We start from the raw sequence: 111289 nt of genomic DNA, 5'->3' as shown, positions 1-111289 counted from the left end.
AGAGCGTCGTGCAGATGGACAAGGCGGCCCGGCACGCGAACGCCGCGCGGGTCCGCGCCCTGCACGCCGAGCACGGCCCCGACTCCGGAACGGACGAGGTGGTCACGGTCTTCTCCGCCCACGACGCCGTGGAGTTCGACGCTCTGGCCGACGTGACTGACTGATTGGGCTCGCTCCGCTCGCCCGTGCCCGCGGCGCCTCCAGGTCACGTCTTCCCTCCTGACGTGACCGCGCCGCGGGCCTTCCACCACTGCTGGTTGAGGCGCGGTTGCGCAGCAACCGCCTCGAAACCCCCGGCACCGACCACCGCGCCACGAGCCCCTCACCACTGCTGGTTGAGGCGCGGTTGCGCAGCAACCGCCTCGAAACCTCGGCCTCCGCTACATCCCGCCGTCGAACGCGAGCACGGCGCCGGTGATCATCCGCGCCTCCCGCGAGGCCAGGTAGACGATCGCCGAACCGATCTCCGCCGGCGCGATCGCCCGGCCGGGCAGCATCATCATCAGCCGGTCGGCGACGCGAGGGTCCAGGTCGGGCGGGAACATCTCGGCCACCTGCGACACGATCGGGGTGTCCACCGTGCCCGGGCAGATCGCGTTGACCCGGATCCGCTCCGGCGCCAGCTCCAGGGCCAGCGACCGGGTCAGCATGGTGAGCCCGCCCTTGGCGGCGGAGTACGCGGTCGTGTAGCCCTGCGGCTTGTTGCCGGCGACCGACGAGACGTTGACGATGTTGCCGCGACAGGCCCGCAGGTGCGGGAGCGCCGCCTGCATCATCAGGAACGGACCCTTGAGATCGACCGCGTGCACGCGGTCCCAGTCGGCCTCGGTGATCTGGTCGAAGCGGCCGAACTGCACCACGCCCGCCACGTTGGCCAGGACGTCGATCCGGCCGTGCTGCGCGCACACCTCGATCGCGGCGTCGACGGACGCCTTGTCGGCGACGTTGCACTCGACGTACGTGACCCCCTCGGGCACCGTCGCGGCGATGTCCAGCCCGAACACGACGTCTCCGGCGTCACGGAACAGCTCGGCGGTCGCGAAGCCGATGCCCGAGGCGGCACCGGTGATGACGACGACGCGCTGGTCGTCAGAGAGGTCGGCCATGGCCGGACGCTACCAGCGAAACTGGAATTCGTTCTAGGTCGTTCGCGACGTCGCCGGGGACCTCTTCCTCTACCTCGGCCGCTGGTCGCGGCGGAGAGTCGAGGCGAGTCAGGAAGGGGACCGATCATGAAGCGACTCGAAGGACGCGTGGCCCTCGTCACCGGCGCGGCCAGCGGCATCGGCGCCGCGACAGCACACCGGCTCGCGGCGGAGGGCGCCGCGGTCATGCTGACCGACATCCAGGACGAGGCCGGCGAGCTGGTCGCCAAGGACGTTGTCGACCACGGCGGGCGCGCCAGCTACCTGCACCACGACGTGAGCTCCCAGGACGAATGGCAGAGCGCCGTGGACCGCACCCTGGAGACCTACGGACGTCTCGACATCCTCGTCAACAACGCCGGCATGGGCGACCTGGCGACGATCGAGGACACCACGCTGGAGGACTGGCAGCGCACGATCGGGATCGACCAGACCGGGGTCTTCCTCGGGATGAAGACCGCGGCCGAGGCCCTGAAGACGTCCGGTCACGGCTCGGTGGTCAACATCAGCTCGATCTTCGGCACCAGCGGCGGGTTCGGCACGTCGCCGGCGTACCACGCGGCCAAGGGAGCGGTGCGCACGCTGACCAAGAACGTCGCGCTGCACTGGGCGCCCGAGGGCGTGCGCGTGAACTCGATCCACCCGGGCTTCATTGACACCCCGATCCTCGACCAGGCGAAGGGCACCGAGTTCGAGCAGGCCATGATCGCGCTGACCCCGCTCGCGCGCCTCGGGCGTCCCGAGGAGGTCGCCGCCGGTGTGGCCTACCTGGCCAGTGACGACGCGGCCTTCGTGACCGGGCTCGAGCTCTACATCGACGGCGGCTTCATGGCTCGCTGAGTCGGGGCGCGACCAGGACGGGCGGCGACACCCGGTGGTGCCGCCGCCCGTGCGCGTCCGGCGGGGCTGCGAGGATCGGCCCATGCCGAGCTCCGACCTCCCCACCTGGGCAGCCTCACTCGACCTGCGACCCCACCCGGAGGGCGGCTGGTACGCCGAGACCTACCGCAACCCGGCCCCGACAGGGACGACCGCCGGGGTCCGGTCCCTCGCGACCGCGATCCACTTCCTGCTGCTGCCCGGGGAGTCCTCCGCGTGGCACCGGGTCGCCTCGGACGAGCTGTGGTTCCACCACCGCGGTGGAGCTCTCCGGCTCTGGCTCGGCGGCGACGCCGATCGACCCGTCGAGGCGACCGAGCTGCTGCTCGGGCCCGACGTCGAGGCCGGCGAGCGTCCCCAGCTGCTCGTCCCGGCAGGGCACTGGCAGGCGGCCCGCCCGGTCGACGAGGCGGTCCTGGTGAGCTGCGTCGTCGTGCCCGGCTTCGACTTCGAGGACTTCACGCTCGACCGCGACGTGCCCCTGCCGGGCTGAGCACGGGAGCGGTGCGCGTGGAGCCCAGGGGACTCGAACCCCTCACCCCCTGCTTGCAAAGCCCGGACGAGGAGCACTGCCGCCACCAATTGCGCCTGGCGCCCGGCGAGATGGTGGAGCCTAGGGGACTCGAACCCCTAACCCCCTGCTTGCAAAGCAGGTGCGCTACCAATTGCGCCAAGGCCCCGTGCTGGTGGTTTCGAGGCTCGCTGGCGCTCGCTCCTCAACCACCGGAGGAGGGATCGTGCTGGTCAGGCCTTCTCGACCGGGTCGGTGGCCTGCTGCCACAGGTCCTGCTCGTGGCGGCTCGCGTCCATCTTCTTCTTGGCGAGCACGCCGGCGGCGATGCCCGCGGCCAGCAGCAGGAGCTTCTTCATTCCGACCTCCCAGGTGGATCGAGTGGGCCTAAGAGGACTTGAACCTCTGACCTCTTCCTTATCAGGGAAGCGCTCTAACCGTCTGAGCTATAGGCCCGCGTGATCGGCGGGAACCGCACGACCGAGAGGGAAGGCTACCCCATCGCCCGGAGCCGCAACAAAACGGATCCGGCCCGGGTCAGTTGTCCTCGGCGAAGGTCACTTCGATGCCGCCGAGCAGGCCCGCGGCGAGGTTGTAGAGGAACGCGCCGAGCGTGGCGATCGCGGTGATCAGGATGACGTCGGCGACGGCCACGATCATCGTGAAGCCGAGCACCCGGGTCGTGCCGAGGTACTTCTGGATCTCGAACGGCGAGCCGGAGCTGTCACCGATCGAGTCCTGCACGATGGAGTTCACCGAGTCCCACAGGCCCGCGGCGCCGAGCACGCCCCAGACGATGCCGACCGCGACCACCGTGACGATGCCGATCGCGATGGAGAGCATGAACGCGGTCTTCATCACCGACCAGGGCTCGACCTGGACCAGCCGCAGCCGTGCCTTGCGCACGGTGCCGCGGGTGGCGGCGCCGGAGGCCACGGGCCGCACGTGCTCGGGGGGAGCAGCCGGGCGGTCCTTGCGCCCGCGGTCGTCGTCGCGGATCAGGTCCTCGGGCGGCGGCGGGAGGACGACCTCGTCCCTGACCTTGCGATCAGTCATCAGTCCTCCTCGGGTGCAGACGTGGTGCCGTCCTCGATTGTTGCATCCGCGACCTCGTCGACCGAAACCTCGCCGGGCTCCTGCTCGACGACGTCGGCGGTCCCGTCCGCAGGTTCGCCGGCGTCCTCGGTCGCGTCCTCGGCGGCCTCCTCGGCGATCTTCTCCACGCTGCGCGCCACCACGGCGACGCTGTCGCCGTTCTTCGGGGTCACGAACTTCACGCCCATCGTCGAACGCCCGGTGGCCCGGAAGTCCGCGTTGATCGGCGAGCGGACCACCTGGCCGACCGAGGTGATCGAGAGGATCTCGTCACCCTCCTCGACGATGAACGCGCCGACCAGGTTGCCGCGCTCCTCGTTGGCCAGCGACATCGCCTTGATCCCGATGCCACCACGCGACTGCTTGCGGTACTCCGAGATCCGCGTGCGCTTGGCGAACCCGCCGTCGGTGATCGTGAAGACGTACTGGATCTTCGCGTCCGCGCCGTCCTCGTCCGCCTCCTCCTGCGCCACCTGCTCCGCGCGGATCACCGACATCGACAGCAGCGAGTCGCCGTCGCGGAACTTCATGCCCTGCACACCGGAGGTGGCCCGGCCCATCGGCCGCAGCTGGGAGTCGTCGGCGGTGAAGCGGATCGACTGGCCCTTGCGCGACACCAGCAGGATGTCGTCGTCGCTGTTGACCAGCTCGGCGCCGATCAGCTCGTCGTCCTCCTCGCGGAAGTTGATCGCGATCACGCCGGCCTGGCGCGGGCTGTTGTAGTCGGCCAGCCGGGTCTTCTTCACCAGGCCGTTGCGGGTCGCGAGCACCAGGTACGGCGCCTGCTCGTAGTCGCGGATCGCCAGCACCTGCGCGATGTTCTCGTCGGGCTGGAAGGACAGCAGCCCGGCGACGTGCCCACCCTTGGCGTCACGACCCGCCTCGGGCAGGTTGTAGGCCTTGGTGCGGTACACCCGCCCGGCGGTCGTGAAGAACAGCAGCCAGTGGTGGTTGGTCGTCGCGATGAAGTGCTCGACGACGTCGTCACCGCGCAGGGTGGCGCCCCGCACGCCCTTGCCGCCGCGCTTCTGGGTGCGGTACTGGTCGGCGCGCGTGCGCTTCGCGTAGCCGCCGCGCGTGATCGAGACGACCAGCTCCTCGTCGGGGATCAGGTCCTCCATCGAGAGGTCGCCGTCGGCCGCGATGATCTGGGTACGCCGCTCGTTGCCGTACTTGTCGACGATCTCGGCCAGCTCGTCGCCGATGATCTGCCGCTGCCGCTCCGGCCGGGCGAGGATGTCCTCGTAGTCGGCGATCTCGAGCTCGATCTCGGCCAACCGGTCGATGATCTTCTGCCGCTCGAGGGCGGCCAGCCGGCGCAGCTGCATGTCGAGGATCGCGTTCGCCTGGATCTCGTCGATCTCGAGCAGCTCGATCAGGCCCTGACGGGCGTCGTCGACCTCGGGCGAGCGCCGGATCAGCGCGATCACCTCGTCGAGCATGTCGAGCGCCTTGACCAGGCCACGGAAGACGTGGGCCTGGCGCTCGGCCTCGCCCAGGAGGTAGCGGGTGCGCCGCTGGATCACGTCGACCTGATGGGCGACCCAGTTGGTGATGAACTGGTCGATGGTCAGCGTGCGGGGCACGCCGTCGACGAGCGCGAGCATGTTCGCGCTGAAGTTGGTCTGCAGCTCGGTGTGCTTGAGCAGGTTGTTGAGCACGACCCGCGCGACCGCGTCGCGCTTGAGCACGACGACGAGCCGCTGGCCGGTGCGCCCCGAGGAGTCGTCGCGCACGTCGGCGATGCCCTGCACGCGACCGGAGTCGGCGAGCTCGGCGATCTTCAGCGCGAGGTTGTCGGGGTTGACCATGTAGGGCAGCTCGGTGATCGACAGGCAGGTGCGCCCGCGGGCATCCTCGTCGATCTCGATGACGGCCCGCTGGGTGACCGAGCCGCGGCCGGTGCGGTAGGCCTGCTCGATCCCCTGGTGGCCGACGATCAGGGCGCCGTTGGGGAAGTCGGGGCCCTTGATCCGCTCGACGAGCGCGTCCTGGAGCTCCTCGCGCGTGGCGTCCGGGTGCTCCAGCGCCCACTTCGCGCCGTCGGCGACCTCGCGCAGGTTGTGCGGCGGGATGTTGGTGGCCATGCCGACCGCGATGCCGGCCGAGCCGTTGACCAGCAGGTTCGGGTAGCGCGACGGAAGGACCGTCGGCTCCTGGGACCGGCCGTCGTAGTTCGGCTGGAAGTCGACGGTCTCCTTCTCGATGTCGCGGACCATCTCCAGCGCGAGCGGTGCCATCCGGCACTCGGTGTACCGCATCGCCGCGGCCGCGTCGTTGCCCGGCGAGCCGAAGTTGCCCTGTCCCTGGATCAGCGGCGCCCGCATCACCCACGGCTGCGCGAGCCGGACCAGGGTGTCGTAGATCGCGCTGTCGCCGTGCGGGTGGTACTGACCCATCACGTCACCGACGACGCGGGAGCACTTGGAGAACCCGCGGTCGGGACGGTAGCCGCCGTCGTACATCGCGTAGAGCACCCGGCGGTGCACCGGCTTGAGCCCGTCGCGTACGTCGGGCAGCGCCCGGCCGACGATGACCGCCATCGCGTAGTCGATGTAGGCGCGCTGCATCGAGGTCTGCAGCTCGATCGGCTCGATCCGGCCGCCGGGTCCGGGACCCTCGGGTCCGCCGGTCTGGTCGGTGGGAGTCTCAGTCATTCACATTTCCTGTCGGGTTCGACGGGTGGTTTCGAGGCTCGCAAGCTCGCACCTCGACCACCGGGAATCAGATGTCGAGGAAGCGGACGTCTTTGGCGTTGCGCTGGATGAAGGAGCGGCGCTGCTCGACGTCCTCACCCATGAGCGTCGAGAAGATCTCGTCGGCCTGCGCCGCGTCGTCGAGGGTCACCTGGAGCATCAGCCGCTGCTCGGGGTTCATCGTGGTCTCCCACAGCTCCTCGGCGTTCATCTCACCGAGACCCTTGTAGCGCTGGACCGGGTTCTCCTTGGGCAGCTTCTTGCCCGACTCCAGACCGTCGCGCATGAGCAGGTCCCGCTCGGCGTCGGAGTACACGAACTCGTGCTCGTGCGGCTTGTTCCAGCGCAGCCGGTACAGCGGCGGCTGGGCCATGTAGACGAAGCCGTTCTCGATCAACGGCTTCATGAACCGGAACAGCAGCGTCAGCAGCAGCGTGTTGATGTGGTGGCCGTCGACGTCGGCGTCGGCCATCAGCACGATCTTGTGGTAGCGCAGCTTGTCGAGATCGAACTCTTCGTGGATGCCGGTGCCGAGCGCGGAGATGATCGCCTGCACCTCGGCGTTGGCGAGCACCTTGTCGATCCGCGCCTTCTCGACGTTGAGGATCTTGCCGCGGATCGGCAGGATCGCCTGGATCCGCGGATCGCGGCCCTGCCGGGCGGACCCGCCCGCGGAGTCCCCCTCGACGATGAAGACCTCGCACTCCTCGGGGTTCGTCGACTGGCAGTCGCTGAGCTTGCCGGGCAGGCCGCCGCCACCCAGCAACCCCTTGCGGCTGCGGGCCAGGTCGCGGGCCTTGCGCGCGGCCATCCGGGCCGAGGCCGCGGCCTGGGCCTTGCGGATGATGTCCTTGCCCTCGGCGGGGTTCTGCTCCAGCCACGCACCGAGCTGGTCGTTGACGACGCGCTGGACGAAGCCCTTCGCCTCGGTGTTGCCGAGCTTGGTCTTGGTCTGGCCCTCGAACTGCGGCTCGCCCAGCTTGATCGAGATGATCGCGGTGAGGCCCTCGCGGATGTCGTCACCGGAGACCCGGTCCTCACGCTTCTTGATCAGGCCCCACTCCTCGCCCCAGTTGTTGACCAGGGAGGTCAGGGCGGCGCGGAAACCCTCTTCGTGGGTGCCGCCCTCGTGGGTGTTGATCGTGTTGGCGAAGGTGTGCACCGACTCGGTGTAGGAGGTGTTCCACTGCATCGCGAGCTCGAGGCTCATGTGGTTCTCGACGGCGTCGGGAGTCTCGGCCTCGAAGCTGATCACCGTCGGGTTGGCCTTGTCCTTGCGCCGGTTGAGGTACTCCACGTAGTCGACCAGGCCCCGGTCGAACTTGAACCGGCGCTCGAAGACGCCGTCGGCGCCCCGGTTCTCGTCCGGCTTCTCGGCCTCGCCGGCGTCCTCCTGCAGGGCGTCCTGCATCACCTCGGAGATCTCCTCGGCGACCGGTCGCTCGTCACGCACGACGATCTCGAGGCCCTTGTTCAGGAAGGCCATCTCGCGGATCCGCTGCACGATCGTCTCGAGGTTGTACTCGGTGGTCTCGAAGATGTCCTCCGAGGCCCAGTAGGTGATCGTGGTGCCGGTGCGCTCGCCGGGCTCCATCTCGCGGACGTCCTCGAGCTCGCCGTCGGGGACGCCGACGCTGAAGCTCTGCCGCCACAGGTGGCCGCGGTTCTTCACCTCGACGATCACCCGGCTCGACAGCGCGTTGACCACCGAGATGCCCACGCCGTGCAGGCCGCCGGACACCTTGTAGCCACCGCCGCCGAACTTGCCGCCGGCGTGCAGCAGGGTGAGCGCCATCGTCACCGCGGGGATGCCCTCGGTCGGGTGGATGTCGGTCGGGATGCCACGACCGTTGTCCTCGACCTTGATCGAGCCGTCGGCCTGCAGCGTGAGCACGATGCGGTCGCAGTAGCCGGCGAGGGCTTCGTCGACCGAGTTGTCGACGACCTCCCAGATCAGGTGGTGCAGGCCGCGCTCGCCGGTCGAGCCGATGTACATGCCGGGCCGCTTGCGGACCGCCTCGAGGCCCTCGAGGACCTGGATGGCGCTGGCGTCGTACTTGCCTTCTTCGACGGTCGAACCGTTGCTGGTTTCGTCGGCCACGTACGGCTTCCTCTTCACTTGATCAGGACCCGGGAAATGACACAGAAAGAGTCGCCGCTCGCGGTGTCTCCACAGCTCGGACGACCAGTCGTCAGTCTACCCGTCAGAGCCCGCAAATCACGGGTACCACCCGGGAACCGGGGGGATCTCGCCGGAAATTCGGCGTTCAGAGGCTCCAGAACGCCCCGTCAGCCCGGTTTCGGGGGTGCGGATGAGTCCCTGTACGTCGACCGGGCGCTCCGGACCTCACCGTCGCGGCGCGTGCGCCCGGTGGTGCGTGCTCAGCCGTAGGTGTCGCGCGGCCCGCGGCCCTTGACCCGGAACCGCCCGGAGGTCCACCGGGGGGTGTGCGGCCCGACCACGTCGATCACCTCGACCGTGCCGTCCCCGAGGTCCTGGTTGAGCCGGTGGATCAGGTTGCCGGCCAGCAGCTTCATCTGGGTCGCCCAGGCGGTCGAGTCCGTGCGCACGAGCAGGCGCCCGTCGGCGTAGGACTCCGGGGTGACGTGCGCGGCCACCTCGTCGCCGACCACCGAGGCCCACCGGGTGAACACGCCGTGCACCCGCAGCTCGGTCTCCCAGCCCTGGGCGTCGACGAGCCGCCCGAGGGTCGAGCCGAGGGTCTGCGGGTCGCGGTCGTCAGGATGGGCCGAGGACGAGACCGGGTCGGCGCGGCGGGTGTTACGGAGCCGCTTGCGCAGCGGACCGGTGCGACCGGCCAGCCCGCGGGCGATGCTGCGGGCGAGGTCGAGGCCTCGCTCGTCGTGCTCGAGCGCGGGATCGGCAGGCGGCTCGTCCTGACCCGGGTCGCCGGCCTCGTCCCCGGGCCGGTCAGTCATCGGCCACGACCTGGCCGTCGGCGACGGTGAACCGGCGCCCGCGCAGCTGCGGCGGCACGTCCTCGGGGACCGCCGCGGTGATCAGCACCTGCTCGGCGTCCGCGACGAGGTCGGCCAGCTGGGCCCGTCGGCCCGAGTCGAGCTCGGCGAACACGTCGTCGAGGATCAGGACGGGGTCGTCCCCGCCGGCGCGCAGCAGGTCGTAGGACGCGAGCCGCAGCGCGAGCGCGAACGACCAGCACTCGCCGTGGCTGGCGTAGCCCTTCACCGGCAGCTCGCCGAGGGTGAGCACCAGCTCGTCGCGGTGCGGCCCGACCAGGCTCAGCCCGCGATCGAGCTCGTCGCGCCTGCGCTCCTCGATCGCCCGGAGCAGCTGGGCCTCGAGGGTGAGGGGTTCGTCGGCATCGTCGGGGTCGACCTCGAACGACGGCCGGTAGGAGATCACCGCGTCGTCGCGGGACGCGCCCCGGGCCACGGCCTCGTATGCCTTGCCGACCAGGGGAGTGAGGTCCTCGACGAGCTGGCGACGACGGCGCATGATCTCGGCACCGAGCTCGGCGAGCCGCTGGTCCCACACCGCGAGCGTGGAGAGGGCCGACTCGGCGCTCGCTCCTCCGCGCCGGGCGACACCGGCGGTCTTCAGCAGCGAGTTGCGCTGCTTGAGCACCCGTTCGTAGTCGGCCCGCGTGCCGGCGTACCGGGGGGAGACCTGCACGAGCAGGTCGTCGGAGAACTTGCGTCGTTCGGCCGGGTCGCCCTTCACCAGGGCGAGGTCCTCGGGGGAGAACACGACCGTGCGCACCAGGCCGAGCAGCTCGCGGGCCTTCGGCAACGGCGACCGGTTGATCCGGGCGCGGTTCGACCGGCCGGGGTTGATCTCGATCTCGAGCACCGCGCGCCGCTCGTCCCGCACGACCGCCGCCCGGACGACTGCCTGGTCGGCGCCCTTGCGCACCAGCGGCGCGTCGGCGGAGACCCGGTGCGAGCCCAGCCGCGACAGGTAGTCGATCGCCTCGACGAGGTTGGTCTTGCCCTGCCCGTTGCGACCCACGAACGACGTGACGCCCGGCCCGATCTCGACCTCGACGGAGGGGTAGGAGCGGAAGTCGTGCAGCGACAGGTGGGCGACGTACAAGGACCTCGGGCCTAGCTCTCCGCCGGCTTGGGCTTGCCGCTCGCGCCGGACGCCTCGGCCTCGGGCGCCTGCTCGGGCTCCTTGTGCTTGCCTTCGACGTCGCCCCCGGCCGGGGCGGACGTGTGCAGGGCGTGACCGCCGAACTGGTTGCGCATGGCAGCGACCGCCTGCATGGCGGGGCTGTCGTCCTGGCGCGACACGAACCGGGCGTACAACGCCGCGGTGATCGCCGGGGTGGCGACCGCGTGCTCGATGCCGGCCTCGACGGTCCACCGGCCCTCGCCGGAGTCGTCGGCGTAGCCGCGGATGCCTTCGAGGCCCGGCTTGTCGTCGAGCGCGGCGACCAGCAGGTCGAGCAGCCAGGAGCGGATCACGGTGCCCTCGCGCCAGGACCGGAACACCTCGGTGACGTTCTCGACCATGTCGACCTTCTCGAGCAGCTCCCAGCCCTCGGCGTACGCCTGCATCAGTGCGTACTCGATGCCGTTGTGCACCATCTTCGAGAAGTGTCCGGCGCCGACCGACCCGGCGTGCACCCAGCCGAACTCGCCCTCGGGCTTGAGCGCGTCGAAGATCGGCTGGGCGAGCGCAACGTGCTCCTCGGCGCCACCGCTCATCAGGGCGTAGCCGTTCTCCAGGCCCCAGACGCCGCCGGAGACGCCGCAGTCGACGAACCCGATGCCCTTTTTCGAGAGCTGCTCGTGGTGGCGCAGGTCCTCGGTCCAGCGAGAGTTGCCGCCGTCGATGACCAGGTCGCCCTCGCTCAGGAGATCGCCGAGTGCGGTGATCGTCTCGTGCGTCGGGTCGCCGGCCGGAACCATCACCCACACGACCCTCGGACTCGTCAGCTTGGCGACCATGTCCTCCAACGAGGAGACGTCGGCGACGTCGGGGTTGCGGTCGTAGCCGATCACCTCGTGACCCGCGTTGCGGATCCGGGTGCGCATGTTGCCACCCATCTTCCCGAGCCCGACGAGTCCGATCTCCATGCGCAACCTTTCGCCAGTGGTGGTCAGGAAAGCAGGCGGCGCGGCATCAGCAGGTAGCGGAAGTCGGCGTCTGCTTCCCCGTCGAGGGAGTCCACACCCGAGAGTACGACGGGCTTCGAAGCCGTGGTGAAGGCCAGCTCGACGAACGGAGACTCGAGCGCCGTCAGTCCGTCGAGCAGGAACTGCGGGTTGAAACCCGTGGTCAGGTCGTCGCCGGTAACGCTCGCCTCGATCGACTCGCTGGCCATCGCCTCCTCGCCGGACCCGGCGTCGAGGGTGAGCACCGCGTCGGCGAACGACATCTGCACCGCCGTGTTGCGCTCGGCGACCAGGGACACGCGCTTCACCGCGTCGATGAGCACCGCTCGGTCGACGCGCGCCACGGTGAGGTGCTCGTTGGGGAACAGGGAGCGCACCTTCGGGAACTCGCCGTCCAGGAGTCGTGTCGTCGTACGCCGGATGCCGCCGCCGGCGGATCCCTCGAAGCCGATGATGCCCTCACCGGTGCCCGAGGACGACAGCGCGATCGAGATCTCCGAGCCGCCGGTCAGCGACTTGGCGGTGTCGGCGAGGACCTTGGCGGGCACGAGTGCGGCGGCGGACAGGTCGGGGACGGCGGGGTCCCACTCGAGCTCGCGCTGGGCGAGCCGGAACCGGTCCGTCGCGAGCATCGAGATCGTCGAGCCGTCCATCTCGAGGCGCACGCCGGTGAGCACCGGAAGCATGTCGTCGCGACCGGCGGCGGTGACCGCCTGGCCGACCGCATGGGCGAACAGCTCGCTCTTGACCTTGCCCCGCGACTCCGGCATGGACGGCAGGGTCGGATAGTCCTCGACCGGCATGGTCTGGAGGCTGAAGCGTGCCGAACCACACGTCAGCGTGACCTTCGCACCGTCCACCGCCATCTCGACCGGCTTGTTGGGCAGGCTGCGGCAGATGTCGGCGAGCAGCCGGCCCGAGACCAGGGCACGCCCCTCGGCCGAGACGTCGGCGTTGAGGGTCGCGCGCGCCGAGGTCTCGTAGTCGAAGGTGGACAGCTGCAGGCCGTCGGCGCCGTCGATGGACCCGGCCTCGATGAGGAGCCCGGCGAGCACCGGGGCACTGGGGCGCAGGGGAAGGGCGCGGGCCGTCCAGGCGACGGCATCGGCCAGGACGTCACGCTCGACGCGGAACTTCACGGGTGTTGCCTCCTGCTGGTGCGGTCGGATGTCCGGCCTGGTTCGGTGCGGAGTGAGTCGCGGGCCCTCGGAGGTGAGGGAAGAGCATCCTGCCACGCGAACACGGGCGGTGGCACCGAGACGGCGGTTGTCCCCAGCCGGGGGGAGGAGCGGTGGTGATGCGGCGAAGGATCCAATTGAAGATGTCGTCGTAGTAGTAGGGGCGGTGGATGCTGTGGAGAACTCATGAAAGCGCAGGTCACCGACGGTTTCTCCGTCCCCACGCCCTGTGGATCAGTGGTGCGTGAGCAGGTGCCGGGTGTGGTTCGACGCCGGTGATGTGCTTCGTGATGGCAATTCGTCCACAAGTACTCCCCGTGTGATTCCACGACATCGGGGCCGACGAGTCACAGGTTTTCAGGCCTGCTTGGCCTGCTGCTTGATCCTCATCGTGAGCTCGTTGACGGTCTTGTAGACGGTCTGGCGCTCGGCCAGGTCCTTGCGGATCCGCCGCTCGGCGTTCATCACGGTGGTGTGGTCGCGGCCGCCGAACTGCTGACCGATCTTCGGCAGCGAGAGGTCGGTCAGCTCGCGACAGAGGTACATCGCGATCTGTCGGGCGGTCACCAGGGCGCGGGTCCGGCTCGGGCCGCAGAGGTCCTCGATGCTGAAGGAGTGGTACGACGCGGTCTGGGCGATGATCAGGCCGGCGGTCACCTGCGGCTCGCCACCCTCCGGGATCAGGTCCTTGAGCACGATCTCCGCCAGGGTCAGGTCGACCTCCTGGTGGTTGATGCTGGCGAACGCGGTCACCCGGATGAGCGCACCCTCGAGCTCGCGGATGTTGGTCTGGATCCGGCTGGCGATGAACTCGAGCACGTCGGCCGGGGCGTGGAGCCGGTCGGCGGCCGCCTTCTTGCGCAGGATCGCGATCCGGGTCTCGAGGTCGGGCGGCTGCACGTCGGTGAGCAGGCCCCACTCGAACCGGTTGCGCAAGCGGTCCTCGAGCTGGGTCAGGCGCTTGGGCGGACGGTCGGAGCTGATCACGATCTGCTTGTTCGCGTTGTGCAGCGTGTTGAAGGTGTGGAAGAACTCCTCCTGCGTCTGCTGCTTGCCCTCGAGGAACTGGATGTCGTCGATGAGCAGGACGTCGACGTCGCGGTACCGGCGCTGGAGGGCGGCGGTGTTGGCGTCCTTGATCGCGTTGATCACGTCGTTGGTGAACGCCTCGGAGGAGACGTAGCGGATCTTCGCCCCGGTGTACAGGCTGCGCACGTAGTGCCCGATCGCGTGCAGCAGGTGGGTCTTGCCCAGCCCGGAGTCGCCGTAGACGAGGAGCGGGTTGTAGGCCTTGCCCGGTGCCTCGGCCACGGCGACCGCGGCCGCGTGGGCGAACCGGTTGGACGAGCCGATGACGAAGGTCTCGAAGGTGTAGCGGGGGTTCAGCGGGCTGTCCGGGATGCCGGTCGTCAGCGACGCCGCTCCCATCTGGATGTTTGTCGACAAATCGCTTTGTTGACGAGTCTCCATCGGGGCCTGCTGGTGGGGCTGGGTGACGAAGCCCGACATCCCGTGCCCGGCCATGCCCGGCCCTGTGGAGTCCGAGCGCGTCATCGCCTGGTCGGGGGCGGACGGCACGCCGGCCTCCGGTGAGCCCTCGGGCGGGGCCAGGGTCTCGTCGACGCTGACCGCGATCCGGATCGGCCGGTTGAGGCTGTCGCTGAGGGCGTCCTCGAGCCGCGTGCGGAGGCGACCCTCGAGCTGGGTGCGGGTGAACTCGTTGGGAACAGCGATCACCGCGGTCGACTCGGCGAGCATCACCGGCTTGCTCGAGGCCAGCCAGACCCGCTGGTTGGGAGCCAGGCTGTCCAGGATGGCGGGCCACAGGACATCGAGTTCTCGGCCGTTCGCTGCAGGTGGCTCCACGCGCGTCTCGCGCTCCCCTCGTTCGGACGCCGCCGCGGTCTGGCCCGCGTTTCACGTCGGTTGTCGACTTGTGCCGATCCACACCTTTGTCCACAGGGTGTGCAAGGCGCAAATGCTGGGGGAGTGAGCGCTCGTGAGACCCGAGTTCGGGGTGTGTCCGGTGCGGGGACGCTAACAACCGCAGCCCGGTCGAGCAACCGGTTCTCCACAGGTTTGATCGTTCACTCGGCGTGTCGCCGAGAATCGCTCGACGAGGGGTGCGAAGATCGTCGGTTCGATGCCCGCGCGACGTCCGGCGTGCTGTCCGACGCGTCGGCACGAGGTGGAGTCGGAGCAGGCCGGGCGGGTGACGCACGCCCGCCGAATTGACCCTGTGAGCGCCGGCCGCGTACCGTTCGTAGGTCGAAACCGGTTCGACCGGTGCCGCATGTCCACGACCGAGCTGCCTGCCGCCGCCTTGCGGCGGTCGAGGGGGTTCGCCGCGCGGGCAGGCGGTGCCAGTTGTTCTGCTGACTGGCGACGTCCTGCGTCGTGCGAGCCGGTGCGTGGACTGATCCCAACAACTCGTCGGAGATGAGCTCGTGAGCAAGCGTACGTACCAGCCGAACAACCGTCGTCGCCACAAGGTGCACGGTTTCCGCCTGCGGATGCGCACCCGCGCGGGTCGCGCGATCCTGTCCGCCCGTCGCCGCAAGGGCCGCAGCAGCCTCGCAGTCTGAGGCCTGGCCACGGGGTGCTGTCCGCGAGCCATCGCCTGAGCGCCGCCGGCGAGTTCCGGCAGGCGGTGCGGCAGGGCCGGCGTGCGGGAGGGCCCCTCGTGGTCGTGCACCTGGCGACCGGATATGTCGACAAAGCGACAAGTAGACCTGGTGACCCTGAGGCTCCCCGGGTGGGCTTCGTCGTGTCGAAGGCCGTGGGTCCGGCCGTGACCCGCAACCAGGTCAAGCGACGCCTGCGCCACCTCATGCGGGAGCGGGTGGGGCGCCTCGAGGACGGCGCGCTGCTGGTGGTGCGCGCGCAGCCGGCTGCGGCCGGAGCGTCGTACCGGGATCTTGCGGCAGAGCTCGATCGTTGTCTGGACCGAGTGGTCGGGTCATGAAGGCGGGCATCTGGTGAAGTACGTGCTCATCGGCCTGCTGAAGGCGTACCGGTTCGCGATCAGCCCGCTCTACGGGCAGGTCTGCCGCTACCACCCGTCGTGCTCGGCGTACGCCCTGGAGGCGGTCACGGTGCACGGCAGCATCAAGGGCAGCTGGCTGGCCGTCCGCCGACTCGGCCGGTGCCACCCGTGGGCCCGCGGTGGCTACGACCCGGTCCCGCCCAAGCGCGTCCCGATCGACACCTCCCAGCAGCCGCTGGGTCATGTGAACACGACTCAAGGAGTCTGAGTGGGTTTCCTCGGCGATATCGGCAGCTTCATCATGACGCCGCTGTACTACCTGGTGTCCGTCGTCCTGGTGGGGTGGCACAAGGTCTTCGGCGCGGTCTTCGGCGCGGAGTCTGGCATCTCGTGGGTGCTGTCGATCATCGGCCTGACCCTGGTCATCCGCGCGGCCCTGATCCCGCTGTTCGTCAAGCAGATCAAGTCGAGCCGGAACATGCAGCTGCTGCAGCCGAAGGTCAAGGAGCTGCAGAAGAAGTACGGCCACGACCGTGAGCGTCTGACCCAGGAGACGATGGCGCTCTACCGGGAGACCGGCACGAACCCGTTCTCCTCCTGCCTCCCCCTGATCGTGCAGATGCCGATCTTTCTCGCGCTGTTCCGTCTGCTCAGCAAGGCGGCGGGCGGCCACGGCCACGGCGTGCTGACCGACCACGACGCCAACCTCTTCGCGCACGCTCCGATCTTCGGGGGCACGATCTCCTCCAGCTTCACCAAGTCCTCCGGCGAGGTGTCGGTGCAGATCGTCGCGATCTGCCTGGTGATCGCGATGACCGCGACCACCTTCCTCACCCAGCGCCAGCTGATGAGCAAGAACATGCCCGCCGACGCGCTCAGCGGCCCGTACGCCCAGCAGCAGAAGATGCTGCTCTACGTGCTGCCGCTCGTGTTCGCCGTCGGCGGCATCGCCTTCCCGATCGGTGTCCTCCTGTACTGGACCACGTCGAACCTCTGGACCATGGGTCAGCAGTTCTACGTGATCCGCAACAACCCCGCGCCGAACACCGAGGCGTTCCGGGCCAAGGAGCGTCGTGACGCCGAGAAGGCGCGGCGGCACGGACACACCCCCGAGGCCGGCACGCCCGCCACCGAGACCCAGGACCCGTCCTCCGAGACGCCGAAACCGGCGCCCGGCGCAGCCAAGCGCCAGCAGCCGAAGAAGCAGTCGCGGAGCCAGCGCAGGACCGCCAAGCCGAAGCCGAAGCCCACGACCGAGCAGGGAGAGACTCCGTGACCGACAGCCCGGTGACCGAGAACCAGATCGACGACGCAGACCTGAACCAGGACGAGGAGACCCCCGAGGAGACCCCCGAGGCGGCGGACACCGACGTCGACGCCGACGCGGACACCGACACGGACGCCGACTCCGATGTCGACTCCGGGGCGGAGGAGGACGGCGCCGACGGCGGCTCGGCCCGCGGGAGCCGGGCCAAGCGGCTCGAGCAGGAGGGCGAGATCGCGGCGGACTACCTCGAGGAGCTCCTCGAGATCGCCGACCTCGACGGCGACCTGGACATGGACGTCGAGGGGGACCGCGCGACCGTCTCGATCGTGGGTGCCGACCTGCCCCAGCTCGTCGGGGAGAACGGTGAGGTGCTCGAGGCTCTCCAGGAGCTCACCCGGCTCGCGGTGTACCGGGAGACGGGTGAGCGGTCGCGGTTGATGCTCGACGTCTCGGGGCACCGGGCGACGCGCCGGGCGGCCCTGGAGGAGCAGGCCGCGGCGGTCGTGACCCAGGTGAAGGAGTCGGGCCAGCCGGTGTCGATGACGCCGATGTCGCCCTTCGAGCGCAAGGTCGTCCACGACGCCGTGGCCGCAGCCGGCCTGCAGTCGGAGTCCGAGGGCGTCGAGCCCCGCCGGTACGTCGTCGTGCTCCCCGCCTGACGCGGTGTCGACCCTCGGGGCGCCGACCGCCCTCCTGAGCGGGCGATGTTTCACGTGAAACACGACAGTCCGACGCAGACACCCCCCGCGCCCGAGCTGGCCCGGGGGGTGTTTTCCGATGCCCTACCGGTGGCCGAGCGGTTCGCGGCCCTGTTGGCCACGGAGGCCACGCTGCGCGGCCTGATCGGTCCGCGCGAAGTTCCGCGGCTGTGGGAGCGCCACCTGGTGAACTGCGCGCTGGTGACCGATCTCGTCCCGGAGAGCGCGTCGGTGTGCGACATCGGCTCCGGGGCCGGCCTCCCCGGGATCGTGATGGCGATCCGGCGGCCCGACCTGTCGGTCACGCTGGTCGAGCCGTTGCTGCGGCGGACCACCTTCCTGGACGAGGCCGTCGCGCGCCTGGGTCTGGGCAACGTCGAGGTGGTGCGCGCCCGGGCGGAGGCCGTGCACGGGACGAGGACGTTCGACGTCGTCACCTCGCGGGCCGTCGCCCCGATGGTTCGCCTCAGTGAGTGGTCGTTGCCGCTGGTGCGGACTGGCGGGCTGTTCCTGGCCATGAAAGGCTCCTCGGTACAGGCCGAGCTCGACGCGGCGATGTCCGCGATCAGGTCCGGGGGTGCCCGGCTGGACGAGGTCGTCGTTCTCGGGGACGACCTGATCGAGCCCCCCGTGCGGGTTGTCCGCGTCGTGAAGGAGTGAGTGTCGTGGCGGGTCACGAGTCGCTCGGCTGGCCGGACGGCCACCGCCTCCCAGAGTTATCCACCGGCCTGGGATGGCCGCCTGAGCGTGTGTATCCACAGATCACCTCTAGTTATCCACAGACCCATTCCCTGGTTTCACGTGAAACATCGTTCGAGGAGGCCCGCGTGCCCGAGCCCGAGATCGTGTCCCGAGAAGGGGCGGAGACGCCTCCGCCCGTGGTCGGAGCCTTCGGCACCGGCGAGCCGGCGCGGGTGCGGACGGCCGCCGAGCTCGAGGCCGACCTGCGGGACTTCGACGACCAGAGCACGCCCCTCGCTCGGGCGATCGAGGCCGAGCTGCGCGTGCGCCAGCGCCTCAGCTACAACGACCCGCTGCCCCGGCCGGCGCGCACCCGGGTGATGGTGGTGGCGAACCAGAAGGGCGGGGTCGGCAAGACCACGACGACCGTGAACCTGGCCGCCGCACTGGCCATGCACGGCCTGCGCGTCCTGGTCGTCGACCTCGACCCGCAGGGCAACGCCTCGACCGCGCTCGGGGTCGAGCACCACCGCGGCGTCGCCTCCTCCTACGACGTGCTCGTCGACGGGGCCACGATCGAGGAGGTGGTCCAGCAGCACCCGGACATCGAGAGCCTGTACGTCGTGCCGGCCACCATCGACCTGGCCGGCGCCGAGATCGAGCTGGTCAGCGTCGTCGCCCGGGAGAGCCGGCTGCGCAAGGCACTCGCGGCGTACAACCGAATCGGTGACGGTGAGGAGAACCGGCTCGACTACGTCTTCATCGACTGCCCGCCCTCGCTCGGTTTGCTCACCCTGAACGCGCTCGTCGCGGGGGTCGAGATGCTGATCCCGATCCAGGCGGAGTACTACGCCCTCGAGGGTCTCGGCCAGCTGGTGGAGACGATCGAGATGGTCAAGGCCCACCTGAACCACGAGCTGACGATCAGCACGATCCTGGTGACGATGTACGACGCGCGCACGAACCTGGCAGCCGGGGTCGCCGAGGAGGTGCGCTCGCACTTCCGCGACCAGGTCCTGCACACCACGATCCCGCGGTCGGTGCGGGTTTCCGAGGCCCCGAGCTACGGGCAGACCGTGATGACGTACGATCCGGGATCGCCAGGAGCGCTGAGCTACCTGGAGGCGGCACGGGAACTGGCAGTCAGGGGCACATGGGCATGACGGAGCGGCGACCCGAGAAGAGGCGGGGGCTCGGCCGGGGACTCGGCTCGCTGATCCCGACGCACGACGCCGACGCGGAGGACGGAAGCGCCGCACGCGCCGCCGCGGCGGTGGACTCCAACCTCGGCCTGGCCGCGGTCGACGGGGCCTACTTCGCCGAGCTGCCGGTCACGTCGATCGGACCCAACCCTCGCCAGCCGCGCCAGGTGTTCGACGAGGACGCCATGGCCGAGCTCGTGCACTCGGTCAAGGAGATCGGGCTGCTCCAGCCGGTCGTGGTCCGGCGTACCGAGGCGGCCGGTGGTGAGGACCGCTACGAGCTGATCATGGGGGAGCGGCGCTGGCGCGCTGTCACCGAGGCCGGCCTCGACACCATCCCGGCGATCGTGCGGGAGACCGGCGACGACGTCATGCTGCGCGACGCGCTGCTGGAGAACCTGCACCGGTCCCAGCTCAACCCCCTCGAGGAGGCTGCTGCCTACCAGCAGCTGCTCGACGACTTCGGCTGCACCCACGAGGAGCTGTCCACCCGGATCGGCCGCAGCCGCCCGCAGATCAGCAACACGCTCCGCCTGCTCAAGCTGTCCCCCGAGGTGCAGCGCCGGGTCGCGGCCGGGGTGCTCTCCGCCGGGCACGCGCGGGCCCTGCTCGGGGTGGCCGACCCGCAGGCGCAGGACCGGCTCGCCGCGCGGGTGGTGGCCGAGGGGATCTCCGTGCGCGGTCTGGAGGAGATCGTGGCGGTCGGCGTCGACAGCAGTGACGACGGCGAACCGGTGCGGTTCCGTGCCCGCAAGCCGACGGCGCCCGGGCTGGCCGACCTCAACGAGCGGCTCTCCGACCGGCTCGACACCCGCGTGAAGGTCACGCTCGGCAAGGCCAAGGGCAAGATCGCGATCGAGTTCGCCTCGCTCGCCGACCTGGAGCGGATCGTCGGGATCATCGATCCGCGCGACTCGCGTCCCGCACAGTCCTAGCGAGAAAGCACCAAGTCTCTTTGTCGATTTGTCGACAAAATGACAGGACGATAGAGCGCTTCCGGGCGCGCGCCGGGACAGAGGACGGCCGGACCTAGCGGCCGGACTTCTTCTTCCGCTGGGCGGCCTTGCGCTCGGCACGCCGGCGACGCTCCTCGGCGTACATCGCGGCCGCCTCGTCCGGCGTCGGCGCGGACCCGCCGTACCGGGCCGGAAGCCACCAGGATCCGGGCGGCTGCTCGTCGGCGGGGTAGGAGCGGATCAGCCGGTCGAGCATGCCCTCCATGCGGGCCTGGAGGTCCTTGGTGACCAGGTTCGGGTTGTCCTCCGGCGAGGGGTGCAGTGGTTCGCCCACCTCGATCGCCACGGTCTTGTGCCGGCCGAAGTCGCGCGGCTTGCCCTTGGTGAGGAAGCGCTGGGTGCCCCAGACCACGATCGGGATCAGCGGGACGCCGGCGTCGGCGGCGATCCGGGCGGCCCCGGTCTTCAGAGGCTGCAGCTCGAAGCTGCGCGAGATCGTGCCCTCGGGGAAGATCCCGACCAGCTCACCGGCGTCCAGGTAGCGCCGCGCCTCGTCCATGCCGCCCTGACCGTCGGCCCGGTCCAGGGCGATGTGGTGGAACGAGCGCATCACGGGGCCGCCGACCGGGTGGTCGAAGACCTCCTTCTTCGCGATGAAACGGGTCAGCCGGCCGCGCTGCGCCCCGGGATAGCCGGCGAGCACGTAGTCGACGAACGAGAGGTGGTTGACCGCGACCAGCGCGCCACCCTCGCGAGGGATGTGCTCCGTGCCGGTCATCTGGATCCGCACGTCCCCGACCTTGAACCAGGTCTTCGCCGCGGCGATCACGACGGGGTAGACGATGTCACGCATCGGTGTCCTCACGGTCGATCGGGCCCAGGCGGGCGTGTGCCGCGATGATCCCACGGTCGGCACCCCGGGCGGGTTCCCGGGAGGCGAATATCACCCGGGCACGGCGCGAGCCTCTGCGAGACTGGGACCATGCGACCCATCGTGCAGAGCCGAAAGCTGCAGAACGTGCGGTACGACGTGCGGGGACCGATCCTCACCGAGGCCCAGCGGCTCGAGGCCGAGGGCCACAAGATCCTCAAGCTCAACATCGGCAACCCCGCACCGTTCGGCTTCGAGGCACCCGAGGCGATCGTCGCGGACATGATCCACCACCTGCCCGAGGCCGAGGGCTACTCCGATTCCCGGGGCATCTACGAGGCCCGCACCGCGGTCGCGCAGTACTACCAGAGCCACGGACTCACCGACACGGTCGTCGACGACGTCTTCATCGGCAACGGGGTCTCGGAGATGATCAGCCTGGTCCTCCAGGCCTTCCTCGACGACGGCAACGAGGTCCTCGTGCCGGCTCCGGACTACCCGCTGTGGACCGGCGCGGTCACGCTGTCCGGCGGGACGGCCGTGCACTACCGGTGCGACGAGGAGAACGGCTGGAACCCCGACCTCGAGGACATCGAGTCCAAGATCACCCCGAACACCCAGGCGCTGGTGGTGATCAACCCGAACAACCCGACGGGCGCGGTCTACAGCGAGGACGTCGTCAAGGGCCTGGTCGACATCGCCCGGCGCCACGAACTGGTCCTCTTCAGCGACGAGATCTACGAGAAGATCCTGTTCGACGACGCGGTCCACCACCACACCGCGACGTACGCCGGCGACGACGTGCTGTGCCTGACCTTCAGCGGCCTGTCCAAGGCCTACCGGGTGTGTGGCTACCGCGCCGGCTGGGTGATGATCTCCGGGCCCAAGCACATGGCCACCGACTTCCTCGAGGGCCTCACCCTGCTGGCCAACATGCGGATGTGCTCGAACGTCCCCGGCCAGCACGCGATCCAGACCGCGCTCGGCGGCTACCAGTCGATCAACGAGTACATCCACCCGGGCGGGCGGTTCTACGAGCAGTCCAAGACCGCCTGGCGGCTGCTGAACAAGATCGAGGGTGTCTCCTGCGTCGAGCCGATGGGGGCGCTGTACTGCTTCCCCAAGCTGGACACCGAGATGTTCGGGATCGACGACGACCAGGACTTCGTCCTCGACCTGCTCCGGGCCAAGAAGATCCTGGTCACCCACGGCACCGGCTTCAACTGGTTCGAGCCCGACCACTTCCGGCTGGTGACCCTGCCGGACGTCGACACCCTCACCGAGGCGATCGGGCGGATCGCCGACTTCCTGGCCACGCTGCGCCGCTGAGCCCTGACCGCCCGGACCGTCGCGCGCCTACGATGGGTCCATGGGACGCCACGTCGAACGGCTGACGCTCGACAACCTCGCGCTGCTCCCCGGTCCGTGCCGGACCTGCACGTTCTGGGAGTTCGACCCGGTACGCCGCGAGCAGATCCGCGGGCACGAGGCCGAGGAGAAGGCCGCGTGGCTGTCCACGATGCTGCGCGAGTGGGGCTCGGTGGGCCGCGTCGTGCGGGTCGACGACCAGGTCGTCGGGCACATCACCTGGGCGCCCGCGGTGCACCTGCCCGGGAGCGCCGGGTTCGCCACCGCGCCGGTGAGCCCGGACGCCGTGCTGCTCTCCACCGCATACGTCGCCCCCGAGTTCCGCGGGCAGGGGCTCGGGCGGGTGCTGGTGCAGTCGATGGCCAAGGACCTGATCAAGCACGGCGGCATCGGGGCGGTCGAGGCCTTCGGGGCGGTGCGACCCCGCCCGGAGGAGCCGCACGAGGAGTGCGTCCTCCCGGTCGACTTCCTGCTGGCGGTGGGCTTCCGGACCCATCGCGCGCACGCGACGTACCCGCGGATGCGGATGGACCTGGGCACCACCCTCACCTGGCGCGAGGAGTTCGAGACCGCGCTGGAGCGCCTGCTGGGCGTCGTCGGGGCGAAGCGGCGGGTTCCGCGGCCGAGCGCGCCGACGGTGCCGCGCGCGAGTGGCCCGGTGCGCCGGATCAGTCGGCCGCGCGGATGGCGGAACGAAGCTCACTGAGCCGGAGCACGCCGGTGTGGGCGTCGGTCTCCGGCGTCAGGTAGAACCGCTGCACCGCCACGACCACGGCCTCGGCCAGGACGTCGCGGAACCCGGGGTCGGCGAGCCGGCGGGCGTCGCCGGGGTTGGAGAGGTAGCCGGCGTCGAGCTGGACCGCAGGCATGCGGGTGCGCCGCAGCAGCTCCCAGGCCTTCGCGTGGCAGCGCAGGTCGACCAGGTCGGTGCGGGCGACGATCTCGCGCTGCACCAGGCCGGCGAAGCGCTCGCCCGTCGAGGACCAGGTCTCGCCGTCGCCGGTGCCGAAGAAGTACGTCGCCACGCCGCACGCGTCGGGGTTGGCCGAGGCGTCGACCGCCACCGAGATGCACAGATCGGCGTTCGTGCGGTTGGCGAACGTGGCCCGCTCCAGCTCCTCGGCCTGGCCGCCGCCGCTGGGAGGTGTCGAGCGGTGCCGCCCGCTGCGCGAGGCGGTGAGGTAGGCCTGGACACCGGTCGCGACCAGGCGGCCCTCGATCCGCGCGGCGAGGTCGTGGACGACCTCTTCGGCCTGCTCGACGTACTGCGCCGGCAGCTGGTCGGTGCGGGCCGGGTCGATCACGACGATCTTGCCGCCCAGGTGCGGGCCCGCGGCGCGGATCCGCTCGCGGGCGCGCATGGCGTTCGGCGCGCCGCCGCGGACCATCGGCGCCAGCTGGGCCAGCGCCTTGAGGCTCGCCGGACCGCAGGTGCCGTCCGCGGGGATGCCGAAGTTGCGCTGGAAGTCCCTCAGGGCGGCCTCCGTCTGCGGGCCGAAGTAGCCGTCGACCCGGCCCACCTTGAAGCCGAGCTCGAGCAGCCGCCGCTGGAGCGCGAAGACGTCGTCGCCGGCCATCAGGTTGCCCGGCAGGTGGGTGAGGATCCGGTCACCGAGCGACCACCGCGCCTCGTCGAGCCGGCGGAAGGTCGCCGAGCCCACCACGCCGTCCACGTGGAGCCCACGCTGCTGCTGGAACGCGCGGACCGCGAGCTCGACCCGGTCGTCGAAGGACGACGGCGGATCGCCGTCGAGGAGGCCGAGCCGGGAGAGCAGCCCCACGATCTGGGTCACCGCCGGTCCCGCGTCGCCGCGGCGGAAGGTCGTGCTCGCGGTCGTGTTCAACCGGCCTCCCTGGGGCTTCCTGTCCTCGACGGCCTCCCGGGCGGGCCGTCGCTGTGCCTACTAAAACAGCAGGCGCGCCGGGAGCCAAGACGGGGTCCGAATCGGAGCCCGTGGTCCCCGGCGCGCCGGGAGCGTGCGTCGGCGGCGGTCAGCCGCCCGACCGGCTCAGGAGCCGATGATGTCGTCGAGCTCGCGCAGGAGCGCGGCCTTCGGCTTGGCGCCGACGATCTGCTTGACGACCTCGCCGTTGCGGTAGACGTTCAGCGTCGGGATGCCGGTCACGCGGTACGTCGCGGGGGTGACCGGGTTCTCGTCGACGTTCATCTTCACCAGGCGCAGCTTGTCGCCGTGCTCGGCCGCGATCTCGTCGAGGATCGGCGCGACCTGGCGGCACGGACCGCACCACTCGGCCCAGAAGTCGACGAGTACGGGCGTGTCGGACTTCAGGACCTCGGTCTCGAAGTCGGCGTCGGTGACGGCCTGAAGGTCGGCCATGGGTGCTCCTCGTGGTCACAGTGAGTGGTCGGTGTTACGGGTCATTGAACACGGTCGCCGGGACATTTCTTCCCTGTGCTGGATTGGCTCGCTGCGCTTCGCCGTGCCCGCGGCGCTCTCAGGTCGCGTCTTCCCTCGCTCGCTCCTCCGTCGCATCACTCGTCAGTCCAGACGCGACCGCGCCGTGGGCTCGCTTGGATTGGCTCGCTTCGCTTCGCAGTGCCCGCGGCGCTCTCAGGTCGCGTCTTCCCTCCTCGCTCGCTCCTCCGTCGCATCGCTCGTCAGTCCAGACGCGACCGCGCCGCCGGCTCGCCAGCGGCCCGGAGTCGGGCGGGTCGTCGTGACGGCCGACAGGATGAGGTACGAACTCCCCGCTCGACCGGGACGAACTCCCCACTCAACGGGGTCGGGCGCGCTTACTGGACGAGGGCGGCGGCGGACTTGGCGGTCGCGGTGGCGTGGTCGAGGGCGGCGAGGTAGCGCTCGGCGTCGAGGGCGGCGGCGCAGCCGGAACCCGCGGCGGTGATCGCCTGGCGGTAGGTGTGGTCGACGAGGTCGCCGCAGGCGAACACCCCGGGCAGGTTGGTGCGGGTGCTGCGGTCCTCGACCAGGACGTAGCCCTCGTCGTCGAGGTCGACCTGGCCGGTGAGCAGCTCCGAGCGCGGGTCGTGGCCGATCGCGATGAACAGGCCCGTCGCGGGCAGCTCACGGGTCTCGCCGGTGACGGTGTCGCGCAGGGTGAGCCCGGTCAGCTTGTCGTCACCGTGGATCGCGGCGACCTCGGAGTTCCAGGCGAACTCGATCTTCGGGTCGGCCAGGGCACGGTCCTGCATGATCTTCGAGGCACGCAGCTCGTCGCGGCGGTGGATGATCGTGACCTTCGAGCCGAAGCGGGACAGGAACGTCGCCTCCTCGAGCGCGGAGTCCCCGCCGCCGACCACGGCGATGTGCTGCTCGCGGAAGAAGAACCCGTCGCAGGTCGCGCACCAGCTGACGCCGTGGCCGGAGAGGCGGTCCTCGTCGGGGATGCCGAGCTTGCGGTAGCCCGAGCCCATCGCCAGGATCACCGCACGCGCGGTGAACGTGCCCTCGGCAGTCTTCACGACCTTCACGTCGCCCGACAGGTCGACCTCGGTGACGTCGTCGGTGACCAGCTCGGCCCCGAACCGCTCGGCCTGGGCGCGCATCTCGTCCATCAGGGCCGGGCCCTGGATGCCTTCACGGAAGCCGGGGAAGTTCTCGACCTCGGTGGTGTTCATCAGGGCGCCACCAGCGGTGACGGCGCCCTCGAAGACCAGCGGCGCCAGGCTCGCGCGGGCGGCGTACACCGCGGCGGTGTAGCCGGCCGGGCCGGAGCCGATGATGATCACGTTGCGGGGTTCGGTGCTGGTCATGCGGTGCCTGCTCTCGATGGACTCGTCTGCAGAACAGATCCTAGGCACCGGCGATTCCCGGAGCCGGGGTGGATCGCTGGGCGGCGATCAGCGGCCGATGACGGCGCTGCGGAGCAGCGTCGAGCCGTCGCACGACCAGGCCTCGACCCGCTGGCCGGTGGCGGTCGGCGACCGGAAGACCAGGGCCACGGGTGTGCCGTCGAGCGTTGCCTGCAGCGTGACTCCGTCCGGGGCCGAGGGTCCCGCGCACCCGGCCGCGCTGCGGACCTCGTCGGCCACCGTCGGCGGCGTCGCGGTGACCGGGGGCGCCTGGAGCGGGACGGAGGGGCCGGGGGCGGTGGTCGACGCCCCGGGCGCGACGTCGCTCGGGGTCTGCGCCGGCACGGGCGCCGACGGAGAGGCCGCAACGTAGCCCTTGGTGCTCCCGGATGCGGTGTCGAGCACCGCGACCTGACGCATCACCTGCGCGGCGTCCGCGGCGAAGGAAGCGCTGGTGAGCCGCGGAAGTGCGGAGCCGGCGAGGTCCTGTGCCGCCGCCCCGCTGCTGGAGCCGGTGGCGTTGGGCCTGGCCGCCGCCGCCCCGCCGCTGTCGGCGGCCGACTTGCTGGAGGCGGAGTCGGACGTGCTCGAGCCGTTGCCGCCGAGCTGGGCGACCGCGACGCCGCCGCCACCCAGCAGGATCACCGCGGCCGCAGCGGCGGAGAGGCGGGGACGCAGCCGGCGGCGCAGCGGCAGGACGGACGGGGAATCGGGGGAAGTCGCGGCCCCTGAGTCGGCCGGGGCGCTCGCGCGCTCGGCCCGCAGCCCGGCGAGGGTCTCCTCGAGGCGGGCAGCGACGTCGTCGGGGACCGGCGAGGTCGACCGGGCCTCAGCCAGCAGGTCGCGCACCCAGGTGTGACCGGGGTCGTCGAAGTCCTCGGCGTCCGGGGCTCCGAGGGGACCACCGAGGGCCGGCTCGACGCGGTCGGGCTCGTGCTGGTCAGTCACGCGAGGGCACCTCCTTGCTGGTCGTGGGGCCGGGCGTGGGGCCGGGCGTGGGGCCGGGCGTGGGGTCGGCCGTGGTGGGGGCCTGTCGATCGGACGCGGGTGGGGCCTGCGGGGTTCCGGTGATCCCGCTCTCACCGAGCATCGCGGCCAGCCGGGCACGCCCTCGGGAGCATCGGCTCTTCACGGTCCCGGTGGGGCAGTCGAGCATCCGGGCGACCTCCTCGACGGGATACCCCTCGACGTCCACGAGCACCACCGCTGCCTTCTGGTCCGGCGGGAGCCGGTCGAGCGCGGCCAGCACGGCGGTACGCCGGTCGCGCACCAGCGCCTGGCCCTCCGGGTCGCCGGCGGCGTCCGCGCCGGCGAGGACCGCGCCGCGGGCGGCGTACTCGTCGAGGTCGTCGGGGAGCGGCTGCGCGGCCCGCACCTTGTTGCGCCGCAGTCGGTCCAGCGAGGCGTTGACCACGATCCGGTGCAGCCAGGTGGTCACGAGTGCGTCGCCGCGGAAGTCGGCGGCTCGGCGGAACGCGGAGATCATCGCGTCCTGCAGGGCGTCCGCGGCGTCCTCGCGGTTGCCCGTGGTGCGCAGCGCGACCGCCCAGAGCCGGTCGCGGTGACGGGTGAACAGCACGCCGAAGGCGTCCGGGTCGCCCTCGCGGTGCGCCTCGAGCAGCTCGGGGTCGCTGAGCTCGTGGTGCGCGGCGGTCACGCGGGGCCCCGGCCTCTCGGCGTGCTCACGAGCGCACCGTGACCTCGGCGATCTCCCCGCGGAAGCCTCCGCCGGTCACCTGGGGCACCTTGGTCAGCCAGACGACCAGGAAGCGGGTGCGCTGCGCCGGGTCGACGCGCATGAGGGCGGTGGTGCCGTCCGCCGTGACCCCGGTGACCCGGCGGGTGTCGGAGAGCTCGGCAGGCGGGTCGTTGACGCCCGGCGCCGTGGCGTACAGCTCCAGGTCGGTCGGCGAGCCGACGAGCCGGACCTCGACCGACCCCACCTCCTGGTCCGACCCGAGGTCGAGCAGCAGGCCCACGCCGCTCTTCAGGCCGCCGAGGTGCGGGTCGTCCTTATAGGTCATCGTGCGCCAGCCGGTGTCGGGCTTGCCGTCGATCGCGAGCCGCACCTCGCCCGGATTCTCCGAGGGCGGGTCGCCCTCGGGGTCGAAGTCGTGGGCCGCGACGATGCGCACCGGGCTGCCGGTGGCGGTGGGGGTCGGCGGCGCGGAGGTGCTGGTCGACGACGGGGTGTCCTTGCCCCTGCCGAGGTGGAAGGCCACGAACATCGCGGCGAGCACGGCGATGCACACACCGACGATCGCGGCCAGCTGGAGCCAGGAGCGGCCCTCCTTGCCGGTGAAGGAACCGGTGTCGTCGGGGTCGTCGAAGGGCCAGTAGCGCGAGCCGGTGCCGGTCCCGGTGCCGCTGGTGTCGGTCAGGGCGGCCGGACTCGCCGAGCCGGGCGTGCTCGCGGCGGGGGGAGGCGGCGGCGGTGCGCCCGGGGGGATCCGGCGCTCGTGGTCGGCGAAGAGGGGGCGGGCGGGCAGGTCCGCGAGCGGCGGCGCCGGCGGGGCCGGCTCCCAGGCCTCCGGCTCGGCGTGCTCCACCCAGGTGGGCGGCGGGGCGGCCATGGTCGCCTCGGGGTCGGGGTCGGGGTCGGCGTCCTGCGCTGCCGTGTCGGCGGCGGAGTCCGGCTCGACCCGTGGTTGGTCCTCGGTGTCGGTCCCGATGCCCGGGTCGGTCCTGGCCTCGGTCCGGGTCGCGGTGTCGGTCGCGGGTGCGGGGTCAGCCGCGGGCGCGGCCGGGAGCCCGCCGGCGAGCCCCGCAGCGGGCCCTGCAGCCGGCCCGCCGGCGCGGAGCGACGCGGAGGCGCGCAGGTCGTGGGCGGTCGCGAGGTCGTCGGCAGGATCGACCGCGGGTTGCTCGGGGACCTCGGGGTCGGCGTACATGCTCGGCACGTCGACCGGTGCCGCGACCGCGGGGTCACCCACGTAGTCGCTCAGCGCGGCGGCGATCTCGTGAGCGGTCTCGATCGGCAGCGCGTGCTGCGCGGCCTCCTTGTGCAGCACGCGGTCGCAGATCGCGTCCAGGGTGCGCGGCACCCCGGCCCGCACCTGCCGGGGCCGCAGCGGCCGGCGACCGTCCCGCGGCGCGCGCGGGACGCGGGAGGGAGCCACGCCCGGCCACCGGCCGGTGAGCGCGGCGTACAGGATGCCGGCGAGGTCGATCACGTCGGCCTCGCGCGGGCCGAGGGTCCCGTACGCCGGGTGCGGTGGCGCGGCGCCCTCGAAGGCGGCGTTGACGACGAAGCCGATCACCTTGACCGAGCCGGACTCGGTGATCAGCACCGCCTCGGGGTTCAGCCGGCCGTGGTGGAGGCCCTGGGCGTGGGCGGTGGCGATCGCCTCGGCGACCTCGCGGGTCAGCCAGGCCGCGCGGGTGGGCGGCAGCGTGCTGCGCTCCAGCATCACGTCGAGGGAGACCCCCTCGCCCCACTCGTTGATCACCCACGTGAGCCCGTCGGCGTCGTCGCAGTCCAGGACGCGCAGGAAGTGCGGGTCGGTCACCCGTGCCGAGCGCCGCGCGGCCTCGAGCACCGCCGGGGCGCGGGTGTCCGTGCTCGCGAGGGCGTGCACGGCGACGCTGCGCGCGAGCACCGTGTCGGTCGCACGCCAGAAGCGTGCACCCTGGTGGTCGGAGAGCAGGTCCTCGAGCCGGTAGCGCCCGCCGAGGACGGTTCCGGGGCTGATCGAGCTGGGGGGCACGTTCCTCCTCGTCCGGTTCCACGGGTCCGGAATCATCGTAGGGCGGAGGGTCAGCCCCGTGCCGACGAACTCCCGCGGACCCGGCCGGTGAACGCCCGGGTCACCTCGCCGACCTCCTCGAGCCGCAGGACCCGGGCCAGGACGAGGTAGCTGACCAGGCCGACCAGGCCGATCACGCCCAGGTGGACCAGCACGGTGAGCTTGTCGGTCCCGCCGAGCAGGCGGTGGATCCCCTCGCGGGCGAGCCAGGCCAGCACCGCGGACAGGCCGGCCGCGACAACGATCCGGACACCGAACCGCACCAGGCGCGACCCGCCGAGCCCGCCGACCTGGGCCGAGAGCTGGCGGTAGGACAGCACCGAACCGACGGCGTAGGAGACCGCGTAGGCGATCACCAGGCGGGGAGCGGTCTGGATCGGGTCGATGTCGCGGGTGAGCAGCACGGCGGCCACGATGTTGGCCGCGGCGACCGCGCACTGGATGAAGAACACCCGCCGGGTCTGCTCGAGGGCGTAGAACCCGCGCAGCATCAGGTAGTGGGTGGTGAAGAAGAACAGCCCGATCGCGAAGAGCGAGAGCGAGGTCACGAACCGGCTGTAGGTCTCGGCGGAGGCCCCGTAGCCCCAGACCAGGCTGGACAGGTCGGCCGCGACGATCGGCAGCAGCGCCACCACCGGCAGCACCAGCGCGTACGTCGAGCGCACCGTGCCCGAGACGGCCTCCCCCAGCGCGCGCAGGTCGCCCTCCGCGGCGTACGCGGAGAGGCGGGGCAGCACCGCCGTGGCGAGCGAGACCGTGATGACCGCGTGCGGGACCATCGCCAGCAGGAAGGCGTTGGAGTAGACCGTGTAGCCGGTGCCGCGGCCGGCGTCGTGGCAGGCCACCGCGCCGTGGATCGTGCCGCTCGAGGCGATCCGGACCACGACCGTGTAGGCGATCTGGTTGACCACCACGAACAGCACCGTCCACAGGCCGAGGCGGAACGTGTGGCCCAGCCCGCTGCCGCGGAAGTCGAACCGGGGCCGGAAGGTGAAGCCGGCCCGGCGCAGGTAGGGCACGAGGATCGCGAACTGCGCGGCGATGCCCAGCGTGGAGCCGATCCCGAGCAGCGCCTCGGCGCCCGAGGAGTAGCCGCCGCAGAGCTGGCTCTCCTTGGCCGCACCGACGGTGAGCAGGTAGGTGACCAGCACCAGCACGGAGATCACGTTGTTCGCGATCGGCGCCCACATCATCGGTCCGAAGCGGCCGCGGGCGTTCAGCACCTGCCCGACCAGCACGAACATCCCGTAGAAGAAGACCTGGGGCAGGCAGTACCGCGCGAGGTCGATGATCGACTCCCGCTGGACCGCGAAGTCGGCGGTGAAGTACGCCCGGTCGAGCAGCACCCGCATCACGAGGGGTGCCGCCACGACCAGCAGCACGGTCACGGTGAGCAGGAACACCGCGGCCAGCGTGATCACGCGGTTCGTGTACGCCGCTCCGCCGTCGGGGTCCTTCCTCATCGCCCGGACCAGCTGCGGCACCAGCACCGCGTTGAACACGCCGCCCGCGAGCAGGATGTAGAGCATGTTCGGGATCGTGTTCGCGATCGTGAACACGTCGGCGTGGAGCCCGACCCCGAGGGCGGCGGCGAGCAGCGTCGAGCGCACGAACCCGCTCAGCCGGGAGACCACCGTGCCGGCGGCCATCACCGCGCTGGAGCCCATCACCGAGGGCTGGGCGGCGTGCCGGCCGCTCATCGCACGACCGTCCGGCCGGTTCGGGCGCTCACTGGCCGCGCCAACGGTGCTCGCGGAGGCCACGGCGGATCCGGCGCAGGATCATCACGACGAGCAGCCCGCCGCCGCCGACCAGCAGGCCCCAGATCAGCTTCCCGACCTGGCTGGTGCGCAGGCTGAACGTCAGCGGGGTGCCCAGCTCGGCTCCGTCGACGGTGACCGGGGTCAGGGTGACGTCGTGGACGCCGATCGTCGACGCGCGGGCGTGCAGCCGCAGCACGGTGCGCTGCCCGGGCGCGAGCTCGAGCGGCTTCGGCACCTCGATCTTCACGTCCGGGCTGCTCGCCCGCGGCTTGATCCCCACGGTGATCGGCTGGGCGAGCTGGTTGACCAGGGTGACCGTCAGCGTGCCCGCGCCGCCGGAGAGCGTGACGAAGTCGGTGCCGATCACGGACACCTTGTCGAGCTGGGCCCGCATGGCGGCGTTGGTGGCGAGCACCTCCGAGCGGGCGCGCAGCTGGTCGCGGCGGGCGTTGAGGCTCACCGCTTCGAGGCCGATCCCGGTGAGCCCGTGCTTCACGTCGTTGGTGCTGCGGAGCAGCTGGCCCAGCACCGACGCGGTCGACACCACGGTGCGGGCCGCCGCGACGTTCGCCATGCCGACCTCGGCGCGGCGCTCGGAGGCCGGGTAGCCCAGGACCGCGTCGAACATCGGCGTGTTCTCCGGCGCCCGGTCGAGCGGCACCAGGTTGAGCCAGGAGAGGTTCATGCCGGCGAAGAAGTCGGACTCCTGCCAGGCCGGACCGGGGTCCCAGGTGGCCGGCAGCTCGACGACCATCGGGCCGGAGGTCCCCTCCCCGGCGCGCAGGGCGGCGTCGGACACGATCCGCTGGCGCTCGGCGAGCGCGTCCAGCGGCGCGGTGGGACCGGGGCCGCCGCTCCCGGCCTGCTCGTCGGCGAAGACGAGGTCCTGGTGCTCCGGGGTCCGCCAGTGGGTCCGGGTGCGGGGCGCCGCGTGGTCGGAGACGAGCACCATGGTGTCGGTCGGGATCGAGCCGAGCGCCGCGTCGTCCAGCCAGCCGCTCGGGGGAGCGACGGCCGGGACCGTGTCGATCCCGAGGCGCTTGAACGCGGCCGAGGACTCCTTGGCGGCGAGGCTGACCAGCTGAGGCCGGCGGCGGGCGAGCGCCGCGGTGTCCGGGTCGGCGTACCCGAGCCCGAGGACGCGCTGCCACTTGGCCGCGGTGTTCACCTGGGCGAGCCAGCGGGTGGCGTGCTGCCGGTCCAACGGGTCGAGCCGGTCGTCGGACCGGGACGGGCTGACCAGCCCGCTGGGGGTGTTCGCGGGTGACGGGGTCGGGGTCGCGGTGGAGCCCTCGGGCTCCTCACCGAGCGACAGGGCCGGGTTGTCCGAGGCGATCGAGCCGACGGCGTCGATCACCGCAGGGTCGACGAGCATCGTGGCGGGAAGCCCACCGGCCGTGTCGAGCAGGGCGGCGATCCGTTCGAGCCGGCCGTCGTCGCCCAGCAGCGTCGACCAGTCGGAGGTGTCCATCAGCTTGCCGACCCGGTCGCGGCGAACCCGCTCGCGCAGCGGTACGACGAGCGCGATCGAGGTCTGCACGCCGTCGGGCACGAGCGGGATGAACGTCCGGGCACGGCCGCCGACCTCCCGGCCCGCGGTGTGGTCGCCGAGGGCGTGGACGCCGATCCAGTACACGCCGGGGCGGTGACCGGCCAGCGGCAGGTCCTTGACCTTGAGGGAGATCCGGAACGACGCGGTCTGCCCGGGGACGAGGTCCCCGATCGTCGCGAACTGGCCGACCTCGGTCAGCCGCGTGCCGACCTCGATCGCTGGGTCGGAGGCGGCGGCGGCGGCGAGCTGGTCGCGGTCGGTCATCGGCGTACCGCTGAGGAACGGGTGCACGTTGATCGCCGACCAGATCTCCGTGGAGTCGTTGCGCACCGTGCCGGCGAGCACGATCCGGCCCTTGGTCGGGATCGTCGAGGGCGTGAGCCGGGTCAGGGTCACCGTGAGCGGCGAGGGCGCGGCGGCCTCCGCGGCTCCCGCGGGTCCGGACGTCAGCGGCAGCACCGTCGCTGCCACGAGGGCAGCGAGTACCGCTGCCACGGCCCGGGGGAGTGTCACACCCGCGATGCTAACGGCGCAGACCGGGCGCCGGTCCGCCGGCCGAGCCGCCCCGCGCCGCCGATAGAGTTACCTCTCGTGCCCGAACAGCCGGCGGTCGAGCCCGTGAACATGTCGCAGGCGCAGGCCCGCGCAGTCCAGGAGCTGACGCGGATCGCGCCGGTGATCGACGACCTCGGCGACCGCTTCGCCGCGGCCGGCGAGGAGATCGCGCTCGTCGGCGGACCGGTGCGCGACGCGATGCTCGGGCGGCTGCACAACGACCTGGACTTCACGACGTCGGCGCGGCCCGAGGTCACCGAGCGGCTGGTCAAGGGCTGGGCCGACGCGGTCTGGGACATCGGCCGGGACTACGGCACGATCGGCTGCCGTCGCGGCGAGTACCAGATCGAGATCACCACCTACCGCTCGGAGAAGTACGACCCCGCGAGCCGCAAGCCGTCGGTGGACTACGGCGACACCCTCGCCGGCGACCTCGGACGCCGCGACTTCACGGTGAACGCGATGGCCGTCGGCCTGCCCGGCAAGGTCTTCGAGGACCCGTACGGCGGGATCGTCGACCTCGCCCACCGGGTGCTCCGCACGCCCGGGCGGCCGGAGGACTCCTTCGGCGACGACCCGCTGCGGATGATGCGGGCCGCCCGCTTCGCCGCCCAGCTCGGCTTCACCGTCGCACCCGAGGTGCGCGAGGCGATGACCGAGATGGCCGAGCGGATCACGATCGTCTCGGCCGAGCGCGTCCGCGACGAGCTGGTCAAGCTGGTGTGCGCGCCCCTCCCGCGGGCCGGGCTCACGCTCCTGGTGGAGACCGGCCTGGCGGAGCACGTGCTCCCCGAGCTGCCCGCGCTGGCTCTCGAGCGCGACGAGCACCACCGGCACAAGGACGTCTACCAGCACACCTTGACGGTGCTCGAGCAGACCGTCGACCTGGAGGACCGGCTGCCGGAGGGCGGCCCGGACTTCACCGCACGTTTCGCGGCGCTGATGCACGACGTCGGCAAGCCGCGGACGCGGAAGTTCCAGCCGGACGGCACCGTCACGTTCCACCACCACGACGTCGTCGGCGCCAAGCTGACCCGCCGGCGGATGCAGGCGCTGCGCTTCTCCGGCGACGAGACCGCCGCGGTCACCAAGCTGGTCGAGCTGCACCTGCGGTTCCACGGCTACGGCGACGGCCAGTGGACCGACTCGGCGGTGCGTCGCTACGTGCGCGACGCCGGCGAGCTGCTCCCGTGGCTGCACGTGCTCACGCGTGCCGACTGCACGACCCGCAACCAGCGCAAGGCCGAGCGGCTCCGGCGCAGCTACGACGAGCTCGAGGAGCGGATCGCGCGGCTCTCGGAGCAGGAGGAGCTCGCGTCGATCCGGCCGGACCTCGACGGCAACCAGATCATGGAGATCCTCGGGATCCCGGCGGGGCCGCAGGTCGGCGCGGCGTACCGGTTCCTGCTGGAGCTGCGCCTGGACCGCGGACCGCTGTCCTACGACGCGGCACGCGAGGCGTTGCTGGCGTGGGCGGCCGAGCAGGCCTGACCCGGACGCTCAAGCCAGGGAGAGGAAGAGCTTCTCCATCTTGGCGACGTCGACGCCGTCGACCCCGTCGCCTGCCGCCAGGCACCGCTGCAGACCGGTGGCCACGATCGAGAACCCGGCCCGGTCGAGCGCCTTGGACACCGCGGCCAGCTGGGTGACGACGTCCTCGCACTCGCGGCCCTCCTCGAGCATCCGGAGCACGCCGGCCAGCTGGCCCTGGGCGCGCTTGATCCGGTTGATCGCCGAGGTCATCTCCTTGGGATCGAGCTCCATCACGGCCTCCTGGGGGTGACGTCGGCGGGCCGGGCGGCCCGGTCCGGGGTGGGGAGAGCCTCGCAGACCCGGCCGACCGTGTCGGCGTACGGGCGACCGGCCGGGACCGCGAGGGTGAAGGCAGTCATCAGGCGCCGCGCTCCTCGGCGAGGGCGGCCTCGACGTCGAGCTCGACGATCTGGCCGATGAGCTCCTCGAGCACCGGGCCCGGCAGCGCGCCGGGCTGGGAGAACACGAGGTGCCCCTTCTTGAAGGCCATCAGGGTCGGGATCGAGGTGATCTGGGCGGCGGCGGCGAGCGCCTGCTCCGCCTCGGTGTCGACCTTGCCGAACACGATGTCGGGGTGCTGCTCCGACGCGCGCTCGAAGACGGGGGCGAACTGGCGGCAGGGGCCGCACCACGCGGCCCAGAAGTCGACCAGCACGATGTCGTTGCCGGTCACGGTCTGCTCGAAGTTGTCGGCGCCCAGGTACGTGGTGGCCATGCAGAGGTCCTTTCCTCGTGACTGAAGATACCCCTAGGGGTGTCGTGGTCTCAACCGAGACGGCCCCTCGGTGTATTCCGGCTCCTCCTGACGGCGGAGCCACCAGGGGCCCCGGCCCCGTGACGACGGTCACAGCCACCGGTCGCATACCGCCGGTATGCTCCGCCGACTGCACCCACCCTCCCAGGGAGTCCCCCATGCCGCTCACCGACGTCGCACCCATCGAGGCCACGATCGAGATCGCCGCCCCGCCCGCCACCGTCTGGGCGCTGGTCTCCGACCTGCGCAACATGGCGCGCTGGAGCCCGCAGACCGCCAAGTCGTTCCCGCGCGGTGGCGCGGACGGCCTCGGCGCGCGGTTCCTCAACGTCAACCGCAAGGGCCTCCTGGTCTGGCCGACCCAGAGCAAGGTGGTGCGCTTCGAGGAGGGCACGGAGATCGCCTGGCGGGTGAAGGAGAACTTCACGATCTGGAGCCTCCGGCTCGAGCCGACCGCGGACGGCGGCACCCGGGTCGTGCAGACCCGTGAGGCGCCCGACGGCATCTCCGACGTGTCCGTCGGGCTCACCAAGGTGGCCTTCGGTGGGGTCCCGAAGTTCACCGAGACGCTGCAGGCCGACATGGTCCGCACGCTCACCCGGATCAAGGCCGACGCGGAGGCCCTGGCCCGGAACTGACCCGCGCCTGACCCGCCGCGGGGGCCGCACTAGCCTGCCGGAGTGAGCCACCTGCAGGCACGGTTCCCCGATCTGGACCTGGAGCAGGTCCGCCTGGGCACCGGCCCGACCCCCGTCACGCGGCTGCCACGGCTCGGCGTCCCGGGGATCGACGACGCCGAGGTGTGGGTCAAGGATGAGAGCCGGTACGGCGACGGGGCCTGGGGCGGCAACAAGGTCCGCAAGCTCGAGTGGATCATCCCCGAGGCACGTCGACGCCACGTCCGGACGCTCTTCACCGTCGGCGGCATCGGCACCCACTGGGGCCTGGCCTGCGCGCGCTACGGCGCCGACCACGGGCTGCGGACGGTGCTCGGCCTGGTCGACCAGCCGGTCGACGACCACGTCCGCGAGCAGCTCGCCCGCCTCGAGGCGTCCGGCGCCGACCTGCACCGGTTCGCGACCGCGCGCCGGCTCCGGATCGCCGCGCCCTGGCTGATGGTGCGCCACGCACGCGGTGGGCGGCTGCCGTGGTACCTCCCGGCCGGCGGCTCGAACGCCTTCGGCGCGCTCGGGTACGTCGAGGCGGCGCTCGAGCTCGCCGACCAGGTCCAGCGGGGTGAGCTCCCGGAGCCCGCCACGGTGGTCGTGCCGATCGGCTCGGGCGGGACCGCCGCGGGGCTCGTGCTCGGCCTGCGGCTGGCCGGCCTGCGCTCCCGGGTGCTCGGGGTCGTGGTCAACGATGCCTTCCCGCTCGACGCGCCCGTGATCGCGCGCCTCGCGACCCGCACCGCGGACCTGCTCGCCCGGCGCGGCGCGACCGGCCTCCCGGCGATCTCGGTCGACGACCTCACCACCCGGGCGGACTGGCTGGGCGAGACCTACGGCGACCCGACGCCGGCCTCCCGACGCATGGTCGAGGCGGGCACCCGCGTCGGCCTCCTGGTGGAGCCCGTGTACACCGGCAAGGCCCTCGCCGCGATCGCCGACCTGGCCGACCGGCTGCCGGGTCCGGTGCTCTGGCTGGCGACCCACGGCCCTCGCTGAGCGGATGGTCCGGCACGATCGGACGCCGTTCCACGCATGTGCCCGTCCGAACGTGCCGGACTATCCGTCCGTCAGGTCGCCCCAGCGGGTCAGAACCCAGTCGTCGGCGTCGACCACGAGCTCGGCGCAGTCGCAGTTGCCGAGGCGGTGGCCTTCGGTGAGCGACTCCGTCGCGTTGCGGGCGAGTGTCGGCAGCGAGATCGAGGCGGCGTTCTCGTGGCCGACCACGAGGACGGTCTCACCGCGGTGCAGGTCGGCGATCTCGGCGAGGGCGTCGGCGTACCGGGCGACGACGTCGTGCCCGTTCTCACCGCCGGGAAACGCGGCGGCGAGGTCGCCGCGGAACCAGCGATCCGTCACCGCGCGCACCGCGTCCCCGGAGAACGGCTGGCCGCCCAGCTCGCCGACGTCGACCTCGCGGAGGGACTTCCGGGTGGTCACCGCGACGCCGAGCCGCGACGCGACGATCTCTGCCGTCTGCACTGCCCGGGCGGCATCGGAGCACCAGACGTGGGCGACGCGGCGGTCCTGCAGCTGCGCCGCGAGGTCGGCGGCCTGCTGACGCCCGGTGCCGGTGAGCGTGCCGCCCTCGTCGGAGAACACGGTGTCGACGTACTCCGCGTCGCCGTGGCGAGCGACGACCAGCGTCGCGGGGCACATCAAAGAGCTCACGCCCGGCATCGTAGGCAGACACGACGCCGGGCGTGAGCGTGAACCGGATCAGGCGGCGGACGCCACCGGCTCGTTGTTGAGCACCCGGAAGGTGTACGCCGCGCCGGCGAGCACGACCGGGACGGCCGCGAGCAGGCCGACCAGGCAGAGGATCGCGCCGACGATCAGGCAGACCGCCGCGAGCAGGTAGAACAGGATCGTGTCGCCGATCCGCGAGGTCACCAGCGTGACGCTGGCCTTGATCGCGTCGACCCCGGAGAGCCCCTTGTCCACGACGTAGAACATCGCGAACACGGTCAGGAACGAGATCACGATCGCCGGCAGGTAGCACAGCAGCGTGCCGACGAAGCTGAGCACACCGAGGATGGCCGCGGTGCTGACCACGGCCGGCTTGGTCGCGTAGGCGATCACGTCGCCCGGGTTGACCTCGAGGCCGTCCACGACGTTCAGCGCGCACTTGATCAGCCCCGCGCCGAGGGCCGACGTGACGAACGTCGAGACACCGGAGCTCAGGGCGCCGACCAGCAGCGTCATGAAGAAGCCCGGCCCGCACTGGGTGTCGACCGACGTGCCGAACACCGTGCGCGTGCAGTCGTGCGTGCCGAGCAGGGCGGCGTTGAGCACGAAGTAGATGACGCCGCTGATCACGATGTTGAGGACCAGCACGATCAGCGCCGGCACGAGCAGCGTGCTCGGGCTCTGGGTGAACTTCGCCCACCCGTACTGGATCGCGGCGACCGGGCTGTACCCACCAGGGGCGGACGCGGGTGCGCCGTAAGGGGGCGGGGGCGGCGGGGGCATCGAGCCGGCACCGGGCGGCGGAGGCGGCGGAGGCGGTACGTCCCCGGCGGGCGGCGGAGGCGGCGGTGGCGGCACGTCCCCGCCGGACGGCGGAGGCGGCGGCGGTGTGGAACCCGGGTCGGGGTCCTGCGGCGGGGTGGTGTCATCGCTCATGGCTGACACCGTAGTGATCCGAGGAGGTGCGGCGCATCCAACTCGACGGTGCACGTGCTGGTTGAAATTGACCAGGACGTGACCGGGAACGACCGGACCCCGGGCCGTGAGGCCCGGGGTCCGGCTCCGAAATCAGCTGCTGACAGGCGTCGAACCTGAGCTCAGCGCTCGACCTCGCCCTTGATGAACGCCTCCACCGAGGCGCGGCCCTCGTCGTCGGGGCGCTGCACCGGCGGCGACTTCATCAGGTACGACGACGCGGCGAGCAGCGCGCCGCCGATGCCGCGGTCCTTGGCGATCTTCGCCGCACGGATGGCGTCGATGATGATGCCCGCGGAGTTCGGGGAGTCCCAGACCTCCAGCTTGTACTCGAGGTTCAGCGGGACGTCGCCGAACGCCCGGCCCTCGAGGCGGACGTAGGCCCACTTGCGGTCGTCGAGCCACGCGACGTAGTCGGACGGGCCGATGTGGACGTTGCGGTCGTGCACCTTGCCGGCCAGCGAGCCGGTGAGGTTCGAGGTCACCGACTGGGTCTTGGAGACCTTCTTGGACTCCAGGCGCTCACGCTCGAGCATGTTCTTGAAGTCCATGTTGCCGCCGACGTTGAGCTGGTAGGTGCGGTCCAGCGCCACGCCACGGTCCTCGAAGAGGCGTGCCATCACCCGGTGGGTGATCGTCGCGCCGACCTGGCTCTTGATGTCGTCGCCGATGATCGGCACGCCGGCGTCCTCGAACTTCTTCGCCCAGACCGGGTCGGAGGCGATGAAGACCGGCAGCGCGTTGACGAACGCAACGCCGGCGTCGATCGCGCACTGCGCGTAGAACTTGTCGGCGTCCTCGGAGCCGACCGGCAGGTAGGAGACGAGGACGTCGACCTCGGCGTCCTTGAGCGCCTGCACGACGTCGACGGGCTCCGCGTCGGACTCGTCGATGGTCTCGCGGTAGTACTTGCCGAGGCCGTCGAGGGTGTGACCGCGCTGGACGGTCACGCCGGTCGGCGCGACGTCGCAGATCTTGATCGTGTTGTTCTCCGAGCTGGTGATCGCCTCGGACAGGTCGAACCCGACCTTCTTGGCGTCGACGTCGAACGCGGCCACGAACTCGACGTCCGAGACGTGGTAGTCACCGAAGGTGACGTGCATCAGACCCGGGACGTTGCCCTGCGGGTCGGCGTCCTTGTAGTACTCCACGCCCTGGACGAGGGAGCTGGCGCAGTTGCCGACTCCCACGATCCCTACGCGAACCTTCGCCATCGGTTCTCCTCCTGCGTTGCTTGTTTCAACTGATTTCGGTGGTCTCGGCCGGTGGGGCCGTCGTTGCTGCCGCCGGCGTGGTCGCCGGGGTTGGTGCGGGGGTCGGAGCGGGAGCCGTCGACCCGGTTGCCGCAGGGCTGGTCCCTGTGGGGTCGGTCGCCCCGGCGAGCGGTGCCGTACGGCGCTTCGCCGCCGCACGAGGCTTGACCGGAGTCGTGCGCGAGCCGGTCCGGTCGGAGTTCGACCGCTCGGTCTCGATGAGGTCGGTCAGCCAGCGCACCTCGCGCTCGACCGACTCGATCGAGTGGCGGCGCAGCTCGCTCAGGTAGCGGTCGTCCTCGCCGTGCAGGGCGCGGGCGCGGTCGAGCCGCTCCTGGAGCCGCGAGCGGCGGCCCTCGAGGATCCGCAGCCGCACGGTGGCGTCGGTGCGGGAGAAGAACGCGAACCTCATGTTGAAGGTCTCGTCCTCCCAGGCGGCCGGCCCGGCCTCGGTGATCTCCGAGGTGAAGAACTCGATGCCGGCCGGCGTGATCTGGTAGACGATCCGCTGCCGGCGCGAGACGGCGTTCGAGGTGGTCACCTCGGTGATCCAGCCGGCGCGGAGCATCCGCTTGAGCGCCGGGTAGAGCGAGCCGTAGGACAGCAGGCGGGTCCAGCCGAGGAGCAGGTTGAGACGCTTGCGCAGCTCGTAACCGTGCAGAGGGGTCTCCTGGAGGAGACCGAGCACGGCGAGCTCCAGCGTCGCTCCCTTGCGTGGCACGGTGGTGGCTCCTTCCTGCGCCCGGACGCGTCCCTATCAACTCGTCGTATCACCGCAACATATCGCAGCGATATATCGACGTCGAATCCTTTGGGTCGCGTCCGGTGCCGCGAGCCCGCCACTCGTGCGACGCCGCGGCCGCATTCACCGGGCGGCGCGAGGGCTTCGTCACAGGAGCGGGGAATGGACTTCATGGCGGCACGCCGTACCCTCGTGATGTTCTGACCTCAGGTCGACCCCGACTTCCCCTGGAGCCAACCCACGTGAGTGCCAGCACGCCGAGGTCCGGCGCGAGCCGGTCCGACAACGGTCCCCGCAACGGCAACGGCGGGCGGTCCAGGGGGACGACGAGCCGCAAGGCCGCGAAGCCGAAGCTCACCGGCAAGGAGCGGGCCCGCAGGATCGCGAAGTACGGCCTGATCGCCGGGCTCGTCGGGGCGCTGGTGCTCTCGGCGATGTTCTACATCGCCTACCGCGCGACGGACATCCCGGACCCGAACCAGGCCTTCCAGGCGCAGACCACGAACGTCTACTACGCGGGCGGCAAGACGAAGATCGGCCGGTTCGCCACCCAGAACCGCGAGTCGATCCCGCTGGCCGACGTGCCGAAGGTGATGCAGGACGCCGCGGTCGCGGCCGAGGACCGGACGTTCTGGACCAACAAGGGCATCGATCCCAAGGGGATCATCCGGGCCGCGTTCTCCAACGCCAAGGGCGGAGCCACCCAGGGAGCCTCGACGATCACCCAGCAGTACGTGAAGATCCTGTACCTGAGCCAGGAACGCACGATCAGGCGGAAGATCAAGGAAGCGTTCCTGTCGCTGAAGATCCAGCAGCAGCAGTCGAAGTCGCAGATCCTCGAGGGCTACCTCAACACGATCTACTTCGGCCGCGGCGCCTACGGCATCCAGGCGGCCGCGAACGCCTACTTCGGCATCCCCGCCAAGCAGCTCGACGCCTCGCAGAGCGCGATGCTCGCGGCGATCCTGAACTCCCCGAACTACCTGAGCCCCGATCGCAGCGACGCCTCGCGGCAGGCCCTGCAGCAGCGCTACGACTACGTCGTCTCCGGCATGGAGAAGATGGGCAGCCTCTCGGCCTCCGACGCGGCGAAGATCGAGGGCAAGCTGCCCGACACCAAGAAGCAGGCGAGCAGCAACACCTACGCGGGCCAGAAGGGCTTCATGCTCAGCATGGTCAAGCAGGAGCTGCTCCGCCTCGGGTTCACCGACCAGGACATCGACGGTGGCGGCCTGAAGGTGACCACGACCTTCACGAAGAAGGCGATGGACGCGGCCCAGCAGGCGGTCCAGCAGGTCGCCCCGACCGGCGTGAAGGCCCTGCACGCCGCGGTCGCCTCGGTGGACGTGCAGACCGGCGGTGTCCTCGGCTTCTACTCCGGCCAGGACTACCTGAAGAGCCAGATCGACTGGGCGACCACGGCGCTGCCGCCCGGCTCGGCGTTCAAGCCGTTCGCGGTCGCTGCGGGGATCAAGGACGGCTTCAGCCTCAAGGACACCTTCGACGGCAACTCGCCCTACACCTTCCCCGACGGGTCGACGGTGGTGAACGAGGGCGAGGGCACCGGCACGGACTTCGGCGCGAAGGTCAGCCTGACCACGGCGACGGCCAAGTCGATCAACACCGCATTCGTCGACATGACCCAGTCCATGGACAACGGGCCGCAGAAGATCGCGGACATGGCCCAGAAGCTCGGCGTCCCGCCCTTGAAGCCCGAGGAGATCAACGCGCGCATCTCGCTCGGTGGTGCGCCGGTGAGTCCGCTGAACATGGCGAACGCGTACGCCGCCATCGCCGACGGGGGCCTGCACCACAGCACGTTCGTGGTGTCCAAGGTGGTCAAGGCGTCGACCGGCGAGGTGCTCTACACGGCCCCCCGGAAGACTGACCAGGTCCTGGACTCCGACGTCGCCGCGGACACCAGCTACGCGATGCAGCAGGTGGTCAAGACGGGCACCGGCCGCGCCGCGACGGCGCTCGGCCGGCCGGCGGCGGGCAAGACGGGCACCGCGACGAACGACGACAAGCGGGTCATCACCTCGTGGTTCGTCGGGTTCACACCGCAGGTGGCGACCGCGGTCACCTACTCCCACGGCACCGGCTACAAGCCGATCGACGAGGGCTACCTGCCCCGGGGCTACTTCGGCGCCACCTACCCGGCCGAGACCTGGACCGCGGCGATGAAGCTGCTCATGGACGGCGTGCCGGTCGAGGACTTCCCGCCGCCGGCGAACCTCGACGGCAAGGCGCCCTCGAGCGGCCACGACCCGTACACCCCGCCTCCGCCGAAGCCGAAGCCGACCAAGAAGACCTCGTCGGCGGCCCCGACGACCGCCGCGCCGCAGGAGCCGGTGGCCAACGGCGTGTGCGACCCGGCGTACGGCTATCCGCAGGACCCGGACTGCCCGCCGCCGTCGCCCAGCCCGACGCCCACACCGCCCTCGACGAGCCCGCCTCCGATCCTCGGCGGGGGCAAACCGTCGTCCAGCCCCTAGTCCCGCGGTGAGCGGCCATGGTGGAGCACCCGTGGTGAAGGGCCCGTGGTGAGCAGCCCGACCCGCGAGGACCCGGTCGCCGCCGCCCTGAGCGAGGTCGTCGGCGGGCCGGCGGGCGACCACGCCCGCCCGCACCGGTGGTGGACTCCGGTGCGGGTGCTGCTGGCGGTCTTCACGGTGGTCTTCGCCGTGGGCCTGGTGCAGAAGTACCCGTGCGGGGAGACCGACTGGTCGAGCGAGACCGTGCGCTACGGGAAGATGTGCTACTCCGACGTGCCGTACCTCTACACCGATCGAGGGTTCGCGGAGCGGCGCTGGCCCTACGACGGCTCGTTCGGCCGCTACCCGGTCATGGAGTACCCCGTCCTGATCTCCTACCTGGCGTGGGGTGCGTCGAAGATCACCGGGCTGATGCCCTCCGGGCCCTCGCAGGCGGTGCGCGAGGCGACCCCGGTCGCGAGGCTCTGGGGGTTGCCCGGGATGACCCGTGAGGTGAACACCTACTTCCTGGTCACCGCGGTGCTGCTGTTCGTCTGCGGCATCGGCGCGGTGCTGTTCCTCGCCGGCGCGAGCCCCGGTCGGCCGTGGGACGCCATGGCCTTCGCCCTCTCCCCGGTGCTGCTGCTGTCGAGCCTGGTCAACTGGGACCTGCTGGCGGTGCTGTTCACGGCCGGGGCCCTCTGGGCCTGGGCCCGCGGCCGCCCCGTGCTGGCCGGCGTGATGGTCGGCCTCGGGACCGCCGCGAAGCTCTACCCGATGTTCCTGCTCGGTGCCTTCCTCGTGGACGTGCTCTGGACGGGCCGGGGCGAGCGGTCGCGCCGCACGGACCTGTGGATGCGCGCCGTCGCGGGGGGTGTGGTCGCCTGGGTGGTGGTGAACCTCCCCGCGCTGCTCACCGGGGCGTCGGCGTGGAAGGTCTTCTGGTCGTTCAACTCCTCCCGGGGAGCCGATCTCGGGTCGCTCTGGCTGGTCCTCGACCAGCTCGGCGTGCACAGCAGCGCGCACCGGATCAACCTGGTCTCCGGGCTGCTGTTCGCGGTGGCGTGCGCCGCGATCCTCGTGCTCGGCCTCAGCGCCCCGCGCCGACCCCGCGTCGCGCAGGTGGCCTTCCTGGTCGTGGCGGCGTTCCTCCTCGTGAACAAGGTGTACTCGCCGCAGTACGTGCTCTGGCTGCTGCCGCTGGCCGTGCTGGCCCGGCCCCGCTGGCGGGACCTGCTGATCTGGCAGGCCTGCGAGGTCGCCTACTACGCGGCGGTCTGGCTCTACCTCGGTGGCTGGCTGGCGCCCTCGTCGGGCACCAACCCCACGGCGTACCAGCTCGCGATCGTGGTGCGCGTGCTCGGCGAGCTGTACCTGGTCGCGCTGGTCGTGCGCGACCTCTGGTACGGCGAGGTGCTGGACGTGGAGTCAGCTGATCTCGACGGCGTCGAAGGTGGTGGTCGTGAACCGCACCCGGACGTCGACCTCGTCGCCGACCGCGGGCACCTCGGCGCCTGAGGGCAGGAACAGCATCGAGGCCTGCATGTGCGGCGGCTCGGCGAAGTAGCGCGGCTTGCCGGCCACGGTGAACGGCGACCGCGCCAGGCCGAGGGCGTCCAGGCCGCCACGCGCCAGGGTGACCGCGCGCGCCCGGACGCTGCCCTCCCCGGTGGGCGCCTCGAGCCCGATGCCGTGCGCGGTGCCTCCCGAGACGACCAGCAGCGTGCCCGTGCGCGGGAGGACGCGCCCGCGGTAGCCGAACTGCTCGCCGCGCTCGACGGGGTGGGCGTCGAGGACCCGGGCCGTGACGCGCAGGGCGCCGCGGTCGCCGAGCCAGAGCTCGGTGCCGATCCGCGGGCGGAAGGTGAAGTCGGGGTACTGCGCGGCGAGAGCGGCGAGGTCGTCGGCGCGGAGGTGGGACACCCAGACGGTGGCGGCGCGCTCGTCCCGCTCGCCGAGCCCGGCCGCGACGACGTCGGTCATCAGCTCCTCGGCCTCCGCGAGATTGTCCCCGCGGTCGAGCGGCAGGTGGATCGAGACGCCTTCGAGCCGTACGCCGTGCGCCTCAGCGACGGCCTCTCGCAGCCCCCGGGCGGTGAGCCCGTGCCGCTTCATGGAGGTCAGCCGCTCGAGGACGACGCGCGGACGGCCGGGGGCGTCTGACAGCGCGGCGAGGTCGCCGAGCCGCCCGACGGTGTGGATCACCCGCGGGTCAGCGCTGTGCTCCGAGCCGCCGCCCGCCCACGGTCGCCAGGGGGCGAGCACGACGATGTCGCCGTCGAACCGGGTGGCCACGTCGTCGATCTCGGCGTACGTGCCGACCGCGAGGGTGTCGCCGCCGGGGCCGAGCCCGGCCAGCCACGCCGTACGGCGGGCCAAGCGTCCGTTGCCGAAGCCGTAACCGTTGCCCTTCACGACCGGCACCAGGCCCGGCCGCTCCTCGGCCACGTGCCGGAGGTGGGCGCGCCACCGGTCACCGTCGACGTGCAGCACCAGGCTCATCGGCTCACCCTCGCCTCGTGAGGTAGAGCTCGAAGGCCTTGTAGATCGCGCGGTTCAGCGGGAGGTCCCACTCGCCGGCGTACTCGACCGCCTCGCCGCCGGTGCCGACCTTGAACTGGATCAGGCCGACGTGGGAGTCGTCGGTGGTGAGCGTGTCGGTGATGCCGCGCAGGTCGTAGATCGCCGCGCCCGCGGCGATCGCGTCGCGGATCATCTGCCACTGCACCGCGTTGGAGCCGCGGACCTCGCGCTTCTCCGTGGACGAGGCGCCGTAGGAGTACCACGCGTGGGTGCCGACCCGGATCCAGATGGTCGAGGCGACCAGGTCGCCGTCGTGGTGGCCCAGGTAGAGCCGGATCTCGAGCGGCCCGTCCGGGCCTGTGGCGGAGAGCGCGTCGAACATGGTCCGGAAGTAGGCGAGCGGGCGCGGGGTGAAGTGGTCGCGCTCGGCGGTGTGCGCGTAGAGATCGTGGAACGCCGCGAGGTCGTCGGCGAAGCCGCTCGTGGCCGTCGTCGAGACGCTGACGGTCACCCCGGCCTTGGCCGCCTTCTTGATGTTGCGCCGCCAGAGCTGGTTCATCCCCGCGAGCACCTCGTCCTCGGTGCGGGGGCTGCCGTCGGCGTGGGTGAGCGGGATCCAGAAGTTGTACTGGGGCTGCCCGGCGGCGAACCCGCCGACGGCGTGCTGGGCACGCCAGCCGAGCTCGCGCAGCTGCGAGACCACCTTCGCGCCGGCCGGGCTGCGCTCGGTGGGCGGGAGCTCGGTGAGGCTGGTGACGGCGTCGTCGGCGATGCCGTCCTTGACCTGGGCCGCGCTCCAGCGCCGGGTGATCACCGGGGGACCGATCCGGATCCCGAAGGCGCCCTTGGCCTTGAGGTGGACGGCCATCGGCTCGAGCCAGGCGGCGAGGTCGTCGGTGTCCCAGTCGATCACCGGGCCCTCGGGCAGGTAGGCGAGGTAGCGGCGCACCTTGGGCAGCTGGCGGTAGAGGACCAGCGCGACCCCGACCAGCTCGCCGTCGGGCGAGCCGGGCAGCGACCAGCCGAGCGACTCCGCCTTCCACTCCTGCTTGACCTGCGCCCAGGGCGGCGTCTGCAGGAACGAGGCGGAGTCCTGCGCCCTCAGGAACGCCAGGTGCTCCTCGGAGGAGATCGTGCGTACGGCGAGGGGGGTCGTCACGTCGGCGAGCCTAACGGGGCCGGGTGCGCGGCCACCTGCCGGTGGTTGAGGTGCGGTTGCGCGGCAACCGCGTCGAAACCCGGTGAGGCGGCAGGGCCGGCCGGAGGTTTCGAGGTGGTTCCTGAGCCTGCCCGAAGGGCTCGCTGGCGCTCGCACCTCCACCACCGCCCTGCGCGGGTGCTCGCACCTCGACCAGCTGGTGGTTGAGTTGCGGTTGCGCAGCAACCGCCTCGAAACCCGGTGAGGCGGCAGGTCAGAGCCGCTCGCGCAGCCAGTCGAAGTCGGCCCGGTGCTCGTCGGGCCCGCCGGGGGTCTCGCAGATCACCGGGGCGCCGGCCGCGCGGACCACCCCGGCGAGCTGGTCGGGGTCGATCTCGCCGTTGCCGAAGCTGGTGTGCCGGTCGGCACCCGACCCGAACGCGTCGCGGCTGTCGTTGGCGTGCACCAGGTCGATCCGACCGGTGAGCGCACGGATCTGGTCGACCGCGTCGGTCAGGTCGATGCCGCTGGCCCAGGCGTGGCAGGTGTCCAGGCAGAACCCGACCGACTCGTGCCCCTCGGCCTGCGAGATCGCCTCCCAGACCCGGGCGATGCGGTCGAGGTGGCGGGTCATCGCGTTGTCGCCGCCGGCGGTGTTCTCGATCAGCACCGGGACCTTGAGGTCGGTCGCCTCGACCGCCTTGCGCCAGTTGTCGAAGCCCTTGTCCGGGTCGTCGTCCTTGTTCACGTGGCCGCCGTGGACGATCAGGCCCTTCGCGCCGATCTCGGCCGCGGCGTCGACGTGCTGCTGGAGCAGCTTGCGGCTGGGGATCCGGATCCGGTTGTTCGTGGTGGCGACGTTGACGATGTACGGCGCGTGCACGTAGAGGTCGACGCCCGCGGCCTCGGCATCGGCCTTGAGCCCGGCGGCGCCGCCGGCGTACCGGACCTCGGGGCCCTTGTAGCCCTGCGGGTCGCCGAGGAAGAACTGCACGAGCGTGGTGTCGCGCGCCTTCGCCTCGGCGATCGGGTCGTCCTGGGCGACGTGGGCTCCGATGCGGATCGTCGTGCTGCCTGGCGTCATGCGGCCAGCCTAGGAGCGGCGTACGACAACGAGCACCCGGGCCGGACGCCCGGCGACCCTGTGGAGGACGATTTCCCTGCGGGCCGGTGGCGTTGTTACCCTTGCCCGTCGCTCCCCGCTCGGGGAGCTCCTCCTGTCACGGAACGTCCGTGGCCGCTGAGTCCGAAGGAGGTAGGCAGTTTGCGTGCCTACGAACTGATGGTCATCCTCGACCCCGATCTCGAGGAGCGCACCGTCGCCCCGTCCCTCGACACGTACCTCAACGTCGTGCGCACCGATGGTGGCACCGTGGAGAACGTCGACATCTGGGGCCGTCGTCGCCTGGCCTACGAGATCAACAAGAACGCCGAGGGCATCTACGCCGTCGTGACGCTGCAGGCCGAGCCGGCCACCGTCAAGGAGCTCGACCGCCAGCTCACGCTGAACGAGTCGGTGCTTCGCACTAAGGTCATTCGTCCCGACGCTCGCTGACCCGGCGACGCGGCGTACGAGCAGGAGATCCAGGAGGATCAGCATGGCTGGCGAGACCGTCATCACCGTCATCGGCAACCTGACCGGCGACCCGGAGCTCCGGTTCACCCCGTCGGGTGCGGCCGTCGCGAACTTCACGATCGCGTCGACCCCGCGCAACTTCGACCGGCAGACCAACGAGTGGAAGGACGGCGACACGCTGTTCCTCAACTGCTCGATCTGGCGCCAGGCCGCGGAGAACGTCGCCGAGTCCCTGCAGAAGGGGATGCGCGTGGTCGCGCAGGGCCGCCTGAAGGCGCGCTCCTACGAGACCCGTGAGGGCGAGAAGCGCACGGTCATGGAGCTCGACGTCGAAGAGGTCGGACCGAGCCTGAAGTACGCCACGGCCAAGGTCACCCGCGTCACGCGCGGCAGTGGCGGCGGCGGTGGCTTCGGCGGCGGCGACGACCCGTGGGCCAGCCAGCCAGCCGCTCCCCAGGGTGGCGGCCAGGGCGGCGGTGCCCCGCAGGGCGGCGGCCAGGGCGCCTGGGGCGGCCAGCAAGGCGGCGGTGCCCCTCAGGGGGGCGGCGCTCCCCAGGGCGGCCAGGACCCGTGGGCGGTGCCCGGCGGCACCGAAGAGCCTCCGTTCTGACCACCTGATCCACCTGATCCACCAGCACACCAACCAAGCCACCATTCCGGCGTGAGCCGGGCTCACTGAAAGGGAGCACCACAATGGCCAAGGCAGTGATGCGCAAGCCCAAGAAGAAGGTTTGCCAGTTCTGCAAGGACAAGACGTCCTATGTCGACTACAAGGACACGAACCTGCTGCGCAAGTTCATCTCCGACCGCGGCAAGATCCGCGCGCGTCGGGTGACCGGCAACTGCGTGCAGCACCAGCGTGACGTCGCCACGGCGGTCAAGAACGCTCGTGAGGTCGCGCTCCTTCCGTACACGTCCACGGCTCGCTGAGAGAGGAGCAGGAGATGAAGCTGATCCTCACCCAGGAGGTCACCGGTCTCGGTGCGCCCGGCGACGTCGTCGAGGTCAAGGACGGGTACGGCCGCAACTACCTGGTCCCCCGCGGCCTGGCGATCGTCTGGACCCGCGGCGGCGAGAAGACCATCGAGTCGATCAAGAAGGCCCGTGACGCCCGCGCTGTGCGCGACGCCGACCACGCCGCCGAGATCAAGTCCAAGCTCGAGGGCTCGACGTTCCAGGTCAAGGTCCGCGCCGGCGAGGGCGGCCGCCTCTTCGGCGCCGTCACCACCGCCGACATCGCCTCGGCGATCGTCGACGGCGGCGCGGAGGTCGACAAGCGCACGATCGTGGTGGCCAACCCGATCAAGTCGCTCGGCGCCCACACCGTCAAGGTCAAGCTGCACGACGACGTCGAGGCGCAGGTCAGCCTCAACGTGGTGCCCGGCTGACGAATTCGCAACCCAGGTTGTGAAACCGCCGCTTCCCCCACGGAATCCTGTGCGGGAAGCGGCGGTTTCGTGCGTTCACCGGTCCTCGCGCGCCCGCGGGTGGATCTCCAAGGGTCCCGGGCCGCCGAGCCACTCCCGCCGGTGCACCCGGAACAGGTAGTAGATGAAGGCGACGTTGACCAGGCCGATGCCGAGCAGGGTCGGGTCGACCAGGGCGTCCACCCCGCCGCCGTACGCGATCGCGGGCAGCACGACCAGCGCCGCGAACCCCCAGGTGAGCACGCCGAACCGGCCGGCGACGAAGGTGTCCCGCGGCTCCTGCAGCTCCGCGGTGCGGCCGATCGTGCGGGCCAGGGCCAGGCTGAACACCGTCTGCGGGAGCGACAGGAACCACTGCAGCGACACGTCGATGCTGTCGTTGTACTCCGGGACCAGCAGGTGGTTCAGCTGCGGGAACCACAGCGGCACGCTGATCGCGAACGAGACCCAGGCGAGCCAGGTGAGCACGTCGACGTCGAGGTGGGGCCGCAGGCGACGTACGCCGGTGACCACCAGCAGCCACCCGACCGGGTCGGGCAGCGCGTCGTAGAAGGCCCACGCCGGGTGCGGGTGGTGGGGGAAGTTCGCCGGGAGGAACACGATCACCAGCCCCATCGCGATCCTCTGCAGCGGCGACATGGCGACAGCCTAGGGTCGGTCCGGAACGGTCCTTCGGGCCGTGCGCGAAAAAGATCATCGATCCACCGATGAGTCCGCGGTGCCTGTGACGTTCCACCTGTCGAACGGCCGCACCGAGCGGTCGTCGAGCAGAGGAGAGAACGAGATGGACTGGAAGCTCGAAGTGGTCATCGCGCCGGTCTCGGACGTCGAGCGGGCGCGGGAGTTCTACGTGGACAAGCTCGGGTTCCGGCTGGACACCGACTTCGCCCCCAACAAGAGCTTCCGGGTGATCCAGGTGACCCCGCCGGGTTCCGGGTGCTCGATCGTGTTCGGCACCGGCCTCGGGGGTGGCGTCGCGCCGGGTTCGCTCAAGGGTGCGCACCTCGTGGTCGAGGACATCGAGGAGGCGCTCGCGCTGCTGGAGGAGAAGGGCGTCCAGAACAGCGGCCCGGTGCACTTCCTGAACGGCGTGCAGACACCCGGACTCGAGCCGGACCGCGCGGACTACGGCACCTTCGTGTACTTCGACGACCCCGACGGCAACTCCTGGGCGATCCAGGAGATCAAGCAGCACCTGCGGTGACACCGTGACCTCGCTGGTGGAGGAGGACTTCGCGGCCGAGGCCGAGCGCTACCGCCGCGAGCTGCACGTGCACTGCTACCGCATGCTCGCGTCGTACGACGAGGCCGAGGACGCCGTGGGCGACACCTACCTGCGGGCCTGGCGCAGCCGGGAGGGCTTCGAGCCGCCGCACCTGCGCGCCTGGCTCTACCGGATCGCCACGAACGTGTGCATCGACCGGCAGCGCGCCCAGGCGCGCCGGCTCTCCGCGATGCGCTCGTACGCCGAGGTCAGCTGGCTGACGCCGTACCCCGACACCGTGCTCGACGAGCTGCCCGCCACCGAGGAGGGCCCGGACTCGGTGGCGGTGTCGCGGGAGACGATCGAGCTGGCGTTCCTGGCGGCGCTGCAGGTGCTGCCGCCGCGGCAGCGGGCCGCCCTGCTGGCCCGCGAGGTGCTCGGCATGACCGCGGCCGAGACCGCCGCGCTGATCGGGACGACCGTCCCCGCGGCGAACAGCGCGCTGCAGCGGGCGCGGGAGACGATGCGCCGACACCTGCCCTCGCACCGCACCGACTGGCAGGCCCGTCCGGCCAGCGCGGAGGAGAGCGAGCTGCTCGCGGCGTTCATCGACGCCCACGAGCGGTGCGACGCGGCGGCAGCGCTGGCGGTCGCGGCGACCGACCTGCGGGTGACCATGCCGCCGCTGCCGGTGTGCTTCGACGGCCGCGACGCGGTGGCGCCGCTCCTGGAGCGAGCGTTCGGCGAGGAGCGCGAGGGCGACTGGCGGCTGCTCCCGACCGCGCTGAACCGGATGCCGGCAGCGGCCAGCTACCTGCGCCGGCCCGGTGACTCGGCGTTCCGCGCCTTCAAGGTCGACGTGCTGCGGGTGGAGGACGGCGTGATCGCGGAGATCACGACGTTCGGGCCGCAGCCGTTCGGGCTGCTGGGGCTGCCGACGCTGCTGCCGGCGTGAGGATCACGCGCCGAGGCGCATCCAGCGGTCCGTCGCGGCGCGACCGAGCAGCACGGCTCCCCGGCCGCCCATGAACGCCAGCGCGAACGCCACCCAGAGCCAGGTGAGCGTGCCTCCGGCGGAGACCGCGAGCCAGGCCGCCGGGGCGAACACGACGAGCACGAGGAGACCGGCCCAGGCCAGGTAGCGGCCGTCCCCGGCCCCGATGAGGACGCCGTCGAGCACGAAGACGATCCCGGCCAGGGGCTGCGTGATCGCGGCGACGAGGAGCACCGGCACGAGCAGATCGCGCACCCCGGCGTCGTCGGTGAACAGGCCACCGAGCCAGGGAGCGGCTGCGGCCAGCGCAAGTCCCGTCACCACGCCGCTCAGGACGCCCCAGCGCAGCATCCGGGTGGTGATCGCGCGGGTGCGCTCCCGGTCGCCGGCGCCGAGGTGGCGGCCGGTGATCGCCTGCGCGGCGATCGCGATCGCGTCGAGCGCGAAGGCCAGGAAGGTCCACACGGTCATCGCGACCTGCATCGCGGCGAGGTCGGTCGGCCCGAGTGCCGTCGCGGCGTACGTCATCACCAGCAGGCTGGCCCGGAGCGTCAGCGTGCGCAGCAGGAGCGGGACGCCGGCGGACCCCGCGCCCCGGATGCCGGACAGCGAGGGCCGGAGCGGTGCCTCGTGGCGCCGGGCGGCGCGGACCACGACCACGAGGAGCGCGGCGGCGGAGGCGGACTGGGCGAGCACGGTGCCGAGGGCCGAGCCGGCGATGCCGAGGTCGAGGCCGTAGACCAGCCAGAGGTTGAGGCCGACGTTGGCCAGGTTGCCGGCGACCGCGACCACGAGCGGGGTGCGCGTGTCCTGGAGCCCGCGGAGGATCCCGGTGGTGGCGAGCGCCACGAGCAGCGGGACGGCGCCGACGAGCCCGATCCGCAGGTAGGTCTCGGCCTCGTGCGCGACCCCGCTGCCCGGCTTGAAGAGGCCGACCAGCACCGGGGTGAGCGGAATGCCCAGCGCCGTGGTCGCGACGCCGATCACGATCGCCAGCCAGATCCCGTGCAGGCCCTGGGTCAGCGCGGCCCGGAGGTCGCCCGCGCCGATCCGCCGCGCCACCGAGGCCGTGGTGCCGTAGGCGAGGAAGATGCACACGCTGATCAACGTCGACAGCACGGCGCCGGCGATGCCGAGGCCGGCCAGCTGGCGGGTGCCGAGGTGGCCGACGATCGCGGAGTCGGCGAGCAGGAAGAGCGGCTCGGCGACGAGCGCGAGGAACGCCGGTCCGGCCAGCCGGAGGATCTCGCGGTCCTCCTGGCGGATGCGGGCGGCCACGAGAGGCAGGCTAGGCCACCCGTACGACGGTGCGGCCGGACGTGACCAAATGGGCGTCGGGGTCGTTCCCCAGATGCCAGTATCCGGTCCGATCGGGACCGGATCGCCGAGACAGAGAGCAGAGCTCCGTGGCCTCTTCGACCGCACCCAGGTGGACCGTGCCCGACGGCGACCTCCTCGACCGGCTCGTCGAGCTCGCCGACACCGACCCCGGGCGGCTGCTCTACCTCGAGCTGCTCGACGGCGTGCACGAGTCCGCCCGGCTCACCGCCGGCGAGCTCCGCGACCAGGCCGCGGCCCTGGCCGGCACGCTCACCGCGCGTGGCCTGCGGCCCGGCGACGTGGCCCTGCTGATCGCGACCCCGCCGCTGGAGTTCCTGGTCGGCCTGTTCGGCTGCATGTGGGCGGGCGTCATCGCCGCCCCGGTCTCGTTCCCCCGGCGTCCCGAGCACGTGGAGTCGCGCCTGGAGCCGGTGCGCGCCAACGCCGGGGCGGTCGCCGTGGTGGCCGCGACGCCGCAGGGCCAGGCGGAGATCGACGTGCTCGACCTGCTCACCCAGGGCACGGTGCCGGTGATCGCCACCGGCGACCGCAGCGCCGCCGCGCAGCCCGCCCCGGTCGTGGAGCGTGAGGTCGCCTACCTGCAGTACACCTCGGGGTCCACCAGCGAGCCGCGCGGCGTGATCGTCACCCACGCCAACCTGGTCGCCAACCTCGAGGCGTGCCGCGAGCTGGTCGGCGTGGACGAGACGTCGGTGAACGTCTCCTGGTGCCCGCTGACCCACGACATGGGCCTGGTCATGGGGGCGCTGCCGTCGGCGTGGTTCGGCATGCTGTCGGTGCTGATGCCCCCCGGCGCGTTCATCCGCCGCCCGATGACGTGGATGCGGGCGATGTCGGCGTACGGCGGCACGCACGGGTACTCCCCGAACTTCGGCTACGACCTCCTGGTCGACCGGTCGACCGCCGAGGAGCGCGAGTCGCTCGACCTGTCGGGGGTCAAGGCGCTGATCAACGGCGCCGAGCCGGTCCGGCGGCTCACCCGCGACCGGTTCCTCGACGCGTTCGCGGTGGCCGGCGTCCGGCCGGAGGCGCACACCCCGGGCTACGGTCTCGCCGAGGCGACCGTGCTGGTGTCGGCGGCGGCCACGGACGACCCGGGTCGGGTGCTGTGGGTCGACGGGGAGGCGCTCGAGCAGCACCGGGTGGTCTTCCGCGACAAGGGCGATGCCGGCGCCCGCGAGCTGTGCGTCGACGGCCGGCCGTCCGCGCAGTACGACGTGCGCATCGTCGACCCGGCCACCGGCGTCGAGCTGCCGGCCGACGAGGTCGGCGAGCTCTGGCTGCGGGGTCCCAGCGTCAGTCCGGGCTACTGGCGTCGTGAGGAGGCGACCGGCGAGTACTTCGGCGGCCGCCTGGCCGGTGACGACGGCGGGCCCTTCCTGTGCACCGGCGACCTGGCCTTCCTCGACGGCGGCGAGATCGTGGTCTGCGGCCGCGCGAAGGACCTCATCGTGATCCGTGGGCGCAACCTCTACCCGCAGGACATCGAGGTGACCGCGGAGCTCTCGCACGAGGCGGTCCGGCTCGGCGGCAGCGCGGCGTTCGCGGTGGAGGACGAGTCCGGGGAGACCATGGAGACCCTGGTCCTGGTCGCCGAGGTCGACGGCGAGCCGGTCGAGGCGGAGGTCGTGGAGGCGATCAGCCGGGCGGTGCTGCGCGAGTACGAGCTGCGGGTCAGCGACGTGCTGCTGGTGCCGCCGTACACGGTGCCGAAGACCTCGAGCGGCAAGAAGCAGCGCGCCGCCAGCCGCCGGCTCTGGATGGCCAGCCGCGGCCACGACGTCCACCCGGTCGACTGAGCAGAGCCGCCGTCGGCTGACTGTTCGGAGGAGCGCGGCATAGTCCGTTCGGGCCATCCCGAAACAGCCCCTCCGTGCCTGTTGAAAACCCGCCGCATCTGTGGGTAACCGTCGGCGACGACCGATTTGTCGACATGGCAACAGGCGCGTCCCGAATGACGAAACGGTGAACGAAAACCTGCCCGGAAACTTTCCTCCACACCCGGTGGACCGACGAAACCGCAGGTCAGGGGCGTATTCACCCGAATCGGGCCGCGGCCGTCCACAGTGTCCCCAACAGCCTGTGCACACCTTTTGGCAGGTGTTCCACACGACCCACAGGGTTTTCCACAGGGGGGTGTGGACGGCGCGCTTTGCCGGGCGCCGCGCAGGACATAGCCTCGCGCAGTCCGGCCGGGTCGGGCGGCCGGCGGGGCGGGTCCTGCCGGGGTGATGTCGGGGCCCGCCGCTACGGTCGGAACGGCCGCACCGCACGGGAAGGGGAGTCGCCGCGATGAGCATGACGGAGTCCGCCGGGATCGGTCAGACCGAGGGCTTCGGCGACTACCGCGGCGACCCGGGTTTCGAGCACCACGGCTCCCAGGAGCAGTGGTCGGGCCGGATGCCGCCCCAGGACACCGACGCGGAGCAGAGCGTCCTCGGGTCGATGCTGATCTCGAAGGACGCGATCGCCGACGTGCTCGAGGTGACCCGCGCGCAGGACTTCTACCGTCCGGCGCACGAGACCATCTTCGACGCGATCACCGACCTGTACTCCCGGGGCGAGCCGGCCGACCCGGTGACCGTGTCCGCGGAGCTGCAGCGTCGCGGCGACCTGCAGCGGGTCGGGGGAGCGCCGTACCTCCACACGCTCTCGGCGAGCGTGCCGATCGCCGCGAACGCGGGCTACTACGCCGACATCGTGCGCGAGAAGGCGATCCTGCGCCGGCTGGTCGACGCCGGCACCAAGATCGCGCAGATGGGCTACTCCGGCGAGGGCCAGGTCGACGACACCGTCGACCGGGCGCAGGCGGAGATCTACGCGATCACCGAGAAGCGGGCCTCGGAGGACTACGCGCCGCTCAGCGAGATCATGGAGTCCACGCTCGACGAGATCGAGGCGATCTCCAACCGCGGCGCCGGCCTGGTCGGCGTACCCACCGGGTTCGCCGACCTCGACGAGCTGACCAACGGGCTCCATCCGGGCCAGATGGTGATCGTCGCCGGCCGCCCCGGCATGGGCAAGTCCACGCTCGGCCTGGACTTCTGCCGGGCCGCCTCGATCCACAACAACCTGACCAGCGTGATCTTCAGCCTGGAGATGTCCCGCTCGGAGATCACGATGCGGCTGCTCTCCGCGGAGGCGAAGGTGCCGCTGAACCACATCCGCAACGGGCCGATGAGCGACGACGACTGGTCGAAGCTGGCCCGCAAGATGGGCGAGGTCTCGAGCGCGCCGATGTTCATCGACGACAGCCCGAACATGACGATGATGGAGATCCGCGCGAAGGCCCGCCGGCTCAAGCAGCGCCACGACCTCAAGCTGATCGTGATCGACTACCTGCAGCTGATGACCTCGGGCAAGAAGGTCGAGTCCCGCCAGGTCGAGGTCTCGGAGTTCTCCCGGCAGATCAAGCTGCTCGCCAAGGAGCTCGAGGTGCCGATCGTGGCGCTGGCGCAGCTCAACCGTGGCTCCGAGCAGCGTGCGGACAAGAAGCCGATGGTCTCCGACCTGCGTGAGTCCGGCTCGCTGGAGCAGGACGCCGACATCGTCATGCTGGTGCACCGCGAGGACCAGTACGAGAAGGAGTCCGCCCGCCCGGGCGAGGCCGACATCATCGTCGGCAAGCACCGCAACGGCCCCACCCGCGACGTCACGGTCCTCTTCCAGGGCCACTACTCGCGGTTCGTGGACATGGCGCACTGACCTCTCACGGTGCGCCCCTCGGGTGCGTCGGCGCTCAGGCCGCCGGCGCAGCCTCGGGCTCGCGCGCCAGGTGTCGCTCGGCGGCGCGGGCGGCCGGGTGGATGCCGATCGCGGCCAGCAGCACGATCGCGGCGATGACCAGCCACCCCGGCGTGCCCCACTGCATCGCGAGGAACGTGTACGCCGCGGGCGCCCAGACCGTGCCCAGGGTGTAACCGAGCTGGGAGACGCCCTGGTACTCGCCGCGGCGGGCGGGGTCGGAGAGCTCGGCCTGCAGGCCCCAGTCACCGGCGGAGTTGAACAGCTCGGCCCCGGTCACGGTGACGTGGCCGAGCCAGACGAGCACGATGGTCACCCAGCCGACGGTGTCGTGGGTGACCAGCACGATGCCGCAGGACAGCACGAAGAAGAACGCGCCGCGGCGCTGCGCGCGCAGCGAGTCGGCAACGGTGACGACCCCGCGCGCGGCGACCACCTGCAGCAGCACCGCCATCACGGTGTTGGTGCCGAACAGCCAGGCGAGCAGCACCCGGGGCGCGTCGGTCTCCTCCACGAGCCACAGCGGGATCACCACGTTGAGCAGGACCTGGTGGGTGGCGAGCACGCCGTCGAAGACCGACATCAGCACGTAGCCGCGGTTGCGCAGCGCGCTGCCACGGTCATGCGCGTGAGCCGCGACCTCGAGCGGGGAGTCGTGCTCGACGTGGAGGGCGACGCCCGGCAGGCGGGAGACGAGGGCGGCGTTGAGGAGGAGCAGGGCAGCCGTGGCCAGGGGTACGGCGCGGACGGCGTCGTTGCTGTTGGTGGCCAGTGCGACGCCGGCGAGCAAAGCACCCAGGGTGTAGCCGACGTTGCGGGCGGCCCGGAAGTAGGCGTTGGAGGCGACCCGCTCCTCGCGGGGGAAGATGTCGAAACGGTAGGCGTTGCGCGCCGAGCGGCTGGCCGTCGAGACCAGCTCGAGGACCACCAGCATCGCGACGAACGTCGCCATGCTGCCGACCGTCCACCACACCAGGTAGAGCAGCGCCTCGACCAGGGAGGCGAGCGCCCACACCCGCTTGGCGCCGAACCGGTCGCTGAGCTTGCCCAGCGGTACGGCGAGGCAGAAGGTGACCACGCCGGCGATCGACAGCCCGAGGCCGACCTGGGCGGCGGAGAGGCCGACGATCTGGGTGAAGAACACCGCGCTGCCCGTGAGGAAGACCCCGTCGCCGAACGCCGAGAGCACGGACTGGACCGACAGGCGCCGGATCAGGGGGGTGGGGCCGGCGAGGCGCAGCAGCCGAGGCGGCAGGGACGGCGCCATCAGGTCAGGTCCAGGCCCTGGGTGCTCGACGCGGCCGGCGGCGCGGGCTCGGGCACGGCGTACTGGCCGGTGTCCTCCAGCGTCTCCGGCAGCGCGTCGTCGCCCGCGTCGCGATCGACCTGGTCGGCCGGGAAGTGGCGAACCGCGAAACGTTCGGCCAGGCGCACCGACGGGCCGATCGCGACGGTCGCGACCACGATGATCCCGGCGATCGCCAGCCAGCCCTGGTCGCCCCGGGACATCGCGAGGTAGGTGTAGAGCGCGGGCGCCCACATCGACCCGAGCGTGCGGCTGACGTCCTGGACGCCCTGGTACTCCCCGCGCCGGCGCGGGTCCATCAGCTCGGCCTGGAACGACCAGCTCGCTCCCGAGATGAACAGCTCCGCACCGGTGACCGTCACGTGGCCGAGCCACACCAGCAGCACCGTGACCAGGCCGACGGTCGAGTGGGTCACCATCGTGATCAGGCAGGACGCCACGAAGAACGCGGAGGAGATCCGCACGTAGCGGACGGCGTCGCGCAGGTCGCGGACCCCCTTGGAGGTGTACGCCGGCAGGAAGATGCACAGCACCGTGTTGGTGCCGAACAGCCAGGCGAGCAGCACGTGCGGAGCGTCGGTCGCCTCCACCAGCCAGAGCGGGATGACCACGTTGAGCAGCACCTGGTTGGTCCACAGCGTGCCGTTGAAGAAGGTGACCAGCATCCAGCCGGGGTTGCGCAGCGCACCGGGGCCGGGCGGCCGGACGCGCGCCTCGCCGCTCGCCACGCGCAGGTCGTGGGGTGCCTGCGGCAGCCGGGAGATCCACCAGGCGGTGAACGCCATCAGCACAGCCGCGAACCACGGCGTCCAGCGCACGACCGTGAGGTTGTCGAAGGCCAGCGCCACCCCGCCCAGGATCGCGCCGAAGGTGAAGCCGACGTTGAGCGCGGAGTACATGTAGGCCTGGGTGTCGATCCGCTCCTCGGTCGGCAGCGCGTCGAGCACGTAGGACTGGTAGCTGGAGTGGCCGGAGGAGGCCGCGAGCGCGAACAGCAGCCCGACCACCAGGTACTCACCGAAGCTCCCGACGAACGGCAGCGCCAGGAAGCAGGCCGCCCGCCCCCACGTCGCCAGCGACCAGACCCGCTTCGGCCCGAACCGGTCGACGAACCGGCCCGCCGGGTAGGCCATCAGGAACTCCGCCACCCCGGTGATGGTCAGCGCCAGGCCCACGCGGGCGGCGGACATCCCGACCACCTGGGTCAGGAACACCGCGCTGCCGGTGTTGAACGCACCCTCGCCGGTGGAGAACAGCATCGACTGGGTCGCGAGCCGGCGCGACATCGGCGTGGGTGGGATCAGGCGGCGGAAGAAGCCCCGCCGCGTGCCCGAGAGGGTGGTGGTCATCGCGGCCATTCTCGGCCGTGGCGGTCGTCACTGTCTGCCGGTTTTCCGCCGGTCGGCGCCTCCCGAGAACGGGCTTGACCTTGACGCAGCGTCAACCCTGCACGCTGGCGTCATGAGCAACCACACCACTGCGATCGAGGTCACCGGGTTGACCAAGTCGTACGCCGACCACGCCGTCCTGCGCGGCATCGACCTGACCGTGCCGACCGGGACCGTCTACGCGCTGCTCGGCCCCAACGGCGCCGGGAAGACCACGATGGTGCGCATCCTCTCGACGCTGACCGCCGCCGACGCGGGCGACGCCGCGGTCGCCGGCCACGACGTCCGCCGCGACGCCGACGGGGTCCGGCGCGCCATCGGCGTGACCGGCCAGTTCTCGGCGATCGACGAGCTGCTGACCGGTCGGGAGAACCTGCGCCTGATGGCCGACCTCGCCCACCTCGGCAAGCCGGAGGGGCGGGCGCGGGTCGACGAGCTGCTGGACCGCTTCGACCTGGTCGACGCGGCCGACCGTCGGGCCGCGACGTACTCGGGGGGCATGAAGCGCCGGCTGGACCTCGCGATGACGCTGGTCAGCCGGCCGCGGCTGATCTTCCTCGACGAGCCGACGACCGGGCTCGACCCGCGCAGCCGCCGCAGCGTGTGGGAGATGGTCCGAGAGCTGCTCGCCGACGGCGTGACGATCTTCCTCACCACGCAGTACCTCGAGGAGGCCGACCAGCTGGCCGACCGGGTCGGGCTCCTCGACGAGGGCCGCCTGGTCGCCGAGGGCACGCCCGCGGAGCTCAAGGCGCTCGCCGGTGGCGAGACCCTCGACGACGTGTTCCTCGCCCTCACCGGGCACCCCGCCACCCCCGCGTCCGACGACGCGACCGCCGACGACGAGCTGGAGGAGATCCGATGAGCACGACGACCCCCACGATCACGACCGCCCTGTCCGACGGGGTCCGTGACTCCGCCACGATGCTGGGCCGCAACCTGCGGCACATGGTGCGCTACCCGTCCCTGACCCTGATGCTGATCGGGCAGCCGATCCTGTTCCTGCTGCTGTTCGTGTACGTCTTCGGAGGCACCATGGGCGCCGGCCTGCCCGGCGGGTCGGGCGACGTGGGCGCCGGACAGGGACGGGCCGACTACCTGGCCTACATCGCGCCGGCGATCCTGATCATGACGGTCGCGTCGGTCGCGCTCAGCACGGCGATCTACATCGCCAAGGACGCCACCGAGGGGATCATCGACCGGTTCCGGACGATGCCGATCGCCAAGGCCTCGGTGCTCACCGGGCACGTGCTCGCCGCGCTGCTGCAGACCGCCGCCGCGGTGGTCGCCGTGCTGGCCGTCACCCTGCTGCTCGGCTACCGCCCCGGCGCCGGCGTGACCGGGTGGCTCGGAGCGGTCGGCGTGCTGCTGCTCTTGGCGATCGCGCTGACCTGGCTCTGCCTGGCCCTCGGCCTCGCTGCGGGCAGCGTGGAGACCGCGAGCAACAGCCCGATGTTCCTGATGATCATGCCGTTCATCTCCAGCGGGTTCGTCCCCACCGACTCGATGCCCTCCGGACTGGCCTGGATCGCGGAGAACCAGCCGTTCACGCCGGTCATCGACACGCTGCGCGCCTGCCTGGCGGGCACGTCGCCGGGCTCGGCCGGCTGGTGGGCGGCCGGGTGGTGCCTGCTGATCGCGGGCGCGTCGTACGCGTGGGCACGTCGCCTGTTCGCGGCGACTCGGGCAGGCTGAGGCCGTGCTGACGATCGGCCAGCTGGCGGCGTACGCCGGCGTCACGACCCGTGCCGTGCGGCACTACCACCAGATCGGGTTGCTGCCCGAGCCGGAGCGTGACGCCGCCGGCTACCGCAGCTACACCGGCCCCGACGTCGTCCGGCTGATCCGGATCAGGACCCTCGCCGAGGCGGGGGTGCCGCTCGCGCGGGTGCAGGAGCTCCTCGCGGCGGACGAGGAGGGGTTCACCCGGGCGGTGGCCGACATCGACCAGCGGCTGCGCGCCGAGATCCGCCAGCTCCAGGAGCACCGGCGCCGGATCGCCCGCCTCGCCGCGGGCGACAGCCTCGCCCTGCCTGAGTCGGTGACCGCCTACCTCGACCGGATGCGCGCGATGGGCGTCCACGAGCTGATGGTGCAGATGGAGCGGGACGCCTGGATCCTCATCGCCGCGCAGATGCCCGAGCGCATCGAGGAGTTCATGGTCGACAAGCAGGGCCAGCTCGACGACCCGCTGATGGTGCGGCTGTTCCGGCTGCTCGGCGACCTGATCAGCGGCGAGGACGAGAGCGAGGCCCGGCTCGAGGAGACCGCCGACCTCGTGGTCGAGATGGCCGAGCAGGCGGCCGCCCGGGGCGAGCTCGACCGGCAGGACGACGCCCTGCCGGACGGCTCCTTCGCCGACTTGCTGGACACCCTGGTGCTGACCGCCGGCCCGCGGATGGTGCGGCTGCGTGACCGGCTGCTGGAGCTGATGGTCGAGCGCGGGTGGAGCGGCCTGGTGAAGATGGAGCGGGTCGAGCGGCGCGCCCGAGCGGGCAGCGAGGCAGGCAGCTAGGCCGGTACCCCGACGCGCAGCTCGGCCGCTGCTGCCCGGCCCCGCAGCGGTCGGGTCACCTGCCGCACCACGCACGCCGGTGGCTCCGGCGCGCTCGGCACCACCGATCTCCGGTAGGCGCTGGGGGGCATGCCGACCAGCTCGGTGAAGCGGGTGCTGAACGTGCCGAGCGAGGAGCAGCCGACGGTGAAGCAGACGTCGGTGACCGACAGGTCGCCGCGGCGCAGCAGGGCCATGGCGCGCTCGATCCGGCGGGTCATCAGGTAGGAGTACGGCGACTCGCCGTACGCGAGGCGGAACTGGCGGCTCAGGTGCCCGGCGGAGACGTGGACGCCGCGCGCCAGTGCCTCGACGTCCAGCGGCTGGGCGTACTCGCGGTCGATCCGGTCGCGCACCCGGCGCAGCCGGGCCAGGTCGTCCAGGCGGTGGGCGTCGGCCAGGGCGCGGCCCCACGAGGGACGGCACATCAGGCGGCCCCGTCGGCGACCTCGTGGGCGGCCGGCTCCCAGGTGAACCCGTCCGGGTCGGCGAACGGCGCCGTCGTGCTCTCGGCACGGATCACCAGCCGGTGCGAGCCGGACCCGTCCGGCGCCACGCCGGCGTCCTTGGCGAGGGCGCGACGCCGGTAGAGCGCGAGCGTGGGCGTGCCCGGGGCGGCTTCGAACTCGACGTACCGGCTGCCGAAGCTCTTCCCGACGGCGAAGCCGTGGTCGAGGTGGAACCGCTTGGTCGCAGCCACGTCGGCCACTCCGAGGAGCAGCACCACCGACTCGATTCGGCCGGTGGCCGGACCGGTGTCCTTCCGGGCCGACGTCGCGACCTTCCAGATGGTCCCGTCGGGGGCCTGCACGACGCCGCCGTGCCCCCACAGCGACTTCGTGGCCGGCTTGAGCACGGTGGCACCGGCCGCGGCTGCGGCGTCGACGAGCCGGCGGACGTCGGCGGGCTGGGAGACCAGGAGCGAGAGCGTGAAGCCTCGGAACCCGGACGTGGGTGCCTTCGATGCGCGGAGGTCCAGGGAGCCACCGAGGTCGAAGGCGTCGGCGTAGAAGCGCTCGGCGGCGGCGAGGTCGTCGACCTCGAGGACCAGTGACGTGAGTGAGTTCATGGCAGCGACGCTACGGACGCCGCCGGGGCCGGTGCTTCTCGATTCCTGACCGGCTGTCCCGAAGGTCGCCACCGCGTCCGTCGCCGGTCCTACACTGAGACGTCAGGGCCTCCACCTCGTGGGGAGGCGGCGACCCTGGGCTGTCTCGCGGAGACGGCAAGGGGTGCGCGATGACGACGACCACGAAACCGGTGCGGGCGGGGCGCGGCGTGCTGCCCGCCGAGCTCACGAGCTTCGTCGGCCGCCGCCGCGAGCTGGCCGAGACCCGCCGGCTGCTGGCGCAGGGCCGGATGCTCACGCTCACCGGGTTCGGCGGGGTCGGGAAGACCCGGCTGGCGATGAAGGTCGCCACGGAGCTGCGGCGCACGTTCGCCGACGGCGTGTGGTTCGTCGACCTCACCTCGCTGCACGACCCCCAGCTGCTGCCGCACACGGTCGCGAACACCCTCGAGCTCCGCCAGGTCTCGGCGAACCCGGCGGCCGACCTGGCGACGTACCTGGAGGACCTCGAGCTGCTGCTGGTGCTGGACAACTGCGAGCACCTGAGCGACGCCTGCGCGATCCTCTCGAGCAAGCTGCTCGCGGCCGCTCCGGGGCTGACCATCCTGGCGACGAGCCGGCACGTGCTCGGCGTCGAGGGTGAGCAGATCCTGGCGGTGCCTCCGCTGTCGACACCCGACGAGGAGGTGCGCGCCGGCGACGCCAGCCACTACGAGGCGGTGCAGCTGTTCCTCGACCGCGCGTCGGCGGTGTCGCCCGACTTCGCGATCACCGACGCGAACCGGGCCGCGGTGGTCGAGCTGTGCCGACGGCTCGACGGCATCCCACTGGCGATCGAGCTGTCGGCGGTCTGGCTCCGGACCCTCTCCCCGGCCCAGATCCTCGACCGCCTCGCCGACCGGTTCCGGCTGCTGAGCAGCGGGCGACGGGCCGGCCCCGCACGCCAGCAGGCCCTGGACGCGACCGTCGGCTGGAGCTACGACCTGTGCTCCCCGGCGGAGCAGCTGATGTGGGCCCGCCTGTCGGTGTTCTCCGCCGGCTTCGACCTCGAGGGGGCCGAGCAGGTCTGCGACGGCGACGGGATCGCGCGCGACGAGGTGCTCAACGTGATCGCGAGCCTGGTCAACAAGTCGGTGGTGATCCGGCACCAGGCGACCGAGCACACCACCGCGTGGTACCAGATGCTCGAGACCGTGCGGCAGTACGGCTCCGCGCAGCTCGAAGGCCCCGAGGAGGTGCTGCGGCTGCGCAACCGGCACCGCGACCACTACCGGGCGCTGGCCGCCCGGTACGAGGCGGAGTCGTTCGGCCCGGAGCAGGGGGACTGGTTCATCCGGCTGCGCCGCGAGCACGGCAACCTGCGTGCCTCGCTGGACTTCTGCCTGGAGCACCCGGGCTCCGCGGCGTACGCCTTCGACATCGCCGCGCCGATCTGGAACTTCTGGTTCGCAGGGTTCCTGCGGGAGGGCTACCGGTTCCTGCTCCGTGCCCTCGAGCTGGCTCCGGCGCAGACGCACGCGCGGGCCCGCGCGCTCTGGGCGGCCAGCTACCTGGCCATGTTCGCCACGGAGTTCGACCGGGAGGCCGCCATGATCGCGGAGTGCGAAGAGATCGCCGCCGGCCTCGACGACCCGCTGCTCGACGCCCGGATCAAGGAGTGCCGCGGCCACGCCACCCTGTACCAGGGCGACCTGCCCGGCGCCGTCGCCCTGCTGGAGCAGGCGTGCGCCGAGTTCCGGGCGATCGGGGACGGGCTCGGCGAGTTCGACACACTGATCCTGCTCACCGCGGCGGCACTGTTCACGGAGGACCCGCGGATCGATGACTTCGCCCGGCAGGCCTACGAGCTCGCCGACCGCCACGGCGCGCTGTCCTCCAAGGCCTACGGCCTCTGGAGCCTGGGCGTTGCGCAGTGGCGCGGCGGCGACCTGCGGGCGGCGACCGCGTCGCTGCGCGAGTCGGTCCGGCTCTTCCTGCCGATGCAGGACCTGACCGGGATCAGCTTCGGCATCCAGGCACTGTCGTGGTGCGCGGCGTTCGCCTCACCCGACGTCGGGGCGGCCCGGTTGCTCGGCGCCTCCCAGGCGGCCTGGCGGACCAGCGGCGCGAAGGTGGACGAGACCAACGCCTACGGCATGTTCGACACCAGGGCCGAGGACGCCGTTCGCGAGGCGCTCGGCGAGGCGGCCTTCGACCAGGCCTTCGCGGAGGGGGCGTCGTACTCGTTCGACCAGGCGGTCGCGCTGGCCCTGGGTGAGGGTGGCGCGGCCGAGAAGGCCGAGGCGGCTGCCGCGCCACAGGCGTCCGCGACGGGAGCCGGAAGCCTGACCCGCAGGGAGCGCGAGGTCGCCATGCTGCTCGCCGAGGGGCTCTCGAACCGCGAGATCGCCGACCGTCTGGTGATCTCGCTGCGCACCGCCGAGACCCACGTCGACCACATCCTCGGCAAGCTCGGGCTCACGTCCCGCGCGCTGGTGGCGAGCTGGGTGGCCGAGCACCACGGCAGGTGACCCCGGACGGCTGACCACGGGTTCCTGACTACGGGCGTCCGACGTACGTAGGCCGAAACTACGTACTACCTCCGGTAGCCCTACTGATGCAGCGGGTGCCCACCGCGGGGCACCGTGGAGGCACACGCTGTCTCCCGACCCGAGGTGCTCAATGTCCGTCCAGCCGATCGCCACCCCCCGCTTCACCGCGGTGCCGGGCGGAGCGGGCGGACGCCAGACTCCTCGACGGTCGGCGAGCCGGACCGGGCGCCGCCTGGTCCTCCTTCGAGGAGACTCCATGTCCCACCGCCCGCGCCCGCTTCTCCTCGGGTACATCCGGGCCCACCTGGCCTCGACGCCTGCGGAGATCCGCCGCCTGGAGGTGCAGCTGGAGGACTTCGTGACGCGCGAGGAGTTCAGCCTCGGCACCGTCTTCGTCGACCGCGGCGAGGCCCCGGGCGCGTTCCACGCGCTGATCGAGGAGCTGGAGCGCGACGAGAACGTGCGCGGGCTCCTCATCCCCGACCTCCGCCACCTCACCGCGGACGAGCAGCTGATCCTGAGCAAGCACGAGCAGGGCGCCCGCACACCGGTGCTCGTCGTCAATTTCGCCCCCCTGGCCGGCGGACCCGGCGCAGCTACCCCTGGCTGCAGCGGGTCCGCCATCCTGGCCCGAAGGCTCACGCGCCGGCGGCGCGACGAGCCCTGAGGGACCAGGCCGAGGCGGACGTTCCTGGACCCGCCCCCAGGGACGTCCGCCTCTGGCCGTCGCCACCGGCCCGCTCCATGCTGAAGCCGGAGGTGAGGATGATGACCAGCGTGGTGCTCACGCCCGTCGAGCGGCTCTACCGGGCCCGGACGAGCCCCGAGCTCGTCGTGGTGCCCGCCCTGTCGTTCCTGTGCATCGACGGGCACGGTGACCCGAACACGAACCCCGCGTACGCCGACGCCCTCGGGGCGCTGTACGCGGTGTCCTTCACCGCGAAGTTCGCGATCAAGAAGGCAGGCGGCGAGGACTTCAGGGTCGCGCCGCTCGAGGGGCTGTGGTGGGCGGCTGATCCGGGCGCCTTCCTCGCCGGGCAGAAGTCGGACTGGGACTGGACCATGATGATCCGCCAGCCCGACAGCGTGACGCCCGAGACGGTCGAGCGGTGCGTGGACCAGGTCGCGACGAAGAAGTCGCTCACCGCGGCCCGGCAGCTGCGGCTCGAGGTCTTCGAGGAGGGCCCCGCGGCGCAGGTGCTCCACGTCGGCCCGTACGCCGCCGAGGGCCCCACGATCGCGACGCTGCACGACTTCATCCGCGACCACGGCTTCACGCTGCGGGGGAAGCACCACGAGATCTACCTCGGAGACCCGCGCCGGGCTGCGCCGGAGCGGCTGCGCACGATCATCCGCCAGCCGTACGCCGCCGGAGCAACCCGCTAGCGTCGGTCCCATGGACCGGCCCTCGCCGCGGGACACCTCGACCGGTGCGCTGTCGTTCGTCGACGAGCACCGCGTGCTCGTGCATGCCGACGCGGACGCGGTCTGGCAGGCGCTCGGCCGGTCGCTGCCGCACGGAGCGATCGCCCGCACCGGCGCCCGCCTGCTCGGCGCCGAGCCTGCCCGGGCGCACGGCGACCCGCTGGTCGCGGACTCGGCGGTGCCCGGTTTCGGCGTGCACGCGGCGCTGCCGGGCCGCGAGCTCGTGCTGGCCGGGCGGCACCGGTTCTCCGTCTACCGGCTGACGTTCAGCCTCGAGCCACGCGAGCGCGACGTCGTGCTGGTGGCCCGCACCGAGGCGCGCTTCCCCGGGCTGCGCGGCCGCGGCTACCGGGCGCTCGTGATCGGGTCGGGTGCGCACCGGCGGCTGACCCGCCGCTGGCTCCAGGGCGTCCGCGTCGACGCCCAGCGGGAGGGCCAGCGGGACGGCCGGCGCGAACCGGCGTAGCGGCGGGTCTCACGCGAGGTCGACCCGGTCGAGGCCCAGCCAGGCGGCGAGGTCCTCGATCTCGGCGTGGATCGCCCGCCGCACCGCCGCGCCGACGGGGACGTCCTCGTGCACGGCGTCGACCCGGAGCACCCCGGCCTTCGCGTCGGCGCGCGCGTCGACCTTGCCCACGAGCCGGTCGTGGTGCAGCACGGGCAGCGCGTAGTAGCCCCAGCGCCGCTTCGCCGCGGGCTTGTACATCTCCAGGGTGTAGTCGAAGTCGAAGAGCTCGAGCGCACGGGTGCGGTTGTGCACGAGCCGGTCGAACGGGGAGAGCAGGGCCGTGCGCCCGGCGAGCTCCTCGTCGACGGTCTCGAGGGCACCCGGGTCGACCCGCCATTCGCCCGGGACGCCCTCCACGACGGCGCGCTCGCCGACGTCTCCGACGATCGACGGCTCCACCGGGGTGGCGGTGCCGGTCGCCCGTGCGATGCCGAGGGACCGCAGCCGCCGCTCGTTCTTGACCCGCTCGGCGGCATCCACGGACGGCACCTCGACGCCGGGTGGGTAGACCCGGGCAGCGAGGTCCCAGACCCGCTCGCGACCGACCCTGCCGGAGACCGCGACCTCGCCGCGCATCATCAGGAACTCCAGCATCTGGGTGACGTTGCGCTGGTGGGTCCAGCCCGTGGAGGACCACGGGACCGCCGCGGTGTCGGGGATCTCGCGGGACGTGAGGGGCCCGGCCTCGCCGAGCCGGTCGAGCACGTCGTGCCGGAACCGGTCGTTGTCGGCGAGCCACCGGCGGGCCTTCTCCCACGGCGGCCAGTCGGCCGCCCCCGCGAGGTAGAGGCCGACGTCGGACATCGGCCGCACCAGGGCGTTGTGCTCGAAGAGCGTGCGGTCCACCTCCAGCGCGCCGCGCAGCTGCGCGGGCCGGTACGTCGACCCGAGCCGGCTCCAGGCGACCAGGTCGGCGCTGGGTGCGATCGCCGCGGTCGGGTCGAGCTGGAGCAGGGTGAGGTGCCGGACCGTCGCGACCAGGTCGGTCGGCCGCTCGGCCTCGAGCAGCTGCGCCCGCACCGCGATCCGGCGCGCCTGGGCCCGGGTCAGCCGGAGCACCTTCGATCCCGGTCCCGTCACAGGCCCGGACCCCTCACAGGCACAGGCAGAACGGGTGACCGGACGGGTCGGCGAACACCCGGAATTTCTCGTCGCCGGCCGGCAGCCGGGTCGCGCCGAGCTCGGTCGCCAGGGCCTCGGAGTCGTCGAGGTCGTCGACGAAGATGTCCAGGTGGGCCTGTTGCGGCCGGGCGGGGTCGGGCCAGGCCGGCGGTCGGTGGTCCTCGACCTGCTGGAACATGAGGCTGTGGCCGCCGCCGGCGACGAGCGCGCCCTCGGGTCCGTCGTAGGCCACCTCCATGCCGAGCAGGCCGGCATAGAACCGGGCGAGGCCGGAGGCGTCGGCCGTGTCGAACGTGGTGGCGTAGAGCTGCATGCCGGGGCCGACCCCCTCCTTCTCGCAGACGTCGAACGGGTGGCCGGCCGGGTCGGCCAGGGTGATCCAGCTGGCGCCCTCGGCCAGCCGGGTCGCACCCAGCCCGACGGCACGCTCCGCCGCGGCCTCCCGACCCTCGACGAGCAGGTCGAGGTGGGCCTGCTGCGGGTGGTCGGGGGACGGCCACTGCGGTGGCACGTGGTCGGGCGCGAGCTGGAAGGCCAGCTCCTGGCCGGCGTCGGTGTGGAGCGTGACCCAGTCGGGCTCGCGTCGGTCGACCTCCCAGCCGGTGAGCTCGGCGTAGAAGTCGGCGAGTGCGTCGATGTCGGGAGCGTCGAAGATGACGGCGCCGAGTCGTCCTGTCACAGTCATGGCGACATCCTGCATCCCGACACCGACAGCCCCAAGGACGCACGGAGGAGATCTCGTGAGCACACCTCAGCCGCGGAGTGGTCCTCAGCGCAAGGCCGACAGCCTCGACCTGCTGCGGCGCGACGCCATCGACGTGTGGGTGGCCACAGCGTCGGTCGAGGACGCGACGCCCTGGCCGCACCTCGTCCCGGTCAGCCTCGCCTGGCTGGACGACGACCGGGCAGCGATCGCGATCCAGGCGCGGTCGCGGACGGCCCGCGACCTGCGGGCGCAGCCGGCCGCACGCCTCGCCGTCGGCCCGACCCGCGACGTGGTGATGATCGAGGCGGTCGCCGAGGAGGAGCACGACGTCGCGGAGGCGCCGGACGACCTGGTCCGCCAGTACCTGCGCCAGGCCGACTGGGACCCGCGGGCCGCCTCGGGCTACGTGTTCTTCGTGCTCCGCCCGCGTCGGATCCAGGCGTGGCGCGAGGCCGACGAGATCCCCGGGCGCGCGCTCATGCGCGACGGGCGCTGGCTGGTCGACTGAGCGCCGGCGCCGTCCGGCTCATCCGACGAGCGAGGACCGCAGGATGTCGTCGCGCGCGACGTAGACGGTGAACGACCCGGTGTCGTCGCCGGGCACCGCGTCGGCGTACTGGAGCTGCAGCGGCTGCTTGGTGTCCGGGCGGAGCCAGGTCTCGTAGGCGTGGTCCGCCTGGCAGCCGCCCTCCCAGCGCAGCGCACCGTTGACCAGCACCCCGTGGGTGTCGACCGTCGGAGCGGCGTACGGGCTCGGGGTGTGCCGGCTGCCCTCGCCCCACACGCCCGTGCCGAAGATCGGCAGCGACGGGGTCAGCGGGCCACGGCCGGTCGGTGCCGCCGTGCCGTCGGGGGCCGTGGTGCAGTTCGCGTCGCCCTGGCCGGTGGGGTCGAACTGGGCCGTCCCGGTGACGACCAGCCGGTAGGTCACCCCGGCGCGGAGCTCGAAGGGCGACGTGGTCGTGGTGCCGTTCGCCGGCACGGTCAGCGCCGTCACCGCGGTCTCGTTGGCGTCCAGCTCGTCGGTGCCCGGGTGCAGCACCGGCTCGGAGGCGACGCCGCGCTCGCGGTACCACGAGGTCTGGGCCGCCGCCCCGGCGTACCCGAGCGAGATGTGCACGTGGTCGAGGTGCCGCAGCGTGCGCGAGCACTTCCGGCGCTTCTTGCAGCCGGCGTGGAGGTACGGGCGCGGCTTGAAGTCGTAGTACGACGACCAGATCGTGTCGTTGTAGATGATGTACATGATGCCCATCCGGCGCGCGAGGGCGTGGGCGTTGCCCTGGTCGTCGGTGGCCAGCGCCTTGGTGATGAAGTCGTACGCCGCCCGGCGGGTCCGCTTCTTCGCGACGTCGGCCTTCCAGTCGAAGGCGCGCCCGTCCTTGTGCTCGCTGCGGCCGCCGACGCTGCAGGCGCGCATCATCCCCAGCGACCCGGTCACCGGGTAGGTCTTCATCAGCCAGGCCGCCAGGGCGACGGTGCCCGGGCGGGGCGCCGTGGTGCAGGTGGTCTGGCCCTCGTAGGGCGCCGGCGCGTCGACGGTCGTCGAGATCCCGATCGCGCCCGCCCGCGGGGACAGCTGGACGGTCAGCCCCGCCACGAGCGCGAGCAGCAGCAGGCCGGCGAGCGTGACCGGGGCCCAGGTTGCGGGACGCAGCGCAGCGGCGCGGGCAGAGGCCGACGGGGAGCGGAGCAGGAGCTTCGACACGGGGAGCCGTCCAGACGAGCGGAGTCAGGTCGGCTCCATCATCGAACGAATCCGCCGGAAATAGTAGGAAATGTCCGAATTAACGGGAGGGCCGCACGCGCTCGGCATGCAGGGCCAGGCTCGCCTCGTCGGGCGTGGACAGGGTCAGCACCGCGTCGACCACCGGCTCGTGACGCTCGATGTCGGTCTCGATCCGGCGCAGCCGGACGGCGACCGCGGACTCCTGCTCGTCGCCGACGAGGTCGACGGCGGCCACGACGAAGAACCGCATCGGGCCGACGTACTCGATGTGCAGGTAGGTGACCCGGTCGATCTCGTCGTGCCCCAGCAGGAGGGCGAGGGTCTCGTCCCACAGTCCGGGTGGGACGGTCTGACCCACCAGGAAGTCGTGGTTGCGCACGATCAGCACGATCGCGACCGCCCCGAGCAGCAGCCCGACGGCCACCGAGCCGAGCGCGTCCCAGGCGGGGTCTCCGGTGGCCTGGTGCAGGCCGATGCCGAGCGCGGCCAGGACGAGCCCGGCCAGCGCGGCGAGGTCCTCGAGGAACACCGCGCGCAGCGTGGCGTCCGAGGTGGCCATCACGAACCGCAGCGGGCGCATCCCGAAGTGCCGTCCGCGCCCGCGGGCCTGGCGGGCGGCCTGGGTGAACGAGACGCTCTCGAAGACGAACGCGGCGCCGAGCACCACCCAGCTCACCGCGAAGTGGCCGCTCGCGTGCCCGTCGAGGAGCTCGGTGATGCCGTGCCACACCGACAGCGCGCTTCCCGCCACGAGCAGCCCCACGGCCGCGAACATCGTCCAGACATAGGTCTCCCGGCCGTGGCCGCGCGGGTGGCCGGGGTCGGCCGGGCGGCCGCCTCGGCGCTCGGCGAGCAGCAGGAACACCTCGTTGCCGGTGTCGGCCCACGAGTGGGCCGACTCGGCGACCATCGAGGCCGACCCGGTGAGCACCGCGGCCACCGTCTTGGCGGTCGCGACCAGCGCGTTCGCCGCCAGGGCGACGAGCACGGTGAGCAGGCCGGCCTCGGCGCTCCGCTCCGCGCCGGGAGCGGTGCCCTCGCCCTGCTCGGTCGGTTCGTTCACGGGCTCGCGGGTCGGACCGCGGGCACGGTCGAAGGGGGCCGGCTCACGCGCTGGGACGGAAGTGCGGCGTGTGCCAGGTCCGGCGCTCGTGCTTCTGCCAGCCCAGCGAGCTCGGGGCGTCCAGGTCGGCGCCTGCGTGCACGCCCACGCCGAGCCGGTCGACGAGCTCGCCACCCAGCCACCCGGTGACCCCGGCGATCGCGGCGCCGGCGAAGCCCAGGATCAGCGCGAGTGCGTTCGGATGCCACTGGTCCGCGGCGGCCCGGAGCAGCCAGCTCAGCGCGAAGAGCACCACGACCACGGCGTTGCCGGCTCCGTGCCACAGCCCGACCCGCTTGGCCCGCGTGCCGGTGGGGATCGCGAGCCAGTCGATGAGCCCGAACGTCGCGGCGACCAGGCCGCCGATCACCCCGGCGGCGATGGCGTACGCCGAGGCCACCGAGAAGTCGGCGTTGCCGGTGATCAGCCGGAGGATGTCGAAGACCACCGCCGTGGCCAGCAGCCCGAGCGGGAACACGATCAGCATCTGGTGGACCGGGTGGCCCAGTGCCTTGGCCTTGCTCTCCATGACGCAGTCCTTCCGTGCCTGCGGGCAGCCGGGGCGGCACCCGCTGACTCGCCGTACCCGCTCGGCGACCGCGATAACCGAGCAGCCGGGCGGCGCGCCCGGCTTCAGTGCCGCGCGGGTTCCCGCACCCTGTCTGCTGGTTCGGACGCGTCCCGGCGAAGAGGGGTCTTAGGTCCCTGTGACCCGTGCGTCCGCCGTGCGAACCTACGGAACCGTAGGTAGTGGTGGTGCACAGGAGGGCGGAGATCGTGGCGAATCCGAGGCCGGCAGCGGATCGGCTGCCCGCGGTGATCCAGGGAGGCATGGGCGTCGGAGTGTCCTCGTGGCAGCTGGCACGGTCGGTCTCCCGAGCCGGCGGGCTGGGCGTCGTGTCGGGCACGGCCCTGGACCTCGTCCTCGCCCGGCGTCTCCAGGACGGCGACCCGGACGGCCACGCCCGCCGGGCGCTCGCGGCCTTCCCCGACCGGGCCATGGCGGGCCGGGTGCTGGACCACTACTTCCAGCCGGAGGGGCGACCGCTCACCGCCGAGGGGACCCTGCGCCCGTACCGGCCGGTCCCGAAGCTCACGCTGCGCCAGACCCCCGAGCAGCAGGAGCTCGCCGTGGTGGGGAACTTCGTCGAGGTCTGGCTGGCACGCGAGGGCCACGACGGCAGGGTCGGCGTGAACTTCCTCGAGAAGGTGCAGATGGCCACGCCGGCCGCAGCCTTGGGGGCGATGCTGGCCGGTGTCGACGCGGTCCTCATGGGCGCGGGCGTGCCCCGCGAGATCCCCGGGCTGCTCACCGACCTCGCCGCGGGCCGTCCCGGTGGCGTGGGCGTCGACGTGCACGGCGCCGACCACCCGCACCGGGTCGAGGTGGACCCGCGCGCCCTGCTCGGGGACGCGCTGCCCACGCTGCGGCGCCCGAGCTTCCTGGCCATCGTCTCGGCCACGGTGCTCGCGGCCTACCTGGCCCGTGACGGGGCGACCCGCCCGGACGGCTTCGTCGTCGAGGGACCCCGGGCCGGCGGCCACAACGCCCCGCCCCGTGGGCGGATCGAGGTCGACGAGCACGGCGAGCCCGTCTACGGGCCGCGCGACGAGGTCGACCTGGAGAAGCTCGCCGCCCTGGGCCTGCCGTTCTGGCTGGCCGGCAGCCACGGCAGCCCGGCGCGACTCGCGGAGGCGCTGGCCGCCGGCGCCGCCGGCGTCCAGGTCGGCACCGCGTTCGCGCTGGCCGAGGAGTCCGGACTGACGCCGGCGCTGCGCGACGGCCTCCGCTCCCGCGCGGTCGCCGGGACCATCGAGGTGCACACGGACCTGCTGGCCTCCCCGACCGGCTTCCCGTTCAAGGTCGCCCGGCTGCCCGGCACGCTCGCCGACGCGCAGGTGTACGACGCGCGCCAGCGGCTCTGCGACCTGAGCTACCTGCGCACGCCGTACCGCACCGACGACGGCGGCCTCGGCTACCGCTGTCCCGGGGAACCGGTGCACATGTACGTCCGCAAGGGAGGCGACCCTGCCGACACGACGGGTCGCGCGTGCCTGTGCAACGCGCTCACCGCGGACGTCGGCCTCGCGCAGACCCGGCGCGACGGCTACACCGAGCCGGCCCTCGTGACCCTCGGCTCCGACCTGGCCGGGGTCCGGCAGCTGGCCGAGGCGCACCCGCGGGGCTGGTCGGGCGCCGACGTGGTCGCCTGGCTCACCGCCGGCTGAGACCTGGGGCGGCAGCACCCGACCGCGTCAGGATGGGCACGTGCTCGAGCGAGACCTGCGCCTGGACGACGGCCGGACGCTGCGCGTGCGCGACACGGGTGGGCGCGGTGCCCTGGCCGTGCTCTGGCAGCACGGCACCCCCAACATCGGCACGCCGCCCGCACCCTGGGCGGCCGCCTCGGAGCGCGTGGGCCTGCGCTGGATCGGCCACGACCGCCCCGGCTACGGCGGCTCGACGCCGCGCCCCGGCCGGGACGTCGCCTCGGTGGCCGCCGACGTCGCCGCGGTCGCCGACGCGCTCGGGCTCGACCGGTTCGCCGTCGCCGGCCACTCCGGCGGTGGCCCGCACGCCCTCGCCTGCGCGGCCCTGCTGACCGGCCGGGTGACGGCGACGATCTGCATCTCCGGACTCGCCCCGCGGGACGCCCGCGGCCTCGACTGGTACGCCGGCATGGGCCCCGCCGACGTCGCCTCGCTGCGGGCCGCCGAGGCCGGCCGGGACGCCCGGATCGCCCACGAGCAGGCCGGGTCGGGCCCGCCCGAGCCCGCCCCCGAGACCGAGCCGGTGGCGGCCGACCGCCGAGCCCTGGCCGGGCGGTGGCGCTGGCTGGAGACCGTGACCGGCCCCGAGGCCGGTGCGGGGCTCGAGGGACTGGTCGACGACGAGGTCGCCTTCGTGTCCCCGTGGGGGTTCGACCCCGCCGACATCGCGGCGCCGACCCTGCTGCTCCACGGTGCGGCCGACCCCGTCGTGCCCAGCGGGCACGCCCGGTGGCTGGCGGCGCACATCCCGGGCGCGGACCTGCGGATCCGGGCCGGTGACGGGCACGTCTCGGTCCTCGACGCGGCGGGCGACGCGTTGGGGTGGCTGCGCGAGCGGTGACCCGATCGGGGTCCTTGGCCCCTGCCCGCGCCGAGGGAGAACGTCGAGAATCGGTCAGGTACGGCAGGTCCCTGCCGATGTTGGTGTCACAAGGCACGTCGTCCCGGGAGCGTGGTGGGAGCCCGGCGCCGGAGCCGGTCTCCGCCCCGCTCCCTCAACGCGCCGAGCCGGACGGAGGCGACATGAGCGAGCCGCGCGCCGAGCGCGCTGTGACGCTGACGCGCGCCGTCGCCGACTGCGGTCGCAACAGTCGTCCGAGCGCCGCCCGGGTGCAGTTCCTGGTGCGTGGTGCCGGCGTCGCGGGAGTCCTCGTCTCCGCGACCGGGATCGTCGTGATCGCCGGCTGGGTCCTCGGGCTTCCGGCGCTGACCCGGATCGCGCCCGACCTGGTGACGATGAAGTTCACGACCGCGGTCTGTCTGACCGCCCTCGGCGCGGCGATCACCGCCTCCGCCGCCGCCCAGCTCAGCGGGAACCGCCGAGGCCTGCAGGTCGGCGCCGTGCTCGCCGGGCTGGTGCTCGCCGTGGCGCTGGTCACCGGGATCGAGCAGGTCTTCGGGCTCCAGCTGCCGACGGACAACCCCTTCGGGCTCGACCCCGGCGACCCCCTCTCCCCGGTGCCGGGCCGGATGGCCCAGATGACCGCGGTGAGCCTGATCGCGCTGTCCACCGCGGTGCTGCTCAGCGCCCGTCGGATGGTGCGCAGCGCGCAGAGCCTGGCGGTCCTGGCAGCGACGATCGGCATGACCGCGGTCGTCGGCTACACCTACGGCGTCCGCGGCCTGTACGGCGTCGGGCCGTTCAACACGATGGCCGTGCACACGGCGGTCGCGATGGTCGTGTCCGGTCTGGGCGTGCTCTTCCTGCGCCCCTGCAGCGGCTACGTCGCGGTCGTCGTCGGCAACACCGCGGGCGGCGTGATCATGCGCCAGGTGCTGCCCTGGGCGCTGCTCCTCCCGTACGCCGCGGGCGGCGTGATCGTGGCCGGCCTCCGCCACGGGCTCTACGACGGCCGGGTCGCCCTGGCCATCTTCGTGACCGTGGTGGCCAACGTCGGCGCCGCCCTGGTGTGGTTCCAGGGCGAGCACCTGCGCGACGTCGACCTGCGACGCGGCGGAGCCGAGGACGCGCTCCGGATGGCCCAGGAGGTGCTCGCCGACCGTGCCCGGATCGAGGCCGAGCTGGCGGCCAGCGTGCGGCGTACCCGGCAGATCCTCGCGACCGCTGCCGACGCCTACATCGCGATCGACACCGAGGGGCGGGTCACCGACTGGAACGACGCGGCCGCCGGGGTCTTCGGCTGGTCACGCAACGAGGCCGTCGGGGAGTTCCTGGAGAACCTGATCATCCCGCCGAGCCACGCCGCTGCGCACCAGGCCGGGCTCACCCGCTACCTGCGCACCGGGGAGGCGCCGATCCTGGGCCAGCAGCTCGAGCTCGAGGCCCTGAACCGCTCCGGCGCGCGGATCCCCGTGGAGCTGACCGTGTGGGCCGACCAGGAGGAGGGCGGCACGGGCTTCCACGCCTTCGTGCGCGACATCACCGCGCGCAAGCGCGCCGAGCAGAACCTGCGGCGGCTCAACGCCGACCTGGCGGAGTTCGCCGCGATCGCCGCGCACGACCTGCGCTCGCCGCTGACCACGATCCAGATGCAGTCCGATCTGGTCCTGGCCGAGCTGGAGACCTCCGACTGGGGGCCGGAGGAGACCCGGCACTGGATCCAGCGGATCGGCCAGACTGCCGACCGCGGGGTGCTGCTCATCGACGACCTGCTGTCCTACGTGAGCATCGGCCGGGAGGCGCACCCGCCCCGACCGGTCCACCTGGATGCACTGGCCCGTGACGTGGTGGACGCCCAGCTCGGCTCGGCGGGCCGCCCGGCGGCGTGCAGCGTCGCCCGCCTGCCCGTCGTGGCCGGCGACGAGGCCCAGCTCCGGCAGCTGGTCGCCAACCTGGTCGGCAACGCGATCAAGTACGTGCCCGCGGACCGCACCCCGGAGGTGGTGGTCGACGCGCTCGTCGAGGTGGCGGAGGACCGCTGCATCCTGCGCGTGAGCGACAACGGCGCCGGCTTCGCCGAGGACGAGCGCGAGCGGGTCTTCGAGATGTTCCAGCGCGGCAGCGGGACCGCCGGGGTGCCCGGGACCGGGATCGGGCTGGCGATCTGCCGCCGGGTCGCGGAGCGGCACGGCGGCCGGATCTGGATCGAGCCGTCCCCGTCCGGCGGCAGCCGGGTCTGCGTCGAGCTGCCGCCGTGGTCAGGTGCCCTGCCCGACGACGTGCCCGAGGTCGCCCGGTCGGACGCGCGACAAGACTGAAACGAATTCTGGTCTTCCGGCGTCCGGGCGGGCACACTGGTCCCATGCTGATCGACGTGCCGGACGGCAAGGACCCGATCACCTACGTCTGGGGCGAGCTGGTGCCGCACATCGGCCCGGCCGCCGCGCGGTTCTCCGGCGCGGTCTACGAGCACACGACCCTCGGGCTGCGCGAGTTCGAGGCGGCACGGCTGCGGATCGCGCAGTCCAACGGCTGCGTCTTCTGCCAGGACTGGCGCACCGAGCGCGACGGCGTCCGGGTCGAGGACGGGTTCGAGGACGCCGTGCGCGACTGGCGGACCAGCGACCTCACCGAGCGCGAGCGCCTGGCCGCGGAGTACGCCGAGCGGTACGCCGAGGACCACCACGGTCTCGAGCCCGGCGTCGACCCGGAGTTCTGGGAGCGGTTCTTCGCGGCGTACTCCCAGCGGGAGGTCGTCGAGCTCACCATGTGCCTGGGGTCGTGGCTGGCCTTCGGCCGGCTCAACCGGGTGCTCGGCCTCGACGTGGCGTGCGTGCTGCCCTCGCACCCGCAGAAGGCCGCGACCTGACCGGGTCCGAGCCCGACCTCGGGCCCGGACCTGTCCGGGCCGCACCGATGATTCAGTGGGCGGCCGCCTCGACGACCTCCTCGTGGACCTTCTCCTCCTCGAGGCGGGTCGGGTCGGGCACGACGACCACGGGCACGCGTGCATGCCGCACGCAGTACTCGCTGACCGAGCCCAGCAGGGCCCGCACCAGCACGCTCTTGCGCCCGCTGCCCACCACCAGGAGCGCCGCGTCGTGTGCCGCCTCGACCAGGGCGTGGCCGCCGTAGCTCTGCAGCACCACGCGCGAGATCACGGGCTGGGCGTCCATCGTCGCCAGCACCTCGCTCAGCGCCGCCTCCTGGCACGCCTCGGCCTTCTCGTGCTCCTCCTCGAAGCTGGTCGCCGTGGCGATGTCGCTGATCGCCGGCCCGAGCAGCCAGGTGGTCACCACCTCCACCGTCGAGCCACGGACCAACCCCTCGTTCAGCGCGAAGGCGAGAGCCGCCTTCGAGCCAGGGCTTCCGTCCACACCGACGACGATCGCCCGCTTGTCGACGGCACGCTCGTAGCGCTCGGTCATCTTCGCCCACCTCCTCGGGCTCCTCCGACGGGTGGCCCCCGTCCTGCTTCCAGCCTCTCCTCCCGGGCAGCCCGCAGATCAGGGCCGCAGGGCCGCGAGGTCAGGACCATCGACCCTGCTGAGCAGCAGGGGCGGAACGCATCCTTGAGTGAAACGGGCGGCGGTCCGGACGGAGATCGAGAGAGCGAGTGGGGGGACGAGAGCCATGGCCGAGCTGAGGGAGCTGAGCTACGCGGAGTGCCGCGCCCTCCTGGTGCGTCAGCGTGCCGGCCGGGTGGCCGTCGCGACGGCGGACGGCCCGCACATCATCCCGGTGAACTACTCCGTCGTCGACGAGAGCATCGTCTTCCGGACGACACCGTTCAGCGTGCTCGCGACGTACGGTCGCAACGCCAAGCTGGCCTTCGAGGTCGACCACTTCGAGGACGAGCACCGGCTGGGCTGGAGCGTGGTCGCGCGCGGCCGGGCCGACGTCGTCAGCGACCCCGAGGAGCTGAACCGGATCCGCAGGGTCTGCGCACCGCTGCCCTGGGCGGACGGCGCGCGCAACCTCTACTTCCGGCTCGACTGGAAGGAGCTCAGCGGACGCGCGCTGGGACGGGCACCGATGGGCGACCTGGTCGGCGGCCTGGCCGCCGTGGCGTCCGGCGACCACGTCGGGGCCCACGGCTCCGGCGCTGACGCCCGTGCCGAGCGACGGGGCGGTACCCAGCTGCGGGTCGCCCCCGAGGACCGCCAGGACTGAGACCGGTCCGGGCAGCGCCCGCTTGTTCGCATCGCGAGCCGGGAGCCGTCCGGTGCGGCACACTGGGCCCTGTGAGCGAGACCTTCGTCGACTCGTCCCCCGACGCAGAGGACCTGTCCGGCCCGGCACGAGCCCTCCTCGACGCGGTCGTCGCGATCTCCTCCGACCTCGACCTGCACAGCGTGCTCTCCCGGATCGTGGTCTCCGCCTGCCAGCTGACGGGGGCCCGGTACGGCGCCCTCGGCGTGATCGGTGCCGACGGCAACCTCGACGACTTCGTGACCCACGGGATCGATGCCGAGCTGCACCGCCAGATCGGTGACCTCCCCCGGGGCCGCGGGATCCTGCGGCTGCTCATCGACGAGCCCGAGCCGCTGCGGTTGCCCGACCTGCGCCGGCACCCCAAGTCCTACGGGTTCCCGGAGCACCACCCCCCGATGAGCAGCTTCCTCGGCGTACCGGTGCGGATCCGGGGCACCGTCTTCGGCAACCTCTACCTGACCGAGAAGGAGGGCGGCGGGCAGTTCACCACGCAGGACGAGACCCTGGTGCTCGCGCTGGCCAGTGCCGCCGGCTTCGTCATCGACAACGCGCGTGCGTACCTGCTCAGCGAGCGGCGCCGGCAGTGGCTCGAGGCGTCCGCGGAGCTGAACGAGTCGCTCCAGCCGCCGATCTCGATCGAGAGTGCGCTCGAGAAGTTCACGATCGCGACGCGCTCGCTCTCGGGCGCGGTGGCGGCCGCGGTCGTGCAGTTCCCCGAGTCGGGCGCCGTGATCGCCACCAGCGACGGACCCGCGGTCGGCAGGCTGCCCGCGCTGCTGCCCGAGATCGCCGCGCTGCTCGACCACCCGAACCGCGGTGACCGCAGCGACCGGATCGACTCGTTGCACGTCGGCGACCTGGAGGCCGTGGTCGTCCCGCTGCGTGCGCACTTCTCGCAGGCGAGTGCGCTGGTCGCGCTCTTCGAGGAGGGCCACCGGGTCACCGACGTCGAGGAGCGCGAGCTGCTCGGCTCGTTCGCCGACCAGGCCGCCCTCGCCCTCGACCGCGCGCAGGCGGTCGCCGACCGCGAGGAGCTGGCCGTGGTCTCCGACCGCGACCGGATCGCCCGCGACCTGCACGACCTGGTCATCCAGCGGCTGTTCGCGACGGGCCTCCAGCTGCAGGGCATGCGGGGGATCGTGGTCAACCCCGAAGTCGGCGAGCGCCTGGAGAAGGCGGTCGACGACCTCGACCAGACGATCCGCGACATCCGCACCACGATCTTCGAGCTGCAGCACCGGCAGGGCGGCTCGCCGCGGTCGCTGGTGCGCGCGCTGGTCAAGGAGTACGTCCCGGTGCTCGGGTTCACCCCGACCGTCCGGATCCTCGGACCCGTCGACACCGCGGTGTCCTCCACGCTGTCCGAGCAGCTGCTCGCCGTGCTGCGCGAGGCGCTGTCGAACATCGCCCGGCACGCGATCGCCGACCAGGCCGAGGTCGAGATCGCCGCGACGCCCGAGGAGCTGGTCCTCACCGTCACCGACAACGGCACCGGGCTGCCGACCGAGCGGAGCGAGAGTGGCCTGCGCAACGCGCGCCGCCGCGCCGCCGCGCACGGCGGCATCCTGGAGCTCAAGCCGGGCGTTCCCTCCGGCACGGTGTTCCGCTGGCGCGTGCCGGTCGGGTAGCCCGACGTACGACGAGAGGGCCCGACCACGCTGTCGCGGTCAGGCCCTCCCGGTGTGCGGACGTCGGTCCGGTGCGCTCGCGCGGGCTCAGGAGAGCACGCTCATGACGTCCTCGAAGATCGCGTCGAACACCGGCGTGCCGTAGTCGTCGGAGTGGTCGATCCCCCGCCCGTTCGTCGCGAGGTCCTCGCGCATCTTCGACGCGAGCTCCGCGATGTGCGTGTCGTTGAAGAACACGGTGAAGCCGGCCGGCACGCGTGCGTCGGCCTTGATGACCGGCATGGCGGCGTCGATCTGGGCCTGGGTCAGGCCCACGGCGGCGAGGAACTCCGGCACGGAGTACCAGACCCTCGACGTGGAGGCGCCGGTGTTGCCCTGCGCGGAGCGGCTGGCGTTGTAGCAGTCGTACGCCGACGCGGGGCCGGCCGCGGCGATGCCGAGGGCGAGCGGGACGGTGAGCGTGATCAGCGTGCGGGCGGTGCGGTTCATGACGGGGTTCCTCTCGGGTTTGCGGAGTGGTGGTCGACGACCACCGGTTGTCGTCGCCGACGTTTCCGCGCCCGTGTCCCGGCCGACCAGAGCCGGCTGTCCCGATCGTGTCCCGTTCGATGTCCCGCCCGATGTCCCGTTCGCTGGCCGGGACGCACGCCCGGCCGGTCGAGGGGAGGACCGCTCAGCCGCCCTGGCCCGGCGGGCGGTCGAGCAGCTTCGAGGCCAGCACCGCCGCCTGGGTGCGCCGCTCGAGACCGAGCTTGGCGAGGATGCTGGACACGTAGTTCTTGACCGTCTTCTCGGCGAGGAACATCTGCTCGCCGATCTGCCGGTTGGTGAGGCCCTCGGCGATCAGGCCGAGCAGCTTGCGCTCCTGGTCGGTGAGCTCGGCGAGCTCGGGCGCCACGCTCGGCCCCTTGCGCACCCGCTCGAGCACCTTCGCGGTGAGCGCGGGGTCGATCAGCGACTGGCCCGCGGCCACCCGGCGGATGCCGTCGACGAGGTCGCTGCCCCGGATCTCCTTGAGCACGTAGCCCGCGGCGCCGGCCATGATCGCGGCGAACAGAGCCTCGTCGTCGTCGTACGACGTGAGGATCAGCGCCTGGATCGAGTCGTCGACGCTGCGCACGCTGCGGCAGACCTCGATGCCGGAGCCGTCGGGCAGGCGGGCGTCCAGCACGGCCACGTGGGGCTTGCACGCGGGGATGCGGCTGGTCGCCTCGACCGCGGAGCCGGACTCACCCACGACCTCGATCCCGCCCGCGCTCTCCAGCAGTGCCTTCAGCCCCTGACGGACGACCTCGTGGTCGTCGAGGAGGTACACGCGGATCGGTCCGTCATCGCTCATGGGGGTCAGCCTAACGAGCGCCCCGCCCCGAGCTCCGCGATCAGGGCCGTGACGCGCTCCCTGATCTCGTCGCGCACGCGGCGCACGAGCTCGAGGTCGCCACCGGCCGGGTCGTCGAGCACCCAGTCCTCGTAGCGCTTGCCGGGGAAGATCGGGCACGCGTCACCGCACCCCATCGTGATCACGACGTCGGACTCGGCGACCGACTCGGTGGTGAGGATGCTCGGCACCTCGGCGGTGATGTCGATGCCCTCCTCGGCCATCGCCGCGACGGCCACCGGGTTGATCCGGTCGGCGGGTGCCGAGCCCGCCGACAGCACGCGCACCGCGTCACCGCCGAGCGCGCGCAGGTAGCCGGCGGCCATCTGCGAACGGCCCGCGTTGTGCACGCAGACGAACAGGACGGTGGGGAGGGCAGTCACGCGGTTCTCCTCGTGGGGTCGGGACGGCCGCCGTCATTGGGTGCGTCGGCGGGGTAGAAGTTGCGCCGGGCCCAGAGTGCGACGTACACGAGACCGACGAGCGCGGGCACCTCGATGAGCGGTCCGACGACACCGGCGAGCGCCTGCCCGGAGGTCACACCGAAGACGCCGATCGCCACCGCGATCGCGAGCTCGAAGTTGTTGCCGGCCGCGGTGAAGGCGAGGGTCGTGGCGCGGGGGTAGTCCATCCGCAGCCGGTGGCCGAGCGCGAAGGCGCCGACCCACATCAGCGCGAAGTACGCCAGCAGCGGGAGGGCGATTCGACCGACGTCGAGCGGGCGGCTCGTGATCGTGTCTCCCTGGAGGGCGAACAGCACGACCACGGTGAACAGCAACCCGTACAGCGCCAGCGGCCCCACTTTGGGGAGGAAGGCGGTCTCGTACCACGCGCGTCCCCGGGTGCGCTCGCCGAGGAGCCGGCTGAGGTAGCCGGCGGCGAGCGGGACGCCCAGGAACACGAGCACGCTGCGCGCGATCTCCCACATCGACACGTGCAGCGTCGAGGTGTCCAGGCCCAGCCATCCGGGGAGCACCTGGAGGTAGAACCAGCCGAGCGCCGCGAACGCCACGACCTGGAACACCGCGTTGAGCGCCACCAGGATCGCCGCCGCCTCCCGGTCTCCGCAGGCCAGGTCGTTCCAGATCAGCACCATCGCGATGCAGCGCGCGAGGCCGACGATGATCAGGCCGGTGCGGTACTCGGGCAGGTCCGGCAGCAGCAGCCACGCCAGTGCGAACATCAGCGCCGGCCCGATCACCCAGTTCAGCACGATCGAGGACACCAGCATGGTGCGGTCCGCGGTGACATGGCCCAGCTCGTCGTACCGGACCTTGGCCAGGACCGGGTACATCATCACCAGCAGGCCGAGCGCGATCGGCAGCGAGACCGAGCCGACCTCGACCTTCGAGAGGGCGTCGTCCAGGCCGCCGACGGTGCGCCCGAGGGTCAGCCCGGCGACCATCGCCACCCCGATCCAGACCGGCAGGAACCGGTCGAGCACGGACAGGCGACCGAGCACCTCGGCCTCGTGGTCGGTGGTGGCGGTCACCGGCCGACGCCGCCGAGCAGGCCCGCGACCCCGGCGAGCACGTCGGCCTTGATCCGGTAGTAGACCCAGGTGCCGCGCTTGCTGCGGTCCAGCAGGCCGGCCTCGTGCAGCACCTTGAGGTGGTGGCTGATCGTGGGCTGGGAGAGGTCGAAGGCATCGTTCAGGTCGCAGACACAGGCTTCGCCGTCGGCGTGTGCCGCGACCAGGGAGAGCAGGCGCAGCCGGACGGGATCGGCCAGCGCCTTCATCAGCGGTGCCAGCTGGCCGGCCTGCTCGGAGCTCAGCGGCTCGGCCATGAGCGGGGAGCAGCAGGCGACCGCATCGACGGGGGTGAGGGTCAGCGTTGACTTCGACACCCCTCAATATTGACATACGTCGATGTCCGTGGCAATCTCGACAACGGAAGACATAGACACCCATCGATATCTAGGAGTTCCGATGTCACGCATCCAGCTCGCCCTCAACGTCGACGACCTCGACACCTCCGTCGCCTTCTACCGCTCGCTGTTCGGCACCGAGCCGGCCAAGGTCCGCCCCGGCTACGCCAACTTCGCGATCGCCGAGCCGCCGCTGAAGCTCGTGCTGATCGAGAGCCCGGGCCAGGGCGGCACCCTCAACCACCTGGGCGTCGAGGTGGCCGACGTGGACACCGTCGACGCCGAGCAGACGCGGCTCGCCGCGTCCGGCCTGTCCTCGGTCGACGAGCGCGGCACCACCTGCTGCTACGCCAAGCAGGACAAGTTCTGGGTCGAGGGCGCCCCCAACGGCGAGCGCTGGGAGATCTACACGGTGCTCGCGGACAGCGAGACCTTCGGCCCCGCGGACGAGTCCGGTCCCGCGTGCTGCTCGGACCAGACGACCGAGCCGGCGGCCGAGGCCGCGGCTGAGCCGGCCTGCTGCTGACCAGCCCGTCCTGACCAGCCCGTCCCTGATCAGCCGGGGCGACGTCGTTCTAGGCTCGTGGTGGCGGCCGGACCGGCCGGCCGCCGCCACGGAGGCGACCATGACGACCCGACTGAACCCGTACGTGAGCTTCGGTGACAACGCCCGCGAGGCGATGACCTTCTACCAGCAGGTCCTCGGCGGCACGCTCGACCTGCACACCTTCGGGGAGTACGGCGCCGGCGACGAGCCGTTCGCCGACCTGGTCATGCACGCGGTCCTGGAGACCGAGGACGGCCTCACGCTGATGGGCTCCGACAGCCCTCCGGGGATGTCTCGCACGGTCGGCAACAACATCACGATCAGCCTGAGCGGTGACGACGACGACCTCCTGCGCAGCCGGTTCCACGGGCTCGCCGAGGGAGGCACGGTCGACGTGCCGCTGGACAAGCAGATGTGGGGCGACGTGTTCGGTCAGCTGACCGACCGCTTCGGGATCGGCTGGCTGGTGAACATCTCCGGTGCCTGAGCCGACGGAAGCGGTGCCGGCCGGCCCGCACGTCGACGTCGTGGTGGTGGGCGCGGGCCTGTCCGGCATCGGGGCGGCGTACCGGCTCGAGACCGAGTGCCCCGGCCGCACGTACGCCGTGCTCGAGGCGCGCGACGCGATCGGCGGCACCTGGGACCTCTTCCGCTACCCCGGCATCCGGTCGGACTCCGACTTCTTCACGCTCAGCTACCCCTTCCGCCCGTGGAGCGGGCGGGGGTCGATCGTCGAGGGCGAGCAGATCCGCCGGTACGTCGCGGACACGGCCCGCGAGCACGGCATCGACCGGCACATCCGGTTCCAGACGTCGGTGGTCGGGGCGGCCTGGTCGGGCGAGCGAGCCTGCTGGACGCTGACCCTGCAGAAGACCGCGGCCGACGGCAGCACCCGGGCATCCACGATGACCTGCTCGTTCCTCTACGCGTGCGCCGGCTACTACGACTACGACCGCGCCCACCAGCCCGACTTCCCCGGGCAGTCGGACTTCGCCGGCACCGTGGTGGTCCCGCAGTTCTGGCCCGACGACCTCGACGTCACCGGGCGCCGGGTCGTGATCATCGGCAGCGGTGCGACCGCGGTGACGCTCGCGCCGTCGCTGGCCGGCACCGCCGGTCACGTCACCGTGCTGCAGCGCAGCCCGTCCTGGATCGGCGCGGTCCCGGCCGAGGACGCCCTGGCCGACCGGATCCGCCGCGTCCTCCCCGCCGGTCTCGCGCATCGCGTGATCCGGGGCAAGAACATCGTGCGGCAGCAGGCGGTCTACGCGTTCTGCACCCGCTGGCCCGGCCTGGCCCGTCGGCTCCTGCTCGGCCTCACCGCGAAGGCGGTCGACCCGACCCTGGTGGAGACGCACTTCACCCCGGCGTACGACCCCTGGGAGCAGCGCTTCTGCGTGGCCCCGGACGGCGACTTCTTCCGCGCCATCCGGCGCGGCCGGGTGGAGATGGTCACCGACCACGTCGACCGGTTCGTGCCCGAAGGGATCCGGCTGGCGAGCGGGCGGGTGCTGGAGGCGGACGTGGTCGTGACGGCGACCGGCCTGCGGATGGTCCCCTTCGGCGGCATCCCGCTCACCGTGGACGGCGAGCCCGTGGACCTGCACGAGAGGTTCGTGTGGCAGGGAGCGATGCTCACCGGGGTCCCCAACTTCGCGGTCGCGGTCGGCTACGTCAACGCGTCCTGGACGTTGCGCGCGGACCTGACCTCCCGGCTGGTGTGCAAGGTGCTCGGCGAGATGGACCGTCGCGGCGCCGCGTCGGTGGTCCCGGTGCCGGACGGTCCGCTGCGACCGCAACCGCTGCTGCCGCTCTCGTCGGGCTACATCCGGCGCGCGCAGGAGCAGTTCCCCCAGCAGGGCGACCGCGGGCCGTGGCGCGTGCGGCAGAACTACCTGCTGGACGCCGCGCTGACGCTGCGCCGCGACCTCGGCCGGACGCTGCGCTTCGCGCCGGTACCCGGGAGCGCGTCGCCGGCGCGCGCGGTCAGCCCGGCAGCGCGCGCAACCGCTCGGGGTCGGTGAGGATGTCGATCGAGACGATCCGGCCCTCGACCACCGTGAAGGACGCGACCGAGTAGGTCGCGCCGTCGGCCGTGGCGGTGACCCCGGCGACGCCGTTGACGACGACCGGCCTCGCGGCCAGTGCCATCCGCTGGAACACGACCGCGCCGGAGGCGACCGCTGCCGCGCCGCGAACGACGCGCAGGCCCTCGGCCGACGCGTTGCGCAGCACGACGTCCGGGTCGAGCACGCGCAGCAGGGCCTCGAAGTCGCCCGCGCGCGCCGCCGCCTGGAACGCGTCCACCGCGACCCGCTGCCGCGCGAGGTCGGCGTCCGGTACGACGCGCGCCCCCTGCACCCGCCGCCGGGCCCGGCTCGCCAGCATCTTGGTCGCGTCGACCGAGCGCTCCACGATCGGCGCGATGTCGGCGAACGGCAGCACGAACAGGTCGTGCAGCACGAACGCGAGCCGCTCGGCGGGCGACAGCTCGTCGAGGACGACGAGCATCGCCAGCCCGATCGAGTCCGCGAGGAAGGCCTCGTGCTCCGGGTCACCGCCGTCGACTTCGCGCACGGCCGGGTCGGGGAACCGTGCCTCCAGCGGGTCTTCGCGCCTGGCCTCCCGGCTGCGCAGGTGGTCCAGGCAGATCCGTGAGACCACGGTGGTCAGCCAGGCGGTCAGGTTGTCGATCTCGGCGGCGTCGCTGCGGCTCAGCCGGAGCCAAGCCTCCTGGACGGCGTCGTCGGCCTCGCTGAACGAGCCGAGCATCCGGTAGGCCACCGCGCGGAGCCGTCCCCTGCGCGCCTCGAACTCCTCGGCCAGCGCTTCCTCTCGAAGTTCCCGCACCTGGTTACCTTTCGCCGTCGCGTCCCGTCACCCCTACGACGAACTCAACCTGACCGTCGTAACACGACCGGAGGAGACACCCATGTTGATCGCAGTAGCAGGCGCGACCGGCCGGCTCGGCAGCCACCTCGTCGAGGTGCTGGAGGAGCGGGGGCACGGCGTCGTACCGATCTCGCGGACGCACGGCCTCGACCTCACCACCGGGGTCGGGCTGGAGCGGGCGCTCAAGGGGGTCGACGGGATCATCGACGCGGCCACGTCGCCGACCCCTGACGAGGCCGAGGCCACCGCGTTCTTCACGACCGCGAGCCGCAACCTGCACGAGGCCGGCGAGCTGGCTGGCGTCGAGCGGATGCTCGTGGTGTCGATCGTCGGCATCGACGACTGGTCCGACGGCTACGGCAAGGCGAAGCTCGCGCACGAGCGAGCCGCGCTCGCCGGCCCGGTGCCGACCCGGATCCTGCGCGCCACGCAGTTCCACGAGTTCGTGGGGCAGCTGCTCGACTGGGCCACGGACGGCGAGGTCGGCTACGTGCCGGCGATGCGCACCCAGCTGGTCGCGGCGCGGAGCGTCGCGGAGGCGATGGTCAACCTGATCACGATGCCGGGCTGGTCGGCCCAGGACGGTCCGGCGCTGGAGATCGGCGGGCCGCGACCCGAGGAGTTCATCGACGCGGCGACGCTGCTCGCGGCGAAGCGCGGCCGGCCGACCAAGGTCGAGCTGGCCCCGCCCGAGCACGACCCGTACGCCGCGGCGGACCGCGACGCCCTCCTGCCCGGACCGGCCGCGATCCTGGCCGGCCCCACCTTCGCCAGCTGGCTGGAGACCGCGGAGGTCTGAGCCGCCGGACCGCGAGGAACGAGCGGACCGGCGACGCGAAGAGGTTGAGCAAGCCCGCGGGTGAGCTCGCGAACCCGCGACGGCGGGCCGAAACCTCAGCCTGCGGCGGGCTTCGTGGCACCGGGTCAGGGTGTTCGCCGGGCAGCTGATCGGGGGTGGCCGGTGCCGGGTGCGCCCACGAGCCGACCACCCGTTGCGCCGGTCCTGCCCTCGTCGCACGCTCCTCGGGGAGGACCGGCTGCACGGAGGCCAGGCCCATCCACGGCTCGCGGGCGCCCCCGTCCCCGTCCACCCGAGAGCCGCCCGCCCGGGCCGGGCATGATGCCTTCCATGAGCGACACCGCCGACAGCCCCGTCCTCGTCGTCCGCGACGACCACGTCCTGCTGGTCAGTCTCAACCGTCCCGAGGCACGCAACGCGGTGAACGGGCCGCTCACCCAGGCGCTCGGGACGGCGTTCGAGGAGGCCGAGCAGGACCCCGAGATCCGCGCGGTCGTGCTCACGGGCGCCGGGCAGGTGTCGTTCTGCGCCGGCGCGGACCTCAAGGCGATCGCCCGCGGGGAGAGCCTCAACCCGCCGGGCACGGAGGCCTGGGGGTTCGCCGGGGTGGTGAACCACCCGATCAGCAAGCCGGTGGTCGCCGCGGTCAACGGCACTGCCTTCGGCGGCGGCACCGAGCTGGTGCTCGCGGCGGATCTCGCGATCGCCGCCGAGACCGCCACCTTCGGCCTGCCCGAGGTACGCCGGGGGCTGATCGCCGCGGCCGGCGGGCTCGTCCGGCTGCCCGACCAGCTGCCGCGCAAGGTGGCGATGCGGATGATCCTGACCGGTGCGCCGATCGACGCCGCGACCGCGCTGCGGTGGGGGCTGGTCAACGACGTCGTGCCGGTCGACAGCCTGCTGGAGTCGGCGCTCGGGCTCGCGCACCAGATCGCGGCCAACGCCCCGCTGGCGGTGCAGGCCAGCAAGCGCGTCGCCCAGGGCATCCGCGACGGGTCGGTGCCGCGGGAGGCCGACGCCTGGGCGGCCAGCGACCGCGAGATCGTGGCGCTGATGTCCAGCGAGGACGCCCTCGAGGGGCCGTTGGCGTTCGCCGAGAAGCGCGACCCGGTCTGGAAAGGCCGCTAGGTCCGACCTCCCGAACGGTCAAGCAGGCGCCGGCGATCGGACCAGACCAGCTGGCTCGTCGTGGGGCGGTCCGGCCCGCTCACGCTCGTTCCGGCGCACAATCGACGCGCGGGGACGACGCCCAGGGTGCACGATTTTTCCGAATTGACCGTATCCGGGGCGGTGCTGCCTCGTTGACCTCGGTGTCCGACCCACCCGAAGGAGGCAGCCATGCAGCTCGTCGACGTGACCCTCACGCCGCTGCAGCGTCGTACCGGCGCGGTGTGGCTGCCCTGGCACCAGCTGGCCGCCCAGCAGCGTGGCCGCGGCGACCGGGTGCGGGTGCTCTCGCCCGGCGACGACGTGATGCTGCGGTTCGAGGACGGCTCGGTGCAGCGCGGCTGGGTGATGCGCAACGCCACCGCCGGCGACGAGGGCGCCTACGTGATCCTCTTCGGCCGTGCCGTCGGTCGTCGGGCGCCGGTCTCGCCGCAGCGCCGTCCCGAGCCCCGGGTCGAGGAGGTCGTGGTCGAGGACGTCCGGATCCAGGACGTCCGGGTGCGCGTGGTGCCGCCCCAGCGCGAGCGCCGTCGGGTGAACCTCTACCTCTGAGCCGGACCTGACCTTCGTCCTGCGTCACCGGGTTTCCCGGACGCCGCCGAAGCCGGCGTGATCCCCTTCGGGTGTGCCCGGACACCGCAAGCTCACCGCCGTCATCGGCGCGTTCGTGCTGCTCTGGGTGATCGGCCGGGCCGCCCAGCAGCACCCGACCGCGGGCTCCGCAGCGAACCCGAGCCCGACCGCCGCCGCGGAGTCCCCGGCGAGCCCGTCTGCCACCTCGCCGTCGGCCCACCCGTCACGCGCCGGTACGCCGACCGCGACCACGCGGCCGACCAGGGTGGCTCCCGGGACGGCGCTCGCGGTGCTGGCCACGCTGCCGGTCAAGGGCCGCGCGCCGATGACCGGCTACCGCCGCGAGGAGTTCGGCCAGGCCTGGCTCGACGCCGATCGCAACGGCTGCGACACCCGCAACGACATCCTGCGCCGTGACGTGCGATCCGCCGTGCTCGACCCCCGCACCCACGGCTGCGTGGTGCTCACGGGCGTGCTGCCCGACCCCTACCTCGGCCGGGACGTGCCGTTCCGGCGCGGCGCCGGCGACGAGGTCGACATCGACCACGTGGTCGCGCTCGGCAACGCCTGGGCCACCGGCGCGGCGCGGTTCGACATCCGCACGCGCGCGGCCCTGGCGAACGACCCGCTGGGCCTCCTCGCCGTCGACCTGCACACCAACCGGTCCAAGGGCGACGGCGACGCGGCCACCTGGCTGCCGCCGTACAAGCCGTTCCGGTGCGCGTACGTCGCCCGCCAGATCGCGGTGAAGGCGAAGTACGGCCTCTGGGTCACCCCGGCCGAGCGAGCGGCGATGTCTCGTGTGCTCGCTTCCTGCCCGGGCCGCCAGGTGCCGGCGGACGTCACGCACGCGCCGACCCGGGTCGACCAGAAGGTCGAGGAGCCGGCTCCGGCCGCGGCCGCGAGTCCGCGCGCGCTGGTCGGCGGCTCGACGTACTACGCCAACTGCGACGCCGTCCGCGCCGCCGGTGCCGCGCCGATCCACGTCGGCGATCCCGGCTACAGCCGCCGGCTCGACCGCGACGGCGACGGGGTCGGCTGCGAGTAGCGGCCCAGGACCAGGCCCAGGACCAGGCGCCGGATCAGGCGGCCGGGCGACGTCCCGTGACGAGCTCGACCGACAGCGTGCCGTAGCGGTTGCGCACCCACCGCAGGGCGTCGGTCGTGGTCGGGAAGGTGACCGCCCAGGGCGTCGGCACCGGCGCCATCGTGCCGACGGGGTGCACGGTCGGGGTGTAGCCGCCGGTGGGGTGCCGCTGCAGGGTGCAGACGAGGTGCCTGGTCGGCTGTGCGGCGTACGGCATGGGGTGCTCCGGTGGGTGGCGGGCTGGTCCGTACTGGACCTATCGGCCGGTGGCGCCGTGGTGTGAGCCTTCCGCGTCGATCGTGCGCAATCCGTGAGCGGCCCGGTGCCGAATCCCCTGAGGTGGTGGCCATCCCGGCCGCCCTCACTCAGGAGCCAAGGATGAAACTGTTCCGCAGCACACGAGCCCGGTTCGTCGCGGGAGTCGCCGCCCTCCTGGTCGCCGGCAGCGTCGGCGTCGCCGTCGCGGCGTCCAACCCGTCGAGCAACGCGATGAGCATGGGGCGCGGCGTCCCCGAGTTCGGCCTGACCCACGCCAACTTCAAGGGCGACACCGTCAACTTCCGCTACACCAAGGGCTTCTTCTGCGACACCGCGGTGTCCGCCCAGTCCTCCAGCGGCTGTGAGGTCGGCGCGAAGTTCGTCAACGCCCCCGCGAAGGACTTCGACCCCCTGTACGTCGTGGTGCCGCTCGGCTTCACGGTGAAGCAGATGCGCATGGAGTGCCCCGCGAAGCTGGTCTGCGTCGACCACCCGGGCACCCTGGACATGACCCGGATCGAGCCGGCCCTCAAGCCGCTCTACCCCAGCCTGACCGACGCGCAGCTCACGGACGCGCTGAAGAACTTCCAGACGCCCGGCCACAACCACTTCATCACGACCACCAACCAGGGTCGCGCCGAGTGGTGGGACGTGCGGGTCGTCGGTGTGACCGACAAGGCCGAGTACCACCGGATCCTGAAGAGCCAGTCGACGTCGTACCTGCTCAAGCAGGTCAAGGCCGGCAAGACCACGCCGGTCCTGCGGACCAACCTCTTCCTGTTCTTCTCCGTGCGCTGACCTGACGGAGGCGGGCCGTGCCGGCCCGCCTCCGCCACCCGGCCGAGACCCCCGAGGAGCACCACCATGACCGCCGTCGCCGCCGGCCCGCCCCCACGCACTCGTGCCCCCCACCTGCGGGGCGTCGGCTCGCGACCCCTGCGCACAGGAGACCGCGGGCTCGCGGTCGTCTGCCTCCTGGTCGGTGCCGGCGCACACGTCCCGCTGATCCCCGCGCACTGGCAGGAGGCCCGGTACGCCGGCGTCGCCTTCGTGATCTTCACCGTCGCCAGCCTCGCCCTGGCCGTCGTCGTGGCAGGGCACGACACCGTCGCGGTCTGGGCCGGCGTCGTGGTGCTCGAGGTGCTCGCGATCACCGCCTACGTCGTCACCCGCACCGTCGCCCTGCCACGCCTCGGCGACGACGTCGGCAGCTGGCTCGAGCCGCTGTCCTTCCCCGCGCTCGCCGCCGAGCTGATCGCGGTGGTGGTCGCGGTGTCGGTCCTGGTCCGCGCCCGGGCCATGGGTGAGACGACCGCGGCCTGAGCCGAGCAGGAGATTCCTCCGGCCGCGTTGTCGTGTCCCGCCGGTCGCGTTCGTGGAGAGGTCACAGACCGCACCACGACCCGGAAGGATCTCCACCATGGCCACCATCCGAGCCCACGAGTTCATCTCCCTCGACGGCGTCTTCGAGTCACCGTCCTGGACCGCCGAGTTCGGCTTCGACCCCGCGATGGGCGAGACCCTCGCCGCGGTCACCGGAGACTGCGACACGATCCTGCTCGGCCGCACGACGTACGAGATGTTCGCCCCGGCCTGGCGCGACCGCACCGTGGAGGACGACCCCGGGGCGCCGTTCTTCAACGACACCGAGAAGATCGTGGTGGGCGCCCAGCAGCCGAGCGAGGAGTGGGCCCACACCACCCGCTTCGGCGCGTACGACGCCGACCGGCTCCGTGAGCTCAAGGACTCGCGCGAGGGCTCGATCTACATCTCGGGCAGCGGCCGGCTCGTGCGCGGCCTGATCGCCGACGGCCTGCTCGACGAGCTGCACCTGTTCGTCTACCCCGTCGCGCTCGGTGCCGGCGAGCGCCTGTTCGCCGACCAGCGGACCAGGCTGACGCTGACGGCGACCGACGTCTACGACAACGGCGTCGTCCACCACTGCTTCCGCCCGGCCGACTGAGGGCCGCTACGCCAGGACGGACGCGAGGCCGAACCCGGCGAGCGCGGCGCCTACCCCGGCGACCAGGCTGATCACCACGTTGGCCGCCGCGAAGCCGCGGGCACGCTCCTCGAACAGGCGGAGCGTCTCGTAGCTGAACGTGCTGTAGGTGGTCAGCGCACCGCACAGCCCGGTGCCGACCGCGAGGCTCACCTGCGCCGGCACGTGACCGCCGAGCCCGACCAGGACGCCGAGCACGAGGGAGCCGACCACGTTGACCGTCAGCGTGCCCCAGGGCATCACCGAGTCGTGGCGCGCCTGCACGAACCGGTCAGTGAGGTAGCGGGCCGGCGCGCCGACGGCCGCGCCCAGACACACCCAGGCGAACGCCGCGGGGTCGCTCACGGCTGCTCGGCCGGCCGGAAGCGGTGCGCGACCACCGCGACGTCGTCGACGACGGCGAGTCCGTCGCCGAGCACCTCCTCGATCTCCGGGAGGAAGGCGTCGATCCGCTCGGGGGTGTCGATGATGACCACCACCACGGGCAGGTCCTCCGACAGCGAGAGCAGCCGCGAGGTGTGGACGCGGGGCGATCCTGCGCCGAAGCCCTCGATGCCGCGCACCGCGCTGGCGCCGGCGAGCCCGGCCCGGTGGGCCCGGTGCACGATCTCGGTGTAGAGCGGCTTGTGGTGCCAGGTGTCGTCCTCGCCGAGGAAGACGGTCAGCCGACGGGCGGTTCCGGTCAGTGTCATCGTGCTGCCTTTCGCTGGGCTCAACGGGACGCGGCGCGACGGGAGCGCGCTCGACGGGACAGGGCGGCCCGCGCGCGATGGCCGGCGCGGGCGGTGAACACGCCGAGGGCGACGGCCACCAGGGCCAGGGCCGGCGTGAGCAGGAGGTAGACCAGGGACAGCCCCGGCCGGCCGTGGGCCCAGAGGGTGCGGGTCTGCACGGCGTACGTCGAGAAGGTGGTGTAGCCGCCGAGCACACCGACGCCCAGGAACGGACGCAGCAGCGGGTGCGCCCGGCCGACCTCGACGACCTGCACCATCAGCATGCCGATCAGCAGGCACCCGGAGGCGTTCGTGACCAGCGTCGCCCAGGGCAGCGCCGTCGGGCCGGCGGGCCAGGTGAGCTCGAGGGCGTGGCGGGCGGACGCGCCGAGCATGCCGCCGAGCGCGACCACGGGCAGCACCCACCGGTGGGCGGTCCACTCGCGGCGCTGGCCCCGCACGTGCAGGTCGATGTCGGGGTCGACCGGGTCGGGCACGTGCGCCGGGTGGGAGTCTGCGCGGGAATCTGCGCGGGGATCGGACATGGTGCACCTACCTTCGCAACCGGACCTCACGAGGTAGGGACTGTTGGCAGCTGCGCTGCGGTTGTCGGCGAGCCCCACCGCCATCGCGGCCGAGTGTAGCGACACCGCGGCTCGGATCGGGCGCGGGTGGTTTCGAGGCTCGCAGGCTCGCACCTCAACCGCCGGATCGCTGGTTGAGGTGCGGTTGCGCAGCAACCGCCTCGAAACCCGGTGACCTCGATGCAGACCCGGCTCGGACCGGGCGTGGGTGGTTGCGAGGCTCGCCGGCTCGCACCTCAACCACCGCGGGATGGCTGGTTGAGGTGCGGTTGCGCAGCAACCGCCTCGAAACCCGGTGACCTGGCGCTCTCTGATGACCTAGCGCACCGACGACTCCGACGGCTCCGCCCCGGGAGCCACGCCACGCCGGATCCGCAGCGCGGGCACGAGTGCGGGCACGCGGGCGGCGTACGCGTCGTAGGCGCTGCCGAACGTGCGTCGCAGGTCGCGCTCCTCGAAGGCGATCCCGACGGCGACGTAGCCGGTGGACGCCGCCGCGAACAGCAGGTGTGACGCGCTCATCCGGGGCGTCGCCCAGAACGCCAGCAACAGCCCCGTCATCAGCGGGTGGCGCACCACCGCATGGAGCCCGCCGACCTGAAGGGCATCCTCGCCCGCGTCGCGGGGAGCTGCCCAGCCGGCCTGGCGCAGCCCGACGAGCTCGAGGTGGTCGACGGCGTACGTCGAGACGATCGCGAGCAGCCACCCTGCGGCGTACAGCGCCCAGAGCAGCACCCCGGCCGGGCCGCCGACGTGCCAGACCCGGCCGCCCCACGGCTCCCAGGACGCGAGCAGGAGGACGAGGCAGACGTCGGTGGCGAGCACGTACGTCGTGCGCCCCAGCGCCGCGGGGATGCGGCGGCCCAGCCAGGCCTTCACCGGCCGCCGGGCCATGACGGAGTGCTGCAGCGCGAACAGCAGCAGCAGGGCGAGGTCGACGACCACGGCTCGGGGTGCGGTCGTGCGGACCGGGCCGTCGATCGTCCTCGGGACGAGGACGCCGGCGAGGAACGCGATCGTCCAGGCCGTGATGGCGAGGAACCCGACCCAGGCGACGGCGGAGAGGGCGAGCTGTGTGGGGCGACGGGACATGGCTCCATCGTCGGCGTGCGCGGGCGGACCGCGCAGCCGTGGAACTACCGCACTTCGGGGTGGGTGGCGACGTGCCAGGCGGCGACCTGGGAGCGCGAGCGGAACCCCAGGCGCAGCCGGATCCGTTCGACGTGCGACTCGGCGGACCGCTCGGTGATGCCCAGCCGCTGGGCGATCTCGCGGTTGGTGAGGCCGTCGGCCACGAGCGCGGCGACCTCGGCCTGCCGGGGAGTGAGCCCGGTGGGCACGCCTCTCCTCAGCGTCGGCAGGCCGAGGAAGCCGCGGATCTGGGCCACCACGGACTCGGCGTCGCCGATGGCGGGCAGGTGTGAGCGGCCGTCGAGCTCGACCAGCTCCGCGGAGGGGATCGCGTCGGCGAGCACGCGGCTCTGCGCGAGTGGAGCGGCCCGGTCTCCCCGCCTGGCGAGCACGAGGGTTGGCGTCTGGATGCGCGGCAGCGTGGTTCGGACGTCGAGCGCGTAGGCGAGCCGGAGCAGCGCGACCGCGGTCTCGGCGGACGACGCTGCCCGCTGGTAGCGCGCGATCGCGGCCCGCGTGCCGGCATCGGCGTCGGGTGCGAAGACGTCGGTGAGCAGGTCGGAGCCCAGGCCCCAGTGGGTCGCGAGCAGGCCGAGGATGTGGCGTCGGCTGTCCTCGTCGCCGATCGCGGCGCCCTCGGCCCACCCGCCGTAGAGCACCAACCGGTCGACGGTCTCGGGCCGGTCGGCGGCCCACTGCGCCGCCACGGCCGCGCCCAGCGACCAGCCCAGCAGGTCGAAGCGGGTCATCCCGACCGCCTCGGTCACCGCGCCGATCGTGGCGAGCTCGAGGGCCAGGTCACGCGGTCCGTCGTACGGGTCGGAGAGGCCGCAGCCGGGCCGGTCGTAGCGCACGAGCGTCCGTCCGGACGCCAGCGCCTCGTGGAACCTCCGCTCCACCGGGATCGCCCAGCCGAGCTCGAGGTGGCTGAGCCAGCCGGGCGCCACGAGCAGGAACGGACCGCTGCCCGTCACGGCGTACGCGACGCGACCGCCGCCGGGCAGGTGCGCCGTCCCCAGGCGCTGCTCCGGTGCAGGCACGGCACCAGTCAACCCCACGGGGGCCCCGATCGTCGGTTGCCCGCGTCAGGCCTCGCGCGGCGGGGGCAGCACGCAGAAGTCGTTGCCCGACGGGTCGGTGTAGGACCGCCACGGGAGCTCGCCCCACTCCGGATGGTGCTCCCGTGCACCGCCGTGCTCGGCGATGGCCGCCTCGACCGTGTCGGCGTCCTCCCCTGCCTCGAGGCGCACGTCGAGGTGGATCCGGTTCTTGGCCGCGCTCTTCGGCGCCGACTGACGGCGCAGCTCGAGCACCGGGCCGCGCAGCGAGGGGTGCCGCAGGGTCGCGGTCGCGCCGCGCCCGGTGACGGTCCAGCCGGTCAGCCAGGCCCAGAACTCCGCGTCGCGCTCCGGGTCGGCGGAGTCGAGCGCCAGCGCCACGAGCGGCCCCGTGCCGTCGTACGCCGCGTCGTCTCCCCGGCCGAAGGGGTTCCCCTCGGGGTCGTCGAGCAGCTCCGCAGACTCCGGCTCCGCACCGGCGTCGCGGCGTCGCGCGCCCAGCCCGAGCAGCCGGTCCGCCTCGCCACCGCCGTCACCGAGCTCCAACCGGAGCCGGTGCGCAGCGGTGGCCGGGTCGGGCACCCGCTGGAAGCACAGGTCGAGCACGGGCCCGTCCCCGACGGTCAGCCGCGTCTCGTAGCCCTCCGGTTCGTCGGTGAGCGGCTCGCAGCCGAGCGCCTCCTCCCAGAACCGGCCGAGCCGCTGCGGCTCGCGTGCGTCGAAGACCACGTTCTCCAGGTACATGGCCCCACCGTAGGACCCCGGTGCCAGTCGTTTTCCGTCCCGCCGGGCCGCCCGTGACCTTCGCCCCTGACGCGGGGAGCGGGCGGGTGCTGTGCTGGTGCGGGGCGAGGAGCCGGGGGTGAGGAGCATGGACGGATCACGGCGTACGGCGTGGGTGGACCTCTACTGGCTCCCGGTCGGGGCCGGCGGCTGGTTCGTGCGGCGGAGCAGCCGCCTCTACGAGCTGTGGTCGGCGCGCCGTGAGCATCGCGCACCCGCCGATCTCTACCACTCCGGGCTGATGGTCGGCCTCGACGGCACGACGTACGCCGTCGAGATGGGCCCGGTCTGGAACGTGCCCGACACCGACCGCGGCGTGCTGGTCGAGGGGCCGGTCGGGTCGAGCCGGCTCGGCCGTCTGCGCGCGTTCCGCTACGAGCTGCGCTGCTGGCCGGGTGGGCGGATCCCGGACGTCGACGAGGCCGTCGACAGCCCGGTGCACCTGACCGACGACACCGCCACGGTCGCGGCCGTGCTCGACGCGCTGCGCCAGGTGCCGGCGCTGACCTGGGGCCGCGACGAGCTCGGCGCCGGGGACATGTGGAACTCCAACTCGGCCGTCTCCTGGGCCCTCGCCCGCACCGGCCACCGCATGGACGCGATCGCGCCCCCGCGCGGCGGCCGAGCTCCGGGATGGATTGCCGGCCTCGTCCTCGCCGACCGGCAGTCGCGCGCGCACACCCAGGCCCCTCGCGAGCCGGCCTGATCCAACGGTCGCGCTACCCGGCGGCGAGCGCGGCCATCGCGATCTGCATCCCGCGGTCGTCGTACGCCGGTTCGCGCATCTGGTTGGTCGCATAGGCGACGACCAGCCGCTGCGTCGGGTCGATCATCACCAGCGCGCCGCCCCAGCCGCCCCAGCCGTACGCGCCGCCGAGCCGGGCCCAGCCGAGCCCCCAGCTGACCGGCATGCCGAGCACCCGGTCGTCCCCGGAGGACTGCTCGGTCCAGGCGCGGTCACAGGTCTCGGGCGCGAGCAGCCGCACCGACCCGACGGTGCCGCCGCACGCCATCACCGACTGCACCAGTGCCACCGAGCGTGCGTTGCCGACGCCACCGGCGGCCGGGATCTCCGAGCGGCGCCAGGGCACGCTGTTGGCGTCGCGGACCGACATCGCGGTGCCTCTGCTCGGCGGGGCGTCCGGCGCCGACGAGCCGGCCGTGTAGTCCTCGCCCCGACCGGTCGGCGGGATGGTCGGCGCCACCCGGTCGTCGAGCTCGGCCGGGAGGCCGATCCAGAAGTCCGCACCAAGGGGCGCGGCGATCTCGGCCGCGAAGAAGTCGCCGACGGTGTGGCCGGTGATCCGGCGGACGAGCTCGCCGACCAGGAATCCCTGGGTGAGGGAGTGGTAGCCCACCGCCGTGCCGGGCTCCCACTGCGGAGCGGTGGCCGCGAGCCGGTCGGTCGCCGCGGTCCAGTCGTAGAGCTCCTCGACGGTGCCCTCCCAGTCGGGCAGGCCGGCCGTGTGCGCGAGCACGTGCCGGACCAGCACGCCCTGCTTGCCCGCCGCGAACTCCGGCCAGTACTCGGCCACCGGGGCGTCGGGGTCCAGCAGCCCGCGGTCCACCAGGACCAGTGCGCAGAGCGCCGCCATCGTCTTGGTGACCGAGAAGACGTTGACGAGCGTGTCCCGCTCCCACGCACGGGTGCGGCCCGGGTCGGCGAAGCCGCCCCAGACGTCGACCACCGGCTCGCCGCCGACGAACACGGCCGCCGACCCGCCGGCGTCGCCTCCCTCGAGTGACTCGGCCAGTGCCTGCGCCACTCCGGCGAACCGCTCGTCGTACACGCCCTGGAGCTCGGTCACGGCTTCATCCACCCAGAGGCCGGCCGCCGACGCAAGCGACTGCGCCGCTACTCCACCGGCTCGCCCAGCCGGTACCGGACGAACACCGGAACCGCCAGCGCAGCAGCGACGACGAGGACCACGACGAGCACGCCGCCACCGGCCGCGGTGGCCGCCGTGCCCGCGATCGCCGCGACCCCGCCGTGGGCGACGTCGGCGATGCGGGGGCCGCCGGCGACGACGACGATGAAGACGCCCTGGAGCCGGCCCCGCACGGAGTCCGACGCCGCGCTCTGGAGCATGCTCATCCGGAAGGCCGCGGACGCCATGTCGGCGGCACCGCCGATCACCAGCATCAGCACCGCCAGCGCCAGCATCAGGTGCGGGCCGGTGTCCGCGAGCGCGACGGCGAGGCCGAAGCCGACGATGGCCAGGCCCCAGACGACGATCGCGACGACGACCGCGACGCCCTGGCGCTGGACCCGGGAGACCCAGCCGGAGAAGACACCGCCGACGACCGCGCCGATCGGGATCGCCGCGAACAGCAGCGCGAACGCCAGACCGCCGCCGGCCGGCCCGCCGAAGTCGACGTGCGCGACCTCGGGGAAGAGTGCCCGGGGCATGCCGAAGATCATCGCGATCAGGTCGACCAGGAACGACATCAGCAGCACCGGGTGGCCACGCAGGTAGGACAGCCCGTCGACCACCGCGCGCAGGCCGGGCGTGCCGACCGGTCCCTCCATCGGCAGGCGGGGCAGGCGCAGCACCGCCCACAGGGTGGCGAAGAGGCTGAGGGTGTCGGCGAGGTACAGCCAGGAGAAGCCGACCAGCGGGATCAGCGCGCCGCCGACCATCGGCCCGGCGATCGCACCGGCCTGCATCACGGTCATGTTCAGCGAGTTCGCTGCCGGCAGCTGGGTGACCGGCAGCAGCCGGGGAAGCACGGCGCTGCGGGTCGGCTGGTTCACCGCGAAGAACGCCTGCTGCACCGAGAAGAGCCCGAGCAGCAGCCACACGCTGCCCACGTGCAGCGCGGCCTGGAGCCAGAACCCCGCGCTGGTCGCGATCAGCCCGGCGGTCGTGAACTGGAGGATCGTGCGTCGGTCCATCACGTCGGCGAGCGCCCCGCCCCAGAGCCCGAAGACGACCAGCGGCACCAGGCCGAACAGCCCGGTCAGGCCGACGTACGCCGAGGAGCCGGTGAGCGCGTAGATCTGCGCCGGCACCGCGACGACGGTCAGCTGGGCGCCGATGACCGTGACGATGTTCGCCGACCAGAGCCGGCGGAAGTAGGGGTTGCGCAGCGGGGTCGTGTCCGCCAACAGGCCCCGGATCTGCACCGGGGAAGGCTACGCCTCGCCCCCGACGGTGGTCCGGCCGGTGCCGCGACGAGTTGAACGTGGGTGCCCCGTCTGGTCGGATCGGCGCATGACCTCTCGGCCCCTGTCCTCCCGCCACCTCGTGCTGAGCCTGCTGCTGGTCGGCGGGCTGCTGCTCACGGGCTGCGGCTTCTTCGACAAGGGAGCCGATGCCCGCAAGGCCGCCGAGAAGCTCGCGACCGCGCTGCACAAGGGTGACGTGAGCGCGGTGAAGTTCACCTCCGCCGGCGCCGCGAAGAGCTACGCCGCGGTCGCCAAGACGCTCGACCACCCCGCGAAGGTCAGCGTCGACCAGGTCACCCGGTCCGGCGACAAGGCCGACGTCCGGCTGAACTGGAGCGTCGACCTCGGCGGCCAGACCTGGAAGCACCAGACCCACGCCCGCCTGCTCGACCAGGGCGGCGCCTGGCGGGTCGAGTGGAAACCGTCGATCCTCGAGAAGTCGCTCGCCGCTGGGGAGACCTTCCAGGTCGCGCGGGTCAAGGCCGAGCGCGGCAACATCCTCGGCCGCGACGACACCCCGCTGGTGATCCCGCGGGACGTGATCCGGTTCGGCATCGACCGCAGCCAGGTCGACCCCGCCGCCGCCCCCGACTCGGCGCGACGGCTCGCCACCCTCGTCGGGGTCAGCCCGGACCCGTACGTCGCAGCCGTCACCAAGGCCGGCCCGAAGGCCTTCGTGCAGGCGATCGCGATGCGTCGCGACGGCTCGACCAGCGACCTGCTCGGCAAGGTCGGCGCGATCCCCGGAGCGCGCGGCATCGCCGACCAGCTGCCGCTGGCGCCCACCAAGGCGTTCGCCGCCGCGATCCTCGGAACCGTCGGCCCGGCCACCAAGGAGCTGATCGACAAGAGCGACGGGCGGCTGCGCGCCGGCGACGACGCCGGCCTCTCCGGCCTCCAGCTCCGGTACGACGCGCAGCTCGGCGGGACGTCCGGGGTGAAGGTGTCCGCCGTACCTGCCACGGCGAAGGCCGGGGAGCAGGCCGGCGAGCCGCGCACGCTCTACGAGGTCGACCCGGTGCGCGGACAGGACCTGCACACCACCCTCGACCCGAGGCTGCAGCAGAAGGCCGACGACCTCCTCGCCGGCGTCGCCCCGGCCAGCGCCGTGGTGGCGATCCAGCCGTCGACCGGAGCGATCCTCGCCGCCGCCAGCGGCCCCGGCTCGAAGGGCTACAACTCCGCGACCTTCGGCCGCTACGCCCCCGGGTCGACGTTCAAGGTGGTCAGCGCACTCGCCCTGCTCCGGGCGGGGCTCACCCCGGCCTCGCCGGTCTCCTGCACGCCGACGCTCGTCGTCGACGGCAAGAAGTTCAAGAACTACTCCGACTACCCGGCCGACCGACTCGGCCGGATCAGCCTGCGCGACGCGCTCGCCAACTCGTGCAACACCGGCTTCATCTCCCAGCACACCAAGCTGCAGGGCAGCGACCTCGCCGACGCGGCCGCGGCCCTCGGCGTCGGCATCGACCACGACCTCGGCTTCCCGGCGTTCTTCGGCCAGGTGCCGCCGCCGGCCAGTGAGACCGAGGGCGCCGCCGACATGATCGGCCAGGGCAAGGTGCTCGCGTCGCCGATGGCGATGGCCGCCGTGGTGGCCAGCGTCGCCAAGGGCGAGACCGTCACGCCGAAGCTGGTCACCGGCACCGCCGAGCACGGCCTGGCCACGCCGAGCGCGAGCCCGAGCGGCAGCCCCGGCGCGAGCACGGGCTCCAGCCCCTCCGTAGCCCCGGCGCACCCGCTGACCGCTGCCGAGGCCGAGCAGCTTCGGGGCATGATGCGGGCCGTCGTGGCCGTGGGGTCGGGCACGCTGCTGCAACCGCTCCAGCCGCCGGCGGTGATCGCGAAGACCGGCACGGCGGAGTACGGCAGCCCCGGCCCCGGTGGCTCCCTGCCCACCCATGCCTGGATGATCGCCGCCCAGGGCGACCTCGCGGTCGCGGTGTTCGTCGACACCGGTGAGTCGGGCTCGCACACGGCAGGCCCCATCCTCAAGGCGTTCCTGCAGGCCGCGAAGGGCTGACCCCGACCCGGCGTCCGGGTCCGCCCCGGGGCTAGTTCGCCGCGGCCGTCGCCGGGGCGGTGGGGTCGGAGACCGACTTCGGGAAGCTCGCCGCGTCGATGGTGGCGTCGGTGATCACCACGGGGTGGTCGGTCATCCAGGCCACGAGGCCGCTGCGGTCCTCGTGGTAGTTGCTGAACTGCACGCCCTGGGAGCCGGCGATCCAGTCGATCCGGAAGCCGGGGATCGAGCAGCCGGAGCCGCCGAACGCGGTCGCGGCCGCGGCGACGAGGTCACCGGCCGGGGCGACCGAGCAGAACCACGGGCCCCGGTCGTTCATGTCGCCGGTCACGAAGATCGGGTAGCCGTCGTTCTTCAGCTGGCTGAACAGCCCGACCTCGAGGTCGGTCGCGGCTGCCCGCCAGCGGCCCTGCTTGCCGAACTCGGCGGTGTCGGCGGGGTTGTGGAAGTTGGTGAAGTACGCCGTGATCCCGGTCTGCTTGTTGCGCAGCAGCAGGATCGGCATGTTGCGCGGGTTGCCGCCGAAGTAGGGGATCGAGATCGTGTCGGCCTTGACCAGCTCCCAGGTGTCGAGCCGGTAGGCGATGGAGTTCTCGCCGTCGCCGCTGCGCAGCTCGTTGCCGGGGTAGAGCGCGTAGCGGCCGCCGGTCGCGTTCATGAACGCGCCGCGCTGGTCGCCCTGCATCTCCTGGAAGCCGATCAGGTCGATGTTGTTGTCCATGACGTACTGCCCGGCGCGGGCGGTCCGGGCCGACCCCGGGGCCTTCTGCTTGCGGCGCCCGCCCTTGTGGGTGTGCGAGCTGCCGAGTGCGTTGAAGGTCGCCATCCGGAACGTGAGCACCGGGGGCGCGGCGCGGCGAGGGTTCGGCCGGTCGACCAGCACCTGGCCGGCGACCGGGGTGGCCTCGGCGAGCTGCTCGGCGGCCGCAGCGGCCTGGCCGGGACCGTCGGTGGGGCCGGTGGCAGAACTGGGCGACGTACCGGTCGTCGGCGTCGCCGACGGGGACGCCGAGGAGGATCCGGAGGAGAACCGGGCGGCGGGCACCTTCGCGGCCGGGGCGGACGAGCCCGGCTTGCCGGCGGCCTCGGTGTGGTGGCCGGTCAGGGCGGGCACGACGTCGCCTCCCATGAGCACGAACGTCAGCAGCCACGCCGCAGCGACGCCGCCGATCAGTGCCAGCTTCCCAACCACCGCGTTACGATATCTGAACAATTCGCCCACGCAGAATTGAACGAGGAAACTGCCCGGAAGTCACCGCAGGTCCGCCGACCAGCGCTCCTCGATCCGGGCGTACTTCCAGATCGCGACGGAGACCGCCCAGGCCGCCACGAACAGCGCGACGATCCCGTAGCCGAGGTGCTCCATGTCGAGCCCCGCCAGCCAGGCGATCGGCCCGGAGTGCAGGCCGAGCCGCTCGCTGATCAGGCCGCCGAGCGTGGCCAGGCCGATGATCAGCGCCACCGCGACCGAGAGTGCGGTGACCGTGATGTTGTAGTACACCTTGCGCACCGGCCGCGAGAACGCCCAGCCGTAGGCGATGTTCATGAACGCCCCGTCGAGGGTGTCCAGCAGGGACATCCCGGCCGCGAACAGCACCGGCAGCGTGGTCACCGCCCACCACGGCAGCTCGGCGGCGACCGCCCCGCCGGCGATCACCAGCAGGCCGATCTCGGTGACCGTGTCGAAGCCGAGGCCGAAGAGGAAGCCGGTGGGGTACATGTGCCACGGCTTGCGCACGGCCTTGGTGACCGTGCCGAGGACCCGGTTGAGGAAGCCGCGGCTGTCGAGCCGGCGCTCGAGCTCGGCCTCGTCGAAGTGGCCGCGGCGCATGTGCCGGAAGACCCGGAGGATGCCGACCAGCGCGGCCAGGTTGACCAGCCCGATCGCGACCAGGAAGACGCCGCTGATCGAGGGGCCCCAGACGTCCGCGAACTGGTGGAGCGTGGAGTGCTGGTCCTGCACGCCGCTGGCGAGCGCCCGCACGCCGAGCGCGATGCCGAGGACCATCACGAACACCACCGAGCTGTGGCCGAGGCTGAACCAGAAGCCGACGCTCATCGGCCGCTGCCCGTCGCTCATCAGCTTGCGCGTGGTGTTGTCGATCGCGGCGATGTGGTCGGCGTCGAAGGCGTGCCGCATGCCGAGGGTGTACGCCGTGAGGCCCAGCCCGACGCCGAGCACGCGGCCCCCGACCTCGTAGCCACCGGGGGCGACCACGCCGAGCAGGAGGCCCCAGCCCACGGCGTGGAGCAGGGCGACGAAAGCGAGGCAGCGCCAGAGGGCGACGCGTTGCTCGCGCGTGACCCGGGTGCGGCCGGGGGCGGCCGACTGCTCACGCTGCTGGGTCACGCGATCGACCCTAGTTGGGCCGCGGCGCTAGTTGCAAACCATTCGCAACAAGCGTCCTCGGTGGGTGTGCCCGGAGACCTCCGGGCGCGGCCGCCCCGAGCGGCGGCCGCGATCCGGAGGTCAGGACACGCGGACCAGCGCGGGCCTCCTCTGGGTCAGCACCGTGCCGAGCCCGAGCAGGAGCAGGCCGAGCAGCGCCAGCCAGAGGAGGGCCCCCGAGAGACCCGTGCTCGGCAGCACCGTCGCTCCCGGGCCGGAGACGCCCTGCGACACGTTGGTCGCCGGGCCACCGGCCGGCCCGCTCACGACGCCACCGGTGGGCGGCGAGACGACACCCGTGCCCGGCGTACCGCCGGAGGTGCCGCCGCTGCTCGATCCGCTGGTCGAGGTGTCGGTGTTGCCCTGCCCGACCACGGTGACCTGGTTGCCGGAGGTGTCGACCGGCACCTGCACGTCGATCGGGGTCTGGTTGCCCGAGCCGATGCCGCCGGCCCCGGTCGTGGTCCCACCGGTGCTGCCGCCACCACCGGTGCTCGATCCACCGGTCGAGGTGAGGGTGTTGTCCTGCCCGATGACCGTGACCTGGTTGCCGGTCGCGGCGATCGGCGCCGCGACACCGATGCCGGTCTGGTTGCCCGACAGGATGGCGTTCTGCCCGGAGGTGGTCGGAGCCCCCGTCGAGCTACCGCGGCCGCCCGTGGTGGAGCCGCCGATCGACGTGAGCGTGTTGTCCTGGCCGATCACGGTCACCTGGTTGCCGGAGGCGTTGATCGGGGCCTGGACGCCGAGGGCGGTCTGGTTGCCCGAGCCGATGCCGGACTGCCCGGAGGTGGTCGGTGCACCCGCGCTACCGGCTCCCGAGGTGGGAGCCGTGGTCGAGCCGCCGAGCGAGCTCAGCGTGTTGTCCTGACCGATCACGGTCACCTGGTTGCCGGAGACGTTGATCGGCGCCTGGACGCCGACCGCGGTCTGGTTGCCCGACAGGATCCCGCCGAACCCGGTGGTCGTCGGCGAGCCGGCCGATGAGCCCGTGCCCGCCGTCCCACTGCCGCTCGACGTACCGGCGACGGACTGGGTGGTGTTGTGCTGCCCGATCACGGTCACCTGGTTGCCGGAGACGTTGACCGGCGCCTGGACGCCGACCCCGGTCTGGTTGCCCGAGCCGATGCCCGACTGCCCCGAGGTCGTCGGGTGACCCGGCGGTGTGCTGTGGGTCGTGCTCGCTCCCGTCGCGTGGGTGGTGTTGTCCTGCCCGACGACGGTCACCTGGTTGCCGGTCGCGTTCACCGGTGCGTGCACCGAGAGGCCGGTCTGGTTGCCGGACCCGATGCCGCCCTGGCCCGAGGTCGTCGGACTGCCGGACGAGCTGCCGGAGCCGCCGCCCGACGTGCTCGAGGACGCGCTGGTGGACGTGGTGTGGTTGCGCTGCCCGATCACGGTGATCTGGTTGCCGGACAGGTTGATCGGGGCCTGGACGTCGGCCCCGGTCTGGTTGCCGGACAGGATGCCGTTCTGTCCGGTGGTGGTGGGGCCACTGCCGTCGGCGGAAGCCGCCTCCGAGAGCCCGATGCCGAGGAGCACGATGCCCCCGGTGATTCCGACCGCGCACAACGCGCGGCGTAGCCATGCATTCATGAGTTCTCCTGGTGATTGAGGATTCGAGCGCCCGCGCCGGTGGCGCGGGGTCGTGCCGCCCGCACCGTCGGTGCGAGCGGGCGGACCTCAATCCGGAGAGCAGCCGGGCGGGTAGACCGGGTCGGGGCGGAGCGCGGCGCGGTCGAGGACACGACGGCGCCGCAGTGCGGTCGTGGGGAGGAGCAGGAGCCCGCCCAGGGCGGCCAGCGAGCCGGCGGGCGCGCTGCCGGTGCCGGGAAGGACCGGAGCGCTCGGGCCGGCCGGGACTCCCGGACGGTCGCTGCCGGGCGCCCGGGACGGGCCGGCTGAATGGTCGGCCGACGCGGTGTCGGCGACGGCGTACGACGCCGCCTGCTGGTGGTCGGCGGACGCGGCGGAGTGGACGTGCTGCAGGGCCCGAATCCCTTGCTGCACAGGCGTTTCGGCCACCGCGGTGGCCGTCGGAGCGGCCTGCGGGGTGACGACGCCGAGCGTCGGCTGGACGGCGGTCTGCACGGTCCGGACGGTGTGGTCGAGGGTGTCGGCGACCGCGGTCGTGGTCTTCGTCAGGCTCGGCTCGAGGGCCGTCGTCACGGTGCGGATCGTCGACCGCACCGGCTCCGGAGCAGTGCTCGTCGCCCGCGTGACCGAGTCGGTCAACCTGCGTGGCGCGCTACGGAGCGTGGTGGTCGCGGTGGTGGTCGTTCGAGTCATCACCGTCTGGGTCGTCTGCCCGAGCGGCTTGGGCTGGGCGTGGACGACCGGCCTGGGCAGCGAGTCGCCGGAGGAGGCGCTCGCCGCGTCCGCGGAGCCGCCGGAGAAGAGCAGCCACCACGCGAATGCGGCGCCCACCAGGAGCAGGGCACGCCGGGCATGCCGCAGCACCTGAGGTGCGGCAAGGGCTGCCGTGACGTGCTGCATGGGAGGGACTTCCGGTCGGGTGCACTTCCGGTCTCCTGCCCCATACCCCGCGCCGCCGGTCACCAAACGGGGCCGAAGGTCCCTGCGTGGCGGAGGTTCAGGCGGGCACGCGGTCCTCCGGACAGCCCGCGCCACCCTGCTCGTGGAGGGCGAGCAGGCGCAGCACGCCGGCGTGCCGGGCCTGCAACCGGCGCCACTGCTGGTCGAGGACCGCCTCGGGAAGGTGGGTGTCGAGCTGCGCGCGCCGGGCCTGACGCCAGCGGTGGCTCAGCGCGGAGGCGAGCGCGTCGCGGTCGCCGAAGATCGCGGCGTACTCGGCCGTCCAGGGGAATTCGTCGAGCGGAGTGCCGGCGGCCAGGGCGGCGTTCGCCCGGGTCTCGATCTCCTGCAGTGCCTGCCAGCGCCGGTGGGTCTCGGTCCAGGTCATCGTCGGGCCTCTCGTCCTCGCCCAGGTCGTGGGCGTCGTTCGTGCTCTCGAACCTACGGATCCGGACGGGTCGCGACATCGCGCCGCGGGACCCTTCGGTCTCCGACCCTGGTAGGAGTCCGCGCGCGACCGCGGGGGGATGCCGAGCCGGCTGCCGCTCCCTACGCTGGTGGGCATGTACGCCGCGCCGACCGACGGCCGGACCGACCGCTGGGCCGGAGCGCTGCGGGGGGCTCCGGCGCTGCTGCGCGCACGGATCGAGGCGAACATCGCGGCCCACGGCCTGGCCTACCCGTGGTGGGTGCCGCTGATCTCGACCCTCGGCCAGCTCACCTGCGTGGTGATCGCCCTCGTCCTGCGCGACGCCGTCTGGCCCGTTGACCTGCTGGTCCTGACCGGCGTGCTGGTGCTGTGGCCGAGCGTCTTCCAGCTGGTGATCGGGCGCCTCGTGCCGTGGTGGCTCGAGGCGGCGAGCGTCGTCGCGGCGACGGCCTGGCTGCTGTCCGACCCGGTCGCCGGCGCCTCCACGTCGACGCTCACCGTGGACACCGCGCCCGCACTGCTCGCCCTGCTCACCGCCGAGACGGTGGCCCGCGAGGGCGTCCGCCTCGGGCTGGTCGCCGGGCTCCTGTCCCTGGCGGCGATCACCGTGGCCGCCGAGGCCGGCAAGCTCAGTGGCGGCCCCGTGCACATGGTCGACGTGCTGCTCGGCTTCGTGATCGGCGGCATGCTGCGTGCCCAGATGCGCGCCCTCACGGCCGAGCGCGCCGCCCGCGCCGGGGAGCGCGAGCGGGCCACCCTCGCCGAGCGCGAGCGGATCGCCCGGGAGATCCACGACCTGGTCGCCCACTCGTTGAGCGTGACCCTGCTGCACATCACGGGCGCGCGGCACGCGCTGCGCGACGCCGACGAGCACGAGGGGGCGGGCTTCGACGTGGCCGAGGTCGACGCGGCCCTCGCCGACGCCGAGAAGGTCGGCCGTCAGGCCATGGCCGACATCCGGCAGACCGTGAGCACCCTCACCGACGGGCCGTCGGCGACCCAGGCGCTGCCCGGCGCGGCCGACATCTGCGGACTGGTCGCACAGATGCAGCTGGCCGGCATGCCGGTCGAGTACGCCGAGGACGGCGACCCGGGCATGCTCGCGCACGGCACCGGTCTGGGCCTCTACCGGATCGCCCAGGAGTCGCTGGCGAACGTGGCCAAGCACGCGCCGCAGGCGACGGCGCGCGTGCGGTTCAGCGTCAGCCCGCGACGGGCCCGGCTCAGCGTGCGCAACCTGCTCCCCAGCCGCGCCGGGCACGCCGACGTGCCCATCGACGCCGGCGGCTCCGGCCTGGCCGGCATGCGCGCCCGGGCCGAGCAGCTCGGCGCGACCCTGGTGGCGGGGCCCGAGGGAGAGGACTGGGTGGTCGACGTCCGGCTCCCGCTCCACCAGCGCGACGGAGAGCTGTGGTGCGGGCGGAAGCTGCCGAGGTTGCTGCGGTGAGCGCGCC

General features: G+C 72.2%; 114 protein-coding genes and 3 tRNA genes (1 of these 117 running past the window's edge). 53 read left to right on the top strand and 64 right to left on the bottom strand.

Annotation, left to right across the window (positions count from 1 at the left end; all coding sequences use genetic code 11):
* A protein-coding gene (locus tag EFL26_RS18465; protein WP_123224367.1) for an MBL fold metallo-hydrolase crosses the window boundary here: on the top strand, window positions 1–164 show its 3' portion. Its footprint begins 664 nt before the window's first position; the window shows 164 of its 828 coding nt (coding positions 665–828); its start codon lies off the left edge, out of view; the stop codon is at window positions 162–164.
* Between the two features lie 216 nt (window positions 165–380).
* Here EFL26_RS18465 and EFL26_RS18460 read toward each other — a convergent pair whose 3' ends face one another.
* Window positions 381–1106 carry an SDR family NAD(P)-dependent oxidoreductase gene (locus EFL26_RS18460; protein WP_123224366.1) on the bottom strand — a complete coding sequence of 242 codons (726 nt, stop codon included), beginning with the start codon at window positions 1104–1106 and terminating at the stop codon, window positions 381–383.
* 126 nt (window positions 1107–1232) lie between these two features.
* Between EFL26_RS18460 and EFL26_RS18455 the strand changes: the two genes are divergently transcribed.
* Window positions 1233–1985 carry an SDR family NAD(P)-dependent oxidoreductase gene (locus EFL26_RS18455; RefSeq protein ID WP_123224365.1) on the top strand — a complete coding sequence of 251 codons (753 nt, stop codon included), beginning with the start codon at window positions 1233–1235 and terminating at the stop codon, window positions 1983–1985.
* A gap of 82 nt (window positions 1986–2067) precedes the next feature.
* Window positions 2068–2517 carry a cupin domain-containing protein gene (locus EFL26_RS18450; RefSeq protein ID WP_123224364.1) on the top strand — a complete coding sequence of 150 codons (450 nt, stop codon included), beginning with the start codon at window positions 2068–2070 and terminating at the stop codon, window positions 2515–2517.
* A gap of 18 nt (window positions 2518–2535) precedes the next feature.
* On the opposite strand, the gene EFL26_RS24335 is transcribed toward EFL26_RS18450, so the two are convergent.
* The 12 genes from EFL26_RS24335 to dnaA all read right to left on the bottom strand — a co-directional run bounded on the left by EFL26_RS24335 (window position 2536) and on the right by dnaA (window position 14473).
* Window positions 2536–2617, bottom strand: a tRNA-Ala gene (locus EFL26_RS24335).
* Window positions 2618–2628: 11 nt separating this feature from the next.
* Window positions 2629–2704: transfer RNA gene (locus EFL26_RS18445), tRNA-Ala, on the bottom strand.
* A gap of 64 nt (window positions 2705–2768) precedes the next feature.
* Entirely contained in the window at window positions 2769–2894 is a 126-nt protein-coding gene (locus EFL26_RS24565) for a DLW-39 family protein (RefSeq protein ID WP_221177026.1), read from the bottom strand.
* A 23-nt stretch (window positions 2895–2917) separates the two neighbouring features.
* Window positions 2918–2991, bottom strand: a tRNA-Ile gene (locus tag EFL26_RS18440).
* Window positions 2992–3072: 81 nt separating this feature from the next.
* Window positions 3073–3591 carry a DUF3566 domain-containing protein gene (locus tag EFL26_RS18435; protein ID WP_123224363.1) on the bottom strand — a complete coding sequence of 173 codons (519 nt, stop codon included), beginning with the start codon at window positions 3589–3591 and terminating at the stop codon, window positions 3073–3075.
* Window positions 3591–6287 (bottom strand): DNA gyrase subunit A, encoded by a 2697-nt coding sequence (gene gyrA, locus EFL26_RS18430; protein ID WP_123224362.1) that lies wholly within the window; start codon window positions 6285–6287, stop codon window positions 3591–3593. The genes EFL26_RS18435 and gyrA overlap by 1 nt, the downstream gene beginning before the upstream one ends.
* 67 nt (window positions 6288–6354) lie before the next feature.
* Entirely contained in the window at window positions 6355–8427 is a 2073-nt protein-coding gene (gyrB, locus tag EFL26_RS18425) for a DNA topoisomerase (ATP-hydrolyzing) subunit B (protein ID WP_246000266.1), read from the bottom strand.
* Window positions 8428–8708: 281 nt separating this feature from the next.
* Complete coding sequence (locus EFL26_RS18420; protein WP_123224360.1) at window positions 8709–9266, bottom strand: DciA family protein; 558 nt, start codon at window positions 9264–9266, stop codon at window positions 8709–8711.
* Entirely contained in the window at window positions 9259–10401 is a 1143-nt protein-coding gene (gene recF, locus EFL26_RS18415) for a DNA replication/repair protein RecF (protein WP_123224359.1), read from the bottom strand. Before recF ends, EFL26_RS18420 begins: the two co-directional genes overlap by 8 nt.
* Window positions 10402–10412: 11 nt before the next feature.
* A complete protein-coding gene (gnd, locus tag EFL26_RS18410) occupies window positions 10413–11390 on the bottom strand; it encodes a phosphogluconate dehydrogenase (NAD(+)-dependent, decarboxylating) (RefSeq protein WP_123224358.1) in 978 nt (325 codons plus the stop codon).
* Window positions 11391–11413: 23 nt separating this feature from the next.
* The gene (gene dnaN / locus EFL26_RS18405) at window positions 11414–12568 is read right to left on the bottom strand and encodes a DNA polymerase III subunit beta (protein WP_123224357.1); all 1155 of its coding nucleotides are present in this window, start codon (window positions 12566–12568) and stop codon (window positions 11414–11416) included.
* A 396-nt stretch (window positions 12569–12964) separates the two neighbouring features.
* Window positions 12965–14473, bottom strand: coding sequence for a chromosomal replication initiator protein DnaA (dnaA, locus tag EFL26_RS18400; RefSeq protein WP_123224356.1), 1509 nt, complete (start codon window positions 14471–14473; stop codon window positions 12965–12967).
* A gap of 581 nt (window positions 14474–15054) precedes the next feature.
* Here dnaA and rpmH point away from each other — a divergent pair.
* The 8 genes from rpmH to EFL26_RS18360 all read left to right on the top strand — a co-directional run bounded on the left by rpmH (window position 15055) and on the right by EFL26_RS18360 (window position 20376).
* Window positions 15055–15192, top strand: coding sequence for a 50S ribosomal protein L34 (gene rpmH / locus EFL26_RS18395; protein ID WP_123224355.1), 138 nt, complete (start codon window positions 15055–15057; stop codon window positions 15190–15192).
* 14 nt (window positions 15193–15206) lie between these two features.
* Window positions 15207–15572: a ribonuclease P protein component gene (gene rnpA / locus EFL26_RS18390; protein WP_123224354.1), complete on the top strand. Its 366-nt coding sequence runs from the start codon at window positions 15207–15209 to the stop codon at window positions 15570–15572.
* 13 nt (window positions 15573–15585) lie between these two features.
* Window positions 15586–15861 carry a membrane protein insertion efficiency factor YidD gene (gene yidD, locus EFL26_RS18385; RefSeq protein ID WP_123224353.1) on the top strand — a complete coding sequence of 92 codons (276 nt, stop codon included), beginning with the start codon at window positions 15586–15588 and terminating at the stop codon, window positions 15859–15861.
* Between the two features lie 33 nt (window positions 15862–15894).
* Entirely contained in the window at window positions 15895–16869 is a 975-nt protein-coding gene (yidC, locus tag EFL26_RS18380; RefSeq protein ID WP_246000289.1) for a membrane protein insertase YidC, read from the top strand.
* Entirely contained in the window at window positions 16866–17519 is a 654-nt protein-coding gene (locus EFL26_RS18375) for a Jag family protein (RefSeq protein ID WP_425464117.1), read from the top strand. The genes yidC and EFL26_RS18375 overlap by 4 nt, the downstream gene beginning before the upstream one ends.
* A 129-nt stretch (window positions 17520–17648) precedes the next feature.
* Complete coding sequence (gene rsmG, locus EFL26_RS18370; protein WP_246000265.1) at window positions 17649–18218, top strand: 16S rRNA (guanine(527)-N(7))-methyltransferase RsmG; 570 nt, start codon at window positions 17649–17651, stop codon at window positions 18216–18218.
* Between the two features lie 167 nt (window positions 18219–18385).
* On the top strand, window positions 18386–19402 hold the full coding sequence (locus tag EFL26_RS18365) for a ParA family protein (RefSeq protein ID WP_425464116.1): 1017 nt from the start codon (window positions 18386–18388) through the stop codon (window positions 19400–19402).
* Window positions 19399–20376: a ParB/RepB/Spo0J family partition protein gene (locus EFL26_RS18360; protein ID WP_123224569.1), complete on the top strand. Its 978-nt coding sequence runs from the start codon at window positions 19399–19401 to the stop codon at window positions 20374–20376. The genes EFL26_RS18365 and EFL26_RS18360 overlap by 4 nt, the downstream gene beginning before the upstream one ends.
* Before the next feature lie 94 nt (window positions 20377–20470).
* Here EFL26_RS18360 and EFL26_RS18355 read toward each other — a convergent pair whose 3' ends face one another.
* Window positions 20471–21250, bottom strand: coding sequence for a lysophospholipid acyltransferase family protein (locus EFL26_RS18355; protein WP_123224350.1), 780 nt, complete (start codon window positions 21248–21250; stop codon window positions 20471–20473).
* A 129-nt stretch (window positions 21251–21379) separates the two neighbouring features.
* Between EFL26_RS18355 and EFL26_RS18350 the strand changes: the two genes are divergently transcribed.
* Together EFL26_RS18350 and EFL26_RS18345 are read left to right on the top strand one after the other, a co-directional pair.
* Complete coding sequence (locus EFL26_RS18350; RefSeq protein WP_123224349.1) at window positions 21380–22597, top strand: pyridoxal phosphate-dependent aminotransferase; 1218 nt, start codon at window positions 21380–21382, stop codon at window positions 22595–22597.
* A 40-nt stretch (window positions 22598–22637) separates the two neighbouring features.
* A complete protein-coding gene (locus EFL26_RS18345) occupies window positions 22638–23342 on the top strand; it encodes a GNAT family N-acetyltransferase (protein ID WP_123224348.1) in 705 nt (234 codons plus the stop codon).
* Here the strand turns inward: EFL26_RS18345 and EFL26_RS18340 are convergent.
* The 8 genes from EFL26_RS18340 to EFL26_RS18305 all read right to left on the bottom strand — a co-directional run bounded on the left by EFL26_RS18340 (window position 23305) and on the right by EFL26_RS18305 (window position 33982).
* Window positions 23305–24480, bottom strand: coding sequence for an N-acetylmuramoyl-L-alanine amidase (locus tag EFL26_RS18340; RefSeq protein ID WP_123224347.1), 1176 nt, complete (start codon window positions 24478–24480; stop codon window positions 23305–23307). The genes EFL26_RS18345 and EFL26_RS18340 overlap by 38 nt on opposite strands.
* Before the next feature lie 165 nt (window positions 24481–24645).
* A complete protein-coding gene (gene trxA, locus EFL26_RS18335; protein ID WP_123224346.1) occupies window positions 24646–24975 on the bottom strand; it encodes a thioredoxin in 330 nt (109 codons plus the stop codon).
* 416 nt (window positions 24976–25391) lie between these two features.
* Window positions 25392–26369, bottom strand: coding sequence for a thioredoxin-disulfide reductase (trxB, locus tag EFL26_RS18330; protein WP_123224345.1), 978 nt, complete (start codon window positions 26367–26369; stop codon window positions 25392–25394).
* 87 nt (window positions 26370–26456) lie between these two features.
* Window positions 26457–27356 (bottom strand): hypothetical protein, encoded by a 900-nt coding sequence (locus EFL26_RS18325; RefSeq protein WP_123224344.1) that lies wholly within the window; start codon window positions 27354–27356, stop codon window positions 26457–26459.
* Window positions 27349–28065, bottom strand: a complete 717-nt coding sequence (gene sigM, locus EFL26_RS18320) for an RNA polymerase sigma factor SigM (protein ID WP_123224343.1) — start codon at window positions 28063–28065, stop codon at window positions 27349–27351. Before sigM ends, EFL26_RS18325 begins: the two co-directional genes overlap by 8 nt.
* Window positions 28066–28090: 25 nt before the next feature.
* Complete coding sequence (locus EFL26_RS18315) at window positions 28091–30115, bottom strand: protein kinase family protein (RefSeq protein ID WP_123224342.1); 2025 nt, start codon at window positions 30113–30115, stop codon at window positions 28091–28093.
* Between the two features lie 50 nt (window positions 30116–30165).
* The gene (gene murJ, locus EFL26_RS18310; RefSeq protein ID WP_123224568.1) at window positions 30166–31854 is read right to left on the bottom strand and encodes a murein biosynthesis integral membrane protein MurJ; all 1689 of its coding nucleotides are present in this window, start codon (window positions 31852–31854) and stop codon (window positions 30166–30168) included.
* Window positions 31855–31882: 28 nt separating this feature from the next.
* The gene (locus EFL26_RS18305; RefSeq protein ID WP_148046764.1) at window positions 31883–33982 is read right to left on the bottom strand and encodes a DUF6049 family protein; all 2100 of its coding nucleotides are present in this window, start codon (window positions 33980–33982) and stop codon (window positions 31883–31885) included.
* Between the two features lie 111 nt (window positions 33983–34093).
* Here EFL26_RS18305 and EFL26_RS18300 point away from each other — a divergent pair, with 111 nt between their 5' ends.
* On the top strand, window positions 34094–35515 hold the full coding sequence (locus EFL26_RS18300) for a CCA tRNA nucleotidyltransferase (RefSeq protein WP_123224567.1): 1422 nt from the start codon (window positions 34094–34096) through the stop codon (window positions 35513–35515).
* A 9-nt stretch (window positions 35516–35524) separates the two neighbouring features.
* On the opposite strand, the gene EFL26_RS18295 is transcribed toward EFL26_RS18300, so the two are convergent.
* From EFL26_RS18295 to trxA (EFL26_RS18290), 3 genes are read right to left on the bottom strand one after another with little or no spacing between them, the layout of a single operon-like run.
* On the bottom strand, window positions 35525–35788 hold the full coding sequence (locus EFL26_RS18295; protein WP_123224340.1) for a metal-sensitive transcriptional regulator: 264 nt from the start codon (window positions 35786–35788) through the stop codon (window positions 35525–35527).
* Window positions 35788–35916, bottom strand: a complete 129-nt coding sequence (locus EFL26_RS24925) for a hypothetical protein (protein WP_281273812.1) — start codon at window positions 35914–35916, stop codon at window positions 35788–35790. The genes EFL26_RS18295 and EFL26_RS24925 overlap by 1 nt, the downstream gene beginning before the upstream one ends.
* Window positions 35916–36272, bottom strand: coding sequence for a thioredoxin (gene trxA / locus EFL26_RS18290; protein ID WP_123224339.1), 357 nt, complete (start codon window positions 36270–36272; stop codon window positions 35916–35918). The genes EFL26_RS24925 and trxA (EFL26_RS18290) overlap by 1 nt, the downstream gene beginning before the upstream one ends.
* A 197-nt stretch (window positions 36273–36469) precedes the next feature.
* On the opposite strand from trxA (EFL26_RS18290), the gene EFL26_RS18285 reads away from it, so the two are divergent.
* Window positions 36470–36949 carry an SRPBCC family protein gene (locus EFL26_RS18285; RefSeq protein ID WP_123224338.1) on the top strand — a complete coding sequence of 160 codons (480 nt, stop codon included), beginning with the start codon at window positions 36470–36472 and terminating at the stop codon, window positions 36947–36949.
* Window positions 36950–36991: 42 nt separating this feature from the next.
* Complete coding sequence (locus tag EFL26_RS18280; protein ID WP_123224337.1) at window positions 36992–37975, top strand: 1-aminocyclopropane-1-carboxylate deaminase/D-cysteine desulfhydrase; 984 nt, start codon at window positions 36992–36994, stop codon at window positions 37973–37975.
* 60 nt (window positions 37976–38035) lie between these two features.
* Here the strand turns inward: EFL26_RS18280 and EFL26_RS18275 are convergent, their stop codons facing one another.
* From EFL26_RS18275 to EFL26_RS18260, 4 genes are all read right to left on the bottom strand, one after another.
* Window positions 38036–38647, bottom strand: coding sequence for a histidine phosphatase family protein (locus tag EFL26_RS18275; RefSeq protein WP_183408251.1), 612 nt, complete (start codon window positions 38645–38647; stop codon window positions 38036–38038).
* Window positions 38648–38695: 48 nt separating this feature from the next.
* Window positions 38696–39601 carry a hypothetical protein gene (locus EFL26_RS18270; RefSeq protein ID WP_123224335.1) on the bottom strand — a complete coding sequence of 302 codons (906 nt, stop codon included), beginning with the start codon at window positions 39599–39601 and terminating at the stop codon, window positions 38696–38698.
* Between the two features lie 161 nt (window positions 39602–39762).
* Complete coding sequence (locus EFL26_RS18265) at window positions 39763–40854, bottom strand: inositol-3-phosphate synthase (RefSeq protein WP_123224334.1); 1092 nt, start codon at window positions 40852–40854, stop codon at window positions 39763–39765.
* A gap of 25 nt (window positions 40855–40879) precedes the next feature.
* Window positions 40880–41614: a PadR family transcriptional regulator gene (locus EFL26_RS18260; protein ID WP_123224333.1), complete on the bottom strand. Its 735-nt coding sequence runs from the start codon at window positions 41612–41614 to the stop codon at window positions 40880–40882.
* Between the two features lie 263 nt (window positions 41615–41877).
* On the opposite strand from EFL26_RS18260, the gene EFL26_RS18255 reads away from it, so the two are divergent.
* Both EFL26_RS18255 and EFL26_RS18250 read left to right on the top strand, forming a co-directional pair.
* Window positions 41878–44130, top strand: coding sequence for a transglycosylase domain-containing protein (locus EFL26_RS18255; protein WP_123224332.1), 2253 nt, complete (start codon window positions 41878–41880; stop codon window positions 44128–44130).
* A 48-nt stretch (window positions 44131–44178) separates the two neighbouring features.
* Window positions 44179–45627 (top strand): glycosyltransferase family 87 protein, encoded by a 1449-nt coding sequence (locus EFL26_RS18250; RefSeq protein ID WP_246000264.1) that lies wholly within the window; start codon window positions 44179–44181, stop codon window positions 45625–45627.
* Here the strand turns inward: EFL26_RS18250 and EFL26_RS18245 are convergent.
* The 3 genes from EFL26_RS18245 to EFL26_RS18235 all read right to left on the bottom strand — a co-directional run bounded on the left by EFL26_RS18245 (window position 45538) and on the right by EFL26_RS18235 (window position 48854).
* Window positions 45538–46611, bottom strand: coding sequence for an alanine racemase (locus EFL26_RS18245; protein WP_123224330.1), 1074 nt, complete (start codon window positions 46609–46611; stop codon window positions 45538–45540). The two genes, EFL26_RS18250 and EFL26_RS18245, sit on opposite strands and share 90 nt — an antisense overlap.
* Before the next feature lie 4 nt (window positions 46612–46615).
* A complete protein-coding gene (locus tag EFL26_RS18240; protein ID WP_123224329.1) occupies window positions 46616–47791 on the bottom strand; it encodes a lipid II:glycine glycyltransferase FemX in 1176 nt (391 codons plus the stop codon).
* 253 nt (window positions 47792–48044) lie between these two features.
* Window positions 48045–48854, bottom strand: coding sequence for a deoxyribonuclease IV (locus EFL26_RS18235; RefSeq protein WP_123224328.1), 810 nt, complete (start codon window positions 48852–48854; stop codon window positions 48045–48047).
* A 180-nt stretch (window positions 48855–49034) separates the two neighbouring features.
* Between EFL26_RS18235 and rpsF the strand changes: the two genes are divergently transcribed.
* The 4 genes from rpsF (at window position 49035) to rplI (ending at window position 50734) form a co-directional block, all read left to right on the top strand.
* Window positions 49035–49325, top strand: a complete 291-nt coding sequence (gene rpsF / locus EFL26_RS18230) for a 30S ribosomal protein S6 (RefSeq protein ID WP_123224327.1) — start codon at window positions 49035–49037, stop codon at window positions 49323–49325.
* A gap of 43 nt (window positions 49326–49368) precedes the next feature.
* On the top strand, window positions 49369–49956 hold the full coding sequence (locus EFL26_RS18225; protein WP_123224326.1) for a single-stranded DNA-binding protein: 588 nt from the start codon (window positions 49369–49371) through the stop codon (window positions 49954–49956).
* An 83-nt stretch (window positions 49957–50039) separates the two neighbouring features.
* Entirely contained in the window at window positions 50040–50276 is a 237-nt protein-coding gene (gene rpsR, locus EFL26_RS18220) for a 30S ribosomal protein S18 (RefSeq protein ID WP_123224325.1), read from the top strand.
* Between the two features lie 14 nt (window positions 50277–50290).
* Window positions 50291–50734 (top strand): 50S ribosomal protein L9, encoded by a 444-nt coding sequence (gene rplI, locus EFL26_RS18215; RefSeq protein WP_123224324.1) that lies wholly within the window; start codon window positions 50291–50293, stop codon window positions 50732–50734.
* Window positions 50735–50809: 75 nt separating this feature from the next.
* Here rplI and EFL26_RS18210 read toward each other — a convergent pair whose 3' ends face one another.
* The gene (locus EFL26_RS18210; protein ID WP_123224323.1) at window positions 50810–51412 is read right to left on the bottom strand and encodes a hypothetical protein; all 603 of its coding nucleotides are present in this window, start codon (window positions 51410–51412) and stop codon (window positions 50810–50812) included.
* A 145-nt stretch (window positions 51413–51557) separates the two neighbouring features.
* Here EFL26_RS18210 and EFL26_RS18205 point away from each other — a divergent pair, with 145 nt between their 5' ends.
* Window positions 51558–51977, top strand: a complete 420-nt coding sequence (locus EFL26_RS18205) for a VOC family protein (RefSeq protein WP_123224566.1) — start codon at window positions 51558–51560, stop codon at window positions 51975–51977.
* Window positions 51978–51981: 4 nt separating this feature from the next.
* Window positions 51982–52932, top strand: a complete 951-nt coding sequence (locus EFL26_RS18200; RefSeq protein WP_246000263.1) for an RNA polymerase subunit sigma-70 — start codon at window positions 51982–51984, stop codon at window positions 52930–52932.
* Between the two features lie 3 nt (window positions 52933–52935).
* Here the strand turns inward: EFL26_RS18200 and EFL26_RS18195 are convergent, their stop codons facing one another.
* On the bottom strand, window positions 52936–54249 hold the full coding sequence (locus EFL26_RS18195) for an MATE family efflux transporter (protein WP_246000262.1): 1314 nt from the start codon (window positions 54247–54249) through the stop codon (window positions 52936–52938).
* 128 nt (window positions 54250–54377) lie between these two features.
* Here EFL26_RS18195 and EFL26_RS18190 point away from each other — a divergent pair, with 128 nt between their 5' ends.
* Window positions 54378–56111 carry a fatty acyl-AMP ligase gene (locus EFL26_RS18190; protein WP_183408250.1) on the top strand — a complete coding sequence of 578 codons (1734 nt, stop codon included), beginning with the start codon at window positions 54378–54380 and terminating at the stop codon, window positions 56109–56111.
* 493 nt (window positions 56112–56604) lie between these two features.
* The gene (dnaB, locus tag EFL26_RS18185) at window positions 56605–58017 is read left to right on the top strand and encodes a replicative DNA helicase (RefSeq protein WP_123224321.1); all 1413 of its coding nucleotides are present in this window, start codon (window positions 56605–56607) and stop codon (window positions 58015–58017) included.
* Window positions 58018–58051: 34 nt separating this feature from the next.
* On the opposite strand, the gene EFL26_RS18180 is transcribed toward dnaB, so the two are convergent.
* Both EFL26_RS18180 and EFL26_RS18175 read right to left on the bottom strand, forming a co-directional pair.
* The gene (locus EFL26_RS18180; RefSeq protein WP_123224320.1) at window positions 58052–59323 is read right to left on the bottom strand and encodes an MFS transporter; all 1272 of its coding nucleotides are present in this window, start codon (window positions 59321–59323) and stop codon (window positions 58052–58054) included.
* Window positions 59323–60711 carry an MFS transporter gene (locus EFL26_RS18175; protein ID WP_123224563.1) on the bottom strand — a complete coding sequence of 463 codons (1389 nt, stop codon included), beginning with the start codon at window positions 60709–60711 and terminating at the stop codon, window positions 59323–59325. The genes EFL26_RS18180 and EFL26_RS18175 overlap by 1 nt, the downstream gene beginning before the upstream one ends.
* 112 nt (window positions 60712–60823) lie before the next feature.
* Here EFL26_RS18175 and EFL26_RS18170 point away from each other — a divergent pair, with 112 nt between their 5' ends.
* Genes EFL26_RS18170 through EFL26_RS18160 form a run of 3 tightly spaced genes read left to right on the top strand, consistent with a single transcriptional unit; the run spans window position 60824 to window position 63265 of the window.
* Window positions 60824–61615 (top strand): ABC transporter ATP-binding protein, encoded by a 792-nt coding sequence (locus tag EFL26_RS18170; RefSeq protein WP_123224319.1) that lies wholly within the window; start codon window positions 60824–60826, stop codon window positions 61613–61615.
* Window positions 61612–62445, top strand: a complete 834-nt coding sequence (locus tag EFL26_RS18165; protein ID WP_123224318.1) for an ABC transporter permease — start codon at window positions 61612–61614, stop codon at window positions 62443–62445. The genes EFL26_RS18170 and EFL26_RS18165 overlap by 4 nt, the downstream gene beginning before the upstream one ends.
* A 4-nt stretch (window positions 62446–62449) precedes the next feature.
* A complete protein-coding gene (locus EFL26_RS18160) occupies window positions 62450–63265 on the top strand; it encodes a MerR family transcriptional regulator (protein ID WP_123224317.1) in 816 nt (271 codons plus the stop codon).
* Here the strand turns inward: EFL26_RS18160 and EFL26_RS18155 are convergent.
* Both EFL26_RS18155 and EFL26_RS18150 read right to left on the bottom strand, forming a co-directional pair.
* On the bottom strand, window positions 63262–63732 hold the full coding sequence (locus tag EFL26_RS18155) for a helix-turn-helix transcriptional regulator (protein WP_123224316.1): 471 nt from the start codon (window positions 63730–63732) through the stop codon (window positions 63262–63264). The genes EFL26_RS18160 and EFL26_RS18155 overlap by 4 nt on opposite strands.
* On the bottom strand, window positions 63732–64373 hold the full coding sequence (locus tag EFL26_RS18150; RefSeq protein ID WP_123224315.1) for a VOC family protein: 642 nt from the start codon (window positions 64371–64373) through the stop codon (window positions 63732–63734). The genes EFL26_RS18155 and EFL26_RS18150 overlap by 1 nt, the downstream gene beginning before the upstream one ends.
* A gap of 170 nt (window positions 64374–64543) precedes the next feature.
* On the opposite strand from EFL26_RS18150, the gene EFL26_RS24800 reads away from it, so the two are divergent.
* The 4 genes from EFL26_RS24800 (at window position 64544) to EFL26_RS18130 (ending at window position 68795) form a co-directional block, all read left to right on the top strand.
* On the top strand, window positions 64544–66883 hold the full coding sequence (locus EFL26_RS24800; protein WP_123224314.1) for an ATP-binding protein: 2340 nt from the start codon (window positions 64544–64546) through the stop codon (window positions 66881–66883).
* Window positions 66884–67160: 277 nt separating this feature from the next.
* On the top strand, window positions 67161–67571 hold the full coding sequence (locus tag EFL26_RS18140) for a hypothetical protein (RefSeq protein ID WP_123224313.1): 411 nt from the start codon (window positions 67161–67163) through the stop codon (window positions 67569–67571).
* A 101-nt stretch (window positions 67572–67672) separates the two neighbouring features.
* A complete protein-coding gene (locus tag EFL26_RS18135) occupies window positions 67673–68290 on the top strand; it encodes a GyrI-like domain-containing protein (protein ID WP_123224562.1) in 618 nt (205 codons plus the stop codon).
* Between the two features lie 10 nt (window positions 68291–68300).
* Window positions 68301–68795 (top strand): hypothetical protein, encoded by a 495-nt coding sequence (locus EFL26_RS18130; protein ID WP_123224312.1) that lies wholly within the window; start codon window positions 68301–68303, stop codon window positions 68793–68795.
* 9 nt (window positions 68796–68804) lie between these two features.
* Here EFL26_RS18130 and EFL26_RS18125 read toward each other — a convergent pair whose 3' ends face one another.
* The gene (locus tag EFL26_RS18125; protein ID WP_246000261.1) at window positions 68805–69917 is read right to left on the bottom strand and encodes a DNA glycosylase AlkZ-like family protein; all 1113 of its coding nucleotides are present in this window, start codon (window positions 69915–69917) and stop codon (window positions 68805–68807) included.
* 13 nt (window positions 69918–69930) lie between these two features.
* Window positions 69931–70644: a VOC family protein gene (locus EFL26_RS18120; RefSeq protein WP_123224310.1), complete on the bottom strand. Its 714-nt coding sequence runs from the start codon at window positions 70642–70644 to the stop codon at window positions 69931–69933.
* Between the two features lie 55 nt (window positions 70645–70699).
* Between EFL26_RS18120 and EFL26_RS18115 the strand changes: the two genes are divergently transcribed.
* The gene (locus tag EFL26_RS18115) at window positions 70700–71173 is read left to right on the top strand and encodes a pyridoxamine 5'-phosphate oxidase family protein (RefSeq protein ID WP_221177025.1); all 474 of its coding nucleotides are present in this window, start codon (window positions 70700–70702) and stop codon (window positions 71171–71173) included.
* Between the two features lie 18 nt (window positions 71174–71191).
* Here EFL26_RS18115 and EFL26_RS18110 read toward each other — a convergent pair whose 3' ends face one another.
* The 3 genes from EFL26_RS18110 to EFL26_RS18100 form a co-directional block, all read right to left on the bottom strand.
* Window positions 71192–72370 carry a VldE C-terminal domain-containing protein gene (locus EFL26_RS18110; RefSeq protein ID WP_123224308.1) on the bottom strand — a complete coding sequence of 393 codons (1179 nt, stop codon included), beginning with the start codon at window positions 72368–72370 and terminating at the stop codon, window positions 71192–71194.
* A gap of 79 nt (window positions 72371–72449) precedes the next feature.
* Window positions 72450–73454 carry a cation diffusion facilitator family transporter gene (locus tag EFL26_RS18105; protein ID WP_246000260.1) on the bottom strand — a complete coding sequence of 335 codons (1005 nt, stop codon included), beginning with the start codon at window positions 73452–73454 and terminating at the stop codon, window positions 72450–72452.
* A gap of 43 nt (window positions 73455–73497) precedes the next feature.
* Window positions 73498–74022, bottom strand: coding sequence for a DUF2231 domain-containing protein (locus EFL26_RS18100; protein ID WP_123224307.1), 525 nt, complete (start codon window positions 74020–74022; stop codon window positions 73498–73500).
* 248 nt (window positions 74023–74270) lie between these two features.
* On the opposite strand from EFL26_RS18100, the gene EFL26_RS18095 reads away from it, so the two are divergent.
* The 4 genes from EFL26_RS18095 (at window position 74271) to EFL26_RS18080 (ending at window position 79474) form a co-directional block, all read left to right on the top strand.
* Entirely contained in the window at window positions 74271–75722 is a 1452-nt protein-coding gene (locus EFL26_RS18095) for a nitronate monooxygenase (RefSeq protein WP_246000259.1), read from the top strand.
* Window positions 75723–75762: 40 nt separating this feature from the next.
* Entirely contained in the window at window positions 75763–76605 is an 843-nt protein-coding gene (locus tag EFL26_RS18090) for an alpha/beta fold hydrolase (protein ID WP_123224305.1), read from the top strand.
* 182 nt (window positions 76606–76787) lie between these two features.
* Window positions 76788–78923 (top strand): sensor histidine kinase, encoded by a 2136-nt coding sequence (locus EFL26_RS18085; RefSeq protein ID WP_123224304.1) that lies wholly within the window; start codon window positions 76788–76790, stop codon window positions 78921–78923.
* Between the two features lie 44 nt (window positions 78924–78967).
* On the top strand, window positions 78968–79474 hold the full coding sequence (locus EFL26_RS18080) for a carboxymuconolactone decarboxylase family protein (protein ID WP_123224303.1): 507 nt from the start codon (window positions 78968–78970) through the stop codon (window positions 79472–79474).
* Between the two features lie 52 nt (window positions 79475–79526).
* On the opposite strand, the gene EFL26_RS18075 is transcribed toward EFL26_RS18080, so the two are convergent.
* The gene (locus EFL26_RS18075) at window positions 79527–80033 is read right to left on the bottom strand and encodes a universal stress protein (RefSeq protein WP_123224302.1); all 507 of its coding nucleotides are present in this window, start codon (window positions 80031–80033) and stop codon (window positions 79527–79529) included.
* A gap of 205 nt (window positions 80034–80238) precedes the next feature.
* Between EFL26_RS18075 and EFL26_RS18070 the strand changes: the two genes are divergently transcribed.
* Together EFL26_RS18070 and EFL26_RS18065 are read left to right on the top strand one after the other, a co-directional pair.
* On the top strand, window positions 80239–80778 hold the full coding sequence (locus tag EFL26_RS18070; protein ID WP_123224301.1) for a pyridoxamine 5'-phosphate oxidase family protein: 540 nt from the start codon (window positions 80239–80241) through the stop codon (window positions 80776–80778).
* A 71-nt stretch (window positions 80779–80849) separates the two neighbouring features.
* Window positions 80850–82448, top strand: coding sequence for a GAF domain-containing sensor histidine kinase (locus tag EFL26_RS18065; RefSeq protein WP_123224300.1), 1599 nt, complete (start codon window positions 80850–80852; stop codon window positions 82446–82448).
* Window positions 82449–82535: 87 nt separating this feature from the next.
* Here EFL26_RS18065 and EFL26_RS18060 read toward each other — a convergent pair whose 3' ends face one another.
* From EFL26_RS18060 to EFL26_RS18040, 5 genes are all read right to left on the bottom strand, one after another.
* Window positions 82536–82937: a hypothetical protein gene (locus tag EFL26_RS18060; protein ID WP_123224299.1), complete on the bottom strand. Its 402-nt coding sequence runs from the start codon at window positions 82935–82937 to the stop codon at window positions 82536–82538.
* Window positions 82938–83121: 184 nt separating this feature from the next.
* Window positions 83122–83787, bottom strand: a complete 666-nt coding sequence (locus EFL26_RS18055; protein ID WP_123224298.1) for a response regulator — start codon at window positions 83785–83787, stop codon at window positions 83122–83124.
* Between the two features lie 5 nt (window positions 83788–83792).
* Entirely contained in the window at window positions 83793–84209 is a 417-nt protein-coding gene (locus EFL26_RS18050; RefSeq protein WP_123224297.1) for an arsenate reductase ArsC, read from the bottom strand.
* Window positions 84206–85318, bottom strand: a complete 1113-nt coding sequence (gene arsB, locus EFL26_RS18045) for an ACR3 family arsenite efflux transporter (RefSeq protein WP_123224296.1) — start codon at window positions 85316–85318, stop codon at window positions 84206–84208. Before arsB ends, EFL26_RS18050 begins: the two co-directional genes overlap by 4 nt.
* The gene (locus EFL26_RS18040; protein ID WP_246000258.1) at window positions 85315–85674 is read right to left on the bottom strand and encodes an ArsR/SmtB family transcription factor; all 360 of its coding nucleotides are present in this window, start codon (window positions 85672–85674) and stop codon (window positions 85315–85317) included. The genes arsB and EFL26_RS18040 overlap by 4 nt, the downstream gene beginning before the upstream one ends.
* Before the next feature lie 82 nt (window positions 85675–85756).
* On the opposite strand from EFL26_RS18040, the gene EFL26_RS18035 reads away from it, so the two are divergent.
* The 3 genes from EFL26_RS18035 (at window position 85757) to EFL26_RS18025 (ending at window position 88266) form a co-directional block, all read left to right on the top strand.
* Window positions 85757–86221 carry an ArsI/CadI family heavy metal resistance metalloenzyme gene (locus tag EFL26_RS18035; protein WP_123224295.1) on the top strand — a complete coding sequence of 155 codons (465 nt, stop codon included), beginning with the start codon at window positions 85757–85759 and terminating at the stop codon, window positions 86219–86221.
* 100 nt (window positions 86222–86321) lie between these two features.
* Window positions 86322–86729, top strand: coding sequence for a VOC family protein (locus tag EFL26_RS18030; protein ID WP_123224294.1), 408 nt, complete (start codon window positions 86322–86324; stop codon window positions 86727–86729).
* Window positions 86722–88266, top strand: a complete 1545-nt coding sequence (locus tag EFL26_RS18025; protein WP_246000257.1) for a flavin-containing monooxygenase — start codon at window positions 86722–86724, stop codon at window positions 88264–88266. The genes EFL26_RS18030 and EFL26_RS18025 overlap by 8 nt, the downstream gene beginning before the upstream one ends.
* Here EFL26_RS18025 and EFL26_RS18020 read toward each other — a convergent pair.
* Entirely contained in the window at window positions 88229–89092 is an 864-nt protein-coding gene (locus EFL26_RS18020; protein WP_123224292.1) for a sigma-70 family RNA polymerase sigma factor, read from the bottom strand. The two genes, EFL26_RS18025 and EFL26_RS18020, sit on opposite strands and share 38 nt — an antisense overlap.
* A gap of 82 nt (window positions 89093–89174) precedes the next feature.
* Between EFL26_RS18020 and EFL26_RS18015 the strand changes: the two genes are divergently transcribed.
* The 4 genes from EFL26_RS18015 to EFL26_RS25015 all read left to right on the top strand — a co-directional run bounded on the left by EFL26_RS18015 (window position 89175) and on the right by EFL26_RS25015 (window position 92721).
* The gene (locus tag EFL26_RS18015; protein ID WP_123224291.1) at window positions 89175–89933 is read left to right on the top strand and encodes an SDR family oxidoreductase; all 759 of its coding nucleotides are present in this window, start codon (window positions 89175–89177) and stop codon (window positions 89931–89933) included.
* Between the two features lie 330 nt (window positions 89934–90263).
* Window positions 90264–91061, top strand: a complete 798-nt coding sequence (locus tag EFL26_RS18010; RefSeq protein ID WP_123224290.1) for a crotonase/enoyl-CoA hydratase family protein — start codon at window positions 90264–90266, stop codon at window positions 91059–91061.
* Between the two features lie 210 nt (window positions 91062–91271).
* Window positions 91272–91652, top strand: coding sequence for a hypothetical protein (locus EFL26_RS18005; protein WP_123224289.1), 381 nt, complete (start codon window positions 91272–91274; stop codon window positions 91650–91652).
* Window positions 91653–91725: 73 nt separating this feature from the next.
* A complete protein-coding gene (locus tag EFL26_RS25015) occupies window positions 91726–92721 on the top strand; it encodes an excalibur calcium-binding domain-containing protein (RefSeq protein WP_425464115.1) in 996 nt (331 codons plus the stop codon).
* 34 nt (window positions 92722–92755) lie between these two features.
* Here EFL26_RS25015 and EFL26_RS17995 read toward each other — a convergent pair whose 3' ends face one another.
* Entirely contained in the window at window positions 92756–92977 is a 222-nt protein-coding gene (locus tag EFL26_RS17995; protein ID WP_123224288.1) for a hypothetical protein, read from the bottom strand.
* 161 nt (window positions 92978–93138) lie between these two features.
* Between EFL26_RS17995 and EFL26_RS17990 the strand changes: the two genes are divergently transcribed.
* The 3 genes from EFL26_RS17990 to EFL26_RS17980 all read left to right on the top strand — a co-directional run bounded on the left by EFL26_RS17990 (window position 93139) and on the right by EFL26_RS17980 (window position 94981).
* Window positions 93139–93816, top strand: a complete 678-nt coding sequence (locus tag EFL26_RS17990) for a hypothetical protein (RefSeq protein ID WP_123224287.1) — start codon at window positions 93139–93141, stop codon at window positions 93814–93816.
* A 66-nt stretch (window positions 93817–93882) separates the two neighbouring features.
* Window positions 93883–94341 carry a hypothetical protein gene (locus EFL26_RS17985; RefSeq protein ID WP_123224286.1) on the top strand — a complete coding sequence of 153 codons (459 nt, stop codon included), beginning with the start codon at window positions 93883–93885 and terminating at the stop codon, window positions 94339–94341.
* Window positions 94342–94438: 97 nt separating this feature from the next.
* A complete protein-coding gene (locus EFL26_RS17980) occupies window positions 94439–94981 on the top strand; it encodes a dihydrofolate reductase family protein (protein WP_123224285.1) in 543 nt (180 codons plus the stop codon).
* 6 nt (window positions 94982–94987) lie between these two features.
* On the opposite strand, the gene crcB is transcribed toward EFL26_RS17980, so the two are convergent.
* From crcB to EFL26_RS17950, 6 genes are all read right to left on the bottom strand, one after another.
* Window positions 94988–95365 (bottom strand): fluoride efflux transporter CrcB, encoded by a 378-nt coding sequence (gene crcB, locus EFL26_RS17975; RefSeq protein ID WP_246000256.1) that lies wholly within the window; start codon window positions 95363–95365, stop codon window positions 94988–94990.
* A complete protein-coding gene (locus EFL26_RS17970; protein WP_123224284.1) occupies window positions 95362–95712 on the bottom strand; it encodes a DUF190 domain-containing protein in 351 nt (116 codons plus the stop codon). The genes crcB and EFL26_RS17970 overlap by 4 nt, the downstream gene beginning before the upstream one ends.
* Window positions 95713–95732: 20 nt before the next feature.
* Complete coding sequence (locus tag EFL26_RS17965) at window positions 95733–96278, bottom strand: fluoride efflux transporter FluC (RefSeq protein WP_123224283.1); 546 nt, start codon at window positions 96276–96278, stop codon at window positions 95733–95735.
* 357 nt (window positions 96279–96635) lie between these two features.
* A complete protein-coding gene (locus tag EFL26_RS17960) occupies window positions 96636–97409 on the bottom strand; it encodes a methyltransferase family protein (protein WP_123224282.1) in 774 nt (257 codons plus the stop codon).
* Between the two features lie 44 nt (window positions 97410–97453).
* Window positions 97454–98488 carry an alpha/beta fold hydrolase gene (locus EFL26_RS17955; RefSeq protein WP_123224281.1) on the bottom strand — a complete coding sequence of 345 codons (1035 nt, stop codon included), beginning with the start codon at window positions 98486–98488 and terminating at the stop codon, window positions 97454–97456.
* A gap of 45 nt (window positions 98489–98533) precedes the next feature.
* Window positions 98534–99250 (bottom strand): VOC family protein, encoded by a 717-nt coding sequence (locus EFL26_RS17950; protein WP_123224280.1) that lies wholly within the window; start codon window positions 99248–99250, stop codon window positions 98534–98536.
* 127 nt (window positions 99251–99377) lie between these two features.
* Between EFL26_RS17950 and EFL26_RS17945 the strand changes: the two genes are divergently transcribed.
* Window positions 99378–99995 carry a hypothetical protein gene (locus EFL26_RS17945; RefSeq protein ID WP_123224279.1) on the top strand — a complete coding sequence of 206 codons (618 nt, stop codon included), beginning with the start codon at window positions 99378–99380 and terminating at the stop codon, window positions 99993–99995.
* Window positions 99996–100008: 13 nt separating this feature from the next.
* On the opposite strand, the gene EFL26_RS17940 is transcribed toward EFL26_RS17945, so the two are convergent.
* On the bottom strand, window positions 100009–101097 hold the full coding sequence (locus EFL26_RS17940) for a serine hydrolase domain-containing protein (RefSeq protein ID WP_123224278.1): 1089 nt from the start codon (window positions 101095–101097) through the stop codon (window positions 100009–100011).
* A gap of 47 nt (window positions 101098–101144) precedes the next feature.
* Window positions 101145–102416 carry an MFS transporter gene (locus EFL26_RS17935; protein WP_221177023.1) on the bottom strand — a complete coding sequence of 424 codons (1272 nt, stop codon included), beginning with the start codon at window positions 102414–102416 and terminating at the stop codon, window positions 101145–101147.
* An 88-nt stretch (window positions 102417–102504) separates the two neighbouring features.
* Here EFL26_RS17935 and EFL26_RS17930 point away from each other — a divergent pair, with 88 nt between their 5' ends.
* Entirely contained in the window at window positions 102505–104481 is a 1977-nt protein-coding gene (locus EFL26_RS17930) for a penicillin-binding transpeptidase domain-containing protein (protein WP_123224277.1), read from the top strand.
* Window positions 104482–104512: 31 nt separating this feature from the next.
* Here the strand turns inward: EFL26_RS17930 and EFL26_RS17925 are convergent, their stop codons facing one another.
* The 5 genes from EFL26_RS17925 to EFL26_RS17905 all read right to left on the bottom strand — a co-directional run bounded on the left by EFL26_RS17925 (window position 104513) and on the right by EFL26_RS17905 (window position 109793).
* Window positions 104513–105673 (bottom strand): endonuclease/exonuclease/phosphatase family protein, encoded by a 1161-nt coding sequence (locus EFL26_RS17925; protein WP_123224276.1) that lies wholly within the window; start codon window positions 105671–105673, stop codon window positions 104513–104515.
* Window positions 105674–105733: 60 nt separating this feature from the next.
* On the bottom strand, window positions 105734–106831 hold the full coding sequence (nicT, locus tag EFL26_RS17920; RefSeq protein WP_123224275.1) for a Nickel transporter NicT: 1098 nt from the start codon (window positions 106829–106831) through the stop codon (window positions 105734–105736).
* 120 nt (window positions 106832–106951) lie between these two features.
* A complete protein-coding gene (locus EFL26_RS17915; protein WP_123224274.1) occupies window positions 106952–108466 on the bottom strand; it encodes a chaplin family protein in 1515 nt (504 codons plus the stop codon).
* Between the two features lie 87 nt (window positions 108467–108553).
* Window positions 108554–109366: a hypothetical protein gene (locus EFL26_RS17910; protein ID WP_123224273.1), complete on the bottom strand. Its 813-nt coding sequence runs from the start codon at window positions 109364–109366 to the stop codon at window positions 108554–108556.
* A gap of 97 nt (window positions 109367–109463) precedes the next feature.
* Window positions 109464–109793, bottom strand: a complete 330-nt coding sequence (locus EFL26_RS17905) for a hypothetical protein (protein WP_123224272.1) — start codon at window positions 109791–109793, stop codon at window positions 109464–109466.
* Window positions 109794–109968: 175 nt separating this feature from the next.
* Here EFL26_RS17905 and EFL26_RS17900 point away from each other — a divergent pair, with 175 nt between their 5' ends.
* Window positions 109969–111282 carry a sensor histidine kinase gene (locus EFL26_RS17900; protein ID WP_123224556.1) on the top strand — a complete coding sequence of 438 codons (1314 nt, stop codon included), beginning with the start codon at window positions 109969–109971 and terminating at the stop codon, window positions 111280–111282.
* Window positions 111283–111289: the final 7 nt, after the last annotated feature.

It is taken from the genome of Nocardioides pocheonensis, from assembly GCF_003725535.1.
Lineage (GTDB): Bacteria > Actinomycetota > Actinomycetes > Propionibacteriales > Nocardioidaceae > Marmoricola > Marmoricola pocheonensis.
The sequence above is the reverse complement of the archived record's forward strand: the minus strand, read 5'-3'. Positions and strand labels throughout refer to the sequence as shown.

Excerpts from the sequence above, each read along its gene's own strand:
- EFL26_RS17990 (WP_123224287.1), top strand. The coding sequence starts at position 93,139 with ATGAAACTGTTCCGCAGCACACGAGCCCGGTTCGTCGCGGGAGTCGCC.
- EFL26_RS18005 (WP_123224289.1), top strand. The coding sequence starts at position 91,272 with ATGCAGCTCGTCGACGTGACCCTCACGCCGCTGCAGCGTCGTACCGGC.
- EFL26_RS18270 (WP_123224335.1), bottom strand. The coding sequence starts at position 39,601 with ATGAGCGATGACACCACCCCGCCGCAGGACCCCGACCCGGGTTCCACA.
- EFL26_RS18300 (WP_123224567.1), top strand. The coding sequence starts at position 34,094 with ATGTCGCAGGCGCAGGCCCGCGCAGTCCAGGAGCTGACGCGGATCGCG.
- gyrA (WP_123224362.1), bottom strand. The coding sequence starts at position 6,287 with ATGACTGAGACTCCCACCGACCAGACCGGCGGACCCGAGGGTCCCGGA.
- EFL26_RS18355 (WP_123224350.1), bottom strand. The coding sequence starts at position 21,250 with ATGCGTGACATCGTCTACCCCGTCGTGATCGCCGCGGCGAAGACCTGG.
- EFL26_RS18235 (WP_123224328.1), bottom strand. The coding sequence starts at position 48,854 with ATGACGCCAGGCAGCACGACGATCCGCATCGGAGCCCACGTCGCCCAG.
- EFL26_RS18155 (WP_123224316.1), bottom strand. The coding sequence starts at position 63,732 with ATGTGCCGTCCCTCGTGGGGCCGCGCCCTGGCCGACGCCCACCGCCTG.
- EFL26_RS18225 (WP_123224326.1), top strand. The coding sequence starts at position 49,369 with ATGGCTGGCGAGACCGTCATCACCGTCATCGGCAACCTGACCGGCGAC.
- EFL26_RS17995 (WP_123224288.1), bottom strand. The coding sequence starts at position 92,977 with ATGCCGTACGCCGCACAGCCGACCAGGCACCTCGTCTGCACCCTGCAG.
- yidC (WP_246000289.1), top strand. The coding sequence starts at position 15,895 with ATGACGCCGCTGTACTACCTGGTGTCCGTCGTCCTGGTGGGGTGGCAC.
- EFL26_RS17930 (WP_123224277.1), top strand. The coding sequence starts at position 102,505 with ATGACCTCTCGGCCCCTGTCCTCCCGCCACCTCGTGCTGAGCCTGCTG.
- EFL26_RS17950 (WP_123224280.1), bottom strand. The coding sequence starts at position 99,250 with ATGTACCTGGAGAACGTGGTCTTCGACGCACGCGAGCCGCAGCGGCTC.
- EFL26_RS18265 (WP_123224334.1), bottom strand. The coding sequence starts at position 40,854 with ATGGCGAAGGTTCGCGTAGGGATCGTGGGAGTCGGCAACTGCGCCAGC.
- rplI (WP_123224324.1), top strand. The coding sequence starts at position 50,291 with ATGAAGCTGATCCTCACCCAGGAGGTCACCGGTCTCGGTGCGCCCGGC.
- EFL26_RS18210 (WP_123224323.1), bottom strand. The coding sequence starts at position 51,412 with ATGTCGCCGCTGCAGAGGATCGCGATGGGGCTGGTGATCGTGTTCCTC.
- EFL26_RS18120 (WP_123224310.1), bottom strand. The coding sequence starts at position 70,644 with ATGACTGTGACAGGACGACTCGGCGCCGTCATCTTCGACGCTCCCGAC.
- EFL26_RS17985 (WP_123224286.1), top strand. The coding sequence starts at position 93,883 with ATGACCGCCGTCGCCGCCGGCCCGCCCCCACGCACTCGTGCCCCCCAC.
- EFL26_RS17965 (WP_123224283.1), bottom strand. The coding sequence starts at position 96,278 with ATGTCCGATCCCCGCGCAGATTCCCGCGCAGACTCCCACCCGGCGCAC.
- EFL26_RS18345 (WP_123224348.1), top strand. The coding sequence starts at position 22,638 with ATGGGACGCCACGTCGAACGGCTGACGCTCGACAACCTCGCGCTGCTC.
- EFL26_RS18175 (WP_123224563.1), bottom strand. The coding sequence starts at position 60,711 with ATGACCACCACCCTCTCGGGCACGCGGCGGGGCTTCTTCCGCCGCCTG.
- rpsR (WP_123224325.1), top strand. The coding sequence starts at position 50,040 with ATGGCCAAGGCAGTGATGCGCAAGCCCAAGAAGAAGGTTTGCCAGTTC.
- EFL26_RS18180 (WP_123224320.1), bottom strand. The coding sequence starts at position 59,323 with ATGGCGCCGTCCCTGCCGCCTCGGCTGCTGCGCCTCGCCGGCCCCACC.
- EFL26_RS18010 (WP_123224290.1), top strand. The coding sequence starts at position 90,264 with ATGAGCGACACCGCCGACAGCCCCGTCCTCGTCGTCCGCGACGACCAC.
- EFL26_RS17910 (WP_123224273.1), bottom strand. The coding sequence starts at position 109,366 with ATGCAGCACGTCACGGCAGCCCTTGCCGCACCTCAGGTGCTGCGGCAT.
- EFL26_RS17915 (WP_123224274.1), bottom strand. The coding sequence starts at position 108,466 with ATGAATGCATGGCTACGCCGCGCGTTGTGCGCGGTCGGAATCACCGGG.
- EFL26_RS18015 (WP_123224291.1), top strand. The coding sequence starts at position 89,175 with ATGTTGATCGCAGTAGCAGGCGCGACCGGCCGGCTCGGCAGCCACCTC.
- trxB (WP_123224345.1), bottom strand. The coding sequence starts at position 26,369 with ATGACCAGCACCGAACCCCGCAACGTGATCATCATCGGCTCCGGCCCG.
- EFL26_RS18245 (WP_123224330.1), bottom strand. The coding sequence starts at position 46,611 with ATGAGCCTGGTGCTGCACGTCGACGGTGACCGGTGGCGCGCCCACCTC.
- EFL26_RS24800 (WP_123224314.1), top strand. The coding sequence starts at position 64,544 with ATGACGACGACCACGAAACCGGTGCGGGCGGGGCGCGGCGTGCTGCCC.
- EFL26_RS18205 (WP_123224566.1), top strand. The coding sequence starts at position 51,558 with ATGGACTGGAAGCTCGAAGTGGTCATCGCGCCGGTCTCGGACGTCGAG.
- EFL26_RS18035 (WP_123224295.1), top strand. The coding sequence starts at position 85,757 with ATGTCACGCATCCAGCTCGCCCTCAACGTCGACGACCTCGACACCTCC.
- EFL26_RS18350 (WP_123224349.1), top strand. The coding sequence starts at position 21,380 with ATGCGACCCATCGTGCAGAGCCGAAAGCTGCAGAACGTGCGGTACGAC.
- EFL26_RS18085 (WP_123224304.1), top strand. The coding sequence starts at position 76,788 with ATGAGCGAGCCGCGCGCCGAGCGCGCTGTGACGCTGACGCGCGCCGTC.
- EFL26_RS18140 (WP_123224313.1), top strand. The coding sequence starts at position 67,161 with ATGTCCCACCGCCCGCGCCCGCTTCTCCTCGGGTACATCCGGGCCCAC.
- EFL26_RS18060 (WP_123224299.1), bottom strand. The coding sequence starts at position 82,937 with ATGAACCGCACCGCCCGCACGCTGATCACGCTCACCGTCCCGCTCGCC.
- EFL26_RS18455 (WP_123224365.1), top strand. The coding sequence starts at position 1,233 with ATGAAGCGACTCGAAGGACGCGTGGCCCTCGTCACCGGCGCGGCCAGC.
- EFL26_RS18170 (WP_123224319.1), top strand. The coding sequence starts at position 60,824 with ATGAGCAACCACACCACTGCGATCGAGGTCACCGGGTTGACCAAGTCG.
- EFL26_RS18030 (WP_123224294.1), top strand. The coding sequence starts at position 86,322 with ATGACGACCCGACTGAACCCGTACGTGAGCTTCGGTGACAACGCCCGC.
- EFL26_RS18460 (WP_123224366.1), bottom strand. The coding sequence starts at position 1,106 with ATGGCCGACCTCTCTGACGACCAGCGCGTCGTCGTCATCACCGGTGCC.
- EFL26_RS17900 (WP_123224556.1), top strand. The coding sequence starts at position 109,969 with ATGTACGCCGCGCCGACCGACGGCCGGACCGACCGCTGGGCCGGAGCG.
- EFL26_RS18100 (WP_123224307.1), bottom strand. The coding sequence starts at position 74,022 with ATGGAGAGCAAGGCCAAGGCACTGGGCCACCCGGTCCACCAGATGCTG.
- murJ (WP_123224568.1), bottom strand. The coding sequence starts at position 31,854 with ATGAGCGGCCGGCACGCCGCCCAGCCCTCGGTGATGGGCTCCAGCGCG.
- trxA (WP_123224346.1), bottom strand. The coding sequence starts at position 24,975 with ATGGCCGACCTTCAGGCCGTCACCGACGCCGACTTCGAGACCGAGGTC.
- EFL26_RS18435 (WP_123224363.1), bottom strand. The coding sequence starts at position 3,591 with ATGACTGATCGCAAGGTCAGGGACGAGGTCGTCCTCCCGCCGCCGCCC.
- EFL26_RS17980 (WP_123224285.1), top strand. The coding sequence starts at position 94,439 with ATGGCCACCATCCGAGCCCACGAGTTCATCTCCCTCGACGGCGTCTTC.
- EFL26_RS18080 (WP_123224303.1), top strand. The coding sequence starts at position 78,968 with ATGCTGATCGACGTGCCGGACGGCAAGGACCCGATCACCTACGTCTGG.
- EFL26_RS24925 (WP_281273812.1), bottom strand. The coding sequence starts at position 35,916 with ATGACTGCCTTCACCCTCGCGGTCCCGGCCGGTCGCCCGTACGCCGAC.
- dnaB (WP_123224321.1), top strand. The coding sequence starts at position 56,605 with ATGAGCATGACGGAGTCCGCCGGGATCGGTCAGACCGAGGGCTTCGGC.
- EFL26_RS18450 (WP_123224364.1), top strand. The coding sequence starts at position 2,068 with ATGCCGAGCTCCGACCTCCCCACCTGGGCAGCCTCACTCGACCTGCGA.
- EFL26_RS17905 (WP_123224272.1), bottom strand. The coding sequence starts at position 109,793 with ATGACCTGGACCGAGACCCACCGGCGCTGGCAGGCACTGCAGGAGATC.
- EFL26_RS18055 (WP_123224298.1), bottom strand. The coding sequence starts at position 83,787 with ATGAGCGATGACGGACCGATCCGCGTGTACCTCCTCGACGACCACGAG.
- EFL26_RS17970 (WP_123224284.1), bottom strand. The coding sequence starts at position 95,712 with ATGACACTGACCGGAACCGCCCGTCGGCTGACCGTCTTCCTCGGCGAG.
- EFL26_RS17960 (WP_123224282.1), bottom strand. The coding sequence starts at position 97,409 with ATGTCCCGTCGCCCCACACAGCTCGCCCTCTCCGCCGTCGCCTGGGTC.
- EFL26_RS18070 (WP_123224301.1), top strand. The coding sequence starts at position 80,239 with ATGGCCGAGCTGAGGGAGCTGAGCTACGCGGAGTGCCGCGCCCTCCTG.
- EFL26_RS18295 (WP_123224340.1), bottom strand. The coding sequence starts at position 35,788 with ATGGAGCTCGATCCCAAGGAGATGACCTCGGCGATCAACCGGATCAAG.
- EFL26_RS18135 (WP_123224562.1), top strand. The coding sequence starts at position 67,673 with ATGACCAGCGTGGTGCTCACGCCCGTCGAGCGGCTCTACCGGGCCCGG.
- gnd (WP_123224358.1), bottom strand. The coding sequence starts at position 11,390 with ATGGAGATCGGACTCGTCGGGCTCGGGAAGATGGGTGGCAACATGCGC.
- EFL26_RS18150 (WP_123224315.1), bottom strand. The coding sequence starts at position 64,373 with ATGAACTCACTCACGTCACTGGTCCTCGAGGTCGACGACCTCGCCGCC.
- trxA (WP_123224339.1), bottom strand. The coding sequence starts at position 36,272 with ATGGCCACCACGTACCTGGGCGCCGACAACTTCGAGCAGACCGTGACC.
- EFL26_RS18360 (WP_123224569.1), top strand. The coding sequence starts at position 19,399 with ATGACGGAGCGGCGACCCGAGAAGAGGCGGGGGCTCGGCCGGGGACTC.
- EFL26_RS18165 (WP_123224318.1), top strand. The coding sequence starts at position 61,612 with ATGAGCACGACGACCCCCACGATCACGACCGCCCTGTCCGACGGGGTC.
- EFL26_RS18285 (WP_123224338.1), top strand. The coding sequence starts at position 36,470 with ATGCCGCTCACCGACGTCGCACCCATCGAGGCCACGATCGAGATCGCC.
- EFL26_RS18420 (WP_123224360.1), bottom strand. The coding sequence starts at position 9,266 with ATGACTGACCGGCCCGGGGACGAGGCCGGCGACCCGGGTCAGGACGAG.
- EFL26_RS18075 (WP_123224302.1), bottom strand. The coding sequence starts at position 80,033 with ATGACCGAGCGCTACGAGCGTGCCGTCGACAAGCGGGCGATCGTCGTC.
- EFL26_RS24565 (WP_221177026.1), bottom strand. The coding sequence starts at position 2,894 with ATGAAGAAGCTCCTGCTGCTGGCCGCGGGCATCGCCGCCGGCGTGCTC.
- EFL26_RS17945 (WP_123224279.1), top strand. The coding sequence starts at position 99,378 with ATGGACGGATCACGGCGTACGGCGTGGGTGGACCTCTACTGGCTCCCG.
- EFL26_RS18130 (WP_123224312.1), top strand. The coding sequence starts at position 68,301 with ATGGACCGGCCCTCGCCGCGGGACACCTCGACCGGTGCGCTGTCGTTC.